This is a genomic window from Fibrobacter sp. UWH9, assembly GCF_900129715.1.
Lineage (GTDB): Bacteria > Fibrobacterota > Fibrobacteria > Fibrobacterales > Fibrobacteraceae > Fibrobacter.
This window is the reverse complement of sequence record NZ_FQWP01000007.1, coordinates 55,283-148,285: the sequence shown is the minus strand read 5'-3', so window position 1 is coordinate 148,285 and position 93,003 is coordinate 55,283. Positions and strand designations below refer to the sequence as shown.

The window sequence follows — 93,003 nt, the reverse complement described above, 5'->3', positions numbered from 1 at the left end:
TTGCAATTTAGTTATCCTAGCTGGCTCCCATCTGGGGGCCTTTTTTGCATCCTTCAGATTCCGCTCGGATTATGCATTTGCAAATAGAATTCGGGTAATTTGACTGGCTTATCAGAATTTGCAATTTGCAAAAAATGCAAATTGCTTTTCTCTTCAAGTTCTCCCTCTTCAAAAACATTCGAAATATGTCTTGAAATAACAGAAACACTTTTACCAAATAGTTCTGCCATTTGAGCTTGAGTTAACCAAACTGTATCATTATCAAGACGAACTTCAATGTGAAATTCGCCGCCCTCCGGCTGATATACAATGATTTCGTTCTTTTCGCCATTATTGGCAGAAACTGCTTTATCCATTTTTCCTCCAGTCGCTACAGGCTTGAAAAAGCGACAGTTTAATCAGTGTTCTTTTGTTCACTACTAAATTTATACAAAAGTTTGGGCGGTGTCAAGGCGGGGCGCGAAAAAATTTCACTTTGCAAACTATAGGCGACAGGGGACTATGTTTTGGGCGTTGCCCTGGCAGGCCGGCCCTCTTGCGCTATCGACTCGCGATGCGAGTCGTTCGTTCAGCCTCGCGCGACCTGCGACTGCACAAGGCAACCGCCGCGCGAGTCCGACCCCATGCGGGCGGCGGGGCCTAACGCATTCATTTCACGCTTTCTAAAAGTTGTTCCTTTGCGATTGCACTCAGCACGGAAAATGCGGTTAGCTTGTTGCCCACATCGCAGGAGGCAAAGCCACATTGAGGGCTCAGCTTCAGACGTTCCAAAGGAATGTACTTGGTCGCTTCCTTAATGCGGGCGATAACCGTCGCCTTGTCTTCCAGCTTGGGGGACTTGGAAGTAATCAGGCCAAGAACCACAACCTTGTCGGCGCTTACCTTTGACAAGGGCTCAAATCCGCCGGAGCGTTCGTCATCGTATTCCAGATAAAGCGTGTTCACATTTTCGCGGGCGAAAACGTAGTCCGCCACGGAATCATAGGGGCCGCTGGTGAAATAGGTGGAGTGATAGTTGCCGCGACAAATGTGGGTATTGATCTGCAGGTCCGCAGGTTTGCCTTCGATGGCCAGGTTGTTCACATGAAGCAGCTGATTTTTCACCACGTCAAGGCTCAGGCCCAGGGACTTGTAGCGCTGTGCGGCAGCATCGCCAACGATAGCGCCCCAGGTGCAGTCATCGAACTGGATGGTTCTGCAGCCTGCATCATATAGCTGATGGATTACGCCGCGGTAGGCGTAGGCAATATCTTCAATCAGTTCATCGTTTGTGGCGTAGAACTTGCGGGTCGTTTCGATATTCTGGGGAACGATAAGCTGCTGGAAAAGTTGAGCAGGAGCAGGAATGGTCTGCTTGGCTTCATGACCGTCACTTTCAAGAGACTTCACAAATTTGCGGGGCGCAGAAAACTGCCCACCACATCAAAATGGTGCGTATTTGACATCGTATTTTTCCTTTTCATGTTGTCGCAGGGCTAAAGGAGAGCACTAGGCGCAAACCTTCGCCGCCACGCTGTCATCAAAGACAGCATTCAACTAAGAGTTATTTCTTAGATGCCGCCAAATATAGATGGGAACTATCGCTTCGTCCAATACTTAATTTTTAGAGTTTGCGATAGGTTTTTGCTATACGCCTTTATGAAAGAATCGATTCCACTTGATTTCAAAGGATCTTTTCTTTTGCAGGTGTATGACGAAAGTAACGCCAAAGACCATCAGCAGAACCGCCAAGAAGCATACCATAAAGTTGTAGAAGAATATGTGTATGTAATGGTCGAACAAACCGTCGCTCGGAGTCTTGAAACAAAGAATCAGGGACTGCACGGAGCGATAGGCGTACATACCGGGAATCATGGGAAGCAGCGCCGGGAACGCCAAGGATTCGCAGGGACACTTCCAGACTTTTCGCAAAAGGACTGCAAACATCCCGATGGAGAAACCCGCTACGAGACTCGCCCATATAATGTGAAAGCCGCAAAGGTTCATCAACACAAATCGGGTGACGTGGCCAATGGCCGCCACAAGGCCGCAACCTGCGAAAATCCGTTTAGGCACATTGCTGATGCTTCCAAATCCGACGGCTGCAATGGAAGCGAAAAATCCGTCTTGAAGTAATGTCAGTAACATATTAGAAGAAATGAAGGTTGGTGAGAACAAGACCTATGCAAAAACCCAGCGATAGGCAGATAGTTAGAATGGCCCCCTTAAAAAACTGGCTAATACATCCAAGGAACATTCCATTCAGCAAATTGCTAAGCGAGTTAATATACGGGATTCCCGGAACCAGGTAAAGGATACTTGTAGCAAGTGCCACATTGGGCGTTTCTCCAATCTGAAAGACATAGCCGCTAGTGCCAATGACAGTCGAAACAACAGCCGCCAAAATCGTACCCATTCTAAAATCCAGCTTGAACCGTGAGCACAAAGTTCTTCGCAAGTAAAACCCGCAGGCAGTCGCCGTAGCCACAATGGCCATGGAAATAAAGTCCCCGTTGAACAACCTGCAGAACGAAGCGTTGGCAAGGCTCGCCAGCACAAGAACAAGATTTGGGTGCAGCCTTTTTACCGCATGAATCTTCTGGAATTTTTCATAGAAAATTTCGGGAGAATAATTTTCAGCCACCGTTTCCTTGGCAAGATGATTCAGCATAATAATCCTGTCAAAGTCAAGGGGATTCTCTTTGATCTTTTGGTTGATGGTATAAGTTTTCTGTCGTTTATCATCTACAGCGCAAAGGAGAATATGCTGCGGCAAGCCAGTCACTTCGGCATGAATTCCAAAGTGGGTCGAAAGGTACGCCACGCTGGACAAAACCTGCATACTGGTCGCACCGCAAGCAGCCAGCGTCGCCGCAAACTCCGCAATCATTTTGCAAACAATGAATTCCTGATTCTCCTGTTGTTCAAGAATTTCAGAAAGCGGCGAGGCGCTCGTCCCCATCCCTTTCTTCGTGAAAAATGCTTCATAAATAATCAGGAAAAGTACGATTGCAAAACAGGCGCCTATAAGAACGGTTGCATTTCCAGAGGAAACGCTAGTGATGTCAATATCAATTCCCATGGAAATGCCCTCAACAAAAACTAGTCTTCGATGCAGCGGACAGACGCAGCAATATCCTTGTTGAAGTGTTCCACGGTAATGATGCCGCTATCACTGATGTTCAGCATATAGGCGCGAACTGCGTCGTACTCGTCATCAATCCAAATGCGAGCCGACTTGTCTCGATCCACATAGTTGTCTTCATGGTAACGGAAGCCTGCGTTAACCACATTCAGCTTTGCAAATTCACCAGACGCAATCAGAGATTCATACTCAGCTTTTGTAGAAACATGCCAGCCAAGAGGACATGCCTTCTTTGCGGCAGCCCAAGTATAGAGGCGACCATAGTCAAGACACATCTTGAAATCATCGCCATAGCAGTAGCTGAAATCCGTGTAGAAATTGGCGTTCTGCGCAAACCACTTTTTCCCATTCGCATTCACGACCTTATAAACATTCTCGCTACATTTCAAGGATGTTTGATCATCGCTGAATTTGCATTTATGGAAGTCTTCGCAGGCAGTAAGGACGAAGGTTGCGGCAATTGCCAAGAAGGGAAGAATTTTCATCATTGTGAACTCCTATGTTTTTTGTTCGGGCCACAATGTAGAATCCCAAAGTTTTTTTGACTAATACTTTATATTTCTGAAAATTATATGTTTTTTTAATACAATCAATTTTTATGATTGATAAATCACGAAAGATGAATATTTGCACTAAGCACTACAATTTCACACCGGGAAAGCACACTCATAGATAAAATGTATTGGTATATACCCCCTAGGGGTATGTATATTTACAGCATGAAAAAAGAAAAATGTTGCTGTTCCTGCAAGAAAAAGGAACGAGAAAATTCCGAAATCAAGAGCCTCATGACCCGTTTAAACCGCATTGAGGGGCAGGTCAAGGGCATTCGAAACATGATTGAAAATGACGCCTACTGCACCGACGTTCTGGTACAGGTGTCCGCCGTCAACGCTGCGTTAAACGCATTTAGCAAGACTTTGCTAGCAAACCATATCAAGACCTGCGTTGCAAATGATATCCGAGCTGGCAAGGACGAGGTCATCGACGACCTGTTGAACACGCTTCAGAAAATGATGAAATAGGTCGGGCAAGCAATGCAAAAATTCAATGTTACAGGAATGAGTTGCGCCGCCTGCGTGGCCCGTGTCGAAAAGGCAGTGAACAGCGTAGAGGGCGTTGAGAATTGCGCCGTCAGTCTATTGACGAATTCCATGAACGTGGAAGGGACCGCCGACTCCGCAGCCATTATCCGCGCCGTAGAAAAAGCAGGTTACAAGGCAAACGTGCAAAAAAGCGCAGGCGAACCATCGAGCGAGAACGCCACAGGGATTGCGAACGATACAGGGAACGCCGCCGGAACTGCCGGCACCCTGGAAAACGCAACCATCACAGAAATCAGCACTCTAAAGAGCCGCCTAATCGCCTCCCTCATTTTCTTACTGCCGTTGCTTTACTTCAGCATGGGCCACATGATGTTTGGCTGGCCCCTGCCCGATTGGTTCATGTCTCCCGACAAGAATCACGTAGCCATGGGTTTGGTGCAACTGATTTTAGCAGGAATCATCCTTGTCATAAACCAGAAGTTTTTCATCAATGGTTTCAGGGGATTGCTACACCGCGCGCCCAACATGGACTCCCTGGTGGCACTCGGTGCAGGAGCCTCATACCTTTACAGTATAGCCGTTATTTTCGCCATGACCCGCGCCCAAGTCGTCGGCGGGGTTTCCGCTGCAGAAACCTGGATGGACAACTACTACTTTGAAGGTGCCGCAACCATCGTCACCCTCATTACCGTAGGCAAGTTGCTGGAGGCAATTTCAAAGGGCAAGACTACCAACGCCTTGAAGAGCCTGATGAAACTGGCCCCGCAGCAGGCAACGATTGAAGAAGACGGAGTTGAAAAAATCGTCCCCATCGAAAAAGTTCAGGTGGGATCCATTTTCATCGTGAAGCCCGGCGAAAATATTCCTGTAGACGGTGTTGTCTTGGAAGGAACTTCTGCCGTTAACGAATCCGCATTAACCGGCGAAAGCCTGCCTATCGACAAGAATGTCGGCGACACCGTTACTTCTGCCACATTAAATCAGTCTGGTTATTTGAAGTGCCGCGCCACCCGCGTCGGGAAGGACACGACCCTTTCCCAAATTATTCAGCTGGTCAGCGACGCTGCCGCCACAAAGGCTCCCATTTCAAAAATCGCAGACCGTGTTGCAGGAATTTTTGTTCCGGCGGTCATTGGAATTGCCATCGTCACTTTTGTAGTATGGTTTTTCGTTGGTGCAGAAATTGGTTTTTCTCTAGCCCGGGCCATTGCGGTGCTTGTCATTAGTTGTCCCTGCGCCTTGGGCCTTGCCACCCCAGTGGCCATTATGGTAGGCAACGGTGTGGGCGCAAAACACGGCATTCTTTTCAAGACTTCTGCCGCACTTGAAAATACAGGCAGGACTCAAATTGTTGCGCTGGACAAAACCGGAACCATTACTAAAGGCGAGCCCAAGGTAACCGATGTGATAACGATGCAGGGCGTTTCCGCAGTCGATTTAATGGACATCGCCAAGTGCATTGAAAGCAAGAGCGAACACCCGTTGGCAAAGGCGATTTTGAACTATGAAAGCGGCGAATCGAGCGGCGCAGCCTCCGACACGACTTCCAGCACAAACCTTGTTGAGAACTTTGAGGCGTTGCCCGGAAATGGTCTGCAGGGAACGGTAAACGGTCAGCAAGTTTTTGCAGGTAACTTAATGTTCATCGCAAGCAAAGTGAGTGTGTCAAGCGCCATGACTGCCGCGACCCACAAGCTGGCAGAATCCGGCAAGACTCCCCTGCTGTTCGCCAAGGGCAATTCTCTGCTGGGAATAATCGCTGTAGCAGACACCTTGAAGGACGATAGCAAGCAGGCCATTGCAGAACTGAAAAGCATGGGCATTCACGTGGTGATGCTCACCGGCGATAACGAACGTACGGCAAGCGCCATCGCAAAGGAAGCAGGCGTAGACGAAGTTGTCGCAGGGGTTCTTCCCGACGGAAAGGAAGCCATCATCCAGAAGTTGCAGGAACATGGCCACGTCACCATGGTTGGTGACGGCATCAACGATGCCCCGGCCCTGACCCGCGCAGACGTAGGTATGGCCATCGGGGCGGGGGCCGACGTGGCCATTGACGCCGCCGACGTAGTTCTCGTCAAGAGCAATCTTCTGGACGTTCCCGCAGCCATCCGCCTGAGCCGTGCCTCCATCAGGAACATTCACGAGAACCTCTTCTGGGCGTTCATCTACAACGTCATCGGAATCCCTTTGGCAGCAGGTTGCTACTACAAGCTTTTCGGATGGAGCCTGAACGCCACATTTGCAGCCCTCGCCATGAGCCTTTCCAGTTTCTGCGTGGTCACCAACGCATTGCGTTTGAATTTCGCAAACATCGGCAGTTCCCATAGGGACAAAAAGCTGAAGAAATCCATTTCAGGAAAAATTATCAAAGTCAACGACGAACCTTCTGCAGAACTAGAAACCGCAGACAACCCCGAAACCAACGTGCTCCCCGAAGCATCAAAACCAGAGGACACTCCCATGACCAAAACATTCACCGTCGAAGGAATGATGTGCAGCCATTGCGAAGCCGCCGTAAAAAAGGCACTGGAAGCAATCCCCGGCGTAGACTCCGCCAAGGCCAATCACAAGACAAACTCCGTAGAAGTCACCTTTTCCGAAAAGGTTCCTGTCGAAACTTTTAAGAAAGTTATAACCACCGCGGGCTACGAATTCAAGAATTAACGCAAAAAATTTATTGATTCTACTTTGTGATAATTCCCGAAGCTACAATTCCCTGACCGGCGTACAGCACCAGAATCTGTCCGGGAGCAGAAGCGAACTGCGGCTCGTCAAAATGAACGCTAATTGTTCCGGCGTTCACATCCAGCGATGTAATTCGAGCCAAAGAACCCTTATGTCCCAAGCGAATGTGCGCAGTCAAGGGTTGCTGCAACAACGGAGAATCTTCGTCCACCATCAGGTTCAATTCTTCGGCATTCACATCCACGCAGCTCATAACACTACGGGGGCCAAGAACCACCTGGTTCTTCTTCACGTCTATGCTTACCACAAAATACGGTTCTGGCAGGCCACCAATATTCAGTCCCTTACGCTGACCGATAGTGTAATGGATAATGCCGCGATGCTTACCCAGAACCTTACCGTTCATGTCCACAAAGTCACCAGGCTTGTTGTCGGATTCATCAAAGAGAACTGTGTAGTCACCGCATTCCAAAAAATCCTGGCTTTCTTTCTTGGTGGCAAAATCCACCCAGCCGATTTCTGCAGCCAAAGCCTTCACGTCGGTCTTCTTCATTCCACCCAGAGGGAAGATCACGGTGGACAGCTGTTCTGCTGTCAAACGGGAAAGGAAGTAGGTCTGATCCTTGGAATCGTCCAAGGCAGCATAAAGGAAAGGTTCCTTGGGATTCTTGAATTCTATGCGGGCATAGTGACCGGTAGCGAAATAATCGAATTCCACACCCATGCGGCGGGTAGCTGAATGCAAGGCGCCAAATTTAATATTCTGATTGCAGCGGACGCAAGGATTGGGGGTACGACCAGCACGGTACTCCGCACGGAAATAATCCAAAACCTGACGTTTGTATTCTTCAGTCACAGAAACAGTATAATGCGGTATGCCAAGGCGTTCTGCCACAGTCTTCGCCTGGGCGATATTTTCATCTTCACCAGGACCAAAGCAACCTTCACGACCTTCCACATGGGGCATGTTCTTGATAGAGCCATCCCATGTGGCCATGGTTACGCCAATGACTTCGTAGCCCTGTTTTTTCAGAAGATAAGCAGAAAGAGCAGAGTCAACACCACCGGAAAGGCCTACGGCCACACGTTTCTTAGAGGATTCCATATTCACACCTAAAATACAGATTCTTAATTACAAACATTCAATAAAAACGCCAGAAAGTTTATTGAGCTTTCTGACGTCTTCTCACTCTGAAATTTTTATAAAGTGCATTGGGCAAGGTTCACTGGGCAGCAAATGAGACCACGCAGCCCCGCAACACTTTTTAATTTTCAAAAATTTTTCGCGATTTAATTCGGCAAACTTATTCAGCGAACAGTGCGGTAGAAAGGTAGCGGTCGCCGGTATCCGGGAGCAAAGCCACGATGGTCTTGCCCTTGTTTTCCGGGCGCTTTGCCAGTTCCTTGGCAGCCCAGAGAGCGGCACCAGAAGAAATGCCCACCAGCACGCCTTCCTTGTGGCCGATTTCGCGACCGGCTTCGAATGCGGCTTCGTTTTCTACTGCGATGATTTCGTCGTAGACCTTGGTGTTCAAGGTGTCAGGAACGAAACCTGCGCCAATGCCCTGGATCTTGTGAGCGCCAGCAACGCCCTTGGAAAGCACCGGAGAGGAAGCGGGTTCCACAGCAACAACCTTCACGTTGGGGTTCTGGGACTTCAGATATTCGCCAACGCCCGTGACGGTACCACCGGTACCCACACCGGCAACAAAGATATCCACCTTACCGTCGGTGTCTTCCCAGATTTCCGGGCCGGTAGTGGCGCGGTGAGTAGCCGGGTTTGCGGGATTCACGAACTGGCCAGGAATAAAACTGTTGGGAATTTCTGCAGCCAGTTCGTTGGCACGGGCGATAGCACCCTTCATGCCCTTGGCCCCTTCGGTAAGAACAAGTTCTGCACCGTAGGCCTTGATAATCTGGCGGCGTTCAACGCTCATGGTTTCGGGCATCACGATGATGATGCGGTAGCCGCGGGCTGCAGCAACGGAAGCAAGGCCAATGCCAGTGTTACCGGAGGTCGGTTCGATAATCACTGCACCGGGTTTCAGCTTGCCGGACTTTTCGGCGTCATCCAGAATACCCTTGGCGATACGGTCCTTCACGGAACCTGCGGGGTTAAAATATTCAAGCTTTGCCAGAACCTTCGCACCGAGATTGTTAGCGGCTTCGATGTGAGTAAGTTCCAGAAGAGGAGTGTGACCAATCAGCTGATCTGCAGAAGTATAGATTTTAGACATGTTTGAAATCCTTTTTATTATTAGTGGTTAGTAGTTAGTGGTTAGTAGTTAGTGGTTAGTGGTTAGGCGCATGCTTCATTCTGCATTTCCTGTTTACTAACCACTAATCACTGTTTACTGCAGTTATTAAACTGCGGCCAATGCCTGTTCCAAGTCGGCGATGATGTCATCGATGTGTTCGGTACCGATGGAGAGGCGGATGGTGGACGGAGTGATATTCTGTTCCTTGAATTCTTCTTCGTTCAGTTCGGAATGAGTGGTGGTGTACGGATGAATCACCAGGCTCTTCACGTCGGCAACGTTTGCCAAGAGGCTAAAGATCTTCAGGCTATCAATGAACTTCCAGGCTTCGGCCTGACCGCCCTTGATTTCGAAAGTAAAGATGGAGGCGCCACCCTTGGGGAAATACTTCTTGAAGTTTTCGTGGTCCGGATGAGACGGCAGGCTCGGGTGGCTAACGGAAGCAACCTTGGGGTGCTTGGAAAGGAATTCCACAACCTTCTTGGTGTTTTCAACGTGGCGTTCGATACGCAGGGACAAAGTTTCAGTACCCTGGATGAGAGCCCATGCAGCAAACGGGGAAATTGCAGCGCCCTGGTCGCGGAGGAGGATTGCGCGGATGTAGGTCACGAATGCGGCACCCGGAACTGCATCGGCAAAGCTTACACCGTGGTAGCTAACGTTGGGGTTAGCGATGGTGGGGAACTTGCCGGACTTCCAGTTGGTCTTGCCAGATTCAATGATGATACCGCCGAGAGTTGTACCATGACCGCCGATGAACTTGGTAGCGGAATGAACAACTACGTCTGCGCCGTGTTCAATGGGGCGGAACAGGAACGGAGTACCGAAGGTGTTGTCAACGATAACAGCGAGGCCGTGCTTGTGGCCAAGTTCGATAAGAGCGTCGATATCGGAAACGTCAGAGTTGGGGTTGCCGAGAGTTTCCAGGTAAAGGATCTTAGTGTTTTCCTTGATGGCGGCTTCAACTTCAGCGAGGTTGTGAGTGTCAACGAAAGAAGTGCTTACGCCGAAAGGTGCCAAGGTGTGCTTCAGCAAGTTGTAGGAGCCACCGTAAATGGTCTTCTGGGCAACCACATGATCGCCAGCCTGAGCGAGAGCTTCAATGGCATAAGTAATGGCAGCGGCGCCAGATGCAACGGCGAGGGCAGCGGAACCACCTTCCAGGGCAGCAATGCGCTGTTCAAAAACGCCCTGGGTGGAGTTTGTCAAGCGACCGTAAATGTTACCGGCATCGCGAAGGCCGAAACGGTCAGCGGCATGCTGGGAGTTGTGGAAAACGTAAGAGGTGGTTGCGTAAATAGGTACTGCGCGAGAATCGGTTGCGGGGTCTGCGGATTCCTGGCCAACGTGAAGCTGAAGAGTTTCAAAATGAAGATTCTGGGACATGTGATTTACTCCGTACTATAAATTGTCTGTCGTTTTAATTTCTCTACCTTTTTGGTAGGTTTTTAATTTCAACGATCAAAAGTTAGACTTTTATTCCTACATTTCCAATAGGTTTTATAGGAAAATCACGACATTTTTCAAAAACCCAAGAATTCTATAGTTTTTGCCTATAACAAACCCATAATCATCCTTATAACTCCTATAAATCACACCAAAAAAGGAGGGCCACTCACCCGCCTACAACCCAAAAACCTATATTCCGTTCAAGTTTAAGAGGATTACAAATGTTTTTTACCCGTCAACCGCTTTACGCAACGGCTCTTCTCGTTTTATCGACCCTTGTGGCTTGTACGACCGATAACTCCGCTAGCCAGCCGACTTACGATTCCAGCAACGACTACATACCGGACTTATCCCAAAACTCATGTAAAATCGAAACAATCGGTGATTCCAAAATTTCTATAACCGAAGTCTATCAGGGATCAGTGTACAGTTCCATCGTTTACGACGTCACTCCCTCTGCAGTACTCATAACGCAGGACATTTACATCACACCGCTCGCCACCAACAGCCAGTTCCAGGATTACTGCGACGAGTTTGCGGAATCCGGAGATTACGACACATTCACCTGCTCCGGCCGACACCTTTCATACGAGTACAAATACGAAGTAACGTCATCCGTAAACTTAATCCGGACCAATCTTGAAAAAAGCTGCGAAACGTTCTACAAGGAAAATCCCGTTATCGAACCAAACGAGCCTGTAGAATTCCCCACCAACAAAAATTCCTGCTTCGTCACAAAAGACACCGATACCGATTTCAAGATGGAAGCAAACATCATTGGCATACAAAAAAACACGACTACCATAAAGTATGACGGTGAAACAATTCAGTTAATCCAAACCATACAATTCGATCCGGCCACACCAGCCGACACAATCAGTTCCGTTTGCGAAGAAAATATGGAAATCGGCAGTACAGACGATTACGACGTCACCTGCGGCGAAGACTTTGTACGTATTTACTACAGTGCAACAGTATCAACCACCACCAAAGACGAAATTGTCAATTCATACCTGAACGACTGCAAGGAATTTGACCGATTAGGGTATGCCGCATCCGCCATGCTCTATAGCTCCACCAAACAAAATTTGAGGTAGCAACATGCTAAAAAAAATTATTCCCATTTCAGCCATGGCTCTGTTGGTCATCACAGGTTGTTCATCAGATAGCAGTTCAAGTTCTAACGGTTCCGGTGAAAAAATCGGCTGCTCCGTCAAACAGACCTCCGAAAATTCCATGGTCATGACGTTCTTCGTATCGAACGCCTTTACAGCGAACATCACGACCACATTGAACGGAGACAAGGCAAACATAGAATACGTCACCGAATATTCCAGCTGGGTTCCCATGGAGGAAATCGCCAACATATGCAACGAAAACCAGCAGGAAGCCAACGAAAAACCCGGTGAATCTACAGTCATCTGTTCAGGACGTAACATCACGATTAAAGCTGTAGAAGACGCCGGTAGAAACTCCTTAGAAGATTTGATTCTTGACGCCAAGGGGGAATGCGAATCTTTCTACAAGGAGTATAGCGAGGCCTCCACCCCAGAAGATGACGAAGAAGAAGACGACAAAAACGAAGATAAAAATGAGTCCGGGAGCAGCGAACAAAACAGTTCCGGCAATTCCTCGACGAATCCAGCCGACAACGACAAAGGTCCCCTATTCCCTTCTTCACAAAACAACAAGCCCAGTTGCAACGTAGCCTTGATGGCCGATTCCTCCTTCGGCATCGACATATATGGCCCCATGGGATTCTCCTCCCAGTATATGGAATTTGCCGGTGATACCGCAATCATAACCATACTTATAAACTATGACTATTCCGTATCACAGGAACACATCGGCACAACCTGTACCGAACTGAGCGCAGACCCCAACGTAATTGAATACGAATCAAACTGCAATGGTAACCTCATTGTCGCACAAGGCAGCTATCCCCGTAACGAGTTCAGTTCCCGAGAGGAACTGATCGCCGAAATGCGAGAAATCTGCAATGAAATAGACCGTACAGAGACAGTCCCCGAATACTTTTTCTAACAAGGCATCTTGATTAAAATAGAACAGCCTGCTCCTCAAAAGAGCAGGCTTATTTATTAGTCTTATTTGTTTGCGGCTTTGCTTTTTGGTTACAGCCCACAACTCCAGACCTTGTCATCGGGAACCTTTCCATCGGTTCCTTCGACGCCCCTGACAAACTGGTCCAGCTTTACACTTTCAAGATAGCCGCGGATCATGGAATCCAGCTCCTTCCACACAGGAAGCGTCACGCAGAAATCCGCACGGTCGCAAGAATTTATCTCGTCATCCAGGCAGGCCACAGGCGCCACCGAGGTTTCGGTCTTGGAAAGGATATCCCAGACGCTACATTCCGCAGGATTACATTTCAGCTTATACCCGCCACCCTTTCCGCGGGCGCCTTCCAGAAGTTTTCCACGGACCAAGGTTCCCAAAATTCCTTCCAGGTACTTCTCGGAAATTTGCTGTCGGGAAGAAAGTTCCTGCAGTTTCACATAATTTTCGCGGCCATTCCTGGCCAAGTCAATCATGACTCGAAGAGCGTAGCGACCTTTTGTAGAAATCCTCATAAATAACCTCATCCCAAATAATAAAAAAAGGAAACGCCCCACAGAGCATTTCCCTTGAAAACTATAGGATTTGTAGGGTATTAATCCTGTCCCAGATATTCCACGGCAAAGATCAGCGTAGAACCGCCAGGAATGGGACCTGCTCCGCGGCTGCCATAGCCCAGTCCAGGAGGCACGATCAAGATGCGCTTTTCGCCGGGAAGCATGCCCTGCACGCCCAGTTCCCAACCGCGAATCACGCGACCGCCGCCCAAGGGGAAGCTAAACACCTGGCCACGATCACGGGAGCTATCGAACTTGTAACCGTTGGTAAGCCAGCCGGTATAATGGACGTGGGCATTCTGACCCTTCTGGGCAGGTTCAGCCCCTTCTTCGCCCTGCTTGATTACCGCATAACGCAGGCCCTCGGGACCATTTTCGAAAGTGAGCGTCGTGGTATCCGGGAAGAAGTCCATGGATTCAGCCAAGGATTCATCAATTTCAGAAGAGACCAGTTCCACCTTAAAGATCAACGTGGAGTTGGAAGGAATCATGGAGTAAGCTGTTGCGCCATAGCCCATGTTCGGGGAAACCCTGAACCAGCGGACGCCACCTTCACGCATACCATCCAGACCAATTTCCCAACCCTTGATCATCTTGCCTGCGCCAAGTACAACCTGCAGGGGCTTGCCGAGATCCTTGGAACTGCCGAACTTACGACCAGAAAGGAGCCAGCCAGTATAATGGGTCTTCAGGACGGAACCGATTGCGGTAGGCTTACCGGAGCCCACCTTTTCGTCATAAATCTTCAAGCCCTTGCCTGCTTCACGCCACTTGAGACCTTCTACATTCTTGGGGAACACATCCGGTTCCATGGGCTTTTCGGCACCCACCAGTTCCACCTCGAAATACAGGTCGGAATAGGCGGGAATGCCTTCCAGGGAATTTTCGCCGTAGGCCATCTGATAAGGGACATACATCTTGCGGATTTCGCCAACCTTCATGCCCACAAGGCCCTTTTCCCAGCCCTGAATGACCATGCCCATGCCAAGGGTAAATTCCAGCGGTTCGCCCTGTTCGTAGGAGTTGGCAAAAGGCTGCTGACCTTCGGACTCGGTAGATTCCGCAGCGGCGCTTTCGGCAGCAGAACTATCGGCAGAAGCCTTATCCAACAGCTTAGTCGTGTCAACTTGTGTCACACCAGCCACCTGGGCAGAACCCAGGTCATTGGCCAGGCGAAGGGAATCGGCCAAACGCAGGGAATCCAAAACCCTATTCTTCTCGGCCAGAATCTTAGCACTGTCCAAATAAAGATAACCCTTATAGTGAACCTTGATCAGCTGACCTGCACGGATTGTATCGCCAGCACCTTCCTTGACGGTTTCCACCTTGAAAGGGATAGCAAGGGCATTACAAACGGCCAAAATAAGAACAGCTGTAAAAATCTTCAATTTCGACATATAATCTCCTATTCCACAAAATAGAAAATGCTAGTTTTTGAGAGTAAGGCAAAAAGTCCAAAACGGAATTAAATATGCTGTCAATCATTATTGTAATCGCAATTATCGTGCTTTCTATCATCCTAGCCGCCATCGGAGCCTATGTGGTTATCCACAGTTCCGACGAAAAGGACGAGGTCAAGCCTGTAATTGACGTTTCCGGCCAATACGCCGTGGTGGTCCGCCCCGCTAGGGAGTCCCTCACTGCAGTCAAGCCCTCCGAAGCCTCCCTCCGCTCCTGGCTCGAGACACAGAACATGAGTCCCGAACAGCGCGAGGCCCTGATCGCCCAGTGGAACGCCACCATGGAAGAAACCATCCGCACCGTGGACGAAGGCGACAAGAACGGCACCGCCACCTACCGCATCGAGCTTGGCCCCAAGGGCAAACAATATTGCAAGTTCGTGAACGAAGAGAATTTTATTACCCGCGAGCAGATCCGCAACCACGCGGAAATCCTGCCGCCCTACGTTTTGGGCTGCGACTGCAGACTCCTGCCGAAGCAGCCCTGGGAAAACCCCAGCAAGTCCGGTTGGAAGGCAGTTGTCCCGTCACACGGAAGCAACTACGACATCCCGGATTGGAGGCAACTTGCGTAAATCCCTACTTTCTGCAATTCTTTTAGCACCGGCGCTGGCTCTTGCCGCAGGTTCTGCAATTATCACCTTGGAAATGCCCGTTGGCGCCCGCCAGCTGGGTATGGGCGAAGCAGGTGCGGCCCTGGCAGATGACGCCGCCGCCATGTATTACAACCCCGCAGGTCTGGCATTCGGCCCCCTGGCCGACGAATGGCGCATGAGCTACCCGGCCGATTCCAAGAATGCCCCCTATTTTACAAGCATGGCTTCCCGCTCCAAGAATGGCTTCTTCAGCAAGAGCGAACTGTGGGCAGGTACTGCCAACGGTATCCTGAAGTTTGACGGCGAACAGTGGGTCGACTATCATTCCATTACCCTGCAGGGCAATGCCAAGGTCCGCGACGCCGTCAAGGTGTACGCCGGTTCCGAACGCGGCCTGGAAGAAAATGTCAGAAAGGTCAAGGAATTCAACGAGATCAAGACTGCCGACGATGAAAAGCACATCGTAGAAGTCAAGATGCCCTGGAACCTGATTGTTAAGGACACCATTACCGCAGTCCTTTACGAAAGCCGTACCGAAAAGCTGTGGGTAGGTACACCCAAGTCCCTTTACCGTTTTGACGGCAAGGCCTGGAAGAGCTACGACAGCGAACTGGGAAACCACCGCGTTACTGCCTTGGTAAGCCAGGGAGCCTCTATCTGGATCGGTACCGACGACGGTCTCTTCGTATACCGTAACGGTCAATTCGAGCAGAAGGGCAAGGTCCTGCCCAGCCAGAAGATTACCGCCCTCGTATGGTCTGAACTCCGCAAGGAACTTTATGTTGCCGCAGAAGGCGCAGGCGTTGCCCGCCTCATTCCCAAGAAGAGCGTCAACGACAAGGACCGCTGGAGCCTGTTCAACGAAGAAGATGGAGTCATGGACAAGAGTCCCACCGCCCTGGCCGTCGACAGTTCGGGCCACGTGTGGGCAGCCCATAAGGGAGGCCTCTCCCATTTCAACCTCCGCAAGTGGGAACAGATCCAGTTCGCCGACAATACCGTCAACGACATCTCCGTCGACCAGAAGGGCGGCATCTGGATTGCCACCGACAAGGGCGTCTGGCGCCACCTGCCGGATTACGCTACCGCCAGCGGCCGCAAGGCAGAACTTGAACGCACCGAAGCCGACGAGGCCGAAGGCAAGCGCGATGACGAATGGGTCCACTACCACTCCGGAAACGGTCTTTCTGTAAACAAGGTCTGGGCAGTTCTTCCCCAGGGTAATGACGTCTGGTTCAGTACCGCAAACGGTATGGAACAATTCAAGGACGCCGACTACCAGCTCACAGCCTTCTACGAAAAACTTTTGCCGATTCTCAACATTCCCGACCTCTACCACCTTTACGGCGGCATGACCATCCCCCTGAACGACTGGGGTACCATGGGCTTCTTCGTAAACTTCGTTAGCTTCGGTTCTACAGTTGCGTCTGGCGATGTGGACGCTGACGACCTGGTGGCCTACAACAGTTCTGAAATCGTTGGCGGCTTCAGCTACGGTACCCGCTTCCCCGGCGACTGGGGCCTAGGCCTCAGCATCAAGTTCTTCTATTCTGACCTCAGTTCCGGCGCAGGATCCGGATCCGAAGAAGCAACTACCTTCGGTTACGCATTCGACGTGGGCGTCCTCAAGAAGAACCTGATTGTAGACGGTTTGAATTTTGCATTGGTCCTGGCCAACATCGGCCCCAGCGTCTATTACGTCGACAAGACCATCGAAGACCCCATCCCGCTGACCTGGCGCCTGGGCCTCTCCTATGAAATCCTCTCCCTGGCCGACTATAAGTGGGTCGTGGTCGCCGACTACAACCGCGAAGTGGTTTATGACGACAGCAAGGGAAATCCCGAACCGTTCTACGTATCCTGCTGGAAATCCCTGATCAATCCTGAACGCGGTGGCAGCGGCCTGGAAGGAGCCAAGAACTCCTTGATGCAGGGCGTCTTCAACGTAGGTACCGAATTTATTTACGCCAACACCATCGCTTTGCGACTGGGTTACCTCCACGACCAGACCGGTAAGCGCGACGAAGTGGACATGGGCTTCGGCTTCATGCTCTCCGACATGCTGCAATTCGACTTCGCAACCATCAAGGACGTAGGCGAAAGCGACGGCGTCCGCGACGGCCAGATGCGATTCGGCATGGTATTCAAGTTCTAAAAGACGCAAGGGGGCAACCGCCCCCTTTTTCATTCCCCCGAAATAAACCCGAATAAACCAGCGGTCCCTGCTGCGAAACAAACCCCAGAAGCGTAGCGCCTGGGGCTAGAAGTGAGCACAGCACATTTCAGCGGGGGGGGGCCAGGGGGGCAGTAGCCCCCATGCATCATCGTACCCTTTCGAATATTACGAGGGCTCGTTCCTGCGTGCTGTTGGGGATTGTATAGAAGTGCTTTTCCAGCAACTTGTATCCATAGTCTTCGGGATGCAAGGTCTTCAGTTCGTCAGCGGCAGCAGGCCCCTTCATAAAGAACACGCGCCCACCCACCTTCAGGGAGTTCTGTAGACGGGGGAAAGTCTTTTCCATCAGTTCAAAGGCGCGGCTGATAACACCATCCACAGGAATAGTCATGCTGCGGCTAGTCACCTTGTGACCGAACACATCGATATTCTTCAGCCCCATCTTCTCGATGACCATGTTCAAGAAGTTGATGCGGTTCGGGCGCGGTTCGCAAAGAGTCAAGTTGATATTGGGATTCACGATCTTCAGGGGAATACCCGGGAAGCCGGCTCCACTACCCACGTCAATCATACGGGCAGGCCACTTTTCAACAAAGGCGTTGATCAAAGTGCAGTCGGCATAATGACGTTCAACCATGGTTTCAAAAGCATTAAGGCGAGTCAAGTCCTGGTCTTCGTTGTTGGCTCGGAGAAGCTGATGATATTCCCAAATCTGCTTCAAGGTTTCTTCCTGCAGTTCCACACCATAATAATGCAAAAGCTTGTCGAGGCCAGCCAGAGACGGCGTAACACGCTTTCCGTTAAACAGCGGAAACTCGGTGCGGGGAGCTTTCATGTGAGGCACAAAGGCACTGCCCAAGGCATCTGCGCCACGAGCAGGCATACGAGAAGGAGCTTTACCCCAGGAACCCTTTGCGGGCTTTTTAGACCAGTTAGAATTTGCCATGAACCCAAAATTAGAAATCCCCAAAAGAAAAAAGAACCCCCAAAAGTGATGTTTCGGCAATTCGTGCGTGTATATAGGTATGAACAATTTTTTCTTGGTATATATTCGCAAAATAACAACCGCATTCTGTTTATTCTCGGGCTTCGCCCTCGCCCTTGATGAGGCCGCGGTTTTCAAGTGGTGGGACGACGGGCTAATTTCCGCAGAGGAAGCAACCGAAATGCTGAACCTGCTGGAAGAAGGCAATCAGGAAGAAGCCTGCCTGCTGGCCGAAACCTATTCACTGGAAGACTGCCAGCCCCAACAAGAACCCACCGTTTCTCAGAACTCCGCAAAATCCCAGCGCCCGCCCCTAACGCCCCACGGTTACATCCTCTGGAAAGGCAGAACCGATTCACTGGGGCATCTGGAAAGTTCCCGACTTTCGCTTCAAGTGGATTTTTACCGCTACCGCCTGCGCCTGGGAACGCAGGAACTTCTGAGCTACCGAAACGAAGGCAGCGAGGCCCACTTCGGGCAAATTTCAACGCGGGAAATCCACAGCTATATTCCGCTGGACACCTTATGGGGCACAACGTTTACATACCCTCTAGGAAACCTTACGCTGGGCGGAACGTTAGACACGGCCCTAAACCTGGAAGCCCGCCTAGGCTACCGGAAACAGGCCGATATTTTCTGCTGGACCCATCCCGAAAGCAACTCCTGCGGAATCCAGGCAAGAACCTCCTGGGGCACCGTCGCAGGCTGGTGGCAACACGGCCAATCCCTCCCCCTAATCAAGATGCAGTTACAGCGGAACGAAAAAATTTCAACAAGCCGAAGTTCCGCCAAAAACAAAAATGCAGAAATCATCAGCTGGAAAATTTCAGCCTACATTCACGGAGACAGCGTCCCGGATCAGTCCCACCTCAGTTCCAGCATTCTAAACAGCATGCTCTGGTATTCCCAGAATATCGCCTACACCGACGCAAGCCCATGGCGCAACCGAATCTCCACAAACATCCGCGTCACCACCCCACTGCCAAACGACAGCGCCCTGCAGCAAACCACCGCCCGCATAAAAGTACAGCTGGACTACGGCCCCCAACAACTCCGCGGAACCGCAAGCGCCACCTGCCTAGACGCCGCCGAAAACTGCCGCAAGGACGACCTGAAATTGCAAGGGGTTTCGCTGCTTTCCCACAGCGATTCCCAAACAAAAAACGGACTCTCCCTGCAAGGCAGCGTCAAGACGACCTATACCCGAAACGAAGGGCTGAACACTCCCCGACTAGAGACGGGCCTCTCCTACGGCACCAACAGTCTCAATAAAGCTAGCGTTTCCCTTGTGCTTCCCCAATCCAATCCTCAAAAAAACATCCAGATCCGCACCCAGTCCGATGTGGGAACAGACCAAATCCAAATATCCATCGCCGCCACCTTCAAAAAAAAGGCAAGAGCCCCCTTCCACCCCGCCCACGCCTATCTGCAACTAAAAGGGCTTTTTTAGCCAGGAATCGCCTAAAGGTAACGTTCTGTATACAAGCTGTATACTCGAGTATACAAGAAAATTTCACTTTTTTTCTCTGCACACCCAAGATTATCTATTTTTGGGATACCCAAACACTCCCTGAGCCCGCTAGGTTACCTCCTTTACCTCGCGGGCTCTTTCTTTTTGTGGGTATTCGGGACTCCAGCGCAAATTGTTAAATTTTACGTTATGATGATTGCAGCAATTATTGGAGCCGTCGCCTTCGCTCCTTCTATCGGGTTGAATATCGCCCTGGCTCTGGGGGCCCCCCTAGGTGCATACGCCATGAGCGGACGCCACCGCGTCGTTCCCAAGGAAGTACGCAAGGCATTCGTTGTTCCCATCATCATGCAGTTCGTGGCCCTGTGGTTTCTGCTTACCGCCGGTGCCGTGTTGCCCGATGCCGCAAACCAGTTGCTGCCCGCCATCATCACCAAGATTTTCGCGTTCTTTTTCGCCTTGTACCTGACGTTCTATGCCGCCACGGTTTTGTTCAGTGCCAGCCACAAGGAAAAGACCGTCATGGGATTTTTCGCCGTCGTCAGCACATTCTGTTTTTGGGCCACCGCATTCGGAACCCTGAACTATGACTGATTTCGCAGAAAACGTCGGCAAGGCCAGCCCGAAACCGCCCAAGCACAACTTCCAACGAGATCTGGAGTACATCCTCCGCGGATTGGAAAAGCGTAAAGAAGTTCCCACTTTGCTGTTGCACGCCTGCTGCGCTCCCTGCAGCAGCCATTCCATCGAGTACTTGTCCCAGTATTTCCGCATCACGGTTTTCTACTACAATCCCAATATTTCTCCCGACGAAGAATACCGCCATCGCGTTGCAGAAATCAAGCGCTTTGTAGCGGAGTTCCCCACGAAAAATCCGGTGACGCTGATCGAGGGCGAGTACGTCCCGAAGAAATTCTACGACGCAGTCCGCGGGCTGGAAAAGGAACCCGAAGGCGGCAAGCGCTGTCGCAAATGTTTCGAATTGCGTCTTTCGGAATCCGCAAGAATCGCAAAGGAACTGGACTGCGAATACGTCACCACCACGCTGACCATCAGCCCCATGAAAGACGCACAACTGCTGAACGAAATTATGCAGGAACAGTGCCAGAAATACGGCGTAAGGCGACTGCCCACGGACCTGAAAAAGAAGGGCGGATTCAAGCGTTCCACCGAACTTTCGGAGCAGTACCATCTTTACCGTCAGAACTTCTGCGGCTGCGTCTATTCCCAGCGGGAAGCTCAAGAACGTGAAGCACGCGCCGCCGCAAAAACTGCAGAAAACAGCACAGAAACCTAAAGCGATTTCAGTAACGCCACAAGACTGAAAATATCCCAGGGGTTTTCGTCCACAAATTCGCAGGGGACATGGGTTGCGGGCAAGATGTAACGTAGGGTTGTTTGCGGAGCCCCGAAGCAACGCCTATCCCTCATGAGGATTTCCCGAGGGGCAGGCACCAGACCCGCAGAGGTCTCGCGATAGTCTATGGCGTTGTGAACCTTGTTACCGCAGGAAATACAAGTCCCGCTAATGGAATGTGTGCCCGAAAGCATTGACCCACAGCACCAGTAATTATAAACGTCTCCACTGCAATGGGGGCAGCCATGATGGGCAACACCAAAGCAGTACTTGTAGTAGTTCAGAAGTTCACCGAGGCAAATGTACCTGCCCCCAAACCAGCAGTAGCTAAAGCCCACGTTGCTAAACTGCAGGGAGGCAAACTCCCGATACTTCATCACAAAATCCTTATGCTTCAGAATCAGCGGCAAGTTCTCCAAAAAACATTCCGCCTCATGATCACGGCCTAAGGCCGCAGACATTTTCTTGCGCAATTCATGCTGGGCAAGAGCTTCGGCCAGTTCTTTTTCGCCAATGTCCAGCGTCTCGTAAATGAAGGAACGCATACGCTTGGGGACATTTCCATTCTCTGCTATATGGCAAAATTTTGCCAGCAGGCTGGATTCCGTTTCCTTGAGTTTTACATTCCGGCTTTCGCAGCGGCGCTTGTACATTTCCAGAAGATCGCCGGGAACATAGCCCTTTGCAGCCATTCTTTCACGAATAATTCGTGCCAATTCAATGGCGGAATCCACATGGAAACCGTCACAGAACTTCTTTACAATTTGAGAATGAGAATTGGGTCCGTTCTTCGGACTAAAATCAAAAGACAAAGCCATAAGGCCTCCTCGTTTAGCTGTTTATTTATCCGCCCGCAAGTAAGGTTAAATCGGCGGTTCATTATTTATATCGAATAATCTACAAAAATTTTCAAATAAAATTAAAGCCAGTAACTGACGCCACCAAAACCAGACCAATAACGTTTATCAAAGTTTTCTCCATGAACGCCAACCGAGCCTAGTCTTACTCTCCAATGATCATTTAAGCGGTAGCTAGCCGAAGCATATAGGGTGTAGACTCTAGGCGAAAAAGGCACGTCTTCAAGTTCCATATCCCCTTCATAGGTGCTTGCAGAAATTTCAAGGCCAAAGTCTCCCAGATAAGCGCCAGCATAGCCACCATATATAACGGAGGTTCCGTTGTTGGAATGATGGCTATATTCCTTAACCTCGTTAAAGACTAGCATAGAGGTGACAGTCATATCCCCTTCACAGTCGTAGTCGCGATGGTTCATCCACACACCGCCAGAAAACCCGATTTCAAAATGGCTTGTATTCAACCCGAGAGACGCAAACGTATATAAGCCATTGTTGATGCCAACTCCCGTATTGACCATGAATATGTTTTTCTTGAGCGCCAATTCCGCAGCAGCATTTACGATTCCATATTCAAGACTGTATGCAAAATCAACACTACGGCCATTGTGGTAAACATCATCCACCTCCATTTTCTTTGAAGGTCCCGCATTCAAGCCACCAGAAAGACGGACTTGATAGTCAGACGTCATGTGTTCACCTGCACCACGCATTTCAGGAGCAGGATTCACTTCCATCCGTATCTTGGAAATTCTAGGATCACCTTCCGTGACGCAGCCATTCAATAAGAAAGCGGAAACAATAAGAATCAAACTAATTATGCGAAATTTCATACAACCTCACCAACCTTACGAGATCAAAATAACAAAGCCTCTAGCGGGATACCATTTGCTCAAGGCACTGGGAAAAGAATTTCTCTTCATCAATGATGTACGCCATAGAAACAAGGCCATTATCGTCAAGATAAACCATATTTTCCACACTGCACTGTTCTTGAGAAATCTGTTCAATTTGAGCCTTTCTCCCGGAGCAAACCATATCGCCAAACTTTACGGTCACAGAAACATCCTGCCACAGCATATGGGCATGATTCAAGGTAATTTCATAAGTCTTTCCATTGATCGTAACAGTTTCGCTGGTATTTGTGTGGTTTACAATGGTAACGCCGTTTTCCAGTTCATCTTCCGGTTCATAGAATTCTTCTTCAAAAGTCAATGATCCCGAACCACTTGCAAGAAGGCTGTGGAGGCGTGCGAAGAATTCCGAATTCATGTAGTCGTAATCCGGATTCATATCGTAGGCGAAGGTTATTTTTTCCTTTTCAAACTTGACATAAACATTCACATACGAATCACCCACCATTTTCCAAACGCCATCGAGCTGTCCAGAAGTACCGCCAATCAATACATCTGTAGAACCAAGGATATCATGGATAAAGAGCGTATCTCCACTAAAATTGTACTGTGCCGTGTCCTGACGGTTGCTATACCAACCATCAACCCACTTCACTCCCTCACCTTCTTTGAGACAACGACCTTCCAAGCCAAAATCCCAAACTAGAGTTCCAGCATTTGTTCCAGAGGGTTCTGCACTATAGTAAACCGGCATAAAATCATGGGCTGCGCTAAATTCCTTCGCAAACTTTGAGGAGGAACTTTCTGTCGTAGCGGATTCACCAGTGGCGATCAGCTGATTCACGCATTCCCCAAATTCCTTTTCATTTCCCCAAGAGTAACGAGTCATGACATCAGGAGTTGCATCCGAATAATGCAAGCCATCCGCATTTTCCGCCTTGCATACTGCAGGAGTTACATTCAAGGTGCTAAAATATTCCAGGTGACATTTTGCAGCGCCATTAGAAAGAGTCAGCGATAAATAATCATCAAAGGAATGAACAGAATCTATTTTCAGTTCATAGGTCACACCCTTATAAGTAAAGGTTTCGCTTCGATTATCCTGCTTAAGAATTGTCACTCCATAGCGGCTAGGATCAACGACATGTTCATCGTAAATGAGATCTGCATAAATATCCATACTGGAATCTTCAAGACCTTCATAGAACATCCACATAAAGAGGGATTGCATATAGTTGAAGTTCTCTTTTTCCAGCACACGGATTTCAATGGAACCTTCGCCAAAATTCCAGTACACGGTATAGGCAGAACGACTTAATTGCAGCCAGATTCCCTGAAGCTTTCCAAGCTCGCCGCCAACGAATTTAAGAACCGTCACATTGCCATAATAATCTGGTTCTTCATTCAAGGCGGTAAGAGTCAAAGTGTCGCCTGCAAAGCTATAGCGGAACAGGCCCCCAGCAAATTGAGTTACACGGTTCAGGTCGTCGACCCACTGGTAAGTTTCGCCCTGCTTGACACAGCCCGATTCCTGAACAAGACTGATGGAAATAACGCCTGTCGCAGAAGATTCGGAATGTTCCGTTATTTCATAGGAACCCAAAGCATACTGGCGGGCCATGGCAAATTCCTTCTGCAGATTTACGCCGGAATCGTCTGTAGTTCCTGCCACAGGTGGATCTGAGGTAAAGCCGGAACAGCCGCAAAGAATGAGGATTGCTACAAAAACAAAGCTACTAATAAAATGAATAAACAGCTGATGCTGACATGCATCAGCATGACATTCAAGAGATTTACGTCTCATTATTCTCCTCCAATTTCCGAGTCAGGGGAAACATTTGTAAATTAATTCGATAAACCCGATCGTAGTCCTTGACATCAGATACGATGGATTCAATTTTCTTGCGGAATTCCGCCATTTCCTTTGCCACACGCTCGTAGGCGACGCGGTCTAGACCCATGGTTATTCCCGACAGATTCCGTTCCGACCCGTCGAATTCATCCAGGGCATCGGCAGCCAAACGGGCGAACTGCTTTTGCATGGAGCGCACAGCCACATTGATGGCTGCCTTGTGATCCGCATTGTCAACAGGATTGATACCTACGTCCGTCTGAACGTACGACACCTCCCCCGCACTTTCAATCTTTTTCAGCAGTCCCATCTGGACCATTTGATCCAAAGAATAACGTACATCGGCAGCAGGCACAGAGGGGCATAGCATGCGGGCCATTTCAAGGGGCCTTGCCCCCGGCATAATGGGAGCAAGTTCACGCAACGTAGGGTTAATCCAGCTGGAAAAATAAGCGTATGCCTCACCGCCTAAAACACGGACCTTGTTGGCATCTGCCAGGCGGCACATTTCACCATAGGCCGCTTGTTTTTCTTCGTTTGTCTGGGCGTCGCAAAATTCCACCATGCGGCAGAAATATTCCGCCTGGTATCCGGTTAGCCCCATGGCCTTGGCAACACATTCCGCACCAGCCTTACGCAAGCGGGTCTTGCCATCACACACCAGTTTCAAATATCCCGACGAAGCAAAACCGGAGAGCTTGGAAAATTCACGCCACGTAAAAGCGGAAGTTCTCTTACGCTCTTCGTAGAACTCCCGCATATAGCTGCGATAATCAAGATATTCAACAATAGGTTTCATCTAGAACCAATAACCTATTCCCAACTGTATTTTCAACAACTTATAGTAGGAGCCAATTGCCGTTGAGGCCTCTTTGTAATAACTCTCCACATTTCCATCAACGTCAACACTACCCCATCCATATCCATATTTGTATCTGACTTTATCAGCGTCCACAAGATCCGTCAGCTGATAGCTAGCTCTCAAATCCACGAACAAACCAAAATCAAAAACGTGTCCCACGGCAGCTGCCAGGCTCACTCCATAATTGCGGCCATGATCCAGCGCTTGTTCCTTGAATTCAGTGGTATAATAGTCATATGTTTTCGCAACCATAAAATCAAGGACAACACCACCTTCCACAAATAAAATTCCAGGAATTCGCCATTGTGCAAAAATAGGGATTTCAATGAAGTACTGCTGCAGCATTTCATAGCCGTCATAACCACAATCTGCATGACACATCTCACCCAAAACTTCACCAGTTTCCGAATCAAGAGGAGCAACCATTTCACCGCAGTCAACACTGGTATAGACAGAGTAATTGCGGTAATCCAAGCCAATACCGGAATGCAAATAAAAATGATCCGTCAAACCGTATGCAAAATCGAAAGACAATGTTCCATAAACACCTCCATTGGACGGATAAATATCCGGAACAGCATCCGTCTTTGTCCACATCAGGCCCATTCCGAAGCGTGCTCCAAGACCCAGTTTTTCAGAGAGCGTTGCAGCCATGGCGTTCAGAGACAGCATTATCACCAATACGGCTACCAGTTTTCGCATAAAAAGACCTCCTAAGTCCCCTATAACTTTTGTTTTTTGCAAACAAGTTCCTCCCTGCCCGCATCAAAAATATAGGTAGTTCAAGAATCTGCAACAACACCATCAAGAAACAAATTTTGTTAATTTCATAGAATTTTAAGCATTTTTACAAAATTTTATCATTTTCAGAAAAATCTATGAAACAATTTGTTTCTTAGAGAAACAAAAAGACGCCGCAATTGCGACGTCCTAAACTGAAACAGCTGATGCTGACCTGCGCCAACACGACTGTTCAACAAACACAAGCATGACAGCAGGAAACTACTTTTCGTAACCCACAGCGTGGTTCAGCAGAGGAATCTGCTTTTCGGAAAGGCCAAGAAGTTTCTGGAGGCCAGCCTTGTCCATGGAGGCACGGACACGAGTATCGATCTTTGCGCCAGCGCAATAGATGCTAATGTTTTCAGAAACGAGGCCTGCATCTGCGGCTCCCATCAGAATACGATCAGTATCGGGACCGCGATCGAACTTGGAAACATCAGTCACCAGCAAGATGATGACCGGAGTCTTCATACGTTCGGTGAAGAGGGCGCGGTTGTCACCTTCCACCACAAGGTTCATAGCATGGGCCTTCGGGTCATACTTGTAAGCAGCCTGGGTGGTGAAAACATAAAGATCCACATCCTGCTTGTTCAGCGCAGAAGGTGCTGTGCGGTGCCCCGTTTCAGGACGGTTAATGCCGTTGGCTGCCCACAGGATATTTCCGATTTCCTTATAGGAAACAACCTTCTCGGTGAAGCCCTGTGCAGACTTGCGATTCTGCAAGGCGTCCATGACATCAGCCTTCAATGCCTTGGGCGGAGCGTCAAACTTGATGGTCTTTGCAAGTTCCGGCTTTGCGGTGGCGAAGGCGAAAGTGCAGCAAGTCAATGCGAGGGCGAGAAATGTTTTCAATTTCATGTTTACTCCTATTTAATCATCCACAAGGTAGTAAAAATTTTAGCTCCAATAGACGACACCATATTTGCCAAGGACCAAAGCAAAACTTTGCTGCATTTCTCAAACTCCAACAACTTGTTGGAGTTTTGCTAGATACCATATCCAGATTTTTATATATTGAAGAACATGAGTGAAAGCACCCAGATTATCTATATGCAGACAAGGCTCGTTCGACTTATGTCCGAAGAAACGGGAGTGTCCATTGCTGCAGTAGCAACCCAGTTCAAGGAACAGGGAGTTTTTCACTATATCAAGCGAATGTGGGACTTGTTCAATATTGAAGGCGACCAGGCGGTTCTTGAAGACATAAGGCAATACCTCAAGTCAAAGGGCGTGTAAAATGCTTGATTTGAATCAGCGAACCATTCTGTACCACGGAAGTTTTTGCGAAGTATCTTCACCTGACTTGTCTAAGTGCGCCAAGTATAAGGATTTCGGTCAAGGTTTCTACCTTACAACAGACAAGGAACAAGCTAAATCCTTTGCAAAGATTTCTACAAGAAAAGCGCAGGAATCTGGAGTAATTCCAACCCAGCAGAATTTTGGAGTTGTGTCTTCCTTTGAATACATACCGGCCAATCTCCGAACCCAAATCTTTTCAACGGCCGATGCCGACTGGCTACATTGCATTGTCGCTCATCGAAAAAAGGGGCTTTTCAATTCCCTTGTTCAGGATTTTGAAAAATACGATATCGTTGGTGGCAAGATTGCAAACGACGCAACAAACATCACAATAACCACCTACATGACAGGAACCTTCGGAGATGTCGGTTCTCAACAGGCAGATGAAATATGCATACGCCTGTTACTCCCCGAACGATTAAAGGACCAATACTGTTTTAGAACAGCGACCGCATTACAGCAACTTGCATTTATCAAAAGCGAGCGTATATGGCTGTGACAAAAGAACAAATTCAGGCAGCAATGGAACTTTTGACGACTATGGTTGTCGAGTCCATTTCCAAGGAAGACCATCTTGATGCAGCCGACGTTTTACCCGATTTTTTGAATTCCAAAACCGGGAAAATGCTCTTTGATGAAAGTCTCAAGCTATGGTGCGAAGGCCCCTCGCACATCGAGGAACTGTATAGAGCCGAGCTACAGAAAGCTCACGACTAAAGGCCGTTGGATAGACGGTTCATGAAGAAAATGACACGGGCATCACCCCAAACTATAATCCTTCTATTAGCAGTCTTTGTTATTGGGTGTGCGTCAACATCCCCTAATTCTAAGAATGGCCCAAATCATCAGTACGAAAAATCAACAGACACTGTCCATGTTTCCAAAATCAATGCCGTTGAAAAATACCCTTTCCCACAAGACTTTGATAGCGATGCCTATAAATACAGAACGGGTATTCCCCACAAACAAATCGTTAATTTTATTGAAAACGACGAAAACGATTCTCTACGGCAGAACGAAACAGAAAGGTACGTTACAAATCTTACATCCTTAATAGATTCCGTTGCAAAAAATGATTTTGAAAAAGTCAAAATGATTTATGACGCATTGGCGCTGCTACTTGATTACGACAGCGAAAGCTACATAAGTAATTCACAACCTCCAAGTAAATGGGACTATGTTCTTGCATCCCGGAAAGCGGTATGCGAAGGATACGCAAATGCGTTCAAGAAGTTATGTGATATGTTAAAAATTCCATGCGAAACCGTTCACGGATACGCACGAGGTTTAACGCACATACCCGCAAACGAGGAAATTACTTCCAACCATGCATGGAATATTGTCAAGATCGACAAATTCTGGTACAATGTTGATTGCACATGGGGATCAAGCGCCTTTAATGTCAATACATCGAAATCAAACCATCGTTATACAACAGACTGGCTATTTTTGAAAGGAGACCACTTTGGGTACTCCCATTTCCCAAATGATTCAAACCATCAACTAACCAAGAAAATCAGTCGCGACGAATTTAAAAATAGACCTCTCCTAGATCCCATTTTTTTCGACTTATTTGAATCTCCCAACAAACTGCAGGCGACCAACAATATTGATAGTTCATATCAGCTAGACCTTATTCAAAAACGGGATGCAAAATTTATATTGAATGTTTACGATTTACAGACCAACCAACCTGTACAAAACAGAGCTCTATTGACACACAATCGTGAAAAATTACAAATAGAATTCCAGGCACCTTACGCAGGAATCTTTCAAGCTTTTTTAATGCATAACGTTAAAGATAACGCTTATTGCAGCATAGCATCTTTTTCGATTAGCGCAAATAAGGCTAGTAATATCCAGCACCCAACTTATTTTCACTCATCAGCAAAGGACATCAAGATAGAGTCACCACTAGTTCAGTTACATGCAGATTCAACATACGAATTTAAAATAAAAGTTTCAAATAAAAAATATGCTCTTCTTTTTTGCAACGGAAAGAAAAATCGTCTCAAAAATCAGGGCAACGGATTCTTTTCAAAAAAAATAAAGATTCCCAGCAATGCAACTGAAGTACTTATAGAAGTCTCTGACACGGAACATGGGCGATATGAAGCAATTGCCAAATATCCTGTAACAAACAATGCAAATTTTTAGCATGCATTCCCATTTTCAGGATCCTATTTAAGCAATTTACGGACACTTTCCAGTCGGTTCAATGCACCAATCAAGGTTTCGTCCTTCTTGGCGAAATGGAATCGCACCAGATGGTTCACAGGTTCCCTAAAGAAGCTACTGCCAGGCACTGCGGCGACACCAACTTTCTTTGCCAAGTCCATGCAGAAAAGTTCATCGGGACGAACGGAACCCGAGCCCGTCATGCCGATTCCTAGGCCCGCGGCGGAACCGCTTGCTACGAGGCTCGCCAGCTTGCGATCGTAACCGAATTCTGAAATATCCACCATCACGAAGTAGGTGCCCTGAGGTTCTGTAAACTTGAATCCCAGATTGCGGAGGCCGTCAGTAAACAGTTCCTTCATGTGAGTGTAATGGGCCTGCAGTTCGGTATAATATTCATCGTCAAAATTCATGGCGGTGACGCCCACTTCTTGCAGCGGCGAAGAAGCCCCCACCACAGTAAAGTCGTGAACTTTCTTAATGCGTTCCATGATGGGCTCGGGCGCAAGAATGTAACCCAGGCGCCAACCTGTAATGGAATAAGTCTTGGAAAGGCTGGAGCATTCGATGGTACGCTCACGCATGCCAGGCAACGTAGCCATGTGGGTATGAACGTGAGGCGCAAAAATAATGTGCTCGTACACCTCATCCGTAATCACATACAAATCATACTTGATGGCAAGATCCGCAATAATCTGCAGTTCCGCACGAGTAAAAACCTTACCGCTAGGATTCGAAGGATTGCAAAGCACCAGAGCCTTTACGCCCGGCTGCTTCATGGCATCTTCAAGGACGTTGGCGTCGAAGGTAAAATCGTCAGGATTCAGCGGCACATAAATAGGAGTAGCGCCGCTCAAAATCGTATCCGCCGTATAGTTCTCGTAGAAGGGCGAGAAAATCACCACCTTGTCGCCGGGATTGCAAACCGACATCATGGTGATCATCATGGCTTCGGTACTGCCGCAAGTAATGACGCATTCCTTTTCGGGGTCAAAGCGCATGCCGCTGAAATGTTCCTGCTTATTGCAAACCGCCTCACGGAAATTCTTGGCACCGATGGTCAGCGCATACTGATGAGGACCGGACTTGGCCACTTCCGCCATGCGGTTCTGCAATTCCACCGGCGGGTCAAAATCCGGAAAACCCTGAGACAAATTGACGGCACCGCAAGAATAGGCAATGCGGGTCATGTAACGGATAACAGATTCCGTAAAATGGCTAGTGCGATCGCTTAAAGGTTTCATAAAAAACGTTCTTTTTTACAAATTCATTTTTCAAGTTTGCGGAAACGATCTGCTTTAAATATGGGTTTAAGCAATTCAGATCCGCATACTATAAAAAAATAGAAATATGGAAGTCACAAAAGGAACTGCAAACTTACAGGTAGTAATTCGCCTCGCCCACAGCCAAGTCGCTTCCCTTGATTTGCAAGGTATCGGGCACACCAGTGCGATACTCGATAATCAACTTGACCATATCATCACTCCGCAAAATTCCCTGAGGGACCGTCCAGAAGTTTTCCGCCTCGATGGCGTACTTCAAAGCTACAGGTTCCGCATCCGTCACCGCAGAAATTTGCGTCACGGCATCCTTCGGGTTACGAACCTGCACAATGCTCCAGTAAGGGCCAGCCCCTTCCTTCACCCAGACGCTGGTGGAATCGCCCCACACGCCTTCAACGCCTTCGCAGGATACGAATTCCCATTCGCCGTAATAGCGGCCCACCGTAATGCCCATGATGTCGCTGGCAGGTGCGCCACCCAAATCCACACCGCAACTTTCGTCGGGGCAGCGGTCCGTAACGCGCACCGTAACGCGCTTCCAGCCATCAGGAGTTTTCGCCTTTACGCGAACGCAGCCACCGCAGGCAAGGCCCCCATTCCAGGGCCCTTTATCGTCACCGCTAGAAACGTTCACATGGATGGCGGCATAATACTGGATGTTGGTCTGGCCGTAATTGCAGGCGCCACCCAGACTGGTTTCTTTCTCAGTTATGCTTCCGTAAGTCGTAATGGAGCCGGTACCGCCGCGTTCATTCAGCACCGGGTCCTGAGCCGTATAGTTGTCGCACTTTTCGCAGGCACCGTCAGCGTCGTCAAAATACCATTCGTCAGAAGCGTTAGACGCAACCGTCTGGGACGCAGAACTTTCGGGAGAAGAATCTGTAGAATGCTCTGCGGAACTGCTCTGCAAGATTCCGCCCGCGCTAGAAGTTACGCCGGAATTTGACGACACCGCGGAGCTTATCGGAGCTTCGCCACCAGACGACCCCGCCTGCGCCATACCGCCACTGGATTCCTGCGATCCGTCGGACGAACTTACTCCAGACGATTCGGATACGGCAGCGGAACTATCAACTGGTCCCGCATCCGACGGACTTGAAGATTCATCACCACAGGAAACCATCAAGGCTCCCGCAAACAACAAACTTAAAACGTTTTTTCTTTCCCAAAAACTCATATACATGAATATAAAAAGCCCCGCGCATTTTTTTCCGCGCAGTACTTAATTTTTTGCGTTTACCTGCTGGTCATTGCGACGCTCGCCTTTCCAGTCATTGCGCTCTGCGTGCGCAGGACTTACGGCTCGGTCCTACCGGCAACAAGCTTTTCGTCGCGACGCTCGGCTTGCACGCTTTTCCTTGACGAGTGCGCAGAAGTCAGCCACTTCGTATGTTGGTCTTATGGGCGTTTCCCACACTATCGTGTGGGTCGGGCTATATTCTGGGGGCAATCGGCTGCGCTTACGCTTGCAGCTCACCTCCCAGAACCAAGCCTCGCTTCGCGAGTCTTGTCCCCAAGGGGTCACAATCCCTAACGCAAATTTTAATAGGATACAAAAAAATACCATAAATTACTCAAAGTAAGTACAACGTGCGCAAAATCATTGTGTGACAAAATCTACTCCATTGGGATTTTTGCTAACCCAAACAGACTCCTGAATTCAAAATGATCTTCAAAAACTCTTTGCCGAATGTTTGTAAACAAATTTTTTCTTTAAATCTTGCGTTTTTCATACAAATTCGCATTATATTTTAAACATCTTTTTCTACAACATAATAGGAGGATTAATGAAAAAAGATGGCCTTGATGGCGTTTGCTCTTTGTGCAACGACACTTTTTGCTGACGAATCGTTTGGAGGCATTGGTCTTGTTGTACAAGACGGAAACATTGGATTAGGAATTGAAGCTATCATCCCAAACACACCTGCGGCAAAATCTGAATTAAAGGTAGGCGATTTAATCATCGCTGTAGATGGTAAAGGGTTTGAAAATCTGTCGTTCGAACAATCCGTTTCCTTATTCCGTGATGTAAAGAACAAACCGATTGTTCTCACATATATCAGTGATGGCGACACACCTATGGTCAAATTGTTCATAACTACGAGAAACCTTTTGGTGGTAAAACATATTGGGCGATGTTTACTGCATGCCTAACATTCAAGAAAAGGGAGATGGATCCTTTTCCTTGGTTTAACGGAATTCATTCCATACTTGGTTATAGTTCGTCTTTTCATCCTTACGAAAATGAAACGTACAAAGTAAAATGCGGGCTGTTTAATCAATTCAAATGCTCTCGAACAAGAAAATCCTCTTATGTACAAAGAGACTTTGCAACCAATTGGATTAAAGCCAAACAAACTATATGGGAATCCTACAAAAACGCTGTATATAAATGGTTGGTTCAAGGACGTGATTATGGCGTGGAACCTATAATGGTACATCTTTTTGGTACTGTTGACGGAAAACATTTCGATGGGTCCAAGGAGACGTTTGAAAATTCCATCCAAAAACCATTATATAGAAACTCAAACTTAAAATTGTATAAAACAATATGTACTTTTGGCACACCAGAATATTAACCCAAAGGAGCGTAAAATGAAAAAAATATCAATCTGCCTTATACCTTTTCTTCTCCTATTTTCAGCATGCTCTAGTAATCCTGACGAATCAACCACAAGAGATTCTCAAATAACTCTCGATGAAAATTTAATACTTTTGGATTCTATATCTCAATGCCTATCTGACACTAACGAAATATCAGAACATTCCAAAATAGACACAGTTTACCTAACGCAGCGAAATAATACGCTATCGCTTGTTTTTCCTTCAGAAATTTATTGTTCCCGAGAAAACATCAAATCAATAGGAGTTTCAATCCAAGATGATACGATTAGTGTCGAATTAATTCAAAAGGAATCCAAAACTAATGCTAAACTTGATTGTCCCGTTTGGGTTTACAGTACATTAAACGGAGACCTTAAAGGAAAATACCTACAAGCCCGAACGAATGTATATGCACTAATCAAACAATAATTTGGCTTTCAGCAAAAACAGCTGACTCACAAGATGGTCGGCTGTTTTTGTTAGATTCTAGACTAGAGAATAAGAGCAAAAGCTCAAAAAAAAATGTCTATCAATAATATAGATTATTCAAAGAGGAAGGGAGATGCCGCATCAGGTGCGGCATGACATTTGGGTGGGTGGGGTAAGCCAGGGGTTGCGGGCAGGCGCTTGAAGCCCGCTAGAAAGGGTGGAGAGCAACGGAGTGCGAATCAGGGGAAGGCTTTCCCCTTTAAAAAAACATCCGCCTAATAAGACGGATGTTTGAAATTTTCAGAGATTGCTTCGGGCTGCTCGCCCCTCGCAATGACAAATGACTGACTAGCGAACGACTTTTCGGTCTTTAGCGGTCATTTCCAAGAACTGAGCGACAGTCATCTGACCCTTGGGGACTCCTTCGGAGTCCTTCCCGCTCGCCTCTGTCCTATGCCGGCAAACAAGTTTGCCGTCGCGACACTCGCCTTACCTGTCATTGCGCTCTGCGAGCGCAGGACTTGCGGCTCACTCAAGAACAAGCAAGCTTGTTCTTGGTTTCGCCTTACCAGTCCTTGGCAGGTCTTGCCTGGCCGCGGAGGGGTTTCCAAGGTTTACGTTCACCATTCTGTTCGTCAAAATCCTTCAAAAGCTGGCTGGCTTCTTCAGGGCTCATCTGACCTGCAGGAACCTCCTGCGGTTCCTCGGGCTGCTGGGGCTGTTCGCCCTGGCTATCGCTGGACAGTTCCTCAGGCTGCTGCGGTTGTTCGCCGGAGCCGCCTTCGCTATCAGAACTCTGACCCTGACTATCGCTAGACTGGTCACCATTATTCTGATCTTGATTCTGGTCCTGCTGATCCTTGTCCTGGTCCTGGTTTTGATCTTGGTTCTGGTCCTTATTCTGGTCTTGATTTTGATCCTGATTGTTCTGATCATTCTGATCGTTCTTAGGATCGTTTTTCTTATTCTCGTTCTTCTGCTCGTCCTTGGCTTCCTGAATGCGATCCAGGAGCATCTGCAGCTTCTGATCATTGGGATAATACTGCAAACCTTCATTACAGGTAATTTCCGCAGAAGGCAAGCGATTCTCAATGTACTGGAAAGCGGCATCGCTATAATAAGCACTTGCAGACTTGGGAGCGGCAAATGCAGCAGCGGCACACAACAAGACGCAAACCGTCATGCGTACCGGGTTCTTCACTACGTTCAGAATGACGTCCTGGAACATTAGATCACCTCCAAGTCGTTATCGGTGTTGCTGGCATCGATTTTTGCCTTGGGCTTGCGACCGGCCTTGATTTCAATGACATCGTCAACACGCTGCACATAGGCATTCAGCTGACCAGCCGTTTCATCTTCGGCGATAATGTTTTCCAGAATCTGCTTGGCTTCTTCGTACTTGCCATCCTTACTCAGCTGGAGGGCTCGTGCCAGGGCTTCCTTGGCCTTTTCACTTAAAGGAGGCTGCTTCTGGTCATTATCCTGGTTCTGATCCTGATTCTGTTTCTGCTTATCCAGTTCCTCTTTCAGTTTGCGCTGGACAATTTCAACATTCTTCTTGGCATTTTCAAAATTGTTGTCCAGGTCGATCGCCTTTTTAAGGTATGCCACGGACTCACGCCAAGCGGCAATACGTTCGCTGGGCTCAGCGGCCTTTTCACCAACGCGGAAATGGGTATTGGCCAAATTGTAGGCCGCCTTCGCCGCCATCTTCTTATCGGGCATGCGTACCGCACTTTCCAATTCCTTCTTGGCCTCTTCATAATTTCCAAGGCGGTACTGGCAAGTTCCGATGTTGTAGAACAGCAAAGGATTTGCCGGCTCCGATTCACGGGCCTTCATGTACTTTTCAAGGGCTGCGGCATAATCGCCTGCGGCAAACAACTTATTGCCATCATTAATGGGGCGCGCAAAGCCCATCACCGACAGCAAGACAATCAACAAAATAGACAATCGCATATCAAATTTCCTAATCGACCAGTAATATACAAAAAAACGAGGTCCCAGTACTTTTTGACTACGGACCTCATTTTATCCCTAAAACTACTTCTCTGTATAAACCACAGGGTTTACCCAGTCAGCATGGTCAAAATTCTTGGCGCCCATTTCGTCAGTCACCAGAGATATTCTACGGCCACCGCGAATATCCAGATCCGCCGATTTTACCTGACGGCCTTCCATACGGCCACTTCTCCAGATTTCACGGTTGTCCAGTAAGACGATAAAGTCTACGACACCATTGCCCGACTCATCATCCACGCCGCAAGTCACCGTAAATCGGGTCGCATTCTTCGGCAGTTCATAAACGTGCCTTGAAGGAGCATGGGTTCCAATGCCTGCTACGTAAAGTTCGCCATTGACCCGCAGCGGATTTCCATCAATGGATTTTCCAATATGGGTGTTTCCATAACCCTGTTCCTGATGGATCAAGTTCAAATCATACACAAAGACTTCACCATCCTTCAGGCTGTAAGCGGAACGGGCCATCTGGGCAAAAGTACTTCCCATATCCACGCCATAAACCAACAGCAACAGCACATAGGGAACAAGTCCCGGCAAGGGGATTTTTTTGAACAGCCCACAGAGACGTTCAAACTTTTCAGGAGCAATGTTCTGAGCCAGGAAATAGACCATGGCAAAAATGCCGGCAATGGAAATCCAGAACCAAAGCGCGTCGCCACGGGTAGACATCAGCATCGAAATATTCAAGTAAGCGACAGCCGACAAAATTACGGCACCATTGATGTTCGGCTTTCTCTGGCAGGACACCGCCGCAACGCACATGACAGCCGCGGCAAGGCAGTAACGTTCATGCATGCAAGGCAACAACATAAAGAAGGCCAGTGCATTCAGGGCAGCTACCATCATGATGGCGCCCATGTCAAGCCTCCTGAAGAAAGTCACCAGTAGTACCGCGAACGAAACGATTACAAACAAAATCTTTCCCATGAGGCCCGGATTCATAAAAGCCGGAGCCCATTCGAATATGGGCCTGGTATCGGGAGTCATGTTGCCCACGAGGGCCATCCACAAGTTACCCGCATTCATGGCCGCATAAGGGTACTGCCCCACGGAACTCAGATAAGCCTGAGAGAATTCCTTGGCAAAGTTCCCCGCCAGAATAAACGGCAAGAAGACCAGCACAAAAACAGCACCGGCAGCAAACAAGCCCTTCCACATAATCTTGCGGTAGCGGAGAGCCAGGGCTCCGAAAACCGGGAGGAACATAATCATCTGGAACTTGGTCAAAAGACCAAGCATGAACAGAGCCATACCAATCGCAAAAGTATTGGGCCTTGCCGCATACCACAGCGCCCACACGCAAATCGTTACCGGCAAGATATCCACCTGTCCCCACACAGGTCCATCCAGGTAGAACGCAGGATTTATCGCCACCAAAAGCATGACCACAGTCTTTATCTGCGGCGGCCAATCACGACTCCGCAGGCGGAGCCACACGAAATGGGCCAGGGATACATGGGCCAAAATCACAGGTAGCAGGCAGAACTGTTTCAGTTCATAATCCAATTGCAACGAAAGCCCCGTGGCCTTGTAGAAGGCAGCCACCACGCGAAGCCACAAGATATAAAACGGCGGATAGTCGCCCGAAAAATTACCGACGCCCATTTCAAGGTTGCTGATCCAGCTGCGCCAATAGCCCAGGTCAGAACCGAATCCCAGCGCATGGAGCATCACGAAATTCAGGAAAACAATAAGCAAGCCCCAACTGGCAAAAGACTTTCGATCCAAAAAAGAATCAAAGGTAATTCTTCTAAAAGAGTTGATTCTATTCTTTACTTTATTCAATACAAGCTTCATTAAAACTTCCCCAAGAAAATTTTCAAAAGACTAATCAAATCCGCATGATCCTTAGAGGCGATCATCTCACGAATGCTGTGCATGCTGAGCATGGGCTCACCGATATCTACAGTGGGAATTCCAAGTGAAGCCGAAATGGTAGGACCAACAGTACTTCCACAGGGCATGTCATTACGGGTGATGAACGTCTGATAAGGAACGTCTGCCTTTTTACAAAGAAGTTTGAATTGTGCCGAAGAAAGAACGTCACTGGCATAACGCTTCTGGGCATTCGTCTTTAGCACCACACCGCCGCCCAAGACAGGCGCATGGTTTGATTCATGCTTCTGCGGGAAGTTAGGATGTTCTGCATGAGCCATGTCAATGGACAAGGCTAAGGAATCAGCCAACACTTCAGACAGGCTACGGCCAACACCACCATTTTGGGCATAACGGTTCCAGAGGGTTTCAAGAGTTGACTGGAGGAAGTTTCCGCCAGCACCATCACGAGAAACAGAGCCCACTTCCTCGTTGTTCATGAATGCAGCCACCAGGAAGTCATTTTCGGGAACATCCGAATTCAGCATTGCTTCGGCAATGGCGTGGCAACTGCTCAAGTTATCCAGGCGTCCGGAATAGACCCATTCATCATTAAAGCCACCCACACTTGCAGGCTGGGCATCAAAAAACTGGACGTCAAAATCAAGCAGGTGTTCATCACCACCCAGTTCCGCCTGAAGGACATCGGCGAATTTCCGGGAGGCATCTGCGGCGCTAGAACTGGAACTCCATAACGCATCCAGATCCGTCTGGGGGTTCACCTTCAGACCATCCTGATTCACGCCACGGTTCAAGTGGATTGCCAACTGAGGGATACGGAACAACTTGCTTCCGCGAATCAGTCGAGAACCGACTTGGCCATCCTTTTCAAAAGCCAGCAGACCGGCATATCCCAGATCACGATCCAGCCAGCTTGTATAAAGCAGGCCGCCATAAGTTTCAACATGAAGTTTGTTCACTCCCGCACAGTTCTTGTCGGGATTGGGAGATATCTTGAGCGCAGGAAAATCCGTATGGGCCAGGGCGATACGAAACCTGGTGTTAGAATTCACCGTCCTAGGCAAACGGACCACAATAAGGGCCCCATTTCGTTCAAAAACGGAATCCTTACCAAAACCAGCCTTTTCAAAAGCCTTCTTTAACTCCGATACCGTGTGAAAAGGTGTTACTGCACTATCTAGAAACTCAAAAAAATCCATGATCTCCTCAAATATCGCTTTTAAAAAATAGAAACATAACGGAAAGACCCATCCAAGTGGTAAATAATTATTTATATATTTCCCAATATGGCTTTTAAACCGCTAAAGCGCATCAACTGGATGGAAATTTCCGGCCTCCTGGTCGGAATCTTCTTTACCGTTGCTATCATGATTTTTGGCATTGTGCTTTACGCAAAGCTTTTCTCATCTGGTATGATCGGCGTGGAAGAATACAAACTCCACAGTAGGTTCGAAAAGGCGTTCGGCTTACGCCCCGGAACCCGTGTCCAGATTAGCGGTGTAGACGTGGGCCAGATTTCCGACATGGAAATTGAAGGCGAAGGCGTCAAGATGGAATTCATCATCCGCAAGCAATACCAGAACTGGATTACCGACAGCGCCAAGGTGTTCGCCATCCGTGACCAGAACCTGATTTCGGCCCGTGTTGTTAACATCGACGTGAACCGCGGCAAGGGACGAGTACTGGAGGATGGAGAATTCTTACCTCCGGGCCAGGCGCAGGATATCGAAACCGTTCTTGAAACGGCAAACGAACTTCTGGGACGCGTAAACGTACTTGTCAACGCTGCCGACACCCTACTCTCCATGGCAATGGATACGGGAACTACCGTCGGCGCATTGTTCGGCTCCCGAGGACTTTACGACAACCTGAACCGCCAGCTAGGTCGTCTAGACGATATGACCTACATCGGCAAGAAGGTCTTATTCCAGGCAGCAGGCTTGTTTGACACGATTCAGACAGAAATGCCTCTCCTGTTAGGAAAGGTCAATATCATCGCCGACGACGTATCCGCTATGATGGGTGAACTGAAGCCCATTCCCCAGCGAATCGACGGCTTGATGGGTAGTATCGATGGTATGATGGGCAAGGTCGACAAGACTTTCGAACGTGTAGATGGAGTCCTTACCGAAGTTGGCGTACTGACAAGCGGAATCGGCGACTTTATGGAAGCCACCGAACAGACTTTGCAGAATGCCGACGACCTTATGGCAGGAATCTCCAACATGTGGATAGTCCGCAGATCCATGCCCTCCAAGGATAGCGTGCCCTTCATGGTGGAGACCCTATGGTAAAGAAACTGCCTAAGTTCCGCCTTGCCCGCACAGCAGCCGTCGCCATGGGAATCGCCCTGGCCGCCACTTCTTTCGCAGAAGCCTCCGAATCGGGAATTCTTGCTGCAAGAGCCCAGCGTTCCTTCAGCAACGGAAAGTTCGCCAAGGGTTACGGCCAGCTGGAAAGAGCTCTTCTCGCCAGCCGCAAAGAATCCGACCTATTTTCTGAAGGTCGAGTTCTGATTAACATGGCACGAATCCGCACCATCAGCCTTGACCTAAACCTGGCAGATTCTCTGCTTACCGTTGTCAGGCCCGAAGCCCTGGACGTCAGCACCTTGGTGCAGCTGGTCACCGCAAAGGCCGCCATCGCAAACGCCCGAGGCGACTACCAGAAGGCAAACAAGAACTGCGAATCCATCGTTGCAGACTCGCTAAAGAATGCGCAAGAAACTGCACAGGCCGCTTATTATAGCGAATGCGCCATTGCCCAGGCTGGGGCACGTCAGATGGATGCCGCCAATGAATCCCTCAAGATGGTCGGAAAGCGAACCGACAAGAAGGGCGGGTTCTATGCCTTTACCGCAGCCCGCATCGCAGACATCTCTGGCAACGCCGAAGCAGACTCCCTCTACCGCATCGCCGAAGCCAAGGCAATCCAGGCAAACCTCCCCTTTACCACGGCAACGATTCTGTACTTGCGTTCCCAGCTGAAGTCTACGCCTAAAAAAGAAGCCGAAGACCTGAAGTTGCGTTGCAAGAATGCGTTCGAACTGATCGGCCTCCCCAACAACGCAAAACGTTGTTCTAAATAAAATTTTTCAGAATTTATATAAGCAAGAAAGCCTTCCTTACGGAAGGCTTCTATTTTTTAAAGTCAGCTGTTTTTAGTTCGACGTAGAATCCGGAAAAGCCACGGCAACGGAATCGCTAGGCGGCTCAACACTGTCAGTCTTGACTTCCGGTTCCTCAACCTTCTTCATAGCCAGCAATTCCCTGTACACAAGGCCAGGATGCATCTTACCCTCCACCATGGCATTCATGAGGAACTTCACCCTCTGATAGGTTTCATTCTTCTCGGGATCGCCAACCATACCTTTATATCCAAGAAGTCGAAGAACCTTGGAATAAAAACCTTCCCTGAACTTCTTGAAGCGAGGTTGCATCATGTCATTCAGCACTGATTCCAGGGCCATTTCGGTCTGCATGGTATCCAGCTCAAAACTGCGGTAGATGGTACGGATATGGGGCGGAATAGTGGTATCGGGGCTATCGAAATAACGGCGCATCACGTTTGCGGCCTCGGTCTTGTTCGGATGGGGACCGCGAGCAAGACGCATGGCATAGTAGAGCGAATAGCGCCAGTTTTCAGGATAGACTTTACTGGCCCTGCGAAGCACCACAAAGTCAGAAGTATCCTGAGCATCGACAGGAGTGATACCGCCAACAAAATAGTAGGGGGTATTAAAAAGGCTATCCAACTCCGTGCAAAGATTTGCCACATGACCCAGATAGGCATACTCCTTACCCGTCAGGAAGCTTTCACCCAGTTCGGTAAGACCCTTGATCCAGAAAAGCCCCGCCACAGATGCATCGTGACCGGCAGCCACATAGCGAACAGAAGAGGCCTTGGGCAAGAAGGATTCGTCGAAATTGGTACTGGGAAGAGGCTTTGCCATACGGAAAGCCACCGCCACGAGGGCTACTGCAACAACGATTACCGCAATAAACCTAACAGACCGCATTCGACTACCTCAACCTTGTTCCTAGATCTGGCAAGCTTCAGCCAGACGTTCCAGGGCGTCAACGCATTCGTTAGCGAAGTTTTCGGGCTTTTCGCTACGCTGGTAAGCGAAATTCAGACCACTGGAGCTGTTCAGCACATGGAACTTGCGCTTGCCGCCACCGTTCTTGATTGCGGTAAGTACAGTCTTTGCATCGCCACCCTGACCACCGGGCACACCAGGAATGGAAACGCCAGGAATCAGGAAGGGAATTTCGTGCTGGTGGGCAACACAGTAGGCGGTAATCTTTTCAAGTTCTTCGGGATGAGTTGCACCGACCACAGCACCGAAGAAGCCCTTGTCGCCGTCCCATTCAAAGATCTTGTCGGCAACAGAGTAGAAGGCTTCGTTCACGTCGCGGGGATCGTCACTACCGATAACAGGCATATCCTGGAAATCGTGAGCGCCCTTGTTGCTGGTACGGAGCAGCACGTAAGCACCGTTCTCGGAATTTTCGCGAACAAAGGGATTCACGGAATCGGAACCCATCCACGGGGAAACGGTCACCACGTCAGCCTTGTACACGTCAAAGGCGGCGGTAGCGTAGGCAGCGCTGGACTTACCGATATCACCGCGCTTGGCATCGAGAATCACGGGAATGCCAGCACTCTTGTAATCAGCAATGAGCTGCTGCAAGGTGAGCATGGCCTGCACGCTGACGCATTCGTAGTAAGCGCTATTGGGCTTGACTACAGCGGGCTGCACATTGCGCTTCAGGCAGCATTCCAGAATTTCGGAATAGAAACGCTTGATCTTGTCTTCGGCAGAACCTGCAGAAACACAAGGGTCAATCAGCTTCATCACCGGATCCATGCCCATGCAAACCGGGTTGCCGCACTTGGCGACGCGCTGTTCTAGACGTTCATGAAAGTTCATTATAAACCTCAGCTATTTCCGTTTTACTTCAGTTCGTCCAGGATCTGGGCGGCTTCGTAAGAAAGGATGCCGTGAGCCACAGCAACATTCAGGGATTCCAGATCGCTACTCATGGGGATCTTGACGGTTTCGTCAGCCAGTTCAATGAAGTAGGGATTGGTGCCAGCACCTTCGTTACCCACCAGGAAAGCCATCTTGCGGAGCTTATGCTGGGGAATTTCGCGGAGGGACTGCTTACCGTGAAGATCAGTAGCAATAATGGTGTAACCCTTGCTGCGGAGGAAGTTGATCTGGTCAATCAGGTCAACATCAAATTCGAAAGGCACGCGGAGGAAAGTACCCGAGGAACCACGAACAACCTTGGGGTTGAAGGGGCTAACGGTACCGCGACCGAGAATCATACCATCGGAACCGAAACCGAGGCTGGTACGGAAGAGAGTACCCAAGTTACCCGGATCCTGCACGGCGTCCACGAGAGTGAGGATGCTACGGCTGGATTCATAGGCGGGCTTCTTGCTGGCAATGCGGGCCACGGCAATCACACCCTGGGGGGTAACGGTAGAAGACAGACGCTTCATCTGGTCTTCAGTCAAGATGTTAATCTTGATTTCAGCTTCATTAATGGTTTCGATCAAGCCTTCGTCAGCGAAACCTTCGACAGCATAAACGCCAACCACCAATTCACGATGATGGGAAACCAGTTCCTGCACAACGTGAACGCCTTCACCAATGAAACGGCCTTCGCGTTCGCGGCCCTTTTCGGTGGTGAGAGCCAGGAGCTTCTTGAACCAAGGCGGGTTGAAGTTTACATCTTCGCTAACTTCAGCCTGGGCTACGCGTGCTTCCAGTGCGGCTTCGTCCAGAACTTCTTCCACAGCTTCTACAGGCTGTTCTTCAGGACGCTGACGGTAAATGGGGCGGCTAAATTCACGACGTTCGCCACCATCGCGGTTAAAGGGCTTGCGGTCGCCACGGAAGGGGCGGTCACCGAAAGAACGGGGGCGACGGTCACGATTGAAGGGGCGGTCTTCGCGGTTGAAGGAACGGCCTTCACCTTCTGCGCCTTCATGGTTGAATTCACGACGGTCATCGTCGCGACGGGGGCGGTCACCAAAGGGACGGTCACCGAAACGGCGTTCGCCGCGGTCACCAAAAGGTTTGCGGTCACCGAACTTGCGATCACCAAAACGGCGTTCGCCACGGTCACCAAACTTTCTGTCGCCAAAAGACTTGCGGTCGCCACGGCCTTCACGGGAGTCACGGCTATCGCCGTCACGACGGGGGTTACGACGGTCAGCAGCTTCGCTGACGCCGAACTTGCGGTTCAATGTGGCCTTTACGGTGCGGTTTTCGTTATTTTCTTCGCTCATAGTTTTTCCATTATTTGTTTGGCGACGGATTCCCCGTCAATATTCAAAAGTTTGTAGAGGGCCGAAATTTCGCCCTGTTCAACGAATTTGTCCGGAAGTCCGAAGCGGAGCAAACGTTTGTCCGTAATTCCGAGATCCATAAGCAGTTCGCCGATAGCAGAACCAAAACCACCAACTAAGGTATTGTCTTCGAGAGTTACAATAGTCTTGTGGCTTTCGAAGAGTGCGCGGTAGCATTCTTCGTCCAAGGGTTTGATGATGCGAGCATCCACGAGAGTCGGGTTGTAACCGTTCTCACGCAAGACACTTGCAGTCTTCTTCAGTTCGTTAGTCATGAAGCCTGCACCCAAGAGCAAGATATCCTTACCCTGTTCAAGAACCTTGGGCAGTTTCGCATCAAAGTTCTCAGTTGCAGGTTCCAAAGTTTCTGCCAAGGCAGTACCGCGAGGATAGCGGATCGCCACAGGCCCTTCCATGTCGATAGAAGCCTGGATCATATCCCGAAGTTCATTCTCGTTAGACGGAGCCAGGATGGTAATTCCCGGAACCGTACGCAAGAACGACAAGTCAAAAACGCCATGATGGGTAGGACCATCGGCCCCCACCAAACCGGCGCGGTCAAGCACCATCACCACATGCAAATTCTGCAGGGCGATGTCATGCATGATCTGGTCGTAGGCGCGCTGCATAAAGGAGGAGTAGATTGCCACTACAGGCACCACACCATCACAGGCAAGACCAGACGCAAAAGTCAGAGCGTGTTCTTCGGCAATACCCACATCGATAACGCGATCAGGAAGTTCCTTGGCAACGATATCCATGCCGCAGCCCGTGGGCATTGCAGCCGTAATACCGATGACACGGTTATCCTTCTTCGCAATTTCAAGAAGGGTCTTACCAAAGATGCTGGTAAGAGACGGATTGGGCTTACCCGGAGCCAGGGGCAGACCACTTTCAGGATCGAAGGGACCGCAACCATGGAACTTGGTGGGGTTAGCTACAGCCGCAGACATACCACGGCCTTTTTCCGTCAGCACATGAACGAGGCAAGGCCCGGGCTGGGACTTGACTCGCTCCAGAATCATAATCAATTCATCGATGTCATGACCATCGATAGGACCAAAGTAGCGGACGCCCAGATCTTCAAAGAACTGACCGGGCTTCACAGCCGTCTTGGCCGCACTTTCCACCTGCAGGAACAGATCGCGGAAACGGGAACCCAGAATACCGGGAAGACGCTTCATCAGGCGGTCCAGGTCCGTACGCATCTTGTTGTAAACCGGATCGGAAATCACACGGTTCAGATACTTGCTAAAGCCGCCGACATTGGGCGCAATGCTCATCTTGTTATCGTTCAAGATGATGGTCATGTTCTGCTTAGAAATGCCAGCATTGTTCAGAGCTTCATAAGCCATACCGCCGGTCATGGAGCCATCACCAATAACAGCCACCACGTTGTTCTTGCGCTTGAAGTGGTTACGGGCAACAGCAAAACCCAGAGCAGCAGAAATGGAAGTGGTTGCATGACCTGCACCATAGCAGTCATACTCACTTTCGTTACGCTTCAGGAAGCCCGAAATACCGCCCTGCTGACGCAAGGTACCGAAGCGATCGATACGGCCAGTCAGAAGCTTGTGAACATAAGCCTGATGACCCACATCCCAGACAATCTTGTCTTCGGGAGCGTTGTACACATAGTGCAGCGCAAGAGTCAGTTCCACTACACCAAGGCTCGAAGCCAAATGGCCGCCATGCTTAGAAACCTGACCAATGATGGTCTCGCGAATCTGGGAGGCCAACTGTTCAAGTTCCTTCACAGAACAATGCTTAATGTCCTGAGGCGACTTAATGCTCTTAAGGTCCATTATTTAACTCGGGTAATGATGAAAGCTGCGACAGAGCGAAGGATCGTGGTATCGTACTTAAGACCGTCCAATGCCTTGATAGACTCGTCATAAAGTTCGCGAGCCCTTTCCCTGGACTTTTCCAGACCAACCAGAGCCGGGTAGGTTGCCTTGCCCTTCTCGATATCGGAACCGGCGTCCTTGCCCAGTTCTTCGGTGGTAGAAACGATGTCCAGGATATCATCGACAATCTGGAAAGCCAGACCGATAGAACGGCCATAGTCGCGAATAATCTTGATTTCGTCTTCGGTTGCGTTTGCCAGACGGGCACCCACTTCCAGAGAAGCTTCCAGGAGAGCGGCAGTCTTGTGGTAATGGATATAGTCCACAGTTGCCAGATCAACAGCCTTACCTTCGGATTCGATGTCGATCATTTCGCCACCGATCATACCATAGGTACCCAGCAGGTGAGCCAGGATTTCGATAGCCTTGGCATTGCCGGTCTTGCCCATCATTTCAAAAGCATGGATGCAGAGGGCATCGCCAGCCATCACGGCGGTAGCTTCGCCAAACTGCTTATGGCTAGTGGGCTTGCCGCGACGGAAGTCGTCGTTATCGACGCAGGGCAGATCGTCGTGAATCAGGGAGAACGTATGGAGCATTTCCAAGGCGCTCATGGCGTAATCCACAGAGTTTCCCTTACCGCCGAACATGTCAAACGCAGCCTTGACCAAGGCCGGGCGCAAACGCTTGCCACCTGCAAACATGGAATAGCGCATAGCCTCATGAAGGCGACAGGGCTGATCCGTCACAGGGGGGAGTAATTCATCAAACTTCTTTTCCGCTTCCTTGGAGACGCGGGAAAGGTAATCCAGGGCAATAGCCGCTTCTTTTTCAAGAGATTCCATATTTACCAAATTTACATAAAAAAAGACCCCCACAAAAGGGGCCATTCCTTTAAATGAAGCGTTTGAAGCTAGAAAAGCACACCATAAAGTTTAACGTCATCCACATAGACTTCATTCTTCGGACTCAGGTAACAGTTGTCCTTGCAACCCGGGAAGAAATGAATCTGACGGACGCCGTTCTTTACGCGCTCCCAAGTACTCTTGCAATCCTTCTTTTCGTCATTATCGATGCAAAGTTCTGAAGGCTTGATTACAATACGCTTCCAGCTTGAATCCAGGGAAATCCTGGATGAGGCAGCCTTGGTACCCTTATCATAGTTCTCCCAATTTTCGAGAGTCACCCTGATGTTGCCATCGCCCTTGGCATAGAATGCGATGGAATCAAGATCCGAAAGATTCAGCGTTTCCTTAAACTGAGTTCCCAGCAGAACCCATGCGTAAGGATCAAAGGCAACCGAGTACTTTCCATGGAATACGGTAGATCCGCGAGAAGAATCCGCTTCTAGGTAATCGGCAATCTTATGGGAAGAATCAGCCTTGCCGTTCTTGTAGAAAGAGGACCCCTTCCACAGAGTATCGACACTCATGTACCAACGCGTATCGTCTTCTTCAAAGTCGTAAAGAAGTACCGACGGCTTTTCAGACTTGGAAACCTTAGAAGTCTTTACAGTCCAGTCAACAAAGGGTTTGGTTCCGTCATTATGAACAAAGTAAACTTTTAAGGAATCGTTAGCAGGAAGCGCAGGCAGCACATAGGCGCCAGACGCATCCGTCTTTACCAGTTCATCAAGGCCATAAACTCCAACCCAGGCAAAATCTTCGTCGGCAGTCAAGGTCACATTGCTGGAGTAGCTTACCGAAGTAGTCAACGTAATAGAATCAACATCCTTCAGCTCTTCTGCAGAATAAACTCTGGAATAGGACTGGCTTCCCGAAGTGACAGTCAGACGGTAATCGCCAGACTTAGGCCATTCCATATCAAAACGTCCATTCTCGTCGGCATACTTATCTGCAACAACCATGAAGCTCCTGACAAAACGAATTTCGCCAACGCTATCAAGGGATCTCAGGGCAACCGTGGCATAAGCCGCCGGAGAGCCGTTCTGAAGCAGCACGGAAACCTTGGGCAGAGAATCGGCAACCACCTCCGAAGAATCCGTTACGGAACTGTCAATTTCTACGGGAGTCTTATAGTTGTACTGCACCTGTTCGTAGGGCTGCAGGAACACGGACTCACGTCCCAGGTCTTCCTCATAGCCGTCATCCATGAAATACAACTGCAAGGTGTCGTTAGCAGGAATTGCCGGAATAAAGAATACACCATTGGAATCAGAACGCACCAGCACATCAGTGCCGACAACGCCAACCCATACCGCCTTGCTGCCTTCAGGAATATCGGCAACACCCGTCAGGGTTGCAATAGCAGAAAGGTCTACAACCCCTTCCAGAGAATCCAGAGCCTGATAGCTCTCATGAGAAACAATCTTTGTATAGGCAGAACCGTCATAGGACACGGTCATACGGTATTCGCCAGAGTCGGGCACGGTCAATGCAAAGCGGCCAACACTATCGGTAACCGTCGTCGCCACGGCGACCACCATAACTTCTTCCTTAGCCTCGGGTACGGTATAGTCAACCTGATGCAAGGACACGCTGGCATTAGAAACAGGAACGCCACCAACACGGGCAACGATACCATTGGTAGTAATACTACCCGGTCCACCAGCGAGATTATTTCCGGAATTGGAAGGATTATCGGAGCAGGCAAAAAACGACGCTACCAATGGTAGCGACAAAGGCAAAACAAACTTTTTCAGCAACTGGCTGTTCATTTTTCCTTCTCCTGCAACGGTTTTGTAAAGGCAAGAGGGAACAACTGGATATTCAGCTGGAAAACCGTGTTGTCGCCTTCGCCTTCCTGAGATAAACGTAGTAAATCCGTTCGAAATTCATTAATCTTTTCGCGAATCAACTGGATATCATCCATGTTGAACGTCATGGTGACAGTGCTGATATCTCGCAGGTGCGGTGCATGACGTTCCAGCGACTCCCCTGCCAGGGCGATAGTGTCTTTCTGGAACTGTCGAACAGCGGCAGAGCGCCAGTTTCCGCCGGTACTCACGAAGGTATCGTTTACCTTCCAGAAGCCGTCGCGGTCTGTTGAAATCATGTTCAGTTCGTAAAGCAACTGAACGGCCGCTTTCGCCTCGTCCTCGGTAATCTGGGGAGTGCAGCATTCGGCTAGGCCTTGATAGTCATCCTTGAACTTGCAAATACCGATAATGGAACGGATTGCGTTGTAGTACCAGTGGCGGTAGAATTCCAGTTCCTTCTTCTGCAGAAGCTTGAGAGACACACCCTTTAAAGCCTGCATACGTTCGTAATGCTGCAAGGCTTCGTTGTCAGTCTTGGCTCGGCCAAAGAAAACCATTTCTGTCCAGTAGGCAGTTTCCTTTTCATCCAGTTCGAAGAACTGAGCCGCCGGCTCGATAAGCGCGGTAGAAAGGTGAATCTTGCCCTGGGAAACACGAAGCAGATTACCAGGATCGGCACCCATCTTCATAGCCATATAACGCCACGAAATCACAGTCTTGCGCTGCTTAAAGTCATCGAATGCGTCACGTAACCACTCGCGGTAGTCGGTATATTCAAAAATCTGCTTCATACAGAAAAAGATAAATCAGCCCGATGAGAAATCCCACCACCGCAGACTAATCTCCGTTGTGAAACTTTACAACGATATCCAGGTCCTTGCTGCAGGTTGCCTTCCACCGACATTCGGGGGCGGAATTTCTTTCCGCATCGACGCAAACCCCAGTAAAATAAAGGGTTCCAGCCTCTTCCTTTGATTTTCCGTATGCCACTCTGTATGCAAGATCCGCCACCGGCGAAGCCTGAACCAAATCCTCGCCCATCAGTTTAGCCGTGAGCCGAATCACACAATTATCCTTGGTGGGCATGGATTCTTCATCCTCGCCCACTCCGGGAATCCAATGAATCTGCAGGGGCCGGAACTCCGGCTCGGGGCTCTTCTTGGCGCAACCCGTTACGAGGACCGCGGCAAGAGAGCAAGCAACAGCTGCGATATAGAAGGCAGCCTTATTCATATCGTTAACGGGTACGCTTGAAGGTGGCGCTAGTCACCCTGTTGCGGCCGTTCTCCTTAGAAGCGTAAAGGGCCTTGTCAGCACGTTCGAACAGGCGCTTGGGATCTTCGCCAGCCACCATTTCGGCAATACCGAAGGAGCAGGTCACCTGCTGCTGCTTGATCAGCTGAGTATTTTCAATAGCCATACGGAGCTTTTCAGCAAGGAACTGGGCATTCTGGATCGGCGTGTCGCTGCAGAGGATCACGAATTCTTCGCCACCCCAACGGACCAGTGCATCCGTATTACGGATCTTGCTCTGGATCAGCTTGCAGAGGTTCACCAACACTTCGTCACCGACGCTATGACCATACTGGTCATTGATATGCTTGAAGTGGTCGATATCCAGAATCACGAAGGAAACAGGGCTGTCATTCTTGACCAGGTTTTCCTGTTCGCGCATCAGGATGCTGCTGAAACCGGCACGGTTGAGGCAACCGGTCAGCGGGTCTTCCTTACTGGACTTTTCGTATTCAGTCTTTTCGATTTCGAGAGCCTTCAGGTTCTTTTCCAGTTCTTCACGCTTCTTCTTGGCTGCGGCCCGTTCACGGCTATAGTCAAAGAAGCGGATGACCAGGATCATGAAGAAGGTCACGAACCACACACCGACGATGCCGGTCGTAAGGTCTTCCTTGGCGATCTTCTTGCCCTTGAAGCAGAGACCGCGGATTTCAAGAGTACCATAGCCCAGGGGAGCGTTGGTACCGGTCTGAATTTCGATCAGGGGGATGTTAGAAAGGTCTACACGAGCCTTATGAACGTCCACCTCGTTCTGAGCAACCCACCAGCCGGCCACGCGGAATTCCTGGGGAACGAACACTGCCGGATAGGTTTCATTCAGGGGGAAGAATTCTATTTCGTTGAACTTCAGTGAAGTTTCATCACCGTCGCGATAGATAGCGCTATCATAACCGCGCATGTAGAGACGGACGGAACCTTCGCCACGGGGCTTCACCCACACGAAGATACTGTCGTAATGGGAAAGATCCTTACCGCGGACCTTACCGTCTCCAAGGAAAATCTTCACGCCAGCATAAGGATAGGCGTAGCCTTCACGGAGTTCATAGTCCATGATGACAGAGGAATCCGTACGGGTCAGCTTTACAGCAGATCCGCCGCCATCCACAGAGTCAGACTGGGCGATGACGTAAGGGAAATCCGACAATTTGAGGAATTCGATATTATCTAAGCCATTTTCGTACGCAAAAAGGGCGATGGCGGTAAGAGCCAACAACACGAAAATCAGGATATTCATCCTGAACAGCACATAGATTTTCTCAAAGAGCCTAGACATAGGAAACCTATACTTGTAAGATATTGTCCCTCAAATATATAAAAATAGGGGCTAACGGGATAGCCAGCCACCCAGTTTAGCTACAAATGGGCGCAAAGTACGGGCCAAATCGGCCTGGGAATGCACATCCGGATGCCCAAGGAGGCCTGCATTATCCGTACGGACCTCCACAAATTCCAAATCCTTGTGACCGGCAGCCAGTTCGGACTGGTAAATGGCCTTTACAGTGGGAGTCAGGTCATCATTGGGCCAGATTTTTGTGGACACCAGCAGGAACTTCACCCCTTCATGGGCCTTGCGCAGTTTCTGAAGGAGCTCCGCATAAGCCTTGGAGAATTCCTTCTTGTCGCCATAAGGAGGGTTTCCCTGGAAGTCATTGATGCCAATAAAGATTACAACCACCTGGGGGTGGAAGCTGCCAAAATCCCACTTGAGGGATTCTTCGGGCAGCTTGCCAGCCAAATCCGCCGGGGCCTCACCGGGAACGGTAAATTCATAAAGGCGAGGCACCTTCCATTCAGGCACAATATTGTCGTAATTGCGGACCATGCCGCGACCGCTAAAGGCGTTCACCTGAAAATCAGCCTTGAAGCCATCGGCAAGCAGGTAGGCGTAGCTCTTGGAGGCGTTAGTCTTTTCGAAAACCAGGGACGGGTCATCGGAACCGCTACCTTCATCACCGAAGCCCACGGTAAAGGAGTCCCCAATAAATTCGATACGTCGGCCACTCTGCTTGGGAACGGAGCCAAAACTTCCGGAACCATCCAGAGAAATTCCGTAGACCTTTACGGAACCGGGATTCGTCTCGCTGATTTTCACCAGGCGATAACGGTGGGATTCACCATCTCCGGCCACCTTGACCGACTGGACCTTACGCGCACCGCTAACAAAGGCGGCAACTTCCCTTGAATCTTCTACGAGGATCCAGCGGGATTCCCCTTCCAGATCGAAATCAATAGACTTCGCCACGGCATTAAACTGGATAACTGCCGCCGGAGCGCTAGTCCTGCTGAACTGATTCTGATGATCCCAGCGGCCATTAAAAATGAAATTCTTCGCCAGTGAGCTTTCAGACAAATTATTCATAGAATTTTCCTTGGCCTGGGGAGAAGCCACAAAAGAAGCAAGTGCGAGTCCAAAGACCGCCACTTTAAAAAAAACACCTAATCTCATAAACAAAATTATAGTAATTGTCCCGACGTCCTCAAGCAAGCCTTACTAAATTGTCGTTTATGGGCGTAAACAAGTTTAAATGTTTATTTACACTGTTAGCTGTGTATGGGATGCTGCTAGGCACCTCCATTATGCCCGCATTCGCAAACAGCGAACCAGACACTTCGCAAAGCCCAGGCACCCCCGCCCCAGGTTCCGAAGGAGACACCCTCACCCGCGAAGACGCACGCATGGCCCTTCTCGTGTACAAACTTCTTCAACCCGATGGAAAATTAAAGGGAGCCAACCCGGAACGCGGGAAAAAACTTTTCAATCAAAACTGCAAGTCATGCCACGGCGAAGAAGGGCATCGACTCAACTTCGCCCACGATTACAGAAAGCCCCCGATTTTCATCGGGGACCGAGCTAGAAATGACATGCCAACTTTCTGGTATCAGATGAATTTCGGCGATGATGACCGCAACATGGAACCCTACATAGACGAATTAACACTGGATGAGTTAATCGATATAGCGGGCTATGCGCAGACCCTGCCATAAGAAAACGAATTCTAGGGTTCCTTGCCGTTAAAGACCTTCACTTCCTGAATAAAGGACAGGTCCAGCATTTCCCTTTCTTCCTTTCCATAAATCTGAATTTCAATGACCTGGGGAGACTTGGCCAGTTTCAACGCATGAACAAAGAAAATCTTTTCTTCTTCCTTGGCATTACGCTTGACAGGATCCTTGGCCTTGACGCCAACCAAGGTTCCCACAGTCTTGGCATAACGCAGCACCTTCACCAGATCGAACGTGCTCATCTTCTGATAGTTGCTGCCATACTTCGTAGAGTTCAAGGCCGTCTGCAAAGTATTTTCATCGGCATCATCTTTCAGTTCATAGTCGGGAGCCTTCGCCTCGGGCCATGCCACGACAAAGTCCTTGCGCCATTCTTCGGTAGGTGCAGGAAGACGGTTCACGTCATGCTTTTCGACAAAGGGGCAATAACCGTAGTTTTCCAGAATTTCAAAAGCCTTATGTTCCAGTTCCGGCTTCAAGATAAAACCGTAACCGGGAATGTATTCGGTCGTAGCTTCGGTAAACTGCGGGAAGCGGGAAAGTTCCGCAAGCACTTTCAGATCTTCAATTTTCAGAAGTCGAACGGTATGAACTCTGGCCCCATAATAGGAGGAGTTCCATTCCGAAATTGTAGAGGCAACATTTTCGGGAGGCTTAATCCAGTTCTTGAAATTTTCGATTTCCGCTTCAGGCAGACCACACCTTAAACCCTGAATATAAGTTTCACGGTTCAAGGCAAAGCGGAGGAACACTTCATCATTTTCAACCTTGGAAAGACTTGCCAAAGTGAAAAGCACACGAGGAGAAGTTCCCGTCGATACGATCAGTTCAAAATTGGGCAGGCAGGAAATGTTCTGTTCAGGAATAGAGGCGATAGATGTTTCCACCCAATCCTTGCCAGACTGTTCCAAGACAACACCGGCCACCTTACCGTCAACCATCTGGAATTTCACAAATCCCAGCAGCCACAATTCACGCAAGGGGCGAGGCAGGTATTCCCAAGGGAGCTCCTTGTTCTTCTCTACCATGCGGAACGTCGGGTCAAGAACCCACAGCAGATTGCAGGCGTCGGCGACAGGACGAGGCTGTTCCAAAATTTTCAGCAACTGGACGCAGTGATTGCGATCGCCGCGGAAACGTTCCTTTAGCCACCAGGACACTACATCCTGATGCAAGCGGAAACCATTCTTACGAATAAATTCAAGAGCCTTTTCAGACGGAACCAAGCAGGAGTCTTCCTGTTCCAGCCAACCATTCCCTGTCAGGAAATTGAAAATAAAGGACAGCTCGTTATCGGCAGCACGTTCAGACAGTTGCTTTGTAGACGTAAAGGAATCCACGCAAATCTGGTAACCACGACGATGGATGGTACCATTGGTATTCACCTTCAGTTCCTTGCGCAAGGCGTACGACAACACCAGGCAGATGTGCCAGTCCAGCAAGTTCTGAAAACAGGCGAACTTGGCTCTAGCCGGGAACTCCATTTCAGAAGCCATTCCAAAGCAGCCCCAGAAATTAGAGAAACCGTAGTAGACCATCGTACTACCAGTAGATGTGCGCCACAGCAAATATTCACGGCACATATCCAAAAGGAACTTCTGCAGGTCGCGTACTTTTCCAACCGGAACGGTCAGACGCAATTCATTATAAGTCAAGCCGCGGGAACCGCTATTGTAAACCAAGCTGATGCAGCGACGCTGCCATAGTTCCATCTTGCTAAACAAGTCGGCAGCACGTCTGCGATCATCAAAATAAGACAAGGCTTCGCTCTGGATCAGAGCGTTATTCAAAAGACCCTTATGTCCGAAGGCCTTCGCATGGACACCACGAAGGAGTTGCTTGGACATTCCATCAAAAAACGAATTTAAATCGTACATCAGTCACACCCTATTAGGGCGCCAAATTTAGAAAAAATAATCCGGAGCCAAAGTCTAGGACTTCACAAAAGACTTGATGTCTTCTATGGAGTCGGCAACCTTCTGCTTCATGTTCCAGATCCGCATAAAGCTCTTGCCATAATGTTCCAGCACCACGCGGTTATCAAGAATCAGAACCTTACCAGAATCTTCTTCAGAACGAATCAGACGTCCCAGCCCCTGACGCAATTCCATATAGGCTTCCGGCACATAATAATCCTTAAAGGAATTCTTACCGTCGGATTTCATCTTGGCAGAAATTCCCGCAACAAGAGGATCCATGGGATTCGGGAACGGAAGCTTAGGAATCACCAGAAGTTTCAAGGCGTCACCCGGGAAATCAACACCTTCCCACAAGCTTTGACAGCCCAAAAGGCAAGCGCCCCTTTCCTTGCGGAACATGGCAATCAGTCCATCCAGAGCACCGTCGACATGTTGGCAAAGAAGCAGTTTGCCCTTTTGCGCAAACAGCGGAGCAAGTGCCGCCTGGGCCTTCATCATCGCCGAAACGCTGGTAAAGAGAACCATGGCATTTTCTTCCACCTCCGGCAAGAACTGACATAGGGTATCGTTCAAAGCCTCGTTATATTCCGGTGCAGAAGGTTTCGGCAAATATTTAGCCACCATTACAGACTGGCGAGCATCCTTTGTAGACGATTCGTTATACACTCTAAGGAAGGGGGCCCTCTTTGGATCCTGGACGTTCAAGCCCATTCTTTCAACAAAGTAAGTCAAGTCACCCTGTACCGCCAAGGTCGCAGAAGTAAAGGTAGCAGACTTGATCCAAGGATAGAACTTTTCTTTCCAGATAGTACCGAAATTCAACGGGTAGGCATGAAGCTTTATGGTATGAGGATTAAAAGGTTCCTCCATAAAGAAGATCCAGTCTTCGCGAGCGCCCTTGGTCAGGAACTCAAAATCAGAAACGAATCTTTCGATCTCCGTCATTCGGCCATTCAGATCATGCACCAATCCAGAAACAGATTCATTGACCCAGGAAGCCATGGCGGAAAGTTTTTCTACCAGTTTCTGAACCTTGGCATACTGGTCCATAAAGCCTGCAGGATCGGCATCATATTCTGCCATCATGCTAGAAGAATACGAGAAGCCATTCTTATTTTTCTGCTTTGTCAGCTTCTTGCCGATCTTCATAAAGAAACGATGCAAGGCCTTTTCCAATTCGCCCAGGCTTTCAACCAAATTAGCGCATACCTCATGGGCTTCAGTACACTCCGCCGGAATTCCAGCCTCGATTTCTACAACGAGGCCATCCTTTTTAGTGCGGGACGGAACCATAGTCTTAATGACATTACGCAGGCCAAAGAACGACACCGTACGGCACAGCGACTGGTTGCTGATTTCAGGCAGACGGTGAGCTTCATCAAACACAATATGTTCGTAAAGCGGAAGCAGCGCAAAATCCAACGACATGTCTGCCAAGAACAGAGAATGGTTTACCAGCAGCAAATTGGAATTCATGGCACGGCGCTTTGCGGCAAGGGCTGGGCACCTGCCATAATTCGGGCACTTTTCTCCAAGGCAAGACTTTGCAGAACTTGCCATCTTGGACCAAAGCACACGATTACGTCCCTGACTAAACGAAGAGCATTCATTCACGTCACCAGTTGTCGTCGTATAGACCCAAGGTATAATAGCCATGAAGGAATCTCTTTCTTCCGGCAAGAGCATATTTTCGGGGGACGCAAGAATTGCCTCAAACTTTCTTAGGCACAAATAATTTTCGCGCCCTTTCAAAACAGAAGCCTTCAACTTGCCATTGTACAAGCAGGACAGCTGGGGAATATCGCGATTCCACAATTGTTCCTGAAGCGCACGGGTTGCCGTACTAATGACGACTCGTTCACCGGATGCAGCCTTGTTAGCGGCGGCCACTAAATACGCAAGTGATTTTCCAGAACCCGTAGGAGCCTCGATGACGCAAAGCCCACCCTTATGCATATTGCGTTCCACCACAGCGGCCAAATCCTGCTGGTTAGAACGGGGCTGATACCCAGCCATATTCTTGGCAAGAATGCCGCCTTCCTGGAAGAATTCTCCCACGCGGGGAACGTGGTTCTTTACAGGAACCTCTTCCAGGGGGACTTCCGGCAACTTGTAAGAAAATTCATTTTCGGATTCACCAGAAACGGGCCAGATTGCAGACCAGTTGGAATTGACTGCAACCTTGGAAAGGGCGTTATACAGCCAGCGGTCTTCACCCTGAATTTTTTCCAGGGACATCACAAAAAGTCTGCCGCAGGCATCGGCATCAGGCAACGCGCGGTGTGCCCGGCTCCTGGGAATATTCAATTCCTGGACCAGGGTATCCAAGCGATGATTAGGAACATTCTGGAAGGCGATACGAGAAACCGTCAAGGAATCCCACACCATATGGTTTTCAAAGGAAATACCGACCTTTGCAAAAGTCTGGGTCAGAAACTTCGAATCAAATGCGGCATTATGAGCAACAATGGGATAATCTCCGATAAAGGAATAAATCTTGCCTGCCACACCTGCAAATGATTCTGCATTTTCAAGATCGCTCTTGTATATTCCAGTCAGATTTTCAATAAAGGGGCGCAAGGAAGCCGTCGTTGGCTTGACCAGATAATCCACATCTTCAACAGGGACCCCATTTTCAAAACGGACCAACGCGACTTCGATAATTTCATCTTTTTCAAAATCAAGACCCGTTGTCTCAAGATCAATCGCAACAAAAGTCGGAATATTTCCCATATTTATCCTCACCAAAATTCTAATGCAGAGACGGAATTGCAGCCTGCAACTGGTCTAGATTATTTTCACCATTCTTCAGCTTCAATGTATCGTTAATCGCTCTCCAGGGAGACCCATAACGGAAAGGTTCAATGGAACCTCCATCAGGAATATTCTTTCCTTCCTGGGGATAATAGTAGTCCATAAAATAGGACCCTTCGACCAGTCCGTTAAACTTAAAGCGGCCCGCATTATCACAAGGTTCTATAAAATCCTTATCAGACTCGATGGAATGCAGACGGACCAGGGCACCGACCTTTGCACCGGGGACAGCACCCTGCAACGTTGCAAGTTTCAACTTCGCCACCGTTTCAAATTTCTGCAGTTTCTTGTACTTCAGTTCAACAACGGTATCACGAACGCCATTACTGTCGGCAGCCGCCAACGTCGTATCGTTATACCCCATCAAGAAGTTCATCGTAAGGTCCGTTCCCCACGGGTCAGAATTCAATACCACAAAACGCACCGGATCGATTTGCTTGACCTGAACCTCGGTCGTATCCTTGTTAACCGCCACATAGAAGGTTTCTTCTACAGAATCCAGTTTGGGCTTATTAAACAAGACGATCAGGGAATCGTCAGGGAACAGGTTCTTTGACTTCGAGACAGCCTTCACCGTACTTACCGCAGGCGGAAGCGTATCGGACTCCATCTTCTTCCATTCCCATTCCACTTCATTTCTTGCCGTATCCAAAGTTCGATAAAGCGAATCCTTTCCGGCAAGACAAGTAAACTTGTAAAGAATTTCACTTTTAGGTGCCGGATCAAAATAGAACTGCGGCTTATTGGAAGATGCTCCCAAATAAACAAACTTCGGATACACCTTCTCATTTTCAGGAGAAGTCAGGAAGCAGTTGGCAGAATCTCTAAACAGGGAATCAAAATAGACGTTTCGTGTAAAGTTCGCTTCCAGCACATTTGCAAAGGGCTGAGATACAGATTCCAGTTCCAGATGAGACGAGTCCATATCTGCCACGGCAATCCATAAGGTATCCGTTGTCTCTGCAGTCAGGTGAATATCCTGGGTCCAAACGCCAGCCTGTTCCGTTGCCAGTTCCACCTTCTGGTTACCATTGCCATCCACAAAGGCTACGACACGATACATTCCCGCCTTAAGACCCGTCAAGGTAAAATGCCCCGCACTATCGGCTCGAGTCACATACAGGGGCGGTTCCTTAAGAATCATAGGCAGAGAGTCCAGCGCCTTGGTTACAGAATCGCGGTACTTATCCAGATAATGTTTCGTTTCACGATCTGCACCCATCAGGAACAAACCCACACTGGGAAATTCCTTCTTCTTTGCCATAGCCGCATTCACAAGAACTCGGCCCGAAAGAGTCAGCGAGTCAATATAGGCTCCCGTCGAGAACACAACCTGGAAAGGCTTTGCAAGAGCATTGCCGCGCAAATCCTTGATACCACCCGCAAACGTTACTGTGTACGTCGTTCCAGAATCAAGCTCTGCACGAGACGACAACTCCAGAGTTTTGCCGCTGACGTCAAACCGCACTCTTTTATCAATCGGCGGAGAAATAGAAACAGCGCTCCTGGGAATAGAGGCGTTAATCCATTCGTCAAATTCAAGCTTTACATAAAGTTCGTTAGGATGGTTTGTCGTATACGGAGCTGGATACACCCCCGCCACACGCGGAGGCAACTTATCTTCGGGGCCACCAGACGGAGCCACCTGCGTCGCACAGGCCACAAGCAAGCTCGCAACAATCGCACCTAGAACGTATACGGTCTTAAAAAATTTCATCCTAACAACACTTTCAGACTTAATCAATCAAGTGGATAATCTTGCCCAGTCGGCTCCAGCGGATCTTGAAGGGCAGACGCCACCAGGTAAAGGGATTGGACAAGGCGAAAGACTCATCTTCATTTTCAAAAGAGAAGTAAATGACAAAAGCCTTGGCGCGCATATTACGGAGCGACACATATCCCCAATAACGACTATCTGCGGAATTATCACGGTTGTCACCCATCATGAAATACTGAGGAGTCTGAACCACATAGTAATCCATTTTTTTACCGCCGAGAGTCAAGTTCTTCCTGATTTCAAAAACAGGAGAACGAGCCACATCAGCCTTCAGCGAATCAGCCAGGGAATCAGCAACAACGGAATCCGTAACCGCAGAATCGACAACAGCGGCACTAACAGCCGATGCATTCAAAGCGTTCACATTGTCTTCCAGATCCTTCAACATAGAAGCTTCGAAACCGATGTAGCTAACTTCGCGCATCAGCCCACCCTTGGCATGGGGATCCAGCATAGGCAAATAGCAGATACGGGCCAGTTCCCTGAAATAGGCGAAGCTCATCACCCCAGAAACGGTGTCCCCCTGGGTCACACGCTGCTGAAGGATAGTACGATTGCGGCGGAACAGTTCATTCATGGCCAGCCCGCGGTCATTTTCTACCGGTATGCGGAAGTTCTCGAAATCGTAGTTATTGCTTTCGACACCATCCTTCCACAGAGAAATATCAAGCTTGACGGAGTCATCCGGATTTTCCTGGGCGACAAGGGAACGCAACCACCAGAGCTTATCCAACGGCAGGGAATTCACATACAGAGTATCACCTACAGACGGCACAACAAAAGGTTCTCGTTCGTCACGAGGAGACATGGTTCGAACCGTACTAGTCCATTTACCACGTCCGGGCAAGGTATCCTGCTTAACACCATTCACATAAAGACGACCGCCATGAACGGCAACCGTATCGCCACTCACGGCCACACAGCGCTTGATGTAATCCTTCGGACCATCGCCATAATGAACTAAGTGAGGCTGTCCCTCTTCAGGTTCATGATCCCAGTAGAAATTGCCAAGCATCAAGGCGTTAAAGAGATGAGTATAGCGGCGAGGATTACCATCGGGATATTCAGGTTCCCCGGGATAACGGAAAATTGCCACATCCCCAGGCACGGGATCGGTAATAGCAGGGAACTTCTGATTTCCAAAAGGTATGGGAGAGCCATAGGTAAACTTCAAACCGAGAAGGAAGTCTCCTGTTTTCAGCGTATCTTCCATAGATCCGCTAGGAATCTGGAATGCCTGAATCACATATTGGATTACAATCAACGCCAGAGCAATGGGAACAATTATTTCCCTAAACAAGCCCTTCACAAAACCCTTCACAGAAAAAACTTTCTTCTCTTGCAAGTTGTCCTTCATCTTATTTTCCAAATTAAAATCTGACTTATAATTTTACAGGCTGCGAATCTTTTTGAACATGGCCTGGCTTACTACCAGTTCAGTCCTGCTCTTATCTCGAAGCACCATGGTAATGCGGGAGTTCACCTTGCGATACTCTGCGATATGGTCAATCGAAACAATGGTCGAACGGTTAACGCGTATAAAATGCATGGGATCCAGACGTTTCTCAAGTTCCATGGTCGACACATCGACTATATGCATCTCGTTCATCGTATAGGCCATGGTAAAACGGCCTTCCGTCTGAAAACGGACCACTTCATCTACACTCAGAAAGATACAACGATCTCCTTTTCGAACCTGAATTCGCTGCAGGTAGAAATTGCTCAAGTCTACCACGTTACGGAACTTCTTCCAGGTAAAATCAGGAGGCGCCGGAATACTAAAACCATCATCGGGGAATATCTTGCGCAGTTTTTCAACTGTGGCCATCAAACGTTCCGAATCAAAGGGTTTCAGCAAATAATCAACCGTATTTTCTTCAAAGGCCTTTAAGGCAAACTCATCATAGGCGGTCGTAAAGACCACATACGGGACTTCCTCCGGATTCAAGGCATGCAGAACATCAAATGCATCCATATCCGGCATCTGGATATCCAGAAAGACGACATCAGGAAGATGGTCCTGAATAGCCTTGATTGCCTGAGCTCCAGATTCTGCCTCCCCCTGAATATCAAACTCGCTCGCGTAATCCTCCAACATGGAGATGATGCGGGCACGAGCCCAAGGCTCGTCATCAATCACTAAGGTCTTGACCTTCATTTCGGATCCTTGGATTTCTGGACGGGAGCCGTCATGATTCTAAACAGTTCTGCACGACGGCCATTTTCATCTTCATAGACCTGACCTGCAGAATTCATATAAACCAGATTTCCAGATGCAGAGCGTTTAAAATTCCAGTGAACACTATCTGCACTTTCAGAAGCAGAGGGCAAAACAATCCTTATGGAACTATCCACTACAGAAAACACACCCTTCAGGGAATCCACCTGCATGGAATCAGTTACACGGGTCTGCACCGCATTAACAGTGGAGTCTTCATTCAAGGTTATGCGCAATGCCTTCATGGTGCAATCATCACAAGGCATACTTCCCGAATAGAGGCCCGTCACATCCTTCGGCAATTCAACAGGCGGAAGTTCCGGTAAAGGTTCAGACTTTTCTTCAGAGCAGGAAGAAATCAGCAATGCCATCCCAACAGGAAGCAAAAACCTTACAAATGAAAAAGCCATGGAGTTCAAAATCTTCATGGCTACAATTTAACAAATTAGCCGTTTAGGCATTAACAGAAATTATCTAAAAACCAGTCGAATGCACCAAACGAAGGCCCAAATCCTTACCCCGATAAAGGGGTTCCCTTTTAGCAACAGTATCGGCGGCAAGGGCCTTGACTTTATCGCCCCAGCCACCTCCACGAACGACTTTCAAACTGCCGGATTTCGCCCCGGTATAATTCATCTGCGATTTTGTCGGTTTCACTCCGTACCAGTCGTTAGTCCACTCCGCCACATTGCCAGCCATATCATAAAGGCCATAGGCATTAGGCATAAACTGAGCCACGACAGTGGGGCCACTACTTTGTACATAATAAGCGTATTTAGAAGCTTCTTCCCGATCCCAATAATATGTCGTAGTCGTTCCGGCACGGTAGGCGACTTCCCATTCCATTTCCGTAGGAAGTCTCACGGACTCAACGCTGTAATCAACATACAAGTTCTGCAGATATTGTGCGTTTTCGGCAGCCTCATAGACATAGGCCGTATCAAGCCCCACCTTTTTCGATAGAGCATTGCAGAACAAGATTGCCTCATACCAGTTTACGTTCGCCACCGGAATACTGTCACCAGAGACACCCATTGCCGGCAAGGAATCCATAATGGTTCTATACAAAGACTGGGTCACCTCCGTCTTCCCGATTTCAAAGGAACTCACAGAAAAAGACATGGAGCCTCTTTTTACAGAGGACGCAGGAATCTTTACCCAGCTTACATAATAAGACAAAAGGGAATCCGAGCTCAATGCAGAACTACACGAAGGTTCCGCAGAACCCGAAGACTCTTGAACAGGGCTTTCCGATCGGCTAGAAGAACTTTTGACAACGGCACTAGACTGACGTTCATGCCCACTGGAGGAGGTTTCGTCCAGATCTTCAGGCGCCCCACCAGCAACAGAACTGCAGGACACCATCAAACCCATGGCAAGAAACCCTAGGCATAAGCGGAACCTCATCAGCGGATAACTCCCACACGGTACAGTTTCTGCTTAGTCTTTCCAGACTTGAAATCTACACGCAGGCGAGCGGTGTATACGTCCGAACCTAGCTTTTTCAGGTCAAGGTTTTCAAACTGATTGCGGCCAGCCACAACATCAGACATTTTCTGCTTGAACACGCAGAGGCCCGTTATGTCATACAATTCAATCGTTGCGGAATTGGCTTCTGCACCAACTTCAAAACGGGCCTTGGCCACCCCGCCACGCACCGGATTGGGGAACATGAAGAATTCCGTAATTTCATCCTTAGACTTAGAAGCCTTCACATCCTTCAGCTTGGAGGCATCAAGATAGCCAGTACGTTCGTTACCGCCGGCAGGCAAGGTCCATGCGGCAGCATTACCCGCAGCATCTTCAGCAGCCTTCTGCAAACGGAATGCACTAACGTTACTTCTGTGGAAGGCATAAAGTTCCGGGCCAGCAGACTTGCTACTACCAACAGCGTCCGTTACATAAATACTCATAGGCTGCAATTCACTCAGGGAGTCCACATACTCAAAACTACCTGCAGCAAGGGGGAACTGTCCAGAAACCCGCTTGGCCTTTCCCGTATAGGCATAAATCAATCCGTCATTGTTAGGAACAAGAATTTCCGGAACATCATCACCAGTCACATCAACCAGCAACGGGTCGCTAAAGAATCCATACACAGGACTACCTTTTGAAATCTTCACGGGGAATCCAGAAACGGGCAAGCCAAAACGATCGAGGGCATAAACCAGGTTATCTCCCAGGAATACGATTTCAGGATAACCATCTCCGTTTACGTCACCCAGGGCCATACCAGAAGTTTCATCAGAGAGGCCGCTGGAGCCAGCAGCTCCACGCTCATAATTCTTGGTCCAGACAACAGACTTTCCATTCCGTTTTCTAGCAGACACCGTTCCACGGCTGCCAAGGACAATAGCTTCCTCAACACCGTCGCGATCAATGTCTGTACAGGAAACGCGGTAGAATTTTTCAGTTCCGTGAACTTTTGCGGGTTCACTTTCATAGGTAGCAGAATTCACCTTGGAACCGAAGCCCACTTCACCTTCGTCCGTAACATAGGCAATCTTGGAATTGCCATCCTCATCCGTACCACAGAAAGCCATATCTGTAATATTTCCGTCGGCAGTCACCTTGACGTCAAATCCCCTAGAGAACTTTCCGTCGCCAATTTTCACATTTCGAATCTGATGTCTAGTCGCATACCACAGTTCATTTCCAACCACCATGGGGCCAGCCACCACAGAGTCCACATCCAACGCCGTTTCACTTACGTAGGATTCGCTTTCAAACTGCGTACGGACCAGATGCTTTTCGTGAAGCGAATAAACGTATTTGCCATCGCTAGCCATACCCAGCAGGGGACCATAATTGGAACCGATGCGATAAAGCGGAATTTCCTTTTCAGTCCCCTTATTCGTCAGCTGTTTTTTAACAACGACCGTATCCGCATCAAACAAGGTATCACCCAAAGCGCTAAATGCCTGCAGGGATCCATTGTCTGCACCGAACACAACAATTTTCTCCCCGCTCTTTTCAGGATTATCCACAAAGACTGCGCCACGGACGATTCCGTTCAGGCCAACCTCTCTCGGGAACTTGCTGTCTTCAATACTTCCATCATCAATAGAAACGGTCACCGTAATAAGAGTCGAGGCAAAATTAAGGACGCTATCCCCCATCAGGCCGTTAGCCGTCTTTTCCTTTCGGAAATCTTCGGGAACGGAAACAGAAATCCTGATACCCGTATAACCGCCCTGGGTCGTCATGGTATTCGCATAACCGGTGGGATTGATGGTCTTTACCGTATCGAATTTCTGCTTTGAAGATTTGTCCGCTACGCGCAAATGAGGCAGCAAATCCGCACCACTTCCGTAATCATAGGTATCTTCGCCCAGGGCGTTCTTAAAGGTCTTTCCGATACTCAGCACGCCATCGGCTTCAATCAGTGAAAGTCCAAACTGATGGTCACGGAATTCATCGCCGGCCCAATAGTTGGCAACACCATCTTCCAAATTTCTACGAAGGAACCATTCGTTCACCTTCCACACGGCAATACCGCTTGCAGGGATGCCCGCATCAAAGGAGCTTACATCAAGAATGACACCACGGGCCTTCTTCTTGTTCACCTTGCATTCCCCCTTGACACAAGTGCTGTCCTGGAACACAAGGTCAAGACTATCTACGGGAACGGTCCTGATTGTCGTATCGGAACTTTCGTCAGGTTCACCCAGCACCACGCTCACCTCGCCATCCTTGTTCCAGGAACGCTGACGATTTTCTACAAGCAGGTATTCAGATGCGCTGAGAGGCACCTTCAGGACTTCAGTACAGACATTTTTACTCTTGGATTTTGAGCAGGCCCCGGAACCGGCAGCAGCCACATCCACAGAAATTTTCTTTCCTGCAGAGGGGCGAACTTCCTGAACGGAACTCCACCCCATATAGGTTCGTTCCCAGGCCGCAGGCAGTGCAGGCAAGAATCCATTTCCTGCATTATAGCCGGCAAAGTCCATCAAGTCAAAATAACCCAGGCGAGAAATTCCCTTCACCACATCATAGGTATCGGGCATACCAAGCTGACGGCCTATCTGATTTACCAGAATCCCGTTTACACCCCAGTTCAAACCATCCTGGGAAGCGGTTTCGCTCATGACCATTATAGAGCGCAAGGTATCGATAGAGGCCCCCTTAAGAGCAAGACCGTCAACTACAGACTTCTTGCTAGAGGAATCAGCCTTTAGAGCAACATTTGCCAAGGTATCAGACAGGAACGGCCAATACTCCCCGCTAACAAAAGCGTCTATAAAATCGGCAGGGGTGTCGGCATTGTTCGAACCCATGGTACCGCCATCCACCAACCGGCTGGCACCGGCATGGATAATCATAAAGGCACGTTTCGTATTCGGATTTTTCGAAAGGGGAATGCTAAAGGGCGAATCGCTGGATTCATGAGCGGCCATTACGGCATCGTACACGAACTGCATATAATCGCAAACACGGGAAGAATCAAATTCAGCAGTCTTTTCGCCATCCCTCTTGCTGGTTCGATTATAGTCGATGATTTGCTTCTTCAGCTTGTAAGCACTGGAAGATTCCGGAAAAATTCTGGACTTGATTACAATATTTCCGCCACTGGCAGCCTTGTAATAGGCATTCGCAAAATCAAAATGCTTTTTCCAATAGGGCACACTATTGCGACGGCCCGGCGGATCCAACTTATACGAATCCTTCTTCTTTTCGTCAGAGTCGAAAGTTCCATTTCCCGTGGTCAACGAATTGTCAGTCTTTTCTTCGGCAAACTGAACTCGAATCGCAAATACCTCCAAGGTATCTGCAGCAAAACTAAAAGACGCCTGGAACAAAACCAAGGCAAACAAAAGGCTAATCTTATTAAAAAAACTCATCTTCACAACCTCAATCTACAAAAATCAAAAACAGCCGCACCGGAATCACAACCTAAAAAATTACTGTTCAACAAGCTTAAAACTCCGGGGAACATTCAATTTCCAGGTTCCACCGCTAAAAGACTTTCCGTGGGTCACCTTCTTGATTTTTATTTCCAGGAATCGCTTTTCCCCACGTTCAAAAACAATGGTCTCGGGTAACACATTTCCCTCAAATTCGCGGAACCCGGAAAACTTCAACGTTTCAGGTTTTCCGTCACGTCCCGTATAGGTTAGCTGAACCACTCGCGAATCCTGCAATTCATAGGTAAAGTGACGTCCCGTCCCATCAACGGCTTCGTGGCCAGGCACCACATCCTCGTAATTATCCGGAAGTAACTTACCCTCAAAAAAAGCTGCAATCTGATGGATATGAACCAGGGGTAAGCTCCGGTCATTGAGCAGCCCAACCATATAGCCAACGCCCTTTACATAAAGTTTTTCTGTGGGGAAGGTCATGAGCCAACCTTCTTCCGTCCAAAGCATCGAGGCAACCCCAATGCCCATGGGGCCCGTCAACTCCATGCGATAACGTTTTCCAGGTACAGAAAACAGGACGGCATCCAGCTCCTGATTTTCACCATTCTGGACAATGGTCAGCTTAAACTTAGCCCGCAGACTATCCTGAGGGGCAATTTCCTTTTCCGCCACAGGTGCGTCTGTGCGAACCTTGCCCCCCGTACAGCCGGCAACAACAAACATGGCCAGTACCAAGGCACAGACTGGCAGCAAAGAGAAAAGAGAGCGAAATCTAAACAGCGGCATAAAGCAACCGCCTTTTACTTTTTCTTGATATTAAGGAAGCGCCTTGCTTCAGGATGCTTCGGAATAAGCTTCAGCAATTTCTTGTAGGCAGCCGTGGCTTCAGCCTTATTGCCAAGGGCTTCCTGAATGGCAGCCATATGTTCCCAATAAACGGCATCCTCATCAAACTTCGGATCCTTGATTTCCTGCATGGTCTTCAGGGCCTCTGCATAAAAGCCCTTGCGATACTGCCCCCATGCCTTGGAATCCAGATAAGCCTCAGTGGGAGTTTCCGACTTTTCCATGGCAAGAGCCTTCAAAACCATCTGGAAACCCTTTTCCACTTCGTCTGCGTTGCGGTTCAGGTCAATCAAGGTATAGCCATAATAATTCAGGACTTCGGGCTGATCTACACTGCGGGCGCGAACGCTATCCAACAGGAATTCAAACATCTTGAAGGATTCTTCATAGCGTCCCATGCGTTCCAGATTCATGGCCATCAGCATGCGCACATCCATGTTCAACGAATCGACGGCGGCAATTCCCTCGTAAAATTCCTGTGCCTTGGCACGCTTCGCATTTGCAAGGGCGATCTTGGCAGAATCATACTTATCGGTCTGCAAAATTTCCTGGGCTTCATTAGCCAGAATACGTCCATAGACGCTACGGAACTGCAACTTGTTCCGTTCCACTTCCGCGTTCATCTTGCGCAAAGTTACAGAATCAGCCACTCCGGCCAGCGGGCTCCACTTATCCCAAACGGCGATGAGGGAATCCAGCATCTTGTAGGCCTTGTCATACATCTTTGCAGAGCCGTACATCATGGCCAACATGGCCTTTTCTGCACCCATCGACACAGAGTCAGCCTTCTCGGCATAAAGCACGGCATCGTTCATGCGCTTTTCCTTGACGGCGATTCCAGCCAGGGCGTGGTAAGCATTAGCCGCATAAACCTTCTGGTCGCCCAACGATTCAGCCGCCTGCAGCAGGTGAACCTTGGCGCTATCGACGTCTCCATGAATATTCTCGTAATGGCCCAGGAAGTTTGTCAGCACAGGAGAACGGACACCATCCTCATAGTATTTCTTCTTGAGCAGGGTATATGCAACAGCACGGTCCGTTTCCGCCAAAGTCGTCATCAGGAGAACGACCATGGATTCGTTGTCTTCGCTAGAGCCAGTCAAAGTATCTACGACAGCTCGGGCTTCCTGCAATCGGCGCTGGAACACAAGTCCCTGAACCATCTTGGTCAAATATTCCTTGTTGCCCGTAGCATCGTGAGCCCGTCCAAAAAGATCGATTACAGAAGAATCCTTATGATGTTCCAGCAACAAGTTCAGCTGACGCTGTAACAAGGACGGCATATAGTTCACCTGGGGCAGCAGCAAGTCATAAACACGGATCAGTTCATCCGCATCCTGAACGGCCTCCAGGAACAAGCTATAATCGTAAAGCAAGGTCATGTCCTGATACTTGCTGGAATCAAGGGCTGCCTTGAAATACTTACGACAGGAATCGGCCACACCCGCCTTCACATAAAGGTGTGCCAGCAAGGACAACTGAGAGGCAAGAATCTTACCCTTCAACTTCTGGCCACGCATGGCCTGAATCAAAGCCAGGGAATCATTGCCCTCGGCCATGAGCATTTCGGCCAACTTGAAGGTCAAGAAGCGGTTGTAAGGGTCAGACTCCGCGGCATGCTGCCAGAACACATTGGCCAGAGTCTTTTCGCCACGCATTTCCATTTCGAGAGCGCGGATAAAAGATTCATGGGCGGCATCGATATTTTCAGGAAGGCGCGGTTCCTCGGCACTTACAGCCACACCGCCTTCAGCAATCTGTTTTGCCACAGCGGCGGCAATCGCCAGGGAATCCGCCTTGCTCAAGGTAACGGCCTCTTCCTTTTTTGCAGGAGCGGAACTGCAGGCGTTCAGCAAGAACACCGCCACCACCATCAGCGACAAAAAGAAAGACTTCACCAAAACAGACCTACTCGACAATTACAAAGTTAATCTTGGTATCCGGCGGCAGATAATCGCCATACTTGGGAGAAGTTTCGATCACTGCACCCGGAACAGGATTTTCCATATCTTCGGGAGCCTTGGCGCGCTTGATACGTCCAACCACAAAACCCAGCTTTTCAAGCTTCGGGTAAACTTCGTCAATGGGAGTACCGGCAAAATTCGGCAACAAGGTCTTACCGGTAGTCACACCGGCAGAAATCACCACCTTCACGGTATCGCCAATACGGACCTTTTCACCTGCGATAGGAATCGTACGAATCACCACACCGCGAGGAATGCTCTGGTGGGCCCCCTTCACAATGGCACCCTGCACAAGACCGGCACGGGCCAGGGAAATAGAAGCCTGCTTCTGGCTCTTGCCACGAAGATCGGGAATCTCGACCTGACGGAGCCCCATGCTGCGAGTCAGCTTCACGGTACGGCCAAGCTTTGCCACACGGCCTGCAGCAGGAATCTGCACAAGAACCTTGCCGGAATCAATAGTCGCACTGTAGCGCCCCTCTTCCAGCCATTCAAACTTAAAACCAGCATCTGTCAGCGCAGCCTCGGCAGCCTCCTGACTCATGCCTTCCAGATTGGGAACCTCACCCGTGCTGGCAAACTTACCGGCAAAAGCGGGCATCAATACTTTATCTACAGCCAAGGCGAGAAACACCAAAAGGACAATCCAGATAGCGATAGCCTTAACCACGGGAGCCTTTTTCAGCCACCCGCCAACACGACCCACAAGGGATTTTAATTTATCCATATCAGCCCTTGCTAGCCTTTTCCTGCAGGGCGTTTTCGTCGAAGATGACGATATCCTTGCCGGTCATAGCAATAGCATTCGCCTTCACCAACATAGAGCAAATGCGGCTAACCGTTTCACGGGTAGTACCAGACATGTCGGCCAGCTGCTGCTGGGTGGGGCGGTTGTGAATAACAGTTACCATAGTGCCGGCATCAGTATGAATGCGAACACCACGTTCTTCCATCAAGTTCAGAAGAGTTCCAGCCACGCGTCCGCTTACAGACATCGTAGACAAGGAACCGATCTGCTTGTTTGCCTTACGCAGACGCTTACTAATTTCGCTCAGCAGCGCCATGGCAATTTCGGGAGTCTGACGAATCAGAGTCAAGAAGGATTCACGGTGAATGATCATCATCTGGGCATCCGTCACCGTACGCACAGAGGCAGACCTAGGTTCACCGTCAATCAAGCTCATTTCGCCAAAGAAGTCACCGCGTTCCAGGAACGAAAGAATCGTCTCACGACCATCAACGCCGGTCATGTACACCTGGACGGAACCGGAGGCGATCAGATACAGAGCCTGCATCGAGTCGTCGCCCTCCAGCACCACGGTTTCATCGCGGTTATAGTTCTGGACAACAACCAGATTGGCCAGCATCGAAAGCTGATCCTCGTTCAATTCAGAAAAGAGCTCCACACCCTTCAGCAAACCAACAACGTTATTGTCCATAAGAACTTCTCCTTCCGCTTCAATTAGTCCATGTCAACGATAATGCTCTGATCGCGCTTAGCACCGATAGAAATCATACCGATCTTCACGCCAACCAGTTCTGCCATACGGTTCAGGTACTTCTTAGCATTTTCCGGAAGATCTTCCATCTTGCGGCACTTGGTAGTATCGCACTTCCAGCCCGGCATTTCTTCGTAAACCGGCACGCAACGACCGACCTTGGACAGCTGGTTCGGGAACACTTCGATCTTTTCGCCATCGCATTCGTAGTGAGTGCAGATCTTGATGGTGTCGAAAGTATCCAGGACGTCAAGCTTGGTGATAGCCAGGTGAGTCAGGCCGTTAACGATAGCAGCCTTGCGGACAACCGGAGCGTCGAACCAACCGCAGCGACGGTTACGACCGGTGGTTGCACCATATTCGTTACCGATCTTACGGAGGGTGTCACCCATTTCGTCCAGAAGTTCAGTGGGGAACGGACCGTTACCAACGCGAGTGGTATAAGCCTTGACAACACCAACGACCTGGTCGATAGCGGTGGGGCCGATACCTGCGCCGCAGCTTGCATAACCAGCAACAGTGTTGCTGGAGGTCACGTACGGGTAAGTACCCTGGTCCACGTCCAGGATGGTGCCCTGAGCGCCTTCGAACACCAGTTTCTTGCCTTCCTTCACAGCCTTGAACAGGAGGGCGCTAGTATCGCAGACGAACGGCTTGATCTTCTGACCCAGTTCCAGGTAATCCTTGATCACCACTTCCGGATCAATTTCGGGAACATCGTACATCACCTTGAATTCTTCGTTATGAACCTTGGCCATAGCTTCGACGCGGGGGCGCAGTTCACGTTCGTCCATCAAGTCACCGACGCGAACACCGATACGGTTCACCTTGTCGCTGTAGCAGGGGCCAATGCCGCGGCCGGTAGTACCGATAGCAGCCTTGCCAGCCTTCTTTTCCTTGGCCTTGTCCAGAGCAGAGTGGTACGGCAGCACGACCTGAGCATTGTCAGCAATGAACAGGTGGCCTTCCGGGTTGATGCCCTTAGTATGGAGGTCGGCAATTTCTGCAAGAGTCTGGATCGGATCCAGCACAACGCCGTTACCAATAACGCAAAGCTTGTCGTCATGCATAATGCCAGACGGAATCAGATGGAACACAAACTTCTTGTCACCCACTTCAACAGTGTGACCAGCGTTTGCACCGCCCTGGAAACGCACCACGATATTTGCGTCCAGAGTCAAGAAATCCACAACCTTGGCCTTACCTTCGTCACCCCACTGGGAGCCGATTACAACACGATTTGCCATATATCCTTCGTTTTGTTTATGACCCATTCGGGTCGATTAGTTAAACAGGAAATTAGCTACCCAGAGCGTTTCTCCGGGACCTTTTTCGCCTACAAGATAGTAAAGAGCGTAAAGCGGAAAGGATAAAGGCTAAAGAAATGACGCATAAAAACCTGCTTTACACTTTAAACTTTAACCTTTAAGCTAAAAAGGGCGGAGCCCCGCCCCTCGCTCCAACCGGCAAAGCCGTTTTCCGCTACCCCACCCAGCGGGGACACCCCGCAACACCCCACAGCAGAAAGTACAGACAAGGTAACAGGTGCGAGGTATGAGGTATGAGGTATGAGGTAGTGAGCGACGAGCCGCATGCCTTTGTGCTGTCATCCTGAGCGGAACGAAGTGGAGTCGAAGGATCCAGTGAGAGGACGAGGCGTGAGGTCACAGGCATCAGGCGCGAGGTAGTGAGCGACGGAGGCGCCTAATGTCACCCTGAAGGCGCTCAGGGTCTCGTGCGTTCATGGGATTCTGAAACAAGTTCAGAATGACAGTCCACACAGTTCACTTCTTTCGTATCTCATAATTCATATCTAAATTCCTCCTCCGCAAAAAAGGAACAGTGAAGTCGAACTTCACTGTTCCTTTTTTATTGTTAACAGCTCAAACCTCTAGGTAGCAAAGCTACCGACCTCAAGCCTCAAACCCAATAACTAGGGTACGTCTACGGAATCCAGGATCTTCTGGACTACAGTTTCTGCAGAAATTTCTTCCGCTTCAGCTTCATAGCTCAAGATGATACGATGGCGGAGAACTTCCATAGCCACAGCCTTCACATCTTCCGGAGTCACGTAGGCACGGCCCTGGATAAAGGCATGAGCCTTTGCAGCCTGGGCAAGACCGATGGAGGCACGGGGAGAAGCTCCCACTTCAATGAAGCCCACCAGATCAGCGCGCTTGATGCTGCCCGGATCACGGGTAGCCAACACCAGGTTCACGATATATTCGCGGACACGTTCGTCCACATAAACCTGCTTCACAAGCTCACGAGCCTTCAGGATATCTTCCTTGGTGGCCACAGCATTAGGCTGACGGAGACCAGCACCGGCGACAGCATCCAGGATGCGCATTTCATCGGCCTTGTTGGGGTAAGAAACCTTCACCTTCAAAAGGAAACGGTCCACCTGGGCTTCGGGCAGCGGGTAGGTACCTTCCTGTTCGATGGGGTTCTGGGTAGCCAAAACCAGGAACGGTTCATCCAGCTTGAAAGTTTCGTCGCCAATAGTAATATGGCGTTCCTGCATGGCTTCCAGCAAAGCACTCTGAACCTTACTGGGAGCGCGGTTGATTTCGTCAGCCAGCACCAGGTTGGTAAACAGAGGGCCCTTGCGAGTTTCAAACTTAGCTTCGCGGGCGTTATAGATTGTAGTACCCAGCAAGTCAGCCGGCAGCAAGTCCGGAGTGAACTGGATTCGCTTGAAGTCCAAAGAAACGGCATCAGCAAAAGCCTTCACCGCGGTAGTCTTTGCAAGACCCGGAAGGCCTTCCAGAAGAACGTGACCATCAGCAAGAATACCAGTCAAAATACTTTCCACCATGGCCTTCTGGCCAATGACGGTATCTTCCACTTCACGCAGCAGATTCTGACAGAAAGCGCTCTGCTGACGAATCTTTTCAGAAAGTTCCTGAATATCCATTTTATTATTCCTCAAATTATTTCAAACTGAATTTAGCAAATTTCATAAAAGGGATGAGGTACGAGAGACGAGAGAAAAAATCAGATACGAGAGACGAGTTATTATAATCGCGCCGAAGACGCCTAACTTATTAATTCGTAATTCATATCTAATTTCCTGGATTCTTCGACTTCGTGCTTCGCACTCCGCTCAGAATGACACGTAGACGAATCACCACTCATCGCTCACCGCTCATAACTCACAGCTCACCACTCTTCCCTGATTCCCATTAGTTTCATGGCCAGTTTCCAGGTTTCCCTGTTTTCAAAGCCGTCACGTTTGCCGCCACCATAGCGGGCATGGGAGAATTCTTCCAACAGGGATTCCCATCCTTCCAGATCGCCCTGCTTCTGCAGCACTTCCAAGTTAACCTTTTCTGCATCTAGGTAAAAACGTTCAGCCGCATATTCCTTGCAGATTGCCTCCAGATCCAAAAGCCACTGGCGACTATCAGCCGAATTCACACGCTGTTTCAGAACAGTCATCTTCCCCAGCAATTCACTTTCGGCAGCCTTTTTAGCCGTCATGGCAGCACGGTTCGAGGCACGGCGTTTCATCCGTAGCATCCCAGCCAAAAGCACGACAACCGCCACCATAACGCCAATCATCACAGGCAGCACACTGGCAGGAGCATCCACACGCAAGGGCACGCTTTCGGTTCGCAAGGTCAAGGGCATCCCCATCTGAGTGGGAATATCGTACTTCAACACGGGAATATTCAGATTCCCCGTATCCTGAGCCAAAATCTTATAGTTAAAAGTAATGGAAGCGATTTCCTTCCCGTCCTTAACGGAGCGGGCCGATTCCTGGCTAACGCCAATCTGCTCCAACCCCTTTGCGGTGGCTGAGTTCGTAGGCAATACCAGCAAGGCGCTTCCGCTAACACTCCAGCTCACCGTCACCGGAAAGTCAATGGTATCCCCCACAACGGCATTCATGGGCAACAAAGTCCCATCCTGGGAATGAACCCCTGCCACAACGGTAATCCCCAACTGTTCCGCAGAGGGCATCTGAATTTCTTCTACCGCAGCACTATCCTGGGCCGCCTCCACATTCAAAGAATCATTTTCCATACCGCAGAATATACAAAAATCAATATGGATGGGGTTTGTCCATACTTTATAAAAAAAGAAGGGTCCGCCTTAACGACGGATCCCTCTTCAATGACTCGCTAGAGCAGCAATTAGTCAGCGATATGAATCTGCTGAACCTTCATGCCAGAAGACTGCTTGACCACAACCAGATAGTTGCCTGCAGTCAGGCCATTCAGCTGGATCTGAGTCATACCAGCTTCTGCCTTTACAGCGGGAACAACCACGCGGCCCTGCATATCCATCACAGACACGCGTGCGGCGTTAGTCAGCTGGACATAGGCGATCTTTTCAGAAACGCTGATCTTCATCTGCTGAGCCTGAGCCACTTCGGCAATGCCATCAACCGGACCCGGATCGACAATTTCAACAGCCTGGCCATCAGCGGACTTCAAGGCCAGATTAGAAATAGCCACCTGAGGTTCATCCCAGTTATTCAAGACAAGGGCCAGGTAAACACCACCAGACTGGGTAGCAGTGAATTCGCAGGTCTGAGTAACGGTCTGGCCGCCAACAAGCTTCTTCATGGCACCGCACAGCTGCTCAGTCATAGTTTCATCAGCATACACGGCGTAAGTCAGCCACAAGTTAGAACCTTCGGACTGGGTAGCGTCCCAACTCATGACATAAGCCTTGCCGGCTTCAACGCTTTCTACCTTTCGATAGACTTCGCGCTTGTCGCCCCTAATCAGCTTACCCATGTAAACGCCAGTGTTGGATTCGTCGGAAAGTTCCACAGAGGTAGAGTTCCAACCGTAAGCACCGGAGTTTTCGTAGTAGGTGGTAGTATCCTTACAGGCGTCTTCAGGAATAGTAAAGGTCTGAGGTTCAACCGGAGTTGCCTTGGCAAGGTTCTGCATGTTACCAGACATCAGCAAGCCGGTCAGCAAACGGAGGGAAGAATGGAAGTATCCCTGCTGCTGAGACATAAGAGCACCATAGTTGGTATTCAGAAGGTCCTTATACTTTTCGTCTACGATAAGAACGGAGCTCAAGGTACCAATAGAAGAACCATTGGCCTTGCAACCATTGGACTTACAAGGTTCACCATTCTGGTTAATCGTACCATCAGGCTTCATATTGATATAGAGCTGACCATTGTTCCTGGTGCTTACCCAGGCAGCCAACTTGGTAGAAAGTTCCTTTGCATCGGAGTGACCATACCAGGCATAACTCCAGGCCCAACGCCAAGGAGCGCGGACAGCATCATAGTCGTAACCGGCGAAGTTGTAGCCGTTATTACCGACAATGGGCTGGAAAGTGTTATTGTCTGCCCAACCAGAGGGAATACCCGTGCTAGCGTTCTGATTCTTCTTCAGCAAATTGTAGTTGGTAGTGATAGCGGATGCCCAGAAGCTGCTGTTACCGGTATCCACATCCTTGAACAATTCGTAAGCGGCAGGGCTAACATAGCTGGGGTTCTTGTACGGATCCCACTGGTCACCCAGCTTGTGCATACCATTGCTGGAGAATTCGCTCTTACGCATGTTGGCAACCAAGGTTGCTGCGTCAGACAAGTACTGGGAATTACCGAACTGGTAATAAGCCATGATCAAGGCCACAGCCACATCTTCTTCGGCATCAGTAGCACCACCGGTACCAATAGCGCCACCGAATCCCTGGATGTTCCAGTTCATGATGCCGTTACCGTTCATGTTCTTCTTGTAGTAATTCCAGAGCTTCTTGAATTGGCTTTCGTAGCTGGTCTGATTGTCACTGAAATACACGCACATGAGCATGCCGTAGCCAATACCTTCAGAGACAGTACGAGCCTTGTCATCGAACTTGATACGGGCGAGATCACCCTGTTCTTCGTAGTATTCCTTCAGGTAGGTGACAAACTGGTTCTTAAGCATGGTAGAAGCAGTCTGACCAGCGCAGTTCCAGACATCGGCAATAACACTGGTATGCGGATAGCCATGAGCCTGAGGATAGGGGAACTTTACAGCAGCGGAAGCAACCGTAGCTGCAGCAAGACCAATAAGAGCTAAACGTTTAATCATTACTTATTGCTCCAAGGAATAGTCTTCACCATGGAAGACTGTTTAACATTCACGAAATAGTTGCCGTGAGCGACTTCACCCAAATCCATCACGTTAGAGCCAGCAGATACGTACTTAACGACGTTCTTTACGGTACGTCCAGCCATATCAACAACCTGCACGGTAACAAAGCCAGAATGCTTTGCAGTCATCACAAGCTTATTGCCGTTCATACGAGCGTTCATGCTCACGTTAGCCATGGTCTTAGGAGTGATACCTTCAATCATGGACAGGTTGCCAGCACCGATATTGATCATGATTGTTTCGTCAATAGCTTCATAAGTTTCAGCTTCGGGGGCAACAGCGTGAATGGTAATGGTAGCATCGACGTTACCAGCCACCAGCATTTCACCGTCCTGAGTTGCATAACCTTCCGGAGTAATGGTATAGGTCACAGGAACCTTATGAGCTTCAACAGTAAACACCTGAGTCGTGGAACCCAATGCAACAGTCTGGTTCTTGAAATACTTGGTATTCAGGGAGTTCACATTCTTTGCATAGGTAAAGGTCACGGTAGTATCAAGAGCGCGATAACCGGGAACAGCAGCTGCAGTAGCGCGGATATGGGCAACACCGACACTCTTGAAGGAAGCGATCCAGACCTGCTGATTCTTGTAGGAATAGCAGTTTGCAGAAGTACAGGTCATCTTCTCAACAGAAACCACATCCGGATTGTCAGAGGTGTAAGTAATGGGGCTACCTTCGATAGTAACAGTTTCGTTCATCTTCTGCTGCATCTTGGAATCACCGGAGAAGTTCTGGCAACCGCTACCACTCAGACGGCAGGTCACATTGGGCTGGGTAAAGGTCTGGTTCGGCATAGCGGTAATGTTCACCACAGTCTGAGAACCGTCGTTACCAGTCATAATTGCCACACCGGCACCATGAATCTTGATGGAACCAGCTTCGATAGTAGCAACAGATTCATCGCTAGAAGTATAAGTACAGGAAGCGCTAGCCTTGCCTTCAATGGAAGTTTCCATTTCAGAAGCAGAAGCGTGAGCGAAGGCGCAAGCACCAGTGTGCTTACCGGCAGTAATAGAGTCTGCCCAGGTGCCTACTCTAGACTTAGAGGTAAGATAGTTCTTGACGATAGTGCCAGAAGTGGTGTAGCTAGCTTCATTCAAGGCAGCCTTGGAATTCAACACGGTGCTACCCTTGAACATGGCAGAAGCTTCAGGCTTATTGCCGACAGTTTCGTGACGCAGAGACCAGTTACAGTTGGAAATACCCTTACCATCCAGGTAGTCCAGCCATTCCTTAGAGCTGCCTTCGCTAATGCTACCGGCACCAGAAGCTTCGGTAGTACCCCATTCGGTAACAAACACGGCATTGTTGCTCAAGCAACCTTCAATGGCATTCTTGAAAGCCCCCAAGGTATGTGTTGCTGCGTAGAAATGGAACACGTAGCCTACGTTGGTCTGGTTAACGCCACCGCAGCTACCCATCTGGGAGTAGAAGGGGGTGCCCACCAGGGCCAGGTTCGGGGAGCCATTTGTACGGATGGCGCTGATAACGGTGTTTGCATAGGAAGCAATTTCACCCATGCCATCATTAACAGGTTCGTTGAACACTTCCCAGATGATATTGGGAACGTTGGCATACTTTGCAGCCATACGGCCAAAGAAATCCGTTGCCAAAGCCTGTTCGCTTCTTGCGCGATGGCTATGCCAGTCAACGATGATGTAGATATCGTTTTCAATGGCGACCTTCACCATGTTGTCCAGCTTAGCTTCCAAGCCAGACGGATTGCTCTTATAGGATGCGGCAACCTTTTCGTCGCTATTGTTACTGCAGTCGCTTTCCTTATAGCAATCAATTGCCATGGCAAAACGGAAAACATCGATGCCAAGCTTTTCGGCAGCCCAGCTGATCACTTCGGAATTGTAATAGGGGGAGCCGGTAGCATCGGACCAGAACAGGCTCATACCGCGGAGGGTCACCTGCTTTCCGCTGGAAATGCTAACAACCTTGCTACCACTGGTACCCAAAGCACCATAGGCAGAAACGGGACCGACACGGAGCGGCTTAGCTCCATCGTAGACTCCTGCAGCAAAGGAAACTGCGCAGGACAAAAGTAGTGTCGACAATAACTTTTTCATACTAAAAACTCTCCGGCTAAAATATTTACCATCCCAATAGTAAAGTTAATTTACTATGCCTAGTTTTATAACCCTTGAACTAGCTATTTTTTGTTTACATAGGTAGACAAAAAGCCCGCCAGAGGCGGGCCTGTGATATTCTGCACGTTTTAGACTACGTTTCGTTTACAATAGTTTACCACATTGACAGTCAACTACTTAACAAAACCGCCATTCAGCAACGTTGCAAACAAGTTCATCAAGATTTCCTTGAAGTAAGTACCAGTGTATCCCACCGGATTGTAGCCTGCCATTTCGTTGTTGAATCTAGCGTAGCAAGCATCCAGCCAGGGCTGATTTACACCCATACCCATCAAGCAGTAAGCACCGATAAAGTGGGTACCCTTAATAGAACTGGTAGAAAGTTCGCCAGTAAGATAGTTATAGGAGTAATCAGAAAGGGCGTTAGGATCGCCTGCAGTTGCAGTAGAGATGAAGGTAGACATCTTGGTCAAGATAGTCTGCGCTTCTGCACTCTGATTCCAGTAGTAATCCCAGGCAATACGCCAGGGAATACGCACAGATTCCTTATCGAACAGCATATAGGACTTGGCGGCAGATCCATTCTTCGGGTCAGTAGCTTCTGCGGCTGCGTTAGACCAATCCGGGAACAGAGGGATAGCGCCCTTATCCTGAACATCCATCATGTACTTGTAGTTTGCAGCCAGGATGTCCAACCACTTACCTTCGGGCTGAACGGCATCAAACAGGCGGATTGCAGCCGGGGAAAGGTAGCTCAGGTTATAGACGTCCTTGTTTGCCCAGGTGTCACCCGGACGGATCAACAGATTTTCGGGATTGATACCCTTGAGCTTAACGGCATCCAGCAAGACAAGAGCGTCAGCCAGATAGTATCCACCGCCCCACTTGCTTTCTGCAAGAATCAGAGAGGTAGCCACATCAAGGTCAGCATCCAGAGCGGCAGAGTTAGAAACGGTATTGCTGAAAGACTGCAGTTCCCAGGGCATCAAGCCAGCGGTATTGTAGTCACGGGCCACCACGTTGTAAGCCCACAGAGCGTTGTACAGGTCCTTATCGTTGTGAAGGACAGCGAGCAACATACCATAGCCGATACCTTCAGAAACGGTACAACCCAACTTACGACGGAGAGCCACCGTAAAGTTCACGCCATTCCAAGATTGCATATCGGTAAGTTCGCACTGTTCGCCCGTACCGCCATCCCAAATCACTCGGGCCGGATTCGGATGAGGGGCACCCATCTTGGCAGTCATAATATACTGTCCCTGGGAACCGGTGAACATTTCGTAGTTGAGGGTAGAACCACCGGCAACTTCATCATTAAGATAAATAATCCAGCGCTTTTTCCAAGTTTCGTAGAACGCGTCGGAAACTGCGGGAGATGCTCCTGCAGGCAGTGCGACAGTAGAAACAGCAGCTGCGGCAGAAGATGCGGGCTGTTCCGGAGAGGACTCGCCACCTTCATTGCCTCCAACGGGAGAGCTAGTGGGGTCCATAGAACCCTGAGAGTCAGAAGAAACAATAACAGACGGATCATCCGGATTGACAACAGGATCGGAACCGGCAGAGGAATCATCACCACAAGCATATAAAGCAAAAGCTATAGGCAATGCAAGGAAAGCTTTCGAAATATTCATGAGCACCTCATTTTTTGAGTAGTCCTAATATATAATAAAAAGGGGAATTCCGTCAAGCGAAATTCCCCTTTTCTAGAATCTTGTGAGTTAAATTACTTCACGAGGATCTTCTGGTTCATGACAGCGGACTTGCCAGCAGCGCGAACCATATAGACACCAGCCTGAACCTTGGAGAGGTCCATGGTCTTCACGGAGGAAGCGGTCATAACAACCTGACCCTGGAGGTTAACGATTTCAGCCTTAGCAACGGTCACACCGAAGGAGAGGGTGCGGCCAGCGAGGGTTGCCTTAACTGCGCTTGCAGCCTTAACAGTGTTGATAGCGGCGTCGCCGGAGCATACAGCAGCGCCAGAACCGTTGGACTTGCAAGTGAATGCAGGTTCAGCAGCAGCAGACTTTGCACCAGAGCAGGTACCCTTAGGACCGACTTCGAAAATACGGAGCTGACCCTGAGCGTCAGAAGCCTGACCATCCAGCTTGAACTTAACAGCGGTAGCTGCAGCGAAAGCGTCAGCGCAACCGCCCGGCAGCTTTTTATCTGCCCAAGTGGGCTGCTTGAAGTCTGCGATAGCCTTGTCAGCCTTGGTCGGAGTAGCAGCCTTGGTGAGGGTCACGCTACAAGAAGCGTCGCCTGCATCCGGAGTTGCAACTTCGAGAGTCACAGCGAGGTCAGAAGTATAGGTAGCGCAGAGACCACCAGCAGCGGTGATGTCCATCGGATCCTGGCTAGCACCAACAGTGTTGAAGCCGAAGCCAACGAAGTTGTACGGATATTCAGCGGTCTGACCGGTAGTGGTCGGGTCGACGAGAACGTACTTGATGGTTGCATAACCGAGGTTTTCAATCATCGGCTGAACGAGGGATTCGTACTGGTCAGCTTCGTACGGATAGATAGCGTAGGAACCACCCTTGTCGTTCTTACGGTCATCATAGTCGTACCAGTAACCCATAGTGGTTTCTTCGCAAACCTGGTATTCGTACATGCAATCTCCACCAGTGTTAACCTGCTGGTTGGTGCCATCGAACCAAATTTCGAGGTTAACGGCAGCGGATGCCATTGCAGCCATGGAAACTGCAGAAAGTGCAATAAGTTTCTTATTCATAGTATCTCTCTCTTTTTTTTCCCGACACCGGGAAGGGGTTTGGTTGAAATATATATACTTTTTTTTGGAATAGTATTTTTTTTAGTGTAAAAAAGCGTATGTTAGTATTTTTTTACACTACTTTTTCTTCTTCGGGGCGTAATTCACTTCCGGACGGAGAACCAGACCGGCAGTCACCATCAAAGACACGATGTTTTCGTCATGATCCTGACTAATATCGTACATGGCGACACCAGCCAAGCTTTCATCCTTAACCATCATGCTAATAGCCTTCACAGAAGGAATACCCATGAAGACAATGGTTTCAGAGTTGCTTACAGCCACTTCAGAGGAAGATTCTTCATCAAAGTTCACCTTGTAGTCCGGAGCTTCGAACTTCTTCATCAGTTCCTTATAGGCCAAGTAACCTTCGTTACCGCTACCTACACCCTGATGAGAAGACCCCAGGCCGCTTGCACCGGCAAAGGACTTACCATACATGGGAACAATGGGAACGATCTTGTCGCTGGAGACACCCTTGCCAGACAGAGCGCGAACAGCGGATTCCACGTCCTGCTTAGAAAGGTTGGGCTTGACGGATTCTGCAGATTCGTCCATCTGGTCGCCTACAGACAGTGTGACATAGTCAGCCTGGCTGATTGCATCGGAATAGGCATCCATGGTTGCAGCATAGGCCATCACGGAAACAGACTTGGAACCCAGCTTATCCTTGAGAGCGGAAACCAGCTTGCCAATGTCGGCGGCATCATCGCCAGTTGCATTGGTCCAGTCCAGTTCCACACCACCAAGATTATACTTTTCGACCCATTCCATAGCAGCATCGCAGAAAGCGGAAAGCTTGGAATCGTCACCGGCGATAGCCTTCAAATTGCCTTCGTTTTCGAAGCCACCGATGGATACCACCAGGGAAACGCCATTTTCAGAAGAAAGCTTGGCCAACTCTTCGAAGTTAGCGGCATCGCTTTCGTCTGCGTAGGCAATGCTACCGTCTTCAGCCGGAGCCAAAGAGGCATAATGGATATCTGTCACGAACTGGTAACGAACATCCTTCGGGAAGAACTGGCTATACTGAGCCCAGGACGGGTAGTATCCAACGACCTTAAAAGGAGCCGCAACGGCAGCAGCAACAAGAGAAGCTAAAGCGATAAAAGAAAGCTTTTTCATAAAAACCTCGCTACGGATTACCGATTAAATAAACTTCACCGTCAACTTCGGACTTGCAGTAAAGATCAGCGGAGAAATCCCAAACTTCACCAGTGTTGCCAACAGGTGCAGCATTGGGGCTCATGGCCTGAGTAGACGTCTTCTTCTTCTGGTAAATACTGTCTCTCGGAGCACGGTCTACATAATCCTTAACTTCTTTAGTCTCAATGGTGTAGATAGTATCCTTCGGAACGATAGAAGAATCGCCTTCCGCAAGATGCTTCTGATAGGAGGAAAGCAACATTGTGGTATCCTTGCCGTCAGCATCCACATAACTAATCTTAGTTGCGGAGTGAGTAGTATCGGCTCGTTCGGTTACGTTCCAAGTAGTGTCGTAAACCGTTACAGTGGTATCATAGCGGGTAACCGTAACGTCCAGCTGCTTGATGACAGCGTTATCGCCTGCACGGCAGAAACGGTAGGCACGACCTTCATAACGGCCAGCACGAATGTACTGATACTTGATCAAGTTGGAATCAACAGGAACAGACTTCAGGAAAGCCAGGTCTGCAGAAGCCTTGTTACCGTAAATGTGGTACGGATTCAAGGCCAGGCGGTACTGCATCGCGGTCTGACCGAAGATGTTGATGGAAGAGTCCGGATTGTACATACCGTTCAGGAATGCGGCAGAACCAGGCCAGTAACTTTCGCTAAGACCAGCATAGTTAAGGAAGATTTCCTTTACTGCGGTAGAATCATCAAAATAGGCAGTCCATTCGGCATCGTCGTTGAGGATGATACCGGAGACATAAGTCTTCTTGACCTGCTGTTCTGCCTTGGTCTTGGCAGAGGCGAGCTTTTGTTCATAGGTCTTATCGGAAGAGTCTGCCTCGATAGCAGCCTGAGTCAGCTGCTCGGTAATCAGATTACGAAGAACAGCATTGGAATCAGCCACGGCAGACAGGGCCTGATAGGTTCCCAGGTCCGGATTGACTCTTGCATATTCAGACACACTAAAATCAGAGGGCCAGTTTTCGGCGTCGCTATTGCTAATGCTATCTGCAGAGCAGGCAACCAAAGCGATTGCTGCAGCGAGGCCCATGCCATACTTAAACATCTTATTCATGATAACCTCCTAGAACAGAACCGTAATGTTACCGGCAATCAAGAGCTTGCTCAGGCTCAATTCGCTAGGCTGAGCAAAAGCGACTCCGTTTTCATCAACGGCAATGCCCGTGTAGTTAACAGTGTTGGTCAGGAGACCACCCTGGAGATCCAGGACCGCACCGGGGCCCAACTTAATCTGCAAGCCACCCATGGCCAGCATTTCATCAATGTCATTAACAATGACTGTTTCAGACAGAGGCAGACCGCTACCAAATTCCTTAGTCAGCATCTGCATGCCGCCGAGGATAGTGAAGGGGCCCCAAACGTCTGCGGTAAGGCCAGCAACAACGCGGGAAGTCTTACGCTTCAGGTAGTTGCTTTCTTCTGCGGATTCGAAGGATCCCTGCAGAATGAGTCGGCGGTTCAGACCGAGGAACGGAGCCACATTCAGGCCAAGACCTGCACCGATAGTGGTATAGTCGTTATCGACATCGCTGCTATGGCTATACTGAGAGAAACGACCATTAATGGTAATGGCATCGTTCCAAGCCACGTTAGCGTTCAGGGCGAAACCTACACGGTCGGGAGTTGCCAGACCCATGGGCATAGCCATGTTGACAGAAGGATCGACAAATTCAGAATAGCTAGCGTATTCCAACAGCTTGCTAGCAACAGCTTCGTAACCATTCTTGTAGAAGTGGCCCAGTCTGTAGTTGTTAGCCAGACGACCGAATGCATAGTAGGAGTCAACAGAGGAACCATTCAAGATCGGGGTTTCAGCGTCTTCAGACTTAGTCATCAAGTTCTGCTGCTGCAAAACGTTGACATTGTAAATGCTGAAGTACATGTTTTCAAGGCTACCGGAACGGAAGCGGCTGACCACATTAGCGTCGGCGCCAGAAATGTTAGCATCGCCATTCAGGATCGTTGCACCGCCAACATAGTAGGCAGAAGCAGCCTGTTCAGACCAGAACTTTTCGTCGTTCTTGACGATGGTTGCCTTAACATCAAAGTTAACACCAGCAATGTCACCGTTTACATAGGGAGACACATGCAGAGCCATGCCAGAAACGTTTTCAATTTCTTCGTCGCTCCAGTGCTTACCGAGAGTCATACCGTCGGCCACATAGAACTTAGTCTGGAAAACAGAGTCCTTGCCGTTGTCGTCAAGAGCCTTGCCGTTTTCATCGAACACGGGGTAATCGTAGCTCTCAACCTTATAGTTGTGGATGGTATCGAGAACCAGGGAGTCGCGGGACAAGGTCCACTTGGAGCCACCGATTTCAGCATCGATACCAGCGCGGATCTTACCGTCCATGATCATGTCCTTGGTGTCATAACCAATAACACCGGTGTAGACCATGTTGTCTTCGTAGTACAGGTTCTTGATAGCAGCATCTTCCTTGGAACGGGAAGACTTCTGACGGTCAAAGGTGTAGACGAAGTTACCACCGATGGTTGCGCCAAAGGCTTCAACGCCCAGGTTTGCGCCATAGAGGTAGCGGTCGCTCCAGTCAAAGTCGAAGAAGACTTCATCGGCCTTCTTGGCGATATTGCGGATACGGGCACCAGTCATCTGGACGTAAAGGTTGGACAGGGGGCCCATATCGAAGCTATTGTACTTGAAGTTCAAGCCCTGCAGCAAACGATTGGAAGAGGTATCCAAGTTGCGCAAAGCAAGAGCTTCCTGACGCTTGGCAAAGAAGATTTCCGGTTCCTGCAGAATTTCAGCCTGGGGCACGTAAATGGTGAGAGGAGTATAACCAACTCTCATGTAGCCAAGATTGAAGTCGACGTGCTTGTCGAGAATCTTGCCATCGTAGCTAAACCAGTGACCGATCACAGGGTTGATCGGTTCGTCGTAAGCGCTCTGCCAATCCTTGTGGAGACGGAGTTCTACTCGAGCTTCAGTTTCTGCACTGGGACGAGCGTTAACCTTGAGGTTTACGTCGGTGTAGGCCTGGTTTTCACGCTGGTCAGCTTCGTTGTAAAGCTGATCGGAACTCATGGTGGAAGAAAGAACCCCACCCTTAGCCGTACCGCCAATGCGAAGACCCAAGACTGAAGAATTCATAGAATCAAGAGTATTGAGGAGGCTCTGCTGACGTTCGACCAAGGTCGAATCTGCAGCGGCAGCGTATACTGCGGCTCCGCAAAGAAGAAGCGAGATTCTGGAAGTCATCTTAAACATATCCTTATTCATTTTCATCTTGCGCCTCCCTTAGAAATTCACGTTCAAGATGGCCTGAACAACAGCCTGGGAGAATTTATGAGTGTATTCGGCAAGGTTCTGGGTATTGCCATCGACATCTGTAACCGTTACATCGGCATAGTTAGGCACATTGGATCCAGCACCTTCTGTGGTATTATATGTGTTTTCAACATTAATCATACCATAGTTCAGCTCGAGATAGACACCTTCTGCGACAGTGTAGTCGAGACCCACCATCCACTGCATCTGCTTACCCTTCAGCAACGGAGTCTCGTAACCCGGAGCAACGTTGAGTATCGGACTAGAAGATACAGCATCAAATGTGGTGTTAATCATCTGGAGACCAGCGTTAATACCGAGACGCGGCATGTACTGAACGTAGAGGCCTGCGTTGATGAAGTCCATGCTCAGTTCACCCTTGTCAGCGAAATAGGGCTTGAATTCATCAGTGAGTTCCTGAGTCTTTACAGCATGCTTGTAGCTGCCGGACAGTTCAAGAGGCAGAGAGAAGCCAAGCATCTTGAACACATCCACCTTAAGACCTGCACCGAATTCCTGGAATTCAGCTTCCTTCATGAAGACGTTGTCGCTCTTCTTCTGCTTCAGCATAGAGAAGATGGCGTTTGCTTCGGCGAAATCCTGGAAGCCAAACTTCATGTCGATGTTGAAACCACTGCGGTTCGGAGTAGCAAAGCCATTGGGCAAGCTCATCTGAACAGACTTATCGAGCATGAAGCTCATCAAAGCCAATTCCCTGCGGGTGTAAACAGAAGTGCTATAGGCATTTCTCTGGATCGGAGCGATGTTGTAGCTGTTGGTCTGACCCTTAATGGTCGGGTCATCGGTATTAGCCAACTGGGTTCCCACCGGAGTAAACTTCGGATCGTAGTAGTACAGAGAACTGAAGGTGGAATAGAGCGGAGAGTTAACACCGTAGCGGCTAACGTTACCGTCCTTATCGGAGTTCAGAGTACGGGTAGCGAAGAACTGCGGAGACTGAGCAAGGTTGTTGAACCAGTTGCTGTCATTCATCACGTAGTTAGCTGCCAACTGGATGTCCAGACCGACAGGGAGCTTGTAACCAGCATTGAAGGAAATATTCAATGCAGAACCGTTGTCATCTTCGGTAACTTCGTTATAGGCGACTACATTGCCGAATTCATCGAAAGCAGGCTCAAAGTGGCGCTGTTCATCGCTGGACATGGCGTATTCACCCATCACATCCAAGGTCAGGCTCTTGTTGCCGAGAATGCCAGCAATGTCGGCACCGGCGCGAGCAGAAATGATCGAGGTGTTCTGCGGATCAGTTTCATACGGGTTGATGGGCTGATACACAGTATAGCCACCATCTTCGAAAGTACTGGGGTTAAGAATCGGGCCTTCCAATTCACCAGTTTCGGTGTTGTAATAGCTCAGCTGACCATTGTAGATGACTTCCTGATACTGAGTACGGTAGGTATTGGTGAAGCTTGCGCTATCATCAAAGACCAACATACCAGTAAAGCCGAGGAAGACGTTCTTGTCTACAGGCAGGTATTCGACGTTTGCACTAAGCAACCACTTATCCATATTGGATGCCATGGAGGAACCCGGATAAATAGCACCGTCATTCAGCAAGCTGTTATAGCCGTTAGCAAGAAGGTTGCCGTTGGAACCGGAGAAGTCCAGGAGCTGGACGCGGCGAACGCGGGCAAAAATACCTTCTGCACGGATTTCACCAGCCATGCCACCGAAATCGTGGCGGAACTGGAGGTTCACACCCTGCAGGTTGCGCTGGTTCCCAACGATCATGGCTTCTTGCATAGCCATTTCACGGGCGCGAGCAAAGATCAGCGGTTCATAGAGAATGCCATCAAGACCGGTGGGGGCGAAAAGGGTCAGGGGGCTGTACTGCTGACGGAAGTCACCGACAATCCAATACAGGTCCTTACCGACATTGCCTTCCATATTCAGCCAGTTTGCAGTCAGGGACTTTGCGGAAGTAGCAAAGTAGTTCTGCATGCCTGCTTCCATACGGAGTGTTGCGTTAAAGCGGACAGCTTCGTAAGGACGGAAGTGGAAATCCAAGTCTGCAGAAACAAACTGGGATCTTTCGGTGTTGGGCATCTTGTTGAGCTTGCTGTCTTCCTGGTCAGAAGACATGTAAGCGTTATTGAGCACGCCAGTAATGCGGCCACCAACTTCAAAACCGCGCTTGGAAGAAAGGGAATCTTCCTTAGCCTGGAGCTGTCGATCCAGTTCAGCTTCGGACACTGCAGAAGCGACAGAGGCGGCAGAAGCTACAAAAAGCAGGGATACTAAAACTTTATGCATCATAGTTATACCTTAATCCCCTTAGAACCAGACCTTGGTTTCAGCCGTAATGAAGTGGCCGGTCCAGTCGTTTTCTGAAATGTAATTGTCTGTATGAGTTGCATACTTGTAACGGAGGTGGAGACCTGCGCGAGGAGAGAAGTCCCAGTCGACGCCAAGACCGATTGCAGTCTGGTAGTAGTCCACAGGAGCCTTCTTATAGGTAGCCTGGCTAGTCGGGATCAGGAGACCGTACGGGCCGCTAGCATTGGTAACCTTAGAGGAAACTGACACATCTTCTACCTGGTAGCCGTATTCAGACTTCCAGTTTTCAAAGCCGAGGTGACCAACCAAGTGGATAGTCGGAGTCAGGGCAAAGGTAGGTTCGAACAAGCCGTAGAAGCTCCACAGAAGCATGTCGCTCTGAGATTCGCTATAGGCGATAGGAGCGAAAGTCTTGGACACACCGGAAATGGAAGCGTAGCCGCTCATCATCAGGTTGCGATCGGTACCGAACCAGTGGCCAATGTCATAACCACCGTCGATGGAGAGGTAGGAAGACCACTTGATATGAGACGGAACTTCTTCCTTCTTCATCTGGTCAGCATTTTCGTAAGCTACGAAAGATTCCCACAGTTCCCAGGTACCACCATAGAGACCGCCACGCTGGCGTTCCATCTTACGCTGGTTGGTGAGAACACCTGCACGGTTGTAGTAACCATTCTTTGCAATTGCGTTACCGGAGTCAGCCCAGAACAAGGCGTTAAACTTGGTCCAGGAGTTGGTGCTTTCCCACATGTTACGGCCATTCAGGCGGTAGTTGAAGAGGATGACGTCATCACCGGCTTCAATCTGGCGATGCTGGGCGTACTGAACACCGAGGCGGCCACGGTTGAATTCCGGTTCGAACTTGAAGTTAAGACCAGCCATGTTGGGGCCATAACGCATAGCACCACCATTCAGGTAGAATTCGTCCTTGCGCCAGCTGCGGAGACGAGACGGATCGGTAATGCCGTAGGGAGAGAAGAAATCCTTTCCGAAGTAGACGGCTTCAACAGTAGTGGGCAGCCAATCAAGATGCTTGTCCTGAATCTTGACATAAACACCTAGAGACGGAGCGGAAACACTGGAAGTCGTTGCATCGCGAGTGTAAGCTCTCTTGCTAGTGGTGTCCACATCCTGGAAGGTAGTGGAATCATCCCAGCTAATGGCCACATCAGCCATCAAGTAGAACTTGGGAACGATGTTACCCTTGATGTCCAAGGAAACGATCTGATTGTTTTCAAAGTGCGGGTCACCTTCAAAGGCGTTCTTTGTCCAGGGGCCGGCAAATTCGTCTTCGTCAATAAGACCTTCATCGTAGAAGACACCCAGGTAGTTGGCACCGAGAGTCATACCGTCGAAGAGCTTGTTCTTTGCCAGACGGCCGTGAATCACGTCGCCACGGAAGTCGTAGTTACCGGACATTTCCAGTTCGCTGGGCTGACCACCGTAGAGGCGGAGACCGTCACGAGTACCGGCGTCCATATCCTTGGGCTGAGAAATCATGGCCTGTGCGGTCATGCCAAAGGGCATGTTGTACACGTTCATGAACACGCCACCGAAAGAACGGTTGGTCCAGAATGCACGACCACCTTCCTTGACGGGCTTAAAGGACTTTTCCTTATAGTAGGTGCTGACAGTCTTTTCTTCTTCGAAGGTTTCGTACTGCCATGCAAAGCGGGGCATGGTTTCGCGTTCCCACATGGTAAGGGGAGATGCGCAAGCCCAGATAACACCACCTGCGGTCACGTAGGCGCCAAACACAGAAGAACGAATATCGATACCGAAGTTCATTTCTTCTTCAACGCCAGCTGCAGCGTAGTCGGTGTTGTGGTCAAACATCACACGAGTCCAGTTGTAGCTGGGATTGTTGTTGGGTTTTTCGGCCATATAGTTTGTATACAAACCGGTCAAGTCGAAGGGGAAAGTCATATTGGTCCACAAGGTCATATAGGAGTTGGGCATCAACACCATATTCATCTTGAGGGTAGCGTCAACAGCGGTACGAGCCTTGTCGTCGCCGTACACCGGAGCGATTTCGGTGTAGTCGAAATTCTTGACGCGGAAGGCCATGTAACCGGAGACAGCCAGCGGAACATCGTCCTTACCCATGAGGGTAGATTCCATGTCGTTGGCCAGGGTATCCAGGTTTTCCTGGATGGCGGCAACGCGCTGTTCGGCGGTCAGGTCCTTAGGAATATAGACCTTGGCTTCGGGAGCAACCTTTGCGGGAGCCTTTTCAACATTGGCACCGCCGAGAGGCTGAACTTCTTCGGCAGCGGCCACTTCTTCGGCAGGAGCGGCAGGTTCAACCTCAGTAGCCGGTTCGGCTTCGGAAGCATAAGAATCGGAGCCATAGGTATCAGAAGAGTATGCATCGTAGAAAGATTCGTTGGAAGAGCTTTCTTCAGAAACGCTTTCTTCTGCGGGAGCTTCTACAGCGGAAGCTTCGGAACCGTAATCGGAATAATCATCCTCTTGAGCAAGAGCAAGAGAGGAGCAAAGCAGGGTTGTTGCTAATAGAGATAATTTGCGCATATAATCCTAGTCCTCTTAGATCTCATTGCGGAACGGATAGTAGGCAGGACCCTCGTAAGCCTTGCCATGCTTCTTAATAACAATATCGTCCATCCAGACCTTGAAGGATTCGTTTTCGTCCTTACGAACTTCGAGGCGGAAGCCCTTGAAATTAGACCAGTTGAAGGGGAGCATCACTTCGCGAGTATTCTTGGCATCCCAGTACACACCAGTGGTACCGAAAAGCTTCAGAGGAATGCTAAAGCGGGTCCATTCGGTGGTAATTTCACCGAGACCCTTGGAACGGAGCTTGACCTGCAGGGATTCACCGTTACTCTTAACGCCATCATCCACAAGCACGAACAGAGCGTTTTCACCACCCTGGGCACCCTTGATCCAGAACTCCAGGACGCCGTCTTCCAGGTACGGAGCCAGGTCTACGGAACCGGCAATACAGATTGCGATACCGGAGTAGTCGCTAGCGATCAATTCCATTTCCATGGAAAGAGCGCCTTCCATGGCGTACTTATCCGTGAGGACCGGTTCGGGGTTTTCACGGGGATACTGGTAGGTATATCCACCACCACGGGGAATTGCTTCACGCATGATGACGGTTACAACATCCTTATCCGGGCGGAAGGACTTGCCTTCTTTAAGGACAAAACGACCAGCATCGCGATCGCGATAGCTGCTAAAGGAAGCCGCATCAGCTAGGGAAACGGCAAGAAGCATGCCCAAGGCACACTTCAGTAACGACGAGATTCTCATATATTTCATATCCTAAGGAGTCTCCAAAAACGGACGGTGCTCAAATATAATCAAATTTGAATACAAGCCCAAAAATAACATTTTTATATGCACTACGAATACCAGTTTCTCAAAAAAACATGTTTTCCGATGTAAACAAAAAAAACATTTTATCAATATGACCCTCAACGAATTAAATTTATGTTTACAATACCGACTTTTACACTACGGGAAAGGTTTTATGAAACGAATTCTGTCCACTCTCGCCATTGTATCTTCTGCCCTAATTTGGCAGGCTTGTTCCGACGATCCGTCCAGTTCCAGCGAGGAACCGGGCTCCTCCGCGTCTGCACTTCCCACCAGTAGCGCAGGCATCGATGAGGACGAACCCACAGGTCAGTCCTCGCTTCCGGATTACAGCCGCGCCATCGCCGTCAACAAGATGCTGGGACACGGCATCAACTTCGGTAACTCCTGGGATTCCGGCATCGATCCCCAGAAAAAGTGCGAAGAAGGCAAGGAAAACGACTGGTGCTACACAGAAGGCAAGGTCTACGACTACCTGGACGAAAAGTGGAACAACCCCATTGATGACGAATGGTTCAAGATTGCCAAGGACGCAGGTTTCCAGTCTATCCGTCTGCCGGTTCGTTGGAACCAGACCGCCCTGCAGGAACCTCCCTACACTATCCAGGCGGAACGCGTAGCCGGTGTGAAGCACCATATTGACGTGGCCAACAGCCTCGGCATGCCCGTGGTCATCAACCAGCA

At 49.3% G+C, this 93,003-nt stretch carries 76 protein-coding genes and 1 pseudogene (1 of these 77 running past the window's edge); 19 read left to right on the top strand and 58 right to left on the bottom strand.

Annotated elements, in window-relative coordinates:
* Nucleotides 1-53 precede the first annotated feature (53 nt).
* The 5 genes and pseudogenes from BUB94_RS08350 to BUB94_RS08330 all read right to left on the bottom strand — a co-directional run bounded on the left by BUB94_RS08350 (nucleotide 54) and on the right by BUB94_RS08330 (nucleotide 3,612).
* Entirely contained in the window at nucleotides 54-356 is a 303-nt protein-coding gene (locus BUB94_RS08350; RefSeq protein ID WP_073235904.1) for a hypothetical protein, read from the bottom strand.
* A 292-nt stretch (nucleotides 357-648) separates the two neighbouring features.
* A pseudogene (locus BUB94_RS08345) lies at nucleotides 649-1,395 on the bottom strand (5-methyltetrahydropteroyltriglutamate--homocysteine methyltransferase); the annotation flags it as partial.
* A 231-nt stretch (nucleotides 1,396-1,626) separates the two neighbouring features.
* Nucleotides 1,627-2,127 (bottom strand): threonine/serine exporter family protein, encoded by a 501-nt coding sequence (locus BUB94_RS08340; protein ID WP_073235901.1) that lies wholly within the window; start codon nucleotides 2,125-2,127, stop codon nucleotides 1,627-1,629.
* Between the two features lies 1 nt (nucleotide 2,128).
* The gene (locus BUB94_RS08335) at nucleotides 2,129-3,061 is read right to left on the bottom strand and encodes a threonine/serine exporter family protein (RefSeq protein WP_073235899.1); all 933 of its coding nucleotides are present in this window, start codon (nucleotides 3,059-3,061) and stop codon (nucleotides 2,129-2,131) included.
* A gap of 20 nt (nucleotides 3,062-3,081) precedes the next feature.
* Nucleotides 3,082-3,612 carry an FISUMP domain-containing protein gene (locus BUB94_RS08330; RefSeq protein ID WP_083538184.1) on the bottom strand — a complete coding sequence of 177 codons (531 nt, stop codon included), beginning with the start codon at nucleotides 3,610-3,612 and terminating at the stop codon, nucleotides 3,082-3,084.
* A 231-nt stretch (nucleotides 3,613-3,843) separates the two neighbouring features.
* Between BUB94_RS08330 and BUB94_RS08325 the strand changes: the two genes are divergently transcribed.
* Together BUB94_RS08325 and BUB94_RS08320 are read left to right on the top strand one after the other, a co-directional pair.
* Nucleotides 3,844-4,149, top strand: coding sequence for a metal-sensing transcriptional repressor (locus tag BUB94_RS08325; RefSeq protein WP_073159185.1), 306 nt, complete (start codon nucleotides 3,844-3,846; stop codon nucleotides 4,147-4,149).
* Between the two features lie 12 nt (nucleotides 4,150-4,161).
* Nucleotides 4,162-6,837 carry a heavy metal translocating P-type ATPase gene (locus BUB94_RS08320; protein ID WP_073235896.1) on the top strand — a complete coding sequence of 892 codons (2,676 nt, stop codon included), beginning with the start codon at nucleotides 4,162-4,164 and terminating at the stop codon, nucleotides 6,835-6,837.
* A gap of 19 nt (nucleotides 6,838-6,856) precedes the next feature.
* Here BUB94_RS08320 and mnmA read toward each other — a convergent pair whose 3' ends face one another.
* From mnmA to BUB94_RS08305, 3 genes are all read right to left on the bottom strand, one after another.
* Nucleotides 6,857-7,963 carry a tRNA 2-thiouridine(34) synthase MnmA gene (mnmA, locus tag BUB94_RS08315; RefSeq protein ID WP_073235894.1) on the bottom strand — a complete coding sequence of 369 codons (1,107 nt, stop codon included), beginning with the start codon at nucleotides 7,961-7,963 and terminating at the stop codon, nucleotides 6,857-6,859.
* Between the two features lie 199 nt (nucleotides 7,964-8,162).
* Complete coding sequence (cysK, locus tag BUB94_RS08310) at nucleotides 8,163-9,095, bottom strand: cysteine synthase A (RefSeq protein ID WP_073158950.1); 933 nt, start codon at nucleotides 9,093-9,095, stop codon at nucleotides 8,163-8,165.
* A 126-nt stretch (nucleotides 9,096-9,221) separates the two neighbouring features.
* Nucleotides 9,222-10,502, bottom strand: a complete 1,281-nt coding sequence (locus BUB94_RS08305) for an O-acetylhomoserine aminocarboxypropyltransferase/cysteine synthase family protein (protein ID WP_073235891.1) — start codon at nucleotides 10,500-10,502, stop codon at nucleotides 9,222-9,224.
* Between the two features lie 284 nt (nucleotides 10,503-10,786).
* Between BUB94_RS08305 and BUB94_RS08300 the strand changes: the two genes are divergently transcribed.
* Both BUB94_RS08300 and BUB94_RS08295 read left to right on the top strand, forming a co-directional pair.
* A complete protein-coding gene (locus BUB94_RS08300; RefSeq protein WP_139260169.1) occupies nucleotides 10,787-11,662 on the top strand; it encodes a hypothetical protein in 876 nt (291 codons plus the stop codon).
* Nucleotides 11,663-11,666: 4 nt separating this feature from the next.
* Entirely contained in the window at nucleotides 11,667-12,608 is a 942-nt protein-coding gene (locus BUB94_RS08295; protein ID WP_073235885.1) for a hypothetical protein, read from the top strand.
* An 89-nt stretch (nucleotides 12,609-12,697) separates the two neighbouring features.
* Here the strand turns inward: BUB94_RS08295 and BUB94_RS08290 are convergent, their stop codons facing one another.
* Nucleotides 12,698-13,156 (bottom strand): RrF2 family transcriptional regulator, encoded by a 459-nt coding sequence (locus BUB94_RS08290; protein ID WP_073158960.1) that lies wholly within the window; start codon nucleotides 13,154-13,156, stop codon nucleotides 12,698-12,700.
* A gap of 80 nt (nucleotides 13,157-13,236) precedes the next feature.
* Nucleotides 13,237-14,595 (bottom strand): FKBP-type peptidyl-prolyl cis-trans isomerase, encoded by a 1,359-nt coding sequence (locus BUB94_RS16195; RefSeq protein WP_083538183.1) that lies wholly within the window; start codon nucleotides 14,593-14,595, stop codon nucleotides 13,237-13,239.
* A gap of 74 nt (nucleotides 14,596-14,669) precedes the next feature.
* On the opposite strand from BUB94_RS16195, the gene BUB94_RS08275 reads away from it, so the two are divergent.
* Together BUB94_RS08275 and BUB94_RS08270 are read left to right on the top strand one after the other, a co-directional pair.
* A complete protein-coding gene (locus BUB94_RS08275) occupies nucleotides 14,670-15,233 on the top strand; it encodes a hypothetical protein (RefSeq protein ID WP_073158962.1) in 564 nt (187 codons plus the stop codon).
* A complete protein-coding gene (locus BUB94_RS08270) occupies nucleotides 15,226-17,409 on the top strand; it encodes a PorV/PorQ family protein (protein WP_073158964.1) in 2,184 nt (727 codons plus the stop codon). The genes BUB94_RS08275 and BUB94_RS08270 overlap by 8 nt, the downstream gene beginning before the upstream one ends.
* Before the next feature lie 166 nt (nucleotides 17,410-17,575).
* On the opposite strand, the gene rsmG is transcribed toward BUB94_RS08270, so the two are convergent.
* On the bottom strand, nucleotides 17,576-18,376 hold the full coding sequence (gene rsmG, locus BUB94_RS08265) for a 16S rRNA (guanine(527)-N(7))-methyltransferase RsmG (RefSeq protein WP_083538182.1): 801 nt from the start codon (nucleotides 18,374-18,376) through the stop codon (nucleotides 17,576-17,578).
* A 79-nt stretch (nucleotides 18,377-18,455) separates the two neighbouring features.
* Between rsmG and BUB94_RS08260 the strand changes: the two genes are divergently transcribed.
* From BUB94_RS08260 to BUB94_RS08250, 3 genes are all read left to right on the top strand, one after another.
* Nucleotides 18,456-19,865, top strand: a complete 1,410-nt coding sequence (locus BUB94_RS08260) for a hypothetical protein (protein WP_073235882.1) — start codon at nucleotides 18,456-18,458, stop codon at nucleotides 19,863-19,865.
* A gap of 210 nt (nucleotides 19,866-20,075) precedes the next feature.
* A complete protein-coding gene (locus BUB94_RS08255; RefSeq protein WP_083538181.1) occupies nucleotides 20,076-20,480 on the top strand; it encodes a hypothetical protein in 405 nt (134 codons plus the stop codon).
* Nucleotides 20,473-21,183 (top strand): epoxyqueuosine reductase QueH, encoded by a 711-nt coding sequence (locus BUB94_RS08250; protein WP_073235879.1) that lies wholly within the window; start codon nucleotides 20,473-20,475, stop codon nucleotides 21,181-21,183. Before BUB94_RS08255 ends, BUB94_RS08250 begins: the two co-directional genes overlap by 8 nt.
* Here BUB94_RS08250 and BUB94_RS08245 read toward each other — a convergent pair.
* The 6 genes from BUB94_RS08245 to BUB94_RS08220 all read right to left on the bottom strand — a co-directional run bounded on the left by BUB94_RS08245 (nucleotide 21,180) and on the right by BUB94_RS08220 (nucleotide 27,306).
* Complete coding sequence (locus BUB94_RS08245) at nucleotides 21,180-22,061, bottom strand: hypothetical protein (RefSeq protein ID WP_073235876.1); 882 nt, start codon at nucleotides 22,059-22,061, stop codon at nucleotides 21,180-21,182. The two genes, BUB94_RS08250 and BUB94_RS08245, sit on opposite strands and share 4 nt — an antisense overlap.
* A gap of 101 nt (nucleotides 22,062-22,162) precedes the next feature.
* Nucleotides 22,163-22,930 carry a hypothetical protein gene (locus BUB94_RS08240; RefSeq protein ID WP_139260168.1) on the bottom strand — a complete coding sequence of 256 codons (768 nt, stop codon included), beginning with the start codon at nucleotides 22,928-22,930 and terminating at the stop codon, nucleotides 22,163-22,165.
* 40 nt (nucleotides 22,931-22,970) lie between these two features.
* Nucleotides 22,971-24,755: a hypothetical protein gene (locus BUB94_RS08235; RefSeq protein ID WP_073235870.1), complete on the bottom strand. Its 1,785-nt coding sequence runs from the start codon at nucleotides 24,753-24,755 to the stop codon at nucleotides 22,971-22,973.
* Nucleotides 24,745-25,602 carry a TIGR02147 family protein gene (locus tag BUB94_RS08230; protein ID WP_073235867.1) on the bottom strand — a complete coding sequence of 286 codons (858 nt, stop codon included), beginning with the start codon at nucleotides 25,600-25,602 and terminating at the stop codon, nucleotides 24,745-24,747. The genes BUB94_RS08235 and BUB94_RS08230 overlap by 11 nt, the downstream gene beginning before the upstream one ends.
* A complete protein-coding gene (locus BUB94_RS08225) occupies nucleotides 25,603-26,367 on the bottom strand; it encodes an outer membrane beta-barrel protein (RefSeq protein ID WP_073235864.1) in 765 nt (254 codons plus the stop codon).
* A gap of 300 nt (nucleotides 26,368-26,667) precedes the next feature.
* Nucleotides 26,668-27,306 carry a nitroreductase family protein gene (locus BUB94_RS08220; protein WP_073235861.1) on the bottom strand — a complete coding sequence of 213 codons (639 nt, stop codon included), beginning with the start codon at nucleotides 27,304-27,306 and terminating at the stop codon, nucleotides 26,668-26,670.
* A 165-nt stretch (nucleotides 27,307-27,471) separates the two neighbouring features.
* Between BUB94_RS08220 and BUB94_RS08215 the strand changes: the two genes are divergently transcribed.
* From BUB94_RS08215 to BUB94_RS08200, 4 genes are read left to right on the top strand one after another with little or no spacing between them, the layout of a single operon-like run.
* Nucleotides 27,472-27,684 (top strand): DUF3791 domain-containing protein, encoded by a 213-nt coding sequence (locus BUB94_RS08215; protein WP_073235858.1) that lies wholly within the window; start codon nucleotides 27,472-27,474, stop codon nucleotides 27,682-27,684.
* Between the two features lies 1 nt (nucleotide 27,685).
* Entirely contained in the window at nucleotides 27,686-28,246 is a 561-nt protein-coding gene (locus BUB94_RS08210) for a DUF3990 domain-containing protein (protein WP_073235855.1), read from the top strand.
* Complete coding sequence (locus BUB94_RS08205; protein WP_073158988.1) at nucleotides 28,237-28,464, top strand: hypothetical protein; 228 nt, start codon at nucleotides 28,237-28,239, stop codon at nucleotides 28,462-28,464. Before BUB94_RS08210 ends, BUB94_RS08205 begins: the two co-directional genes overlap by 10 nt.
* Before the next feature lie 21 nt (nucleotides 28,465-28,485).
* Complete coding sequence (locus tag BUB94_RS08200; RefSeq protein ID WP_073235851.1) at nucleotides 28,486-29,904, top strand: transglutaminase domain-containing protein; 1,419 nt, start codon at nucleotides 28,486-28,488, stop codon at nucleotides 29,902-29,904.
* Between the two features lie 23 nt (nucleotides 29,905-29,927).
* Here BUB94_RS08200 and BUB94_RS08195 read toward each other — a convergent pair whose 3' ends face one another.
* Nucleotides 29,928-31,169, bottom strand: coding sequence for a pyridoxal phosphate-dependent aminotransferase (locus BUB94_RS08195; protein WP_073235849.1), 1,242 nt, complete (start codon nucleotides 31,167-31,169; stop codon nucleotides 29,928-29,930).
* A 133-nt stretch (nucleotides 31,170-31,302) separates the two neighbouring features.
* On the bottom strand, nucleotides 31,303-32,385 hold the full coding sequence (locus tag BUB94_RS08190; protein WP_139260167.1) for an expansin-like protein: 1,083 nt from the start codon (nucleotides 32,383-32,385) through the stop codon (nucleotides 31,303-31,305).
* 620 nt (nucleotides 32,386-33,005) lie between these two features.
* Here BUB94_RS08190 and BUB94_RS08185 point away from each other — a divergent pair.
* Both BUB94_RS08185 and BUB94_RS16430 read left to right on the top strand, forming a co-directional pair.
* Entirely contained in the window at nucleotides 33,006-33,362 is a 357-nt protein-coding gene (locus BUB94_RS08185) for a PDZ domain-containing protein (RefSeq protein ID WP_073235844.1), read from the top strand.
* Nucleotides 33,363-33,803: 441 nt separating this feature from the next.
* The gene (locus BUB94_RS16430) at nucleotides 33,804-34,241 is read left to right on the top strand and encodes a hypothetical protein (protein ID WP_139259173.1); all 438 of its coding nucleotides are present in this window, start codon (nucleotides 33,804-33,806) and stop codon (nucleotides 34,239-34,241) included.
* A gap of 565 nt (nucleotides 34,242-34,806) precedes the next feature.
* Here the strand turns inward: BUB94_RS16430 and BUB94_RS16745 are convergent.
* From BUB94_RS16745 to BUB94_RS08160, 4 genes are all read right to left on the bottom strand, one after another.
* Nucleotides 34,807-35,469 carry a hypothetical protein gene (locus BUB94_RS16745; RefSeq protein WP_073235838.1) on the bottom strand — a complete coding sequence of 221 codons (663 nt, stop codon included), beginning with the start codon at nucleotides 35,467-35,469 and terminating at the stop codon, nucleotides 34,807-34,809.
* Nucleotides 35,469-36,200, bottom strand: a complete 732-nt coding sequence (locus BUB94_RS08170; RefSeq protein ID WP_073235836.1) for a tetratricopeptide repeat protein — start codon at nucleotides 36,198-36,200, stop codon at nucleotides 35,469-35,471. Before BUB94_RS08170 ends, BUB94_RS16745 begins: the two co-directional genes overlap by 1 nt.
* Before the next feature lie 84 nt (nucleotides 36,201-36,284).
* A complete protein-coding gene (locus tag BUB94_RS08165; protein WP_073235834.1) occupies nucleotides 36,285-38,060 on the bottom strand; it encodes an NPCBM/NEW2 domain-containing protein in 1,776 nt (591 codons plus the stop codon).
* Nucleotides 38,060-39,298, bottom strand: coding sequence for a M18 family aminopeptidase (locus BUB94_RS08160; protein WP_073235831.1), 1,239 nt, complete (start codon nucleotides 39,296-39,298; stop codon nucleotides 38,060-38,062). The genes BUB94_RS08165 and BUB94_RS08160 overlap by 1 nt, the downstream gene beginning before the upstream one ends.
* An 87-nt stretch (nucleotides 39,299-39,385) precedes the next feature.
* Between BUB94_RS08160 and BUB94_RS08155 the strand changes: the two genes are divergently transcribed.
* Both BUB94_RS08155 and BUB94_RS08150 read left to right on the top strand, forming a co-directional pair.
* Nucleotides 39,386-40,393, top strand: coding sequence for an MlaD family protein (locus tag BUB94_RS08155; protein WP_073235830.1), 1,008 nt, complete (start codon nucleotides 39,386-39,388; stop codon nucleotides 40,391-40,393).
* Nucleotides 40,387-41,187 carry a hypothetical protein gene (locus BUB94_RS08150; protein WP_073159012.1) on the top strand — a complete coding sequence of 267 codons (801 nt, stop codon included), beginning with the start codon at nucleotides 40,387-40,389 and terminating at the stop codon, nucleotides 41,185-41,187. Before BUB94_RS08155 ends, BUB94_RS08150 begins: the two co-directional genes overlap by 7 nt.
* Before the next feature lie 72 nt (nucleotides 41,188-41,259).
* On the opposite strand, the gene BUB94_RS08145 is transcribed toward BUB94_RS08150, so the two are convergent.
* The 10 genes from BUB94_RS08145 to BUB94_RS08100 all read right to left on the bottom strand — a co-directional run bounded on the left by BUB94_RS08145 (nucleotide 41,260) and on the right by BUB94_RS08100 (nucleotide 52,767).
* Nucleotides 41,260-42,117 (bottom strand): hypothetical protein, encoded by an 858-nt coding sequence (locus BUB94_RS08145; RefSeq protein ID WP_073159014.1) that lies wholly within the window; start codon nucleotides 42,115-42,117, stop codon nucleotides 41,260-41,262.
* Nucleotides 42,118-42,138: 21 nt separating this feature from the next.
* Entirely contained in the window at nucleotides 42,139-43,032 is an 894-nt protein-coding gene (gene pyrF, locus BUB94_RS08140; protein ID WP_073159016.1) for an orotidine-5'-phosphate decarboxylase, read from the bottom strand.
* 23 nt (nucleotides 43,033-43,055) lie between these two features.
* Entirely contained in the window at nucleotides 43,056-44,402 is a 1,347-nt protein-coding gene (locus tag BUB94_RS08135) for a TrmH family RNA methyltransferase (RefSeq protein ID WP_073235828.1), read from the bottom strand.
* Nucleotides 44,399-46,267 carry a 1-deoxy-D-xylulose-5-phosphate synthase gene (gene dxs, locus BUB94_RS08130; protein ID WP_073235826.1) on the bottom strand — a complete coding sequence of 623 codons (1,869 nt, stop codon included), beginning with the start codon at nucleotides 46,265-46,267 and terminating at the stop codon, nucleotides 44,399-44,401. Before dxs ends, BUB94_RS08135 begins: the two co-directional genes overlap by 4 nt.
* Nucleotides 46,267-47,154, bottom strand: a complete 888-nt coding sequence (locus BUB94_RS08125) for a polyprenyl synthetase family protein (RefSeq protein ID WP_083538187.1) — start codon at nucleotides 47,152-47,154, stop codon at nucleotides 46,267-46,269. The genes dxs and BUB94_RS08125 overlap by 1 nt, the downstream gene beginning before the upstream one ends.
* A 68-nt stretch (nucleotides 47,155-47,222) precedes the next feature.
* A complete protein-coding gene (locus tag BUB94_RS08120) occupies nucleotides 47,223-48,986 on the bottom strand; it encodes a hypothetical protein (RefSeq protein ID WP_073235824.1) in 1,764 nt (587 codons plus the stop codon).
* Nucleotides 48,983-49,819, bottom strand: coding sequence for a TIGR02147 family protein (locus tag BUB94_RS08115; RefSeq protein WP_073159024.1), 837 nt, complete (start codon nucleotides 49,817-49,819; stop codon nucleotides 48,983-48,985). Before BUB94_RS08115 ends, BUB94_RS08120 begins: the two co-directional genes overlap by 4 nt.
* A gap of 46 nt (nucleotides 49,820-49,865) precedes the next feature.
* Nucleotides 49,866-50,261 carry a hypothetical protein gene (locus BUB94_RS08110; RefSeq protein WP_073159026.1) on the bottom strand — a complete coding sequence of 132 codons (396 nt, stop codon included), beginning with the start codon at nucleotides 50,259-50,261 and terminating at the stop codon, nucleotides 49,866-49,868.
* A gap of 4 nt (nucleotides 50,262-50,265) precedes the next feature.
* Nucleotides 50,266-51,594: a GGDEF domain-containing protein gene (locus BUB94_RS08105; protein WP_073159027.1), complete on the bottom strand. Its 1,329-nt coding sequence runs from the start codon at nucleotides 51,592-51,594 to the stop codon at nucleotides 50,266-50,268.
* A gap of 51 nt (nucleotides 51,595-51,645) precedes the next feature.
* Complete coding sequence (locus BUB94_RS08100; protein ID WP_254793708.1) at nucleotides 51,646-52,767, bottom strand: GDSL-type esterase/lipase family protein; 1,122 nt, start codon at nucleotides 52,765-52,767, stop codon at nucleotides 51,646-51,648.
* 59 nt (nucleotides 52,768-52,826) lie between these two features.
* On the opposite strand from BUB94_RS08100, the gene BUB94_RS08095 reads away from it, so the two are divergent.
* Complete coding sequence (locus BUB94_RS08095) at nucleotides 52,827-53,306, top strand: c-type cytochrome (protein WP_073159031.1); 480 nt, start codon at nucleotides 52,827-52,829, stop codon at nucleotides 53,304-53,306.
* Between the two features lie 11 nt (nucleotides 53,307-53,317).
* On the opposite strand, the gene BUB94_RS08090 is transcribed toward BUB94_RS08095, so the two are convergent.
* The 25 genes from BUB94_RS08090 to BUB94_RS07970 all read right to left on the bottom strand — a co-directional run bounded on the left by BUB94_RS08090 (nucleotide 53,318) and on the right by BUB94_RS07970 (nucleotide 92,262).
* Nucleotides 53,318-55,171: a hypothetical protein gene (locus BUB94_RS08090; protein ID WP_254793707.1), complete on the bottom strand. Its 1,854-nt coding sequence runs from the start codon at nucleotides 55,169-55,171 to the stop codon at nucleotides 53,318-53,320.
* Nucleotides 55,172-55,255: 84 nt separating this feature from the next.
* Nucleotides 55,256-57,976: a helicase C-terminal domain-containing protein gene (locus BUB94_RS08085; protein WP_073235816.1), complete on the bottom strand. Its 2,721-nt coding sequence runs from the start codon at nucleotides 57,974-57,976 to the stop codon at nucleotides 55,256-55,258.
* A 19-nt stretch (nucleotides 57,977-57,995) separates the two neighbouring features.
* Nucleotides 57,996-59,774, bottom strand: coding sequence for an Ig-like domain-containing domain (locus BUB94_RS08080; RefSeq protein ID WP_073235913.1), 1,779 nt, complete (start codon nucleotides 59,772-59,774; stop codon nucleotides 57,996-57,998).
* Nucleotides 59,775-59,793: 19 nt separating this feature from the next.
* Nucleotides 59,794-61,191 (bottom strand): signal peptidase I, encoded by a 1,398-nt coding sequence (gene lepB / locus BUB94_RS08075; RefSeq protein ID WP_073235911.1) that lies wholly within the window; start codon nucleotides 61,189-61,191, stop codon nucleotides 59,794-59,796.
* A 33-nt stretch (nucleotides 61,192-61,224) separates the two neighbouring features.
* A complete protein-coding gene (locus BUB94_RS08070; RefSeq protein WP_073235813.1) occupies nucleotides 61,225-61,992 on the bottom strand; it encodes a LytR/AlgR family response regulator transcription factor in 768 nt (255 codons plus the stop codon).
* Nucleotides 61,989-62,480, bottom strand: a complete 492-nt coding sequence (locus BUB94_RS08065) for a copper resistance protein NlpE N-terminal domain-containing protein (protein ID WP_083538180.1) — start codon at nucleotides 62,478-62,480, stop codon at nucleotides 61,989-61,991. Before BUB94_RS08065 ends, BUB94_RS08070 begins: the two co-directional genes overlap by 4 nt.
* 46 nt (nucleotides 62,481-62,526) lie before the next feature.
* Nucleotides 62,527-63,459 carry a formylglycine-generating enzyme family protein gene (locus BUB94_RS08060; protein WP_083538179.1) on the bottom strand — a complete coding sequence of 311 codons (933 nt, stop codon included), beginning with the start codon at nucleotides 63,457-63,459 and terminating at the stop codon, nucleotides 62,527-62,529.
* Nucleotides 63,459-66,896 (bottom strand): hypothetical protein, encoded by a 3,438-nt coding sequence (locus tag BUB94_RS08055; RefSeq protein ID WP_073235807.1) that lies wholly within the window; start codon nucleotides 66,894-66,896, stop codon nucleotides 63,459-63,461. The genes BUB94_RS08060 and BUB94_RS08055 overlap by 1 nt, the downstream gene beginning before the upstream one ends.
* A gap of 60 nt (nucleotides 66,897-66,956) precedes the next feature.
* Nucleotides 66,957-67,667, bottom strand: coding sequence for a hypothetical protein (locus BUB94_RS08050; protein ID WP_254793706.1), 711 nt, complete (start codon nucleotides 67,665-67,667; stop codon nucleotides 66,957-66,959).
* Nucleotides 67,668-67,714: 47 nt separating this feature from the next.
* The gene (locus tag BUB94_RS08045) at nucleotides 67,715-69,658 is read right to left on the bottom strand and encodes a tetratricopeptide repeat protein (RefSeq protein ID WP_249269355.1); all 1,944 of its coding nucleotides are present in this window, start codon (nucleotides 69,656-69,658) and stop codon (nucleotides 67,715-67,717) included.
* A 10-nt stretch (nucleotides 69,659-69,668) separates the two neighbouring features.
* Nucleotides 69,669-70,451, bottom strand: a complete 783-nt coding sequence (locus tag BUB94_RS08040; protein ID WP_073159048.1) for a PASTA domain-containing protein — start codon at nucleotides 70,449-70,451, stop codon at nucleotides 69,669-69,671.
* A 1-nt stretch (nucleotide 70,452) separates the two neighbouring features.
* A complete protein-coding gene (locus BUB94_RS08035; RefSeq protein ID WP_073159050.1) occupies nucleotides 70,453-71,163 on the bottom strand; it encodes a Crp/Fnr family transcriptional regulator in 711 nt (236 codons plus the stop codon).
* Between the two features lie 23 nt (nucleotides 71,164-71,186).
* A complete protein-coding gene (locus tag BUB94_RS08030) occupies nucleotides 71,187-72,470 on the bottom strand; it encodes an adenylosuccinate synthase (RefSeq protein ID WP_073159052.1) in 1,284 nt (427 codons plus the stop codon).
* 686 nt (nucleotides 72,471-73,156) lie between these two features.
* A complete protein-coding gene (locus tag BUB94_RS08025; RefSeq protein ID WP_073235799.1) occupies nucleotides 73,157-74,140 on the bottom strand; it encodes an AAA family ATPase in 984 nt (327 codons plus the stop codon).
* A 245-nt stretch (nucleotides 74,141-74,385) separates the two neighbouring features.
* Nucleotides 74,386-75,252: a BatD family protein gene (locus BUB94_RS08020; protein WP_073235796.1), complete on the bottom strand. Its 867-nt coding sequence runs from the start codon at nucleotides 75,250-75,252 to the stop codon at nucleotides 74,386-74,388.
* A gap of 110 nt (nucleotides 75,253-75,362) precedes the next feature.
* On the bottom strand, nucleotides 75,363-77,273 hold the full coding sequence (locus BUB94_RS08015) for a glycosyl hydrolase family 8 (RefSeq protein ID WP_073235793.1): 1,911 nt from the start codon (nucleotides 77,271-77,273) through the stop codon (nucleotides 75,363-75,365).
* A complete protein-coding gene (locus tag BUB94_RS08010; protein WP_073159060.1) occupies nucleotides 77,273-79,414 on the bottom strand; it encodes a cellulase family glycosylhydrolase in 2,142 nt (713 codons plus the stop codon). Before BUB94_RS08010 ends, BUB94_RS08015 begins: the two co-directional genes overlap by 1 nt.
* Nucleotides 79,415-79,608: 194 nt before the next feature.
* Entirely contained in the window at nucleotides 79,609-81,069 is a 1,461-nt protein-coding gene (locus tag BUB94_RS08005; RefSeq protein WP_073159062.1) for a glycosyl hydrolase family 8, read from the bottom strand.
* A 92-nt stretch (nucleotides 81,070-81,161) separates the two neighbouring features.
* Nucleotides 81,162-82,172, bottom strand: a complete 1,011-nt coding sequence (locus BUB94_RS08000; protein ID WP_073159065.1) for a T9SS type A sorting domain-containing protein — start codon at nucleotides 82,170-82,172, stop codon at nucleotides 81,162-81,164.
* Between the two features lie 117 nt (nucleotides 82,173-82,289).
* Nucleotides 82,290-83,336 carry a glycoside hydrolase family 18 protein gene (locus BUB94_RS07995; RefSeq protein WP_073235790.1) on the bottom strand — a complete coding sequence of 349 codons (1,047 nt, stop codon included), beginning with the start codon at nucleotides 83,334-83,336 and terminating at the stop codon, nucleotides 82,290-82,292.
* A 10-nt stretch (nucleotides 83,337-83,346) separates the two neighbouring features.
* Nucleotides 83,347-84,441 (bottom strand): hypothetical protein, encoded by a 1,095-nt coding sequence (locus tag BUB94_RS07990; protein ID WP_073235787.1) that lies wholly within the window; start codon nucleotides 84,439-84,441, stop codon nucleotides 83,347-83,349.
* 9 nt (nucleotides 84,442-84,450) lie between these two features.
* A complete protein-coding gene (locus BUB94_RS07985; RefSeq protein WP_073159071.1) occupies nucleotides 84,451-86,631 on the bottom strand; it encodes a hypothetical protein in 2,181 nt (726 codons plus the stop codon).
* 12 nt (nucleotides 86,632-86,643) lie between these two features.
* A complete protein-coding gene (locus tag BUB94_RS07980) occupies nucleotides 86,644-88,950 on the bottom strand; it encodes a hypothetical protein (RefSeq protein WP_083538177.1) in 2,307 nt (768 codons plus the stop codon).
* A gap of 18 nt (nucleotides 88,951-88,968) precedes the next feature.
* On the bottom strand, nucleotides 88,969-91,506 hold the full coding sequence (locus tag BUB94_RS07975) for a hypothetical protein (protein WP_073235785.1): 2,538 nt from the start codon (nucleotides 91,504-91,506) through the stop codon (nucleotides 88,969-88,971).
* A 15-nt stretch (nucleotides 91,507-91,521) separates the two neighbouring features.
* Nucleotides 91,522-92,262 carry a sugar-binding protein gene (locus BUB94_RS07970; protein ID WP_249269351.1) on the bottom strand — a complete coding sequence of 247 codons (741 nt, stop codon included), beginning with the start codon at nucleotides 92,260-92,262 and terminating at the stop codon, nucleotides 91,522-91,524.
* Nucleotides 92,263-92,473: 211 nt separating this feature from the next.
* On the opposite strand from BUB94_RS07970, the gene BUB94_RS07965 reads away from it, so the two are divergent.
* Nucleotides 92,474-93,003: the start of a glycoside hydrolase family 5 protein gene (locus tag BUB94_RS07965; RefSeq protein WP_073235782.1), read on the top strand. 685 nt of this gene lie beyond the right edge of the window; the window shows 530 of its 1,215 coding nt (coding positions 1-530); it begins with the start codon at nucleotides 92,474-92,476; its stop codon lies off the right edge, out of view.

Excerpts from the sequence above, each read along its gene's own strand:
- BUB94_RS08350 (WP_073235904.1), bottom strand. The coding sequence starts at position 356 with ATGGATAAAGCAGTTTCTGCCAATAATGGCGAAAAGAACGAAATCATT.
- BUB94_RS08340 (WP_073235901.1), bottom strand. The coding sequence starts at position 2,127 with ATGTTACTGACATTACTTCAAGACGGATTTTTCGCTTCCATTGCAGCC.
- BUB94_RS08335 (WP_073235899.1), bottom strand. The coding sequence starts at position 3,061 with ATGGGAATTGATATTGACATCACTAGCGTTTCCTCTGGAAATGCAACC.
- BUB94_RS08330 (WP_083538184.1), bottom strand. The coding sequence starts at position 3,612 with ATGATGAAAATTCTTCCCTTCTTGGCAATTGCCGCAACCTTCGTCCTT.
- BUB94_RS08325 (WP_073159185.1), top strand. The coding sequence starts at position 3,844 with ATGAAAAAAGAAAAATGTTGCTGTTCCTGCAAGAAAAAGGAACGAGAA.
- BUB94_RS08320 (WP_073235896.1), top strand. The coding sequence starts at position 4,162 with ATGCAAAAATTCAATGTTACAGGAATGAGTTGCGCCGCCTGCGTGGCC.
- mnmA (WP_073235894.1), bottom strand. The coding sequence starts at position 7,963 with ATGGAATCCTCTAAGAAACGTGTGGCCGTAGGCCTTTCCGGTGGTGTT.
- cysK (WP_073158950.1), bottom strand. The coding sequence starts at position 9,095 with ATGTCTAAAATCTATACTTCTGCAGATCAGCTGATTGGTCACACTCCT.
- BUB94_RS08305 (WP_073235891.1), bottom strand. The coding sequence starts at position 10,502 with ATGTCCCAGAATCTTCATTTTGAAACTCTTCAGCTTCACGTTGGCCAG.
- BUB94_RS08300 (WP_139260169.1), top strand. The coding sequence starts at position 10,787 with ATGTTTTTTACCCGTCAACCGCTTTACGCAACGGCTCTTCTCGTTTTA.
- BUB94_RS08295 (WP_073235885.1), top strand. The coding sequence starts at position 11,667 with ATGCTAAAAAAAATTATTCCCATTTCAGCCATGGCTCTGTTGGTCATC.
- BUB94_RS08290 (WP_073158960.1), bottom strand. The coding sequence starts at position 13,156 with ATGAGGATTTCTACAAAAGGTCGCTACGCTCTTCGAGTCATGATTGAC.
- BUB94_RS16195 (WP_083538183.1), bottom strand. The coding sequence starts at position 14,595 with ATGTCGAAATTGAAGATTTTTACAGCTGTTCTTATTTTGGCCGTTTGT.
- BUB94_RS08275 (WP_073158962.1), top strand. The coding sequence starts at position 14,670 with ATGCTGTCAATCATTATTGTAATCGCAATTATCGTGCTTTCTATCATC.
- rsmG (WP_083538182.1), bottom strand. The coding sequence starts at position 18,376 with ATGGCAAATTCTAACTGGTCTAAAAAGCCCGCAAAGGGTTCCTGGGGT.
- BUB94_RS08260 (WP_073235882.1), top strand. The coding sequence starts at position 18,456 with ATGAACAATTTTTTCTTGGTATATATTCGCAAAATAACAACCGCATTC.
- BUB94_RS08255 (WP_083538181.1), top strand. The coding sequence starts at position 20,076 with ATGATGATTGCAGCAATTATTGGAGCCGTCGCCTTCGCTCCTTCTATC.
- BUB94_RS08250 (WP_073235879.1), top strand. The coding sequence starts at position 20,473 with ATGACTGATTTCGCAGAAAACGTCGGCAAGGCCAGCCCGAAACCGCCC.
- BUB94_RS08245 (WP_073235876.1), bottom strand. The coding sequence starts at position 22,061 with ATGGCTTTGTCTTTTGATTTTAGTCCGAAGAACGGACCCAATTCTCAT.
- BUB94_RS08240 (WP_139260168.1), bottom strand. The coding sequence starts at position 22,930 with ATGAAATTTCGCATAATTAGTTTGATTCTTATTGTTTCCGCTTTCTTA.
- BUB94_RS08235 (WP_073235870.1), bottom strand. The coding sequence starts at position 24,755 with ATGAGACGTAAATCTCTTGAATGTCATGCTGATGCATGTCAGCATCAG.
- BUB94_RS08230 (WP_073235867.1), bottom strand. The coding sequence starts at position 25,602 with ATGAAACCTATTGTTGAATATCTTGATTATCGCAGCTATATGCGGGAG.
- BUB94_RS08225 (WP_073235864.1), bottom strand. The coding sequence starts at position 26,367 with ATGCGAAAACTGGTAGCCGTATTGGTGATAATGCTGTCTCTGAACGCC.
- BUB94_RS08220 (WP_073235861.1), bottom strand. The coding sequence starts at position 27,306 with ATGAAATTGAAAACATTTCTCGCCCTCGCATTGACTTGCTGCACTTTC.
- BUB94_RS08215 (WP_073235858.1), top strand. The coding sequence starts at position 27,472 with ATGAGTGAAAGCACCCAGATTATCTATATGCAGACAAGGCTCGTTCGA.
- BUB94_RS08210 (WP_073235855.1), top strand. The coding sequence starts at position 27,686 with ATGCTTGATTTGAATCAGCGAACCATTCTGTACCACGGAAGTTTTTGC.
- BUB94_RS08205 (WP_073158988.1), top strand. The coding sequence starts at position 28,237 with ATGGCTGTGACAAAAGAACAAATTCAGGCAGCAATGGAACTTTTGACG.
- BUB94_RS08200 (WP_073235851.1), top strand. The coding sequence starts at position 28,486 with ATGAAGAAAATGACACGGGCATCACCCCAAACTATAATCCTTCTATTA.
- BUB94_RS08195 (WP_073235849.1), bottom strand. The coding sequence starts at position 31,169 with ATGAAACCTTTAAGCGATCGCACTAGCCATTTTACGGAATCTGTTATC.
- BUB94_RS08190 (WP_139260167.1), bottom strand. The coding sequence starts at position 32,385 with ATGAGTTTTTGGGAAAGAAAAAACGTTTTAAGTTTGTTGTTTGCGGGA.
- BUB94_RS08185 (WP_073235844.1), top strand. The coding sequence starts at position 33,006 with ATGGCCTTGATGGCGTTTGCTCTTTGTGCAACGACACTTTTTGCTGAC.
- BUB94_RS16430 (WP_139259173.1), top strand. The coding sequence starts at position 33,804 with ATGAAAAAAATATCAATCTGCCTTATACCTTTTCTTCTCCTATTTTCA.
- BUB94_RS16745 (WP_073235838.1), bottom strand. The coding sequence starts at position 35,469 with ATGTTCCAGGACGTCATTCTGAACGTAGTGAAGAACCCGGTACGCATG.
- BUB94_RS08170 (WP_073235836.1), bottom strand. The coding sequence starts at position 36,200 with ATGCGATTGTCTATTTTGTTGATTGTCTTGCTGTCGGTGATGGGCTTT.
- BUB94_RS08165 (WP_073235834.1), bottom strand. The coding sequence starts at position 38,060 with ATGAAGCTTGTATTGAATAAAGTAAAGAATAGAATCAACTCTTTTAGA.
- BUB94_RS08160 (WP_073235831.1), bottom strand. The coding sequence starts at position 39,298 with ATGGATTTTTTTGAGTTTCTAGATAGTGCAGTAACACCTTTTCACACG.
- BUB94_RS08155 (WP_073235830.1), top strand. The coding sequence starts at position 39,386 with ATGGCTTTTAAACCGCTAAAGCGCATCAACTGGATGGAAATTTCCGGC.
- BUB94_RS08150 (WP_073159012.1), top strand. The coding sequence starts at position 40,387 with ATGGTAAAGAAACTGCCTAAGTTCCGCCTTGCCCGCACAGCAGCCGTC.
- BUB94_RS08145 (WP_073159014.1), bottom strand. The coding sequence starts at position 42,117 with ATGCGGTCTGTTAGGTTTATTGCGGTAATCGTTGTTGCAGTAGCCCTC.
- pyrF (WP_073159016.1), bottom strand. The coding sequence starts at position 43,032 with ATGAACTTTCATGAACGTCTAGAACAGCGCGTCGCCAAGTGCGGCAAC.
- BUB94_RS08135 (WP_073235828.1), bottom strand. The coding sequence starts at position 44,402 with ATGAGCGAAGAAAATAACGAAAACCGCACCGTAAAGGCCACATTGAAC.
- dxs (WP_073235826.1), bottom strand. The coding sequence starts at position 46,267 with ATGGACCTTAAGAGCATTAAGTCGCCTCAGGACATTAAGCATTGTTCT.
- BUB94_RS08125 (WP_083538187.1), bottom strand. The coding sequence starts at position 47,154 with ATGGAATCTCTTGAAAAAGAAGCGGCTATTGCCCTGGATTACCTTTCC.
- BUB94_RS08120 (WP_073235824.1), bottom strand. The coding sequence starts at position 48,986 with ATGAACAGCCAGTTGCTGAAAAAGTTTGTTTTGCCTTTGTCGCTACCA.
- BUB94_RS08115 (WP_073159024.1), bottom strand. The coding sequence starts at position 49,819 with ATGAAGCAGATTTTTGAATATACCGACTACCGCGAGTGGTTACGTGAC.
- BUB94_RS08110 (WP_073159026.1), bottom strand. The coding sequence starts at position 50,261 with ATGAATAAGGCTGCCTTCTATATCGCAGCTGTTGCTTGCTCTCTTGCC.
- BUB94_RS08105 (WP_073159027.1), bottom strand. The coding sequence starts at position 51,594 with ATGTCTAGGCTCTTTGAGAAAATCTATGTGCTGTTCAGGATGAATATC.
- BUB94_RS08100 (WP_254793708.1), bottom strand. The coding sequence starts at position 52,767 with ATGAGATTAGGTGTTTTTTTTAAAGTGGCGGTCTTTGGACTCGCACTT.
- BUB94_RS08095 (WP_073159031.1), top strand. The coding sequence starts at position 52,827 with ATGGGCGTAAACAAGTTTAAATGTTTATTTACACTGTTAGCTGTGTAT.
- BUB94_RS08090 (WP_254793707.1), bottom strand. The coding sequence starts at position 55,171 with ATGTCCAAGCAACTCCTTCGTGGTGTCCATGCGAAGGCCTTCGGACAT.
- BUB94_RS08085 (WP_073235816.1), bottom strand. The coding sequence starts at position 57,976 with ATGGGAAATATTCCGACTTTTGTTGCGATTGATCTTGAGACAACGGGT.
- BUB94_RS08080 (WP_073235913.1), bottom strand. The coding sequence starts at position 59,774 with ATGAAATTTTTTAAGACCGTATACGTTCTAGGTGCGATTGTTGCGAGC.
- lepB (WP_073235911.1), bottom strand. The coding sequence starts at position 61,191 with ATGAAGGACAACTTGCAAGAGAAGAAAGTTTTTTCTGTGAAGGGTTTT.
- BUB94_RS08070 (WP_073235813.1), bottom strand. The coding sequence starts at position 61,992 with ATGAAGGTCAAGACCTTAGTGATTGATGACGAGCCTTGGGCTCGTGCC.
- BUB94_RS08065 (WP_083538180.1), bottom strand. The coding sequence starts at position 62,480 with ATGAAGATTTTGAACTCCATGGCTTTTTCATTTGTAAGGTTTTTGCTT.
- BUB94_RS08060 (WP_083538179.1), bottom strand. The coding sequence starts at position 63,459 with ATGAGGTTCCGCTTATGCCTAGGGTTTCTTGCCATGGGTTTGATGGTG.
- BUB94_RS08055 (WP_073235807.1), bottom strand. The coding sequence starts at position 66,896 with ATGAGTTTTTTTAATAAGATTAGCCTTTTGTTTGCCTTGGTTTTGTTC.
- BUB94_RS08040 (WP_073159048.1), bottom strand. The coding sequence starts at position 70,451 with ATGGATAAATTAAAATCCCTTGTGGGTCGTGTTGGCGGGTGGCTGAAA.
- BUB94_RS08035 (WP_073159050.1), bottom strand. The coding sequence starts at position 71,163 with ATGGACAATAACGTTGTTGGTTTGCTGAAGGGTGTGGAGCTCTTTTCT.
- BUB94_RS08030 (WP_073159052.1), bottom strand. The coding sequence starts at position 72,470 with ATGGCAAATCGTGTTGTAATCGGCTCCCAGTGGGGTGACGAAGGTAAG.
- BUB94_RS08025 (WP_073235799.1), bottom strand. The coding sequence starts at position 74,140 with ATGGATATTCAGGAACTTTCTGAAAAGATTCGTCAGCAGAGCGCTTTC.
- BUB94_RS08020 (WP_073235796.1), bottom strand. The coding sequence starts at position 75,252 with ATGGAAAATGATTCTTTGAATGTGGAGGCGGCCCAGGATAGTGCTGCG.
- BUB94_RS08015 (WP_073235793.1), bottom strand. The coding sequence starts at position 77,273 with ATGATTAAACGTTTAGCTCTTATTGGTCTTGCTGCAGCTACGGTTGCT.
- BUB94_RS08010 (WP_073159060.1), bottom strand. The coding sequence starts at position 79,414 with ATGAAAAAGTTATTGTCGACACTACTTTTGTCCTGCGCAGTTTCCTTT.
- BUB94_RS08005 (WP_073159062.1), bottom strand. The coding sequence starts at position 81,069 with ATGAATATTTCGAAAGCTTTCCTTGCATTGCCTATAGCTTTTGCTTTA.
- BUB94_RS08000 (WP_073159065.1), bottom strand. The coding sequence starts at position 82,172 with ATGAATAAGAAACTTATTGCACTTTCTGCAGTTTCCATGGCTGCAATG.
- BUB94_RS07995 (WP_073235790.1), bottom strand. The coding sequence starts at position 83,336 with ATGAAAAAGCTTTCTTTTATCGCTTTAGCTTCTCTTGTTGCTGCTGCC.
- BUB94_RS07990 (WP_073235787.1), bottom strand. The coding sequence starts at position 84,441 with ATGAATAAGATGTTTAAGTATGGCATGGGCCTCGCTGCAGCAATCGCT.
- BUB94_RS07985 (WP_073159071.1), bottom strand. The coding sequence starts at position 86,631 with ATGAAAATGAATAAGGATATGTTTAAGATGACTTCCAGAATCTCGCTT.
- BUB94_RS07980 (WP_083538177.1), bottom strand. The coding sequence starts at position 88,950 with ATGATGCATAAAGTTTTAGTATCCCTGCTTTTTGTAGCTTCTGCCGCC.
- BUB94_RS07975 (WP_073235785.1), bottom strand. The coding sequence starts at position 91,506 with ATGCGCAAATTATCTCTATTAGCAACAACCCTGCTTTGCTCCTCTCTT.
- BUB94_RS07970 (WP_249269351.1), bottom strand. The coding sequence starts at position 92,262 with ATGAAATATATGAGAATCTCGTCGTTACTGAAGTGTGCCTTGGGCATG.